Origin of the sequence: Spirosoma sp. SC4-14, from assembly GCF_037201965.1 — a bacterium.
GTDB lineage: Bacteria > Bacteroidota > Bacteroidia > Cytophagales > Spirosomataceae > Spirosoma.
The window spans coordinates 646,374-761,716 of the sequence record NZ_CP147518.1 but is presented as its reverse complement, the minus strand read 5'-3'; the positions used below and the strand labels follow the sequence as shown (position 1 = coordinate 761,716).

Genomic DNA, 115,343 nt, shown 5'->3' with positions numbered 1-115,343 from the left:
CGCCATCCGTTTCGGGGCTAAACATGATCGTAAACTGGTCGGCAACCGGATTGTGGGGCTGTGCAGGAACAGGCACTCGCAACACATCCTCAGCGGGGTTATAATCTGTTCCCCACTGACCCGTTTCGCGGTTGAAAATAATTGTCCAGTTCTCCCTGGTCGGAATTGTCCAGAGCGAATAGGTTCCGGCACTCAATGCTTTTCCGGCAATATCGACATTCTGACCAAGTTCAATTACTGTAGCTTCGTTGGCTCCCGTACGCCACACATTTCCATAGGGAACCAATCCGCCAAAAATAGTACGACCTTTCTTATACGGTCGGCAGTAATCAACTTTTATACTAAATCCATCCTGGCTATATAACGCCATCGACTCCGGACTGCTGGACTTGGTCCATATACGGAGAGCAAAAAAACCGGCCAGTAATATAACAGCAATAATACCGAGTAGAAGAAGGACACGACGCATGGCAGGGAGTGGAAAGGGATTTTTCTATCTGATAAACTGCAAGATAGCGTTTTTTTGTAACCAAAGGCAGTCTATCTACAACCGGGCAATTTTAGGAGTCTGGTCTGAACGAAAGCTATTGGCTTGATTCAGACCAGACACTTAAAATTACTAAGCCATTGCCTGCTTTAGTTTATCGCGCAGTTGAAATAACTCATCCCGTAGCCGGGCAGCCTCCAGGAAATCGAGGTCTTTAGCAGCTCGTTCCATTTTAGCCTGCGTTTCATTAATAATCTTTTCCAGATCGTTTTTGCCCATATACTGCACCACCGGATCGGCTGCAATCCGAATTTCTTCGGGCTCAACATAAAAATGTTTGGCTTTGGAATCGGCCACTTTGGTTTGTCCCATGATGGCCTCGCGGGATTTCAGTACGGTTGTTGGCACAATACCATTATCAGCGTTGTATTCCATCTGAATCGACCGACGGCGATTGGTTTCTTCAATTGCTTTCTGCATCGATCCCGTAATCGTGTCGGCATACATAATTACTTTACCATTGGCATTCCGGGCCGCCCGGCCAATAGTCTGGATCAACGATCGAATGTCGCGCAGAAAACCTTCTTTATCGGCATCCATAATGGCTACCAGCGATACTTCGGGCAGGTCGAGCCCTTCGCGTAGTAGATTTACCCCCACCAGCACATCGAAATTACCCAGTCGCAGATCGCGAAGAATTTCGACCCGGTCGAGCGTTTTCACTTCAGAGTGAATATATCGCGTTTTAATACCAACCCGATCGAGGTATTTTGTGAGTTCTTCGGCCATGCGTTTGGTAAGCGTTGTGACCAATACGCGTTCATTATTTTTTACACGGCCATCGATCGATTCGAGCAGGTCATCAATCTGGTTCAGGCTCGGCCGTACTTCAATTTCAGGATCGAGCAGGCCCGTTGGGCGAATCAATTGTTCGACAACAACACCTTCGCTCCGGCGTAGTTCATAGTCGGCAGGAGTAGCCGACACATAAATGGTTTGCCCCGACAAATCTTCAAATTCCTGAAAGGTAAGCGGGCGGTTATCCATCGCCGACGGCAACCGAAACCCATAATCGACCAGGGCGGTTTTGCGGGAGCGATCGCCCCCCCACATAGCCCGTATCTGCGGAATCGTGACGTGACTTTCGTCGATCACCAGCAGATAATCGTCGGGGAAATAATCGAGCAGGCAGAACGGTCGCTGGCCCGGTTGCCGCCGATCAAAATAGCGGGAATAGTTTTCGATACCGGAACAGTAGCCCAGCTCGCGCATCATTTCCAGATCGAACTCGGTGCGTTCTTTAATCCGTGTGGCCTCCTGCTCCCGAAAATCAGATTCGAAGTAGCGAATCTGCGCAACCAGATCGTCCTGAATCTCATGAATTGCACTATTGAGCGTATCCCGCCCCGTTACGAACAGGTTGGCCGGGAAAATCGTCACGATCTGTTCTTCCGAAATTTTTCGGCCCGTCGATGGGTCGATTTGCTGAATGGTCTCGATTTCATCGCCAAAAAAGATGACCCGATACGCAAAATCGGCATAAGCCACGTACAGATCGACGGTATCGCCCTTGACTCTGAAATTACCCCGCTGAAAATCGCCTTCCGTACGGCTATACAAAATCTCGACCAGTTGATGCAGAAACTGATTTCGGCTCATGCGTTCGCCCACACCAATCCGCACCACATTTCGTTTAAATTCTTCGGGATTACCCATGCCATAGATGCACGACACCGAAGCGACCACAATCACATCCCGCCGACCACTCATCAGTGCCGACGTAGCAGCCAGCCGTAGTTTGTCGATTTCTTCGTTGATGGCCAGATCTTTTTCGATGTAGGTATTGGTGGTAGCAATGTATGCTTCGGGCTGGTAGTAGTCGTAATAGCTGATGAAGTATTCGACCGCATTTTCAGGAAAAAACTGCTTGAATTCGCCGTAAAGCTGTGCTGCCAGGGTCTTGTTATGACTCAGTACCAGCGTAGGTCGATTGGTTTGCGCAATAACATTGGCTACAGAAAATGTCTTGCCTGATCCCGTGACCCCGAGCAATACCTGAGCCGGTTCGCCCTCTTTTATACCCTTAACCAGTTGTTCAATGGCCTTTGGCTGATCGCCGGTAGGCTGAAATTCTGACGTTAATTTGAAGTTCATTAGTCGAGCTGTGTAATCTGGCTAAGATACAAAAAAAACCGCGCAGCGACAAGTATGTTCTGAAAATGCCCATAACTTAAAAACAGCCTCTGCCCAGGAGTTATTTTCCTATCAATGCCCCCCCATTGCGGCCTTATCCAGTACCACTTTATCCGAAATACCGGCCTTCGCCTGCATCCGTCGGAATATGGTCAGTAAAACAACCAACAGTCCAATTGGCACCAGCGAGAAATAGAAAGCCGTTTGCCCACCGTAGGCTTCGAAAACGTGGCCCGTAATGATGGAGCCCGTAGTGCCGCCAAGCGCCGAGAAGATAACGATCAACCCGGCCATTGGTCCGTGCTTCCGTAGCGGCAAACTACTCAGGATAGCGGAGTTAATGGCTGGATAAATGGGGGCAATCAGGAGGCCAATCATTGGAAAAATGAACGCAGCAATTGGTGCATCGGCCCAGCCCGTTACTTTTTTCTCGCCCACCGACGCGGCTAGCGGTAAGGCCAGCAACACCAGCCCTGCAGCCACAATCAGGCAGATGATCAGCAGCCAATACCACGACAGCCGACGCAGCAGCAAGCCCGCCATAAATCGGCCAATCGCCGTTGAAGCGGCCAGAATACTGGCCATCTGAATGCTGAGCGAAATCGGCAATTTCAGGATCTGGCTGTTAAACGTAGGCAACCAGCTCATGATGCCCTGCTCCATCAGCACATAAATGAAGGCCGTTACAATAAACACCAGCACAACCGGCGTAATGGCCAGTTTAACCATATCGCCCAGATCGGCCACCAGTGCTTTGGCCAGTGGTGCATTAATTGTTTCGCGCTGAATACTCGACTCATCGATGGGTGTGCTGAGCAGAAGCAGAAACGCAACCAGTGCAATGCCAGCCAGCACATAATAGACCATCAGCCACGAAGTCGATCTGGGATTCGTATCATCGACGAAGGCGCTAAACAGAAAATAGCCAGATAGCACCCCAATCATAAAAAACGACTCCAGAAAGTTCATAAAACTGGCGTGCCCATTCGAATCGTCAGTAACCAGGCCAATGGTAGCGAAAATGGAGACTTTAATCAACGCAAAACTGGCTCCAGTAGCCGCAAAGAGCAATTTCGTTGTCCAGAAGCCAGGTAGTTGTGGCATAAGCAGACAGGACACCGTTACGATGCCGAGAGCAATGAGCATGGCTCGCTTATAACCAATACGGGTGATGTAAGAAGCAACAATGAACGAGACAAATGCGATCGAAAGATCTTTGAAGGCTTCCAGAACGCTGGCTGATGAGGCCGATACGCTATAGTTATTCTGTACCTGAAGAATAACTGTTCCAACGCTGTTTAGCAGAATGGCAAAGACAAAATAGTTTAGTAAAAGCGATAATTTAACACGCCAAAAATTCATAAAAGTACGGTGGTTACAAGTTCAGTGGGGATAAACATACGGAAATTCTTTTCTTGTCAGAATTATACTATTTCTTTTGTTGTAGCAAAAACCACCGTTACTCTTACTTTCATAGAAAATCGTGTCTCCAACACTGCCTGCGCACCTGCATTTTTTATCGCCCGACCAGCTTTTTGGGCCCTTATTCCGCGATGTTCAGTTAAGTTATGTTTTCAGTGACTCCAAAACATTTGTCGACTGTATACCCAGACTTCCGGCAAACGAGCTTAGGGCACGCTACGATGTCGAAAAAATAAAGCCCGGTTTTGACCTGGATTCTTTCATCCGCGACCATTTTGTTGTCCCTGAGCAAGCTGCTGGTAACTACGTCAGCGATACAACCCTCGCCACCGCCGACCACATCGACCGCTTGTGGGATCGGCTGACCCGCCCTGCCGATATGCCCGTTGCGGGGAGTTCACGCGTGGCCCTTCCGCACCCATATGTTGTGCCGGGTGGCCGCTTTCGGGAGATTTTTTACTGGGACAGCTACTTTACCATACTGGGCCTTCAGGTATCGGGTCGGACTGAGCTGATTCGGGGAATGGTCGATAATTTTGCCTACCTCATCGATACATTTGGTTTTATCCCCAACGGCAATCGAACCTATTTTCTGAGTCGGTCACAACCGCCTTTTTTCGCCCTTATGGTTGGCTTGCTGGCTGATATTGACGGGAAAGCCGTACTTGCCCGCTACCAGCCGCAACTCCAGCGCGAATACGATTTCTGGATGGCCGGGCTGCCAAACGTGTATCAAGGCCAATCGGCCAGTCAGCGCGTTGTACGAATCGACGACAGTACTTTTCTGAACCGCTACTGGGACGACACACCTACTCCTCGACCGGAATCCTATCGGCAGGAAATTGAACTGCTCGAAAAAGCAGAACCATTGGGCATCGCTCCCGAAGAACTTTATAATCATATTCGGGCCGCCTGCGAATCGGGCTGGGATTTCAGCAGTCGTTGGTTTCGCGATGAGCATACGCTGGCGCATATTCATACTGCCGATATTGCGCCGGTTGATCTAAATTGCCTGCTATACTGGCTCGAAGTAACTCTCCACAATATAGCCATCCAGACCGGTGCCTGGAAAACAGCCTACGACGATTTTGATCCGTTGATTAATGATCGCCAGAAAGCAATTCAGCGCGTGTTCTGGAACGAAGAAACCGGCTTTTTTCATGACTATGATGCCGTTTCCCAAAAACAGATACCCTCGCTCACGCTGGCCGGAGTTTTTCCGCTTTTCTTCCGGCTGGCCACGCCCCAACAGGCCGAACGCGTTCATGAACGCCTGAAATCGGATTTCTTACAGGCGGGCGGCTGGGTTACAACCCTCCAGCAAAGTGGTCAGCAATGGGACTGGCCCAATGGCTGGGCACCTTTGCAGTGGATTGTTTACCGAGGTCTTTTAAACTATGGTTTCGCCGAAACAGCCAACGAAGGGCGCGACCGCTGGCTTAGCCTCAACGACAAGGTCTTTAAAGCTACGGGCAAAATGATGGAGAAATATAATGTGGTAGACGCATCACTGACTACGGGCGGAGGTGAATACCCGAACCAGGATGGTTTTGGCTGGACCAACGGCGTGTATCTGAGACTTTTAAAGGATAAGCAGGGAAAATAATTTCTTTAATAAGAGTCAGAAGCGTAATCGTGGCACCGAATTTGTTTGTATAAGCCTACAGAAAGCCTATACCAAACTCATTTATAGCCCGTTACGCCATGAAGAAGCTTTATTTAACCGTGTTGGCGGCCGGTATGACCACCGTTTCGTTTTGTCAGAAGACATTTATTTTATCGCATCAGGATAAAAAAGGATTCTTTGCCGTGTCGGCAGGAGCCAGTTTACCGGTTGGTCACTTTGGTAGCTGCTCCCCCATCGACAATCAGGCTAGCATGGCCGGACGTGGTCTATCGATAAACGTAGCAGCGGGCTATCGCATTATTGGGCGCGTGGGTTTGATGATAAAAGGAGAACAACACCGCAATGCGCTACAAACCGACGCCTTGCTAACAACTGTTTACCGCAATGAAAACGATGTATGGACTGTCAAAGCGGATAACTGGTCAGTAACAACCATTATGGGTGGGCCTTACGTTAGTATTCCACTTGGTCGGTTTGCTATCGATGCCCGGCTCCTGGCAGGCCGAGCCCAGGCCGTTTTACCCAATACAGCCATTGCCGGAAATATTGGACCCGTTGATATGTCGGTGCAAACAACCGGATCGACCAGTACGGCAACGGCATTGGGTGGCGGAATAAGCGTTCGCTATCGACTGGGCCGGAGCTTTTCATTGAACCTCAATGGCGATTACACCCAGGCCCTTTGCCAATTTAATAACCTGACATCGAAAGCGAAAACTACCAACGGGCAGTCGGAAAGTTCGTATTACAGCAGCGACCGCCCCATCAGCATTGTTAGTGCATCGGCTGGCATTTCAGTACTCTTCGGCAATCACCATCGTCCGTTCTAGCGACCGTTGGTGAAGACCCGCAACGGTTTATCCGTATCTGCTTGCACCCCGATAGCAAGAGCGGTAGTTTAGCGTACTCAAATTGATAAAGCTATGACACCGCTTCGCAAACATGCCGTTCTTCGGCGCGTAAAAGATATTACCTTAAGTACTACGCTTAGTCTGGCTTTGCTTAATGGCTCTGTCCTCTTGCAAAGTTGTGGCAATAATCAATCCGACGATTACGAAACCGAAACCCGTTTCGGCAAAGGTGTTCGTACCTACATCACCGAAACGGCTCCGGGTAATTTTAAAATTACGGACGAGGTGCAGGCCGACCCCACTCAGGCGGGCGCTATTGTAAGCTATTACGATGGCCACCGCGATACGCTTAGTGTTGAAGCCGCCAAACGACTAGTTGAAAGTGATGAATCAACTCATACCTATCTGCACAATCCGGGTGCCTACCGAACTCATCATCACAATGGTCTGGCCAATGCGCTGCTTTGGGGAAGTCTGGGCTATATGTTAGGCCGTTCTACGGCTCCTCAGTACCGCGACGACGAGCGCCGATACGGTTCGCGTTTTTATACTAACCCCAGCGTATACGAACGTTCGCACCAGATTCGCGAGAATGTCCGCACGTCGCGCGTTGTGCGGACAAGTCGTCCTTCGCGTGGGCGAAGTGGTTTTTTTGGCGGGCGCAGCCGGGGATTTTCCTCCTGATGAGTTGTGCCTGAGTGGGCCGGTTGCTCAGTTCCGGACCAATTGAAAGCGTTTCTTGTTACCGAAACTAACGTAGCAAGGATACTTTTTACGTACTTTTACGGCTGAACCGAATTAGTGACTATGTCGGCTAAAAACCCATCCGCCGTCTATTTTTCCGGCTTTAACGGAGTACGTTTTCTTGCAGCATCCTCGGTGGTCTTTCACCATATTGAGCAGTTTAAGACCATTTATGGTTATACGGACACCTTCGACAAAACCAACGAACACCCGGTTGTTTATCAGGCCGGACGCTTAGGCGTTGCACTGTTTTTTGTCTTAAGTGGCTTTCTGATCACGTATCTGTTACTGGCCGAAAAGCAGTATGCCGGTCGCATTCATATCGGCAATTTCTACGTAAGACGCATTTTGCGCATCTGGCCGCTCTATTTCTGGATCATTGGATTAAGTTTTTTCGTATTTCCGCACATCCCGGCGCTTTATATTCCTGGTGTTTCCGAACATGCCTATGACCATTTCTGGCAAAAGCTGGCATTTTTTGGAATCGTTATGCCCAATATAGCGCTCACGCTCTACCACGAAATGCCGCTGTGTTCGCACACATGGTCGATTGGCGTCGAAGAGCAGTTCTACCTGATCTGGCCCTGGCTGGTAGGAAGCCTTCGACCTCGCCGGACAATACTCACGCTGGCCAGTATTGCGCTTTTGTTGGCAGCAGGTTTTTTCTGGCTGCGCTATGGCCCCGGTTCAACTGCTCCCGAAGCCGGAACAACGATGCTACTGGTATCGGATTTTCTGGCTCATTTTCGCATCGGCACAATGGCCATCGGCGGCATCGGTGCTTATTTGGTCTTTAAAAAACACCCCATCCTGACTGTATTGTATCTGAAATCCGTACAGTGGGTCGTGTATGCTGTATTAGGAACAATGCTCGCACTGGGTATTCGAATTCCGGGGCTGAACTACGAAGGCTACGCGCTATTTTTTGTTTTTCTGCTAATGAATCTGGCGGCCAATCCCAACTCGGTCATCAATCTCGAAAACAGGCTTTGCAACTTTATGGGCAAGATTTCGTACGGGCTCTATATGTATCATCCGGTTGTGATCGTATCGTGCCTGTACGTTATCCGTCAGTTTATGCCCTATAGCCTGGGGTTTTCGGTGCTGTTGTATATAACAAGCTACGCCATGACTACGCTCGTAGCCTGGCTCTCCTACGAATATTTTGAAAAACAGTTCCTGAAACTAAAAGATCGGTTTTCGCCGGGAGCCAAAGCCGTGGCAAAGCCCCAAACTGCCCGCGCATAGCCAGAACCATCTCTGATACCAACAGATCAATAACTAGTTGGGCGTTTATTGAACCACGGGCGGGCCTTCTCCAGTTGACCAGCCAATCGGAACAACGTGGCCTCATCGCCCAGTTTGGCGGCAAACATAGTCCCAATCGGCAAACCATCGGGCGACCAATGAAGCGGAACCGACATGGAGGGCTGACCAGTCATGTTCGTAATGACGGTGAATGAAATGTAACCCAGCGAACGTTCGGCCAGCTCATCGACAATTTTGCTCCCATTCAGGTATTTCAATCCACCAAGCGAGTCAACCAGTTTGAGCAATCGTTGCTCCGATGCTTTATTCTGAAAGGTACCGATAGCAATGGGTGGGCGTGGCAGCGTAGGGGTTAAGAACACATCATATTTTTCGTGCAACTGCCCCATACTGCGGTTGAGCGAATTCCAGCGACGTTTCTGATAGGCTACATCCGTTGCTGAGAAACCTTCGGCCAATCGAGCCTGCGCCCACGTATTCAGTTCTACATCGCTTCGCTGGGTTGGCCGGCCAAGGTATTCACCTAGTTCACGCAGTGTAGCGGCTGTTTCGCTAAGCACATTTACGAAAAAAGCCTCCGTAACAATCGATTTTTCGTACGGCAATGCAATTTCCTCTACCGTGTGGCCCAGGCTTTCCAGCAGTTGAGCAGCATCCCGAACGGCGTTAACGCATTCTGGATCGACGGACTGTGCCGGAATCAGCGTCTGCGTCGAAAAAGCGATTCGGAGCCTGCCAGGCTCTCGGCTTACTTCTTCAACAAACGGCCGTTCGGGTGGCGTAATACCATATGGGTCGCCCGCTAATGGTCCGGCAATGGCATCCAGCAGTCCGGCACTATCGCGAACACTGCGCGTCACCGAATGACCAATGACAGCACCATTCCACAACTCGCCAAAACGCGGGCCAAGCGTAACCCGTCCCCGCGAAGGTTTTAGCCCAAACAGCCCGCAGCAGGCTGCCGGAATCCGAATAGAACCGCCCCCATCCGACGCACTGGCCGCTGGCACGATTCCGGCAGCTACCGCTACTGCCGATCCACCACTCGACCCACCCGGCGAATGAGTTGGCTTCCAGGGATTTCGGGCAGGGCCGTATAGTTGCGGCTCCGTATAGGGTGTCAGGCCAAATTCGGGCGTATTGGTTTTTCCGAAAAAGACCAGCCCTGCTGCTTTTAGTCGCCTTACTACTTCGCTATCGGTTGTAGACACATAGTTCTGATAACCCCGACAACCCGATTTCATGGGTGTTCCAGCCCATTCGAACTCCAGGTCTTTCAATAAAAACGGAACTCCCCGAAACGGCCCATCGCCAGGCAAATGTGTAGCCATTTCACGGCCTTTATCGTACAAGGGCGTTACAATAGCATTGAGTTCAGGATTAACGGCTTCGGCACGAGCAATGGCTGTTTCGAGCAATTCAGGAGCCGTAACTTCGCCCGATCGAACAAGTTGAGCCAGACCAGTAGCGTCGTGCTGAACGTATTCGTCAAACGATAGAGTTGTAGTACGGGACGTTTGCATAGGATTGGCAGGGTTTACGGCGGAAGGTACTAAAAATATCAGTGTCTGATAACCAGGCTCATTTGGCTACAACATCCTTGCTTAACTTTTCTTTCGGCACCAGACCTTCATGAATCGATTCAGTTAATGTTCCACCGAACCAACGGGCTCGCTGCAAACTCCCCGCCACATCGTCCAGTTCGCGTAGCCGAATGCCACCAACCGAGTCGGGGGTTGGTTCTTCATACACGACCGCCAGGCCAACCCATTCCAGGTATCGATTGAGCGTTGATTCGAGCGGTTGGTTGCCAAAAATGCAGAGATCGTAGTACCAATCCAGTGGCTCACCCGCCACGGTTTCGGTGACAGCCCGATAATCGTCTAGTGTATATCCTACAAACGATTTGCCGAATCGCTCCCACATCGTCCGCATCACATTGTCCAGCGAACGGGCATGATCCGTAAGCTGCCGAATGTGCAGGTCCAGAATCAGAGCCGCTATTGCTCCTTTGTGATAAACCGACACCTTACGGTCGGGTACACCTTTTTCGTAGCCATCGAGCCATAAATCCCACGACGACTCGACCAGCGACTGAAACGCCCGTCCATTGTTTTCGAAATGCCGCTTGAACAGCACCTGAAGCTCTTTCAGATAGGCTTCATCGTCGAAAACGTTTGATTGACGCAGCATCAAATCGCCATAATAGGTTGTAACGCCTTCGGCGACAAAACAGGTTGGAAAGTAGTTTTCTTTCGTAAAATCATACGGCAGCAATTCAATGGGCCGAATACGAATGATATTCCAGGCATGGAACAACTCGTGCGAGGCCACGCCGAGCAAATCCAGATATAACCCTTCCCCTTCGTCGGTAGGGCCAAGCACCAGCATGGTCGAATTTCGGTGCTCAACGCCATGATAATAAGGTGTGGGCAACACCAGTGTTAGAAAATGATAATCGCGCTCAGGGAATTCGCCGTAGAGTCGGATCTGCGTTTCCGAAAATCGGCTAAAATCGCGAACGATTCGCTCGGCATCGAATGTTGGAGCGCCATCTGTTCGCCAGCCGCCCTGAATCCAGACATGAAATGAAACCTCGTTTACGCTGTATTGAATATGCTGAATAGAGGGGGCTGCCATGAGCGGACAATCGGCTAATTCGTAGAAATCGGCCGCCCGAAGCATTTTTGCGTCAATCTGTTCTAAACCACAGGCCACCATCCAGCCATCAGGAATAGCCAGTTCGAGCGTACAGGGTTCATCGATACGCCCTTCGGCATACAGACAAAGATTAACGGGATTGACATACAGCAATACATCGCTGATAAAACTGCTACCCGCGTTGAGCAAATTGGGCGTGGGCACTATCGAATAATAGTTATACCGGGCTATAAGGCTACTGGCGCCATTGGTCTGCACCCGCCACCGATCTTTTGTAATTTTGCGAAACGGCAGGACCCTTCCTTGCTCATCGACAACCTCGAACCGCTGAATATTTTTGGCAAACTGCTGCAACTCGTACCGACCGGGTCGCCAGGCAGGTAATTGAAGCTCAACCTCGGCCAGATTCTGAATGGTGGTTAACCGGGCTTCAACGGCAATATAATGTGGCAAAAGAGGATCGGCAGCTAGTCGGTAATGCATCAGCAAGTGGGTCAATACGTGAAGAGGTACTAGAACGCTGAGGAAGCGGTCAACTCGCTTTCCTATCGACCAAATTACCGGAATTCCTCAACAACTGGGTACCAGTTAGCTAACTCCTTTTAAAGATAAAACGTTTTTCAAATTCTGGCTTGATAAACTGACATGATTCTCCTATCTTTGCGGACTCATTTGGAAATAAGGCTTTTTAGGAACATATATCATGAAAAGAACGTACCAACCATCGAACCGGAAGCGGAAAAACAAGCACGGCTTCCGCGAGCGGATGTCAACCGCCAATGGCCGCAAAGTGCTGGCTGCCCGCCGTGCGAAAGGTCGTCACAAACTGACCGTTTCGGACGAGAAAAAAGGCGATCGCTTTAAAATTTAATAGTATACCGTTTTCAGTCTATAGTTTCCAGTTAGCGCTGAACAGAATAACTGAAAACTGTATACTAGAAAACTGTACACTGAATTATGCGGCAAACCTTCACGAAATCGGAGCGGCTTTGCAGCAAAAAAATTCTGGGCGAGTTATTTAAGAAAGGTAGTACGGCCGGGTCGGAGCAGACCACGCGGACGTTCTACCTTTTTCCGTTTCGGGTATTGTATCTGGCCCATCCCGAACCCGTCGGCGAGCCACCATTACCCGCCATTGTGATCTCGGTCTCCAAACGGAACTTCAAACGCGCCGTCGACCGTAACCTCATCCGTCGGCGCATTCGGGAAGCCTACCGCCTTAATAAGCATAGACTTAGTTCCCAACCATCTTCGCCAGCCTACATTGCTTTTTTATATACCGCTAAGCAAATTATTTCGTTTGAAGAAATAGAAAAAGGTATGAAATTGGCTTTAAAAAAAATGTAGCCTAACTAACCATGTTCGGACAAGTTTCTCTACCTGACCGGAAATGGCCTCCCACACACCCGATTTATGCAGGCACGCGTTCTTTTCCTACGTCCATTTTTGCTATTTGCCGGACTGGCTCTTGCCGTAGTTTGCCTTGAAATTGCCGTTGTTCGGTCTGCTGCCTTTCAACAAAAACCCGACTGGGTAGCCTTGGGCCTAACGTTCGACATGCTGATTGGGTTACCTCTTCTTTATTATTTTCTGCTTGTTCGCCGGTTGAAGGTTCCGCTCCGTAGCCTATTCGGCATTTTCGGGCTGGCACTGAGCCTAACGGCCCTCATTCTCCCCACTAATTATCAGCAGTTTGTTGGTTTACTACGCCGGTCGCTGTTGCTGGTTGAACTAGGCATAGTAGGCTATGCGCTCCTACGGATCAATCAAATTCGTAGATACTACCGACAATTCAGTGCCGTAAGTGCCGATTTTATGACCAACCTGCTTCAAAGTCTGGATGCGGTGCTGGGGCATTCCCGATTTAATCGTATTTTAGTCAGCGAACTGTCGATTCTGCGCTATAGCCTGCTGGGCTGGTGGCTGCCGGTCGAAAAAAAAGCAACGGATATAGTTTTTACATCCCACCGCGAATCGGGTCAGACGGCTTTAACCATGGGGCTTCTGCTGATCGGTATCATTGAAACGACCGTGGTTCATTTGCTAATCGACCGATGGGATTCGACAAGTGCGTGGCTTGCAACGGCAGCCAGTTTTTATAGTCTTTTATTTATCGTTGCCGATCTGGTGGCTACTGGTAAACGACCCGTGCTGGTTCGGAGCAATGACCTGGTTTTGCGTTTTGGTTTGCGTGGCTATGGAACAATACAACGTAAACAGATTGGTCAGATTGTTCCCATAACTAATAAGCCCGAACACCATGCCAATACCATGATGGGCACATTTCTGACAGTCCCGAATATATTCATTGAACTGACCGAACCCGTAACCATGACTGGTCTATTGGGCAGCCAGCGAACCGTAAGACGCATTGCCTTATTTATCGACGACAAACAAAAATTTATTAATGAACTGACGGCCTAAACCGCCTATGTACTACTAAAAGGTTATGAAAAAACACTGGAAGTCCCTTGCCGTTGCTGGCGTGCTGGCCGGAAGTTTGTCGCTGGTGGCGATGAAAACCGACGATCGTTTCTTCGAAATTGCCCGTAACCTCGACATATATGCCTCGCTATTCAAAGAGCTGAATATGTATTACGTTGATGAGATCAATCCGAACCGGATGGTCAAAACCAGTATCGACGGTATGCTGAAGGCGCTTGATCCGTACACTAACTTCTTTGCCGAAGACGAGATTGAAGACTATATGACCATGACTACTGGCCGCTACAACGGCATTGGTGCGCTCATTGGTCAGCGGCAGTCTAAGAACATCGTACTGATGGTCTATGAGGGCACACCGGCCGAAAAAGCCGGATTGCAGATCGGCGACGAAATTCTGAAAATTGACGGAGTCGATATTAAAAACCGGAAAGATGTTGATCCGGGCAAGTTGCTCAAAGGACAAAATAATACCTCCGTCAAATTAACTATTCTGCGCTATGGCGAAAAAAGTCCGCAAGACGTAAGCGTAGGCCGCGATGTAGTAAAAATGACCAATGTCCCCTATTATGGTATGGTTTCCGACGATGTTGGCTACATTGATCTGAAGGATTTTACGGCAACGGCCTCGCGGGAAGTACGGACGGCGTTTCAGGAGTTGAAAGGAAAGGGCATGAAAAAACTGATTCTCGATGTTCGCGAAAATCCGGGTGGACTGCTCAACATGGCAATTGACATCTGTAATATTTTCATTCCAAAAGATTCGGAGGTAGTAACAACGAAAGGTAAAGTGACCGAATGGAACAAAACCTACACGGCCCTGAACCCTCCAATGGATCTTGAAATGCCAATTATTGTACTGACTAACAGCCATAGTGCATCGGCTGCCGAAATTGTGTCGGGGGTGATTCAGGATTATGACCGGGGCGTATTGATTGGGCAGCGTACCTATGGCAAAGGATTGGTGCAAACCACTCGTGAACTGTCATTCAACACGAAGCTTAAAATTACAACTGCCAAATATTACATTCCGAGTGGCCGCTGCATTCAGGCTATCGACTACAGCCACCGCAATCCTGATGGTAGCGTTGGAAAAATCCCCGATTCGCTCAAAACGGCTTTTAAAACCAAAGCTGGGCGTGTGGTCTACGACGGTGGCGGTGTGCTGCCAGATGTGGTTATTGAAGCGCAAACGCCAGCTCCTATTGCCATCAGTCTGACTAATAAAGGGCTAATTTTCGATTATGCAGTCAAATACCGCCACGAGCATCCGAGCATAAAACCAGCCCGCGAATTCCACCTGACCGATGCCGAATACCAGGATTTTGCCAAATGGGCCAGCGATAAAGAATACGATTATACTACGCAGGTCGAAAAAGATCTTGGTACGCTGGAAGCATCGGCCAAAAAAGAAAAATATTTCGATAAGATTCAGGATCAGCTGAAAGCCCTGAAAACGAAAGTATCGCATAGCAAAGATACCGACATGATGACCTTCAAACCCGAAATCCAGTCATTGCTCGAACAGGAAATTGCGGGGCATTATTATTTGCAGAAAGGTCTTAAGGAGGCTTCATTTGCTACCGATCCAGAGCTAAAAGCCGCGCTCGATCTTTTCAAGGATATGAACAAATATGGGTCTATTCTGAAAGGAAGCAAGTAATAATGATGAATTAAGAATGATGAATGATGAATTAACGGCTGGTTGTTTATCATTCATCATTCATCGTTTCTATGCTCATTCTCTCCCTCGACACTTCCACGGCAGCCTGCTCGGTTGCGTTGCATCATAATAATTCGCTACTGGGCTCTTACGAGCTATTTACCGAACGTACATCAGCAGCCATGCTTACTACTTTGCTCGAACAAGTGGTGGAGCATAGTGGCTATTCGCTGAAGCAAATCGATGCGGTAGCGGTAGCCAAAGGGCCAGGGTCTTACACGGGCCTGCGCATTGGCGTTTCAACAGCAAAAGGGCTTTGCTTTGCCCTCGACAAACCGCTAGTAGCTATAAACACACTGACCGGAATGACCGAGCAAGTGCGGCCATACTATCAGCCTGGCTACACGCTTTGCCCGATGATCGACGCCCGACGCATGGAGGTTTACTGTGCGCTTTACAACATATCGGGCGAAGAAATTGAACCTACATCGGCCCGGATTATCGACGAAAATTCATTCGCCCAATGGTTGGCGCAAGGTCCGGTTGTCTTTTTTGGCGATGGAGCAGCCAAGTGCCGCACTGTACTTAGCTACTCGCCCAGTGCCGTTTTCATCGATCAGCCTGTTGTTCCGTCGGCTCGCACAATAGGTAAGCTCGCAACGGCAGCTTTTGAGAGAAGCGCATTTGAGAACATGGCAACGTTTGAGCCTCTCTATCTGAAAGATTTTATGACTACCAAGCCCAAAAAAGTAGTTTTTTGAGCCTGTAAGCCTGGCGAGTGTACTCAATAAAGCCAATGAATAAACGGTAGATTGTGGGATTCTGACCTTTTTCTCCTTATTTCGCCCCGATAACCGTCCTATTTCTCGTGCAGATTATCGTTGATATTGGCAATACCGACGCCGTTTTTGGGCTCTACAATCAAACAGACTGGCAACATATTTGGCGTACGCCCGCCCGACACGACGAATCGGCAAGGTCGTATGAAGCCCGGTTGCGGTTGTGGCTGCTGGAAGCAAATGTTTCGTTGAGCAGTATCCAGACAACCGTTCTGAGCAGCGTGGTTCCTAATCTAACACCAATCATGCGCACCATGCTAGCCGAGCTATTCGGGTTCGACCCTATTGTGGTTGGTCCTGGTGTATATCCGCTATTGCCCCTCGACATTCTGCGTCCTCACGAAATTGGAGCCGATCTGGTTGCCAATGCAATGGCTGCTTATATTCGGTATCAGCAAAATTGTGTTGTTGTCGACTTCGGTACGGCACTTACGTTCACTACCGTTTCGGGAGAAGGTAAAATTCTGGGCGTAGCTATTGCACCAGGTCTGAAAACAGCAATCCGGTCGTTATTTGCCAATACGGCTCAGCTTCCCGAAGTACCCATCGAAGTCCCTTCTTCGGCCCTCGGAATCAGCACCACTCATGCCATTCAGGCCGGTGTGGTGTTAGGCTACGAAGGCCTTGTTCGTTCGTTGCTCGACCGGATTCGTACCGAATTGAATGGCCATTGTCTGGCCGTAGCAACGGGTGGCCTATCGAATCGGATTCCATCACTGCGCAACGATTTTGTGGATATTATTCCATCTTTAACCCTCGATGGAGTTCGCCTGATTGGCGATATAGTGACCACCTCCCTAAAATAATACTGTTTTTGGTGCAGAATCCATACCCTGCTTTTGTGTAAGGGTCTCCTCAGTATAGGCGCCTGAACGGCCAGTGCCCGCTAAAAAACGATTAGTTTGTCGTGTTTGCCATGATGCTGTTTTTTCGAAATAATTTTCTAATAAACAGCTCCTTATACATACATAGTACGGTTCAGCTAAAAGATGGCAAATATTCTTCTATTTGAAATATTTAAAAAAATATTTAATAAATACCATTAGATAACTATAACTGGTAAATCACTTATCAGGCACACATTTTTCGGTGAATAAGCGATCTGGGCATCCCTGCCAGATTAGACTCAACCCCGATAAAATGAAAAAGTATATACTGCTAGCGATACTCTGCTTAGGCTTTGCAGGAGGCAACGCACAGGCCAGAAATACATGGAATCATGGCGAACTATTACTGCAAAACGGCCTTCTGCTGACCGGTGAGCTCGACTATAACTGGAAAGCCGAAATCGTTCAATATCGTGATGGAAATACGATAAAGGCGTATTCGGCCTTTCAGGTAAAGGAGTTTAAGTATTTCGATGATCGATTGAATACCCTTCGCAAATTTGTGACAATGGATTATCTGGTTAAAAAATCGGTCTATAAACCATTGTTCATGGAAGAGTTTGGAACTGGTTCGCTGATGATCTATCGTCGGCTTCGCCATGCACGCGAGCCGATTACACTAACGAATGCGCCGACGGGTGGTGTTGATGAAAAGCTCATTCGGAACCTGAACAACTTCAATTATTATATACAGGAAGGTAAAACCATAACTAAACTCGACGATTTCTTTCGGGAATCGTGGCCAACAATTGAGCAGGAGTTTGCGGAAGAAATACACCGGTACCATACATCGCTGGTTGCTGGTTTCACGGGAAATACGCTTACGAAGCTACTTCTGATCAGTCATTACAACCAGCTGAAAGCACAGGCTAATTGGGCCAGACAATCAAAAGTTGCTGTTCAGGCCGATGCAGAGTAGCGAACATGCTGCTTAACCTGGCCTTTCCCTCTTCTGTTTTTTTCATAAAAGCCAAAATTAGCTTTCCCCGAAGGGTATATTCACAATATATTTTTCTGAATATAATACAAAAAAGCGCTTAAGTACTTAAGCGCTTTTTTGTATTATATCAAGTTATCAAAAAAAACCTAAAATAATCCAAGGCCACATAATAAATGTTTATACACGAATAATTTTATGCATCATCATAAAAAATACTATCCTGATAGGTTAATCTTCAGTCGGTTCTATTCTGTCTCCAGATAATTAAACTTTCTAAATTGGACGATTTTTCTAGCTGATAACAAGGCATTTAGCGCTTTGTTAATTTGGTATCTGAGCCGCAGCACGTCACGAACAAAAACAGGCTCATTCACATGCTTATCAAACTAATCAGCAATGAAGATGGCCAAATTATATATAGTCGCTACAATAGGATTATTTGTACTTTTCCTATCATCAACGTTTACTTTTGCACACCCAGATCCAATTTGGCATAGTGGTCAGCTAACCTTCTGGAACAAGACTACACTACAAGGCGATCTTTCCTATAACTGGTCGGCAGAGATGATTTTATTGCGCCAGACCGACGGACGAGTTCGCACATTTTCGGCCAATCAGATTAACCGTTTTGGCTGGTTCGATTATGCTTTACATAAACAACGGGTTTTCATTTCCGTATCCGATGCCGGCGACAAAAACAAAGATCGTCAGGCTTTTTTCGAACTTTGTATGGATGGTCCACTGGCCGTTGTGCGTCGTTTACGGCGTCCGCATGGTTTATTCAGGCGAACTTTCAGCAACCCGGCCTACTATGCCGATCAGCCCGAACTGGCAAAAAGCCACGAGCATTTCGATTATTTCGTCTATGATGCCGGTCGACTACGGGCTTTCGACCACTACTACCTGGACATCTACGATCCGCTGATGATGTCGTATGACCGTGAACTTAAGCAATATGTCATGACACACAACATCAACGACCGTACGATACTGGGACGGCTGGTTATCATTGACCATTTCAATCATCTGGTACAGCAGGATCCAAAAACGGCATCAGCTAAAAGCATGAGTAACGTACAGGAATAACGAGCTACTCATCAGTCGCCGATTCGTCCGGATCGTTACTGGCGTTGCTTTTAGGTCGTTTCCTTCGCTTTCGAAGTGCATCATTGAGCAGGTATTCGATCTGGCCGTTTACACTTCGAAACTCTTCCTGCGCCCATTGTTCCAGCTCTTTCAGGGTTTCGGGCTGAATGCGCAATACGAATGCTTTCTTTTCTACAGCCATAGGTATAGGGCATAGGGCTAGGGGCACGGGACGTAGGGCAAGGAGTTCTGTAACCCTATGCCCCATGCCCCCACGCTTACTGATAAAGGGTTCCGGTATTTATAACTGGGCTTACTGATTTTTCGCCACAAAGCACAACAAGCAGGTTACTCACCATAGCCGCTTTACGTTCTTCGTCCAGTTCCACAACATCTTTTTCGGCCAGTCGGATCAGCGCCATTTCAACCATACCAACGGCACCTTCAACAATCTGTTTCCGAGCCGACACAACGGCCGTTGCCTGCTGGCGCTGCAACATGGCCCCGGCAATTTCGGGCGCATATGCCAGGTGGCTGATCCGGGCTTCCATTACCCGCACTCCTGCCTGACCAAGTCGCTCGTCCAGTTCCTGCTCCAGAAATTTGTTGATCTGCCCCGTATTATCGCGGAGAGTCAGGGTTTCATGTTCATCCTCCATATTATCGTAGGAGTGTGAGCTGGCCAGAAACCGAACGGCGGCCTCAGACTGAATCTGAACGAAGTTTACGTAATTATCTACGTCGAACAAGGCTCTGGCCGTATCAGAAACCTGCCACACAACCACAGCCGCAATTTCAATAGGATTACCCATTTTGTCGTTTACCTTCAGGGTCTGCCCATTCAGGTTACGCGCCCGCAGGCTGATCTTTTGCTTACGGTATAAAGGATTTACCCACCGAAGACCGGTTTCTTTTGTCGTTCCTACATAATCGCCGAAAAACGTAGCCGCAATTCCTTCATTAGGATAAATGATCATTATCCCCAACAGAACAAAGAATCCGGCAAACATCAGCACAACGCCAAGCAACGGAACCCTCAGATAAAATGTATAGGCAGCCAGTGCAATACACAGCAGGCCAATCACCAGGAACACATATCCCGATGTGGATGTAAGTTTTTTCTCTTGCATAGTTGTAAAATTTAAGGCCAGGAAATGATATCAAATTGATAGCACAATAATAGCCTAAAGCCTACCAATTTCCATACAACTTCGGATGAACGGTTGCCGGAAATGGAGAAGATCTATTTTTTCAGGATGAAGAACCGCCAGTGCTGAGGGTTATCAAAAATGGCTATCGACCGCCAACGTAATCGGCATAAGTTGCACACTCACGCAGCATCTCGTGCTGAAATCTGGTTTGCCGGTATGTACTAGCTAATTGAGCCAAAAAGTGACCATACTGCTCACGGCGAAGCTTTCGGGTCATAGTTTCCCACTTCTTCTCATCATAGTCGGCATAGCCGCGTTTGACTTCCTCAACTGCCAGCCGAATGGTCAGTTCATTCTGCTCACAACGAGCCGCCATAAAACAGGCTCTGGCAGCCAGCTCGGGCTTTTTAGTGGCCTTCATTGCCTGCTCAAAAAAGGCTTTGGCAGGCGCGGTCGAATAATACGGGTCATGCATCAGTTGCCGTCCGGCCCGATCCAGTTCGCCGGGCTTCGTTGTGCCATATAATGACCCAACCAACTCTGCCGAACTCCACGAACGCTTTACGAGTAACCAGGCATTGCCAAACCAACTTATGTTGTAAGCCCCACACCCCAACTCATAATAGAGTTTAGCCGCATCTTCACCTTTCGCGTCTTGCAGCTGCTTCTGAAGTTGCGCCATACGCTGAGCAAACTGAACGGGGGTATAGGGATTTGCGCTGGCAGTAGCCTCGCCAATAGGTGGTAAACGAAATGGGTTTTGCGTAAAATAGGTCGTAAACGGTTCATTATGCCATACCGTATCGGGCACTTTTGCAAACGCTTCGGCAGCCTCCTGGTAGCGTTGTTCGGCCAGCCACCGACGCCCTAGCAAGGTGTGCAGATAACTGAGGTCGAAGCCCGTTAATTTCAGCAACCGTTTGTCGAAATCGGTCGGATTGGTCTGCTGCGCAAAAGCCACAACCTGTTTCACCGTCGACGCCGATGTGGAATCTTCGATCGCCAGTTGATCAGTATTGATATTGACATAGGCGCCACTTCTGTTCAGTTGCGACGAGGTCAGCATTGTCAGCAGGAATGATTTGGCCATTGATGCTTCTTTTCCCACATCTGTTTTTGGTCGGCTACAGCTCGAAAACCAACCTTCCGATTTAGCATCATTCGCTTCTTTCCGATACAGATCGGCAAATTGCCCACATACCGTAACAAAAGCATTGTTGAACCGAAAATTCTCGGTGTTGCCAAACTCCTCCAGATAGCCAATCAATTGCGATTCGGTTTTTGCCGTAATGGTTTCGGTCTGGGCTGCCAGCAGCAGCATCCGTTGCAGTGCAATCTGTTTTTTCAGATCGACATTGGAGGTTGTCGCCATCGCAGCTTTGTCGAGGGTAGCCTGCGCATCGGCATAATCTTTACTCAGATAGGCCAGGTAAGCAGCCGCCGTATACCAGAATGCCGGATCGTTTAGTTTTTCGTTGGTAGCCGCCCCCAGGGCAAAATCGCGTAATTGATCGGCATAAGATGCCGATGTTTTTCGGCGGGTTTCAAACGCTACCGAATCGTGTCGGCTAGCTTCATCGTAGCCGTAGATCGGATTTTGATCTGACAGAAAGTAGTATTCATTCCGATTGATTTCGCGCGCCATGGTCAGTTCGACTAATGGGTTCTGGGGAGCCAGCGCAACCAGCGACTCCAGTAGAGGCAAAGCATCCTGTTTCGGCTGAATGGCACACAGGGCATATACAGCCGCTTTTTCCTGATCGGTATGGGCAAACGTCAGCGCGCTGTCCCGAAACCGAAGACCATAAATTCGCAGGCTGGCTTCGGCCTGCTCCCGGCGAGATGGGCACCGATCAAATACCTGAGCAAATTCATAAATGGCCCGCGCCGTATCACCTTCCGACAAAGCCGCTCCGGCATGGCGGCATAAGGCCCAGTCGCTGATGTATGTTTTCGTCGCGAGGGGAACAACTAGCTTATCGTACAGCGAAAGCGCGTTGGCATAATCGCCCGTCTGGTCGGCCAGTTTCACAGCCTGATACGCATAACGCTCTTTCAAAAAGGCGTCAGGGGCAGCCGCATAACCCGTTTGTGCTTCAACAAGTAACTTTTTCAGGGCCGCCGTATCGGCCGGAACGGGGCTCCAGATATCTCCTCCCCCACTGGCCCGTTCGACCTTGCGCGCTAATTGTATATAAGCCAGGGCAGGTTCGTGCATCCGCGACAATTGCGCAATAAATGCATTTTCCGCACTTTTATCACCTTCATAAATCACCTTTGCCGCAACTTCTGTCGATACGCCACCACCCGCGTAGGCCACCCAGGCTTTCAGATTGACATCGGCGCTGAGCGAATCGGGCGATTCCTGACCATTCCCCTCGCTGCTATAGAGCAGGGGTGAAAAAATATACCGCTTATCTTCGGCTCGAATGCGGGCACTTTCGGGCAAAAAAAAGCTCAGAAATTCGTTTTCATCGAACAAGCCAGGTCCACAGGCAAAGGCCAGCAGAATTCCAACGGACAAACTAAAACGGCGAAATTGGTGCGAAAAGGGTTTGGAGGTAATCATGATTGTAAGGGGCCAGAACCGTACTATCGAGGTGGTATAAAGCAAATGTAAGGGATTGATTAGGGATCTGTTTCAACAGTTGGCTTTTGGCCCGCGTGAGTACCTGACTCCCACAGGCTTCAGCCCTGAACAGGTCACCTTTCCGTACCGACAGTCCAAATGCGATTGTATCCCGAACCGAAACAAATCGGCTACTATCGGTCTGCCGACTCAAAAAAGGCAGACGCATTAGCTGACTTTGGTCTATATTATTCAGAATGGTCAGAAACCGATCATTTCGGTACACAAGCGTCCATCTAAACAACGGCAAAACAACATCCAGCGGTAATGGGTATTTTTCAACAAAACCAATGTACCGGTCAGAAACATCCAGATCGAGGATCGAATTTCGGGTATTGGGCTCTTTCCAGTCGGCCATGTTATAGAACATCAACATCCCCCGGTCGACGGGAGGAATACCCGTTCGGTCGGCATATTTTATCTGGTGCAACCGAATTGTTGCCGACACAGGTTTCTTCATCTGCACCTTTACCATCGACAGCAGCGTAAAATAGCGGCTACGGCTCGAAGGCGACCAATCGCAGTCGAGCTGAACTTCCGGAAAAACCAGGTTTTGGTCGCTGGCTATCTGCTGAATCTTCTGAGCAACGTTTCGGGCCAGTGTTGCCACCTCGGTTTCGGGCAAAGCCAGCAATGTGCGGTTAGTAATAAAGACGACCGGAATAACTGAAACGCCAGCGGGTCGTTCGGCAAATCGTACAATTGCCTTTGGAACAGGCCGACGGCGCTGCGCATCCCAGTCTACATCAAATAATCGAACATAAAGCCGCCGAACCTTGAGCTGCTGCAACAATTTTAGTTCGGCAGGGCCAGGGTCATAAACAGCTTTCCAGTGATAAAAAGCGGGTGTAAGCTGTTTAGGAGCCTGCGATTTCTGGCACCCTGCCAGGCTAATCAGGAAGCAGCCAACAAAGAAAATTAATCGGAACATAAACAAGTCGCCAAAATACAACGCAGTCGCTAACCATTTTATAAGTTCTGATCTTACGGGAAATAGGCTAGTTTTACCATTTCGTACCACGACGACAGCCCTGCGTGAAATTCGACACTTGGATTATATGTTACGGTCTGCCGTTTCGGCTGAAACAAGGCTTTAGCTAAGTATATTACTGATTATACAAGCGACCAACCCGCTCCGAAAACCGCACCAACTACAGCCCGTTAGCGGAGTTTTGACAGGTCTAACTGGCAGATTTTATCCGAGGCCACCGGTTAATTGGCTTTTGCCCGATCAAAAAACTGCCGCATAAAAAGCGTCTGATAGAGAATGGCGTTGTTCCAGTAATTCCAGTTATGCCCGCCGGGGCGGGTAATGTAATCATGCGCAATGTTGCGCTCCAGCATTTTCTCATGCAGGTTGTTATTGACCCGGAAGAAAAAATCTTCCGTACCACAATCGACCAGAATGGCCAACGATCCGGGCGTGAGCAGATGGAGCAAATTGATTACCGTGTTTTGTTCCCAGCGTTCCGGAAACTGCGCGTAGGTTCCCAGCCGCTTAGCCATATCCCAGTTGTTCGGAAACGGCCGAATATCGACACCCCCACTCATGCTACCGGCTGCCCCAAAAACATCCTGATGCCGAAACGCCAGATACAGCGCACCATGCCCCCCCATACTCAAGCCCGTAATGCCGCGGCCCGATCGGTCTTTTATGGTTTTGTAGTGACTGTCGATCCAGTTTACGAGTTCGGTAGCTACATAGGTTTCGTAACGGAACGCCGGGTCGACAGGGCTATCAAAATACCAGCTCCCGAAGTTCCCGTCGGGGCACACGATAATCATCTGGTGCAGATCAGCAGCATTGTGGATATTCGGTGATTTTTTCACCCAGTCGCTATAGTTACCGCTGTAGCCATGAAGAACATATAAGACCGGAAGTTCTTTATCATTTGCATAGGTTTCTGGTGTCATCACCACCGCCTTAATGGTCTTTTTCATCGACGGACTATAGGTTTCGACCGTGTCGATTTTAGCCGCCCAGACTGATTGCTTCACAAAAAACAGCCCTACCAGAGTAAGTAAAATACGCAGATGATGCATTGTATAGAGATTTACGAAATGAACTGCTAAATTAATGTTGGCAGTGCAATAGCCATTACCTAATTTTCTTCTTCCTCATAAACAACTACGCTAATTTTTCAGAACATTATCCTTTAATGAAGCCTGATGCCGAAACTTGAAAATCGGCATTTAGCGCTTTATTTTAGCCATATGAACTCTTTTTGCACAATGATTACTTCACTTCGTCGACTACTTACATTCTGTCTCAGCTTATTAGCTATCTTACCAACTGCTTACGGCTGGAATAAAGCCACGCACATGGCTATTGGTGCCATGGCTTATCATAATTTACAGACAACTTCGCCACAAACGCTGACGAAAGTGGTCTCGTTGCTGAAACAACATCCCTATTACCAGAGCCGGTGGGTTGCTCAACTGGCCGAACTAAAACTTAATGTACAGGAGCAGGACGAATACCTGTTTATGCTGGCTGCCCGCTGGCCCGACGACGTAAAAGGTACAGACCCCTATCACGATCATTTTAGCTGGCACTTTATCAACTATGTCTATGCTCCCCAACTTGGCATTGCCCGTAGCGACACCACACTCCCTACTGGCGAAACGATTCTAGAAGCTTATGACCTCAATCGACAGCTTCTAAAAAGCGATGCCCCCGATAGTTCCAAAGCAATAGCTCTTTGCTGGCTTTTTCATCTTGCGGGCGACGTACATATGCCTCTTCATACGTCTGCGCTGGTCGACAATCAGTTTCCAGAAGGCGATAAAGGTGGTAACTTATTCAAGATTAAAGTCATGTTGAGTAGCCGTACAACCAATTTGCATTCTTTTTGGGATGGAATGCTGCTTAATTCCGACGCGTATCATTCGGTCGATAGTCTGGCCACCCGGCTACAATCCGAATTTGATCGAACCCGGCTAACCCAACTGGGGAGTCCGGATATCGTGGTATGGTCGCGTGAGAGTTTTCAGTTAGCGCAGGATAATGCGTATCGAAGCAATACACTACAGGCAGGTAGCGATCAGGACGGAGCCGTTTTACCCCCCGATTACGTAGCCACTGTTCAGCCCATTGCCCGGCGGCAGATTAGTTTGTCGGGCTACCGGTTAACCGACGAACTGATTGCCGATTTAGCCAATTAATCGGCTCTATTGCACAATTCCAGCCTACCCTGTCTATTTACCCCTACCTGGATTGCAAGTGACGATGCTGGCATCTACAGCATTCCAGTCAGGGGAAAACCTCCGTTTCGCATCAAAAAAAGAGGCATCAGGCGCTCGAAAACGAGCGTAGGTAGTGTGATACAGTAACTTTCCGGTTACTAAACCACACCTTTTATCCTAATAATCAATCCATTTATCCTATTGCTCTGCCTTTTAATTAATATTCTCCGATTAATTAATCAGTTCATGAAACCATATTTACACCACTACCGTATTGTCTCTATCTAACAGGCCCTGTTGCAAAACAGGTTTGTTTAGGTGTGGATAGTATCGGAAAGCCCGGCTCATATTGAAGTTGGGCTTTTTTACTGTAAAACCAGAAACTACCATTCTCAGGCTCCCAAACCTCCAGACAGACTGGCTTCTCTACAGCTCTATTTATCCTTATTCCTGTAAACGCCAATCCTTTTCACTATTTTTGCGCCCTATTTCTTAATAGATCAATCCCGACAATCATACAAATCCGATAAATCCGGCTCCGTTGCCGGCCGTATTCTGATATGCTGAGCGAACAAGAGATAAATCGCCGACAAAAACGCGAAGAACTTATGCGGATGGGCATCGACCCCTATCCTGCCCAACTCTTCGATGTAACAACCACCGTTGCCGATATACGGGCAGCCTTTCAGCCCAATGGTCCTGGTACTGATATAACTCCCGAAATGGACCTCTCCGGCGACGAACGTTGGGGCAATGTTCAACTGGCCGGTCGGCTTATGATTGTCCGCGTTAGTGGCAGTGCGTCATTTGCCGAATTACAGGACTCAACGGGCCGCATTCAACTCTATTTCCGACGGGACGACATCTGCCCCGGCGACGATAAGACGATGTATAATGTGGTTTTCAAAAAACTACTGGACATTGGCGACATCATTGGCATTAGCGGGCACATCTTCTCCACCAAAACGGGCGAACTATCGATTTATGTCCGGGAATTCAAGATCCTTAACAAATCGCTGCGCCCACTGCCGGTTGTGAAAGAAGTAATCAACGAAAAAGGTGAGAAAGAAACCTACGATGCTTTTACTGATCCCGAACAACGGTACCGTCAGCGCTACGTCGACCTGATCGTAAACCCGCAGGTGCGCGAAGTATTCGTTAAACGGACCCGGCTCGTAAACTCGATTCGGCAGTTTCTGAGCCAGCGTGGCTATCTGGAAGTCGAAACGCCTATCTTACAGCCCATTCACGGGGGGGCGTCGGCACGTCCGTTTCGAACCCACCACAATACGCTCGACATGACGCTGTATATGCGCATTGCGAACGAATTGTATCTGAAACGGCTTATCGTTGGTGGCTACGACGGCGTGTTTGAGTTCGCCAAAGACTTCCGAAACGAAGGTATGGACCGGACCCACAATCCAGAATTTACGCAGGTAGAGTTCTACGTTGCTTACAAAGACTACCTCTGGATGATGGATACCATCGAAGAAATGGTCGAAAAAGTAGCCATCGACGTAGCCGGAACTACCAAAGTGACCGTTGGTGAAAACGTTATCGACTTCAAACGTCCCTGGAAACGACTGACGATGTTCGAAGCGATTCAGGAATATACCGGCGTCGACGTATCAGCAATGGAAGAAGCGGAACTTCGGCAGGTTGCCGAAAGTCGGGGAATTAAAGTCGACAGTACGATGGGCAAATCGAAGCTCATTGACGAAATTTTTGGCGATGCCTGCGAGCCAAATCTGATTCAGCCCACATTTATCACCGATTATCCGGTTGAGATGTCGCCCCTGACCAAAAAACACCGGAGCAAAGCGGGGCTTGTTGAACGCTTTGAAGCCATCTGTAACGGTAAGGAAATCGCCAATGCTTACTCGGAGCTAAACGACCCACTCGATCAGCGCGAACGTTTTGAGGAACAACTACGGTTGGCCGAACGTGGCGACGAAGAAGCGATGGCACTTGATGAAGACTTCCTGCGGGCGCTCGAATATGGAATGCCGCCAACGGCAGGCGTAGGATTGGGTATCGATCGGCTAACGATGATTATGACTAACCAGCCTTCTATTCAGGATGTACTATTCTTTCCGCAGATGCGTCCAGAGAAAAAACTCGAACAGTCGGCCGAAAGCGATTTTGTAGAAGCGGGTATCCCAGCCGAATGGGTCCCGGCCGTGCAGAAGCTCGGCTTTCTGACGGTAGAGCTGCTTCGTACGGCAAATCCGAACAAACTTTTCAATGATCTGGGTGGAGTTCGCAAGAAACTGAAAATGGAGATTCCCATGCCAACCCTTGCCGACGTGCGCAGCTGGACAGGCCAATAAAATTGGTCTTGTTAACCAATAGTTATACTACAGAAAAACCCCGCTCTATGCCTGAGCGGGGTTTATTATTTCGTGGTCAGAGGTAGAGGCTTAATAATCTGACTCAATTTTTCTTACTTTTACGGCGTTGAGGCCTTTTTTGCCATCAACTACTTCAAATTGTACCCGATCCTTTTCGCGGATGGTGATACCGTTGAGACCTGTGATGTGGACGAAAATATCCCGATTCGTGTCATCTTCAACGATAAATCCGTAGCCCTTGCTTTCGTTAAAAAACTTTACTACACCTGTTTGCATAAAACTAAAAAAATTAAACTAATTAAACATACAAAGGGACAGAGAGTAACAAAGGACGCGAAACAGGTACCAAAGCATACATCAGGCGGAATACTTGGCTGAAACTCAACGGACTTTGTTGACAACTTTGTGCAGCCAGCCTCATATGATGGCCGACCTCGCTACAACACAAAGTAAATAAATTTGTTCCAAATACAATGCAAATACCCCTCTTTTTTAGGTAGTTTTACTAAAAATGTTGCGATTTTCTGTGTAAACGGCAAACATTCTATTGATTGTGTATGTTAATTTTGTTGATGTAGTTGGAGTGTATAACCCTTTTATAGCCATACGAACCTTAACTGGGAATGGATAAACTCAGGTATTTTGTCGAAAAGCAGGCATTTGGCGTCTGTACTCTACTGGGCGAGAAAATGAACATCTCAGCCAGCAGCATCCGGCTGTACTTTATCTACACCTCATTTCTAACATTAGGCTCACCAGTGGTGCTTTATTTGATTATGGCGTTCTGGATGGAAATGAATAAGCATCTTCGTCGGCACGCGCATCCAACCATTTGGGAACTATAAAAACGAGTGAAAAGTGAAGAATAAACTAGAAGCGTCAGCCCTATTCTTCACTTTTCACTCGTTTCTACAATCGCTTCAAACGTCTTCTTGCCTTTTATAAAATAATCCCATACAATGCTGTGTGGATAAAGAGGAACCTCCGCTTTTTGTTGCTTTAGCAAGGCTTTTCGCTGACGATGCAGGTGCGGCAAACGGCCATAAAACGAAAAATGCGCCCGGATAATCGCCAGCACATCCCGCCATTGACCAACCTTCAGAAACAACAGCGACGATACACCGTCCAGAATTAGTCGTAACAAAAATTTCCCCCATAGCCACCCATCGGCAGGCCAGTTCTTGTAGAGCATGAACAAACTGTTGCGGTAGTTCAGGTATGTTTTGTGGGGATTGGATTTGTGAAGAGTGCCCCCGCCAACGTGGTAAACCGTCGACTGCCCACATGCCCAGATTTCGTAGCCAAGTCGTTTTAACCGCCAGCAAAGGTCAATTTCTTCCATGTGGGCAAAAAAAGACGCATCGAATCCACCCACCCGATGAAACAGTTCGGCACGGATAAACAGACAGGCGCCTGTTGCCCAGAAAATCTCCTGATTATCATTATACTGCCCCTGATCCGATTCGAAGGTAGCAAACACGCGTCCCCGGCAAAACACGTAGCCAAGCCAGTCGACATACCCGCCCGCAGCCCCTGCATGTTCGAATAGCTCCCGTTCGGCATAGGATAAAATCTTAGGCTGGCAGGCTGCAATTTGTGGATTCGCATCCAGCAGTTTCATAACAGGGTCGAGCCAGCCGGGCGTTACTTCAATGTCGGAGTTGGGAAGAACATAATAGGTTGCTCCGCCATAATGCGTCTGAATATGCTCCAGTGCCATGTTATAGCCACCAGCATAGCCTTCGTTGCGCGGAAGCTCGATAAGCCGAACGGCTGAAAAATGAGTGCGAACAAAAGCAACAGAGCCATCGGTTGAGGCACTGTCGGCTACATAAACCGGATACCCTTCAGCATTGGCAAGAACGGTTGGCAGAAATTTGGCTAAAAACGATTGACCGTTATAGTTAAGAATGACAATTGCGAGGGTATCCACAAAATACGTTTACAGTTTTGAGCACTAACCAGGCAACCCGAGCAGGGGCTGGCTCACTCCCAATAGACGGATGGTTACGACTAATAAACTGCAAACTTAAGCACTTTTATCCCATTAGCCCATCCAGATTTAGGCCCGGAATGTTGGGCAACAGCCCTTCGGTAGCCTGGCGAAGATGCTCACGGGCTTTGGTTTCGACGTTAGCCATTGCTTTATTGGTGGCCGCAACGATCAAATCCTGCAACATTTCCTTATCGTCGGGCTTAATGAGGTCGGCGTCAATCTCAATTGAAAGCACGTTTTTCAACCCATTAACGGTCACTTTCACCAACCCAGCTCCCGATTCGCCGGTTTCGGTAACGGCCGTAAGGCTTTCCTGGGCTTCTTTCATTCGAGACTGAACTTCCTTCATTTTCCCGAACATATCCATCATATTGAAATTCATCGTGTCGTATTATTTGGGGTCATTAGATGCTCTGGTTAATTAGTCAATGATCATTGATGTTTCTAGCCAATTCCGATCATCCAATGACTAATGGCCAATCTCTAATGACCTATGATTAGCATCTACCGAAGTAGTAACACAGCTCCGGTTCGAACAGTTTTCTGATTGGTAAGATCTACGACCTCAATCTGGTAAATATACTGCCCTTTATTGGCAGGTTGGCCGTTTACGTTCCCATCCCACCCCTGAGTTCGGTCGGTGGTGCTATAAACCACCCCTCCCCATCGGTCATAAATAATCATCCTGAACTGATCGACGTAAATACCTTTTACCACAAAGGTATCGTTCATACCGTCGCCATTGGGCGTAAAGGCGTCAGGAACAAAAATTTTAGGTTCGCGCCGAAACGTAAAAAAGTTAGAATAGCTCACGACACCCGTACTCGACACGGCAATGACGCGATATCGCTGCGATTGCAGGTTTGGATCGTTCGGGTCGGGTTCGTAATGAGTATTGCCACCCATTGAAATCTCTTTCTTCGTATTATTGGTCGAATCGACAATTTCGAGCGAATAGCTGGCCACGTCATCCGGGGTGAAGGGCGAACCAACCGTCCAGTCGATACCCGACGATGACTGTGCCGACAAAAATACGGTGCAGACCGGTTGAGAGGGTGGCGACGAGTGACCGCAGTTGCTCTGATACGCCAATTGGTAGCAATAAACTCCGCTATTGACGTCGGCGCTTTCGTCTACAAACGTATTCTTATTAGTGGTGCCAATAACCTCAAACGTCCCTGTTGGACTGGTAGCCCGACTGATCACAATGGTATAGCTAGACGAGGTGCCCGTATTGGGCAAGGTAGCAACAATACGCGGATGATTATCCTCTACAGAAACGACAATATCTTTTATTTCGCCCGGCGTTTCATCATTAATACCCGTTACGCACACCTGTGATGAGGTAACGATTGTTTGCCCAATCGTCGCTTCCAGTTTATAGCAATACTGAACTCCGCATTCAATAGTATTATTGTCTACATAGGTCGTTGTATTCCGATTGGCCACCGACCCAACAGGCGAGCTTCCCCGATAAATACGATAGGTTCTGAACGAACTGGTTGCCGATGTGCTGCCGGCATAAGGTTGCCAGCTCAAATCATTCTCCTTGTTGGCCGCTTTAACATCGAGCACCAGACTACACACCTGTTCGGATTGGTTTATCGATGTGGCTCCACAAGCATCCTGATAAGCTAATTGAAAACACTGCACCTGCTTGCTATCCGTTTGTACGGTAAATGTACCAGAACCCGTGCCTACCTGTCCGGTATTGGCATAAATTCCCGAAGCATCTTTCTGCAATAGCTGCACGTTTGTGCCTGTGCTCGACTGGTATTGAATTGAAATTGAATTATCGCTAACCGTAGTCAGTTTTGTAATAACTGGTGTAATGGTAGCCGAAAATGAAACTGTTTGCCTTGTAGAATTTACGGCTGCTGCAGGGGTGCTGCACCCGGCAGCGCCATAGGTACCAGTAATCGTAATGGTATAAGTAGCATTATTGGCGTAGGTATGGGTTTGTGGATTAACAACATCCGCGCGGCTAATTGGGTTGCTATTCTGCCCATCACCCCAGTTGATGATAAAATAATCGTACTGGCCAGTATTCGCATCCAGCGTCACGTTAACAATAGCCTGACGGCCTGAGCAACCTTTCGCTGTAAATTTGACCGGATCGACGGGTAACACGGTTACGACTTTGCAGGCAATGGTACCGGTAGCCTGTCCGCCACCGCTTCCTACCTGGATGATGGTATACGAACCCGGAGTGGTATAAACATGATTTTGAACATTTGTAATAGCCGTTGGCAGGCCATTACCGTTGTAATCGTAATTATAACCTACATTTGAGACATTTGAAGAAGCACTGGTAATTGTTACAACATCGTTCACACAGACTTTATCTTTTGCCAGTGTAAACCCTCCCGCAGCCGCTCCACCCGGAGTTATACAGTAATTTTGTGCCTGAGCAAACAAACTTGCAATTAAAAATAAGCCGGTCCAGAAAGCGGTTATCCATCTGGTTTTCACCCCAATTCCAAGCGGCCGCATTCGTAAAATTCGCACGAGGGTAAAGGTTTTTATCAAGTAAATTCTCTAAGACGGTTACTACTGCTAGTAACGTCTTAACCGACATTTTCGCGTCTGGCGAAACGTATCTTTCTAAAAAACAGTTTTCAGGCTGTAAGCTTATCGTTTTCTATCTTTAGTAAGCCTAAAGTTCAAAACCATAAACTTGTTACAGAAAACTTAAAGATACTTTGCTTACGCGCATCGCACAAACCAATGAGCAATAATAATACCAACATTACCGGAACCGAAACGACGGACCGGACCGGACCGGCTCCTATCCGATTGGATCGTATTGAAGATGCCATTGCTGACATAAAAGCAGGGAAAATTGTTCTGGTAGTGGATGACGAAGATCGCGAGAATGAAGGCGATATGATTTGCGCGGCCGAAATGATTACGCCCGAAATGGTCAATTTCATGATCCGCGAAGGGCGTGGCCTTATGTGCGCCCCGCTTACGCAGGAGCGTTGCGACGAGCTGGGGCTGGAAATGATGGTTACCAGCAATACGTCTGTCCATACAACCCCATTTACAGTTTCGGTCGATTTGTTAGGCCACGGCTGCACTACGGGTATTTCGGCTTCCGACCGCTCCAATACCATTCGGGCCCTGGTCGATCCGGCCACCAAACCCGAAGATTTGGGCCGCCCTGGGCATATTTTCCCGCTGCGGGCTGCCGAAGGTGGCGTTATTCGCCGGGCAGGCCATACCGAAGCAGCCATTGATCTGGCCCGTATGGCTGGTCTCTCGCCAGCCGGGGTGCTGATTGAGGTATTGAACGAAGATGGCACAATGGCCCGGTTGCCACAACTGCGGATAATGGCCGACCGGTTTGGTATGAAACTGGTTAGCATTCAGGATTTGATTGAGTATCGGTTACGGACCGAAAGCCTGATCCGGCGCGAAATTGGTGTCGATATGCCAACCGAATGGGGTCATTTCGACCTCATTGCCTATAAACAAAGCAACACAGGCGATACGCATCTGGCTTTGGTAAAAGGAACCTGGGAACCCAACGAGCCGATTCTGGTTCGCGTCCATTCTTCCTGTGTTACGGGCGACATTTTCGGGTCGTGCCGCTGCGATTGTGGTGGCCAGCTCCATGCCGCTATGGAGATGGTAGAAGCTGAAGGAAAAGGTGTTGTGGTGTATATGTTCCAGGAAGGACGCGGTATTGGCCTTCTCAACAAGCTCAAGGCTTATAAACTACAGGAAATGGGCCGCGATACGGTTGAGGCTAATATTGAATTGGGCCTTCCAATGGATGCCCGCGATTATGGAATCGGTGCACAGATTCTGCGCGACCTGGGCGTCCGGAAGCTCCGGCTCCTGTCGAACAATCCGAAAAAACGCGCGGGCCTGATGGGTTACGGACTCGAAATTGTTGAAACCCTTCCTATCGAAATGCCCTCTAACCCCCACAACGTACGTTACCTCCGCACCAAACGCGATAAAATGGGCCATACCATCATGAACGAGCCCGTAAACGAGGAGCAATAAACTAGTTTTCAGTTTATAGTTTTCAGTGGCTTCGCCTGTTAGTATACAACCTACTAAGGCAGCGCACTGAAAACTATAAACTGTTTCTACCTCCCGTAGAATCCACCGTTGTCGTAGAAGCTCCGACGACGACTAAGTTTAAGTTCCTGCAAAATAGCCGATCGAACGCGCAGGTCGAACGAGTAGTTTCCAGAACGGATATTGCTCCCCGAATAGGGCGTCCAGTTAAACGCCATCTCCCAGCAATGCAAATCCCGATTAATGCCGATAGTAGTCAGCGTGGGGCTATGGTACTGGAAATCATACCCCGTATTGAACGTAATCTTCCATTTCGGCGTCAGGCTCAGATCGCCCGTCAGGGTTAGCGCCTGAACCACCTGCGAGAGTTCTGGCGTTAGCTTGGTCAGGCCAAATGTGTAGCTAACATTAATTGACCAGGGTATGTTGAAATCGACGTAAAGCTCCGGATTATTGTTAATGGCTTTCATCGTTGCATCGGTCGCATTCGAGCTGGCTTTCTTCTTGTTAGCCTGCTTAGGCGCAAACCGGGTGCTCAGGTAAGCCTGTAAATTTGTTAATCGGGCAAGCCCCTGCCCAGCCTGGAGCGCATATAAATTGGGGACTCGGGCATACTGTTGATCCGAATAGCCAAGCGCCCGCAGCAGCAACTGCGAATAGGTATTATAAGCACTGGCCGCTGCACCTGATGCAGCATTCGCCAGCGCATAGTAGGCGGTGCCACCATAAGGCCGCGATGCATACGGGTCGAATGTCGACGAAATATTGAAGCTTACATTCTTGAAAATCTGCGTATTGGCACTAACGGCAATCGGCGACAGCTTATAATCCTGCGCCAGCAGGTTATAACTTCCGGTAATGCTGATATTATCGAAAATCGGAATTTTCTTAAAATCCTGCCCTGCCGAATCGCCCCGCGTGCGAACCTTCATTTCGAGTTGGTTTACAATCCCAAACGAGATAAATGCCGACTCCGTACTGGCACTACTACCACTACCACCCAACCCTCTGAATACCGATAGTGTGCGACGGTATTCCTGCAGATTAGCTAAGCTCCCAATGGCGGGCAATACCTGAAATTGCCCAAAAGATGGGTTCGTGAAATCAGGAATGTAGCTAAACGAAATCGTTGGCGCAATGGTATGTCGAATGGCTTCAATGCGTTTGCCCCGAATGAAATACGTACCATAAAGGCGCGTGTTCATACTTAGGTTTGCCGAGAAATTATAGGACGGGAAAAAGCCCCTTGCCGTATCGATCCGAACTTTATTTCGATCCGTAAGATACAACCCCGTAGCCGGGTCAATCGCCGTCGTATTATCGTAACCCAAATAGCGATAGCTTAGCTTCTTCGTATAGATACTCCCCTGAAGTGAGAAACCGGGGGTCAGGTTAATGTATCGGAGCAGTTTGAAGTTAGGCAATGAAATAGGAATACTATATTGAGCCTGAATGGCACGGTTCTGCCAGATTCGGTCCAGATTGGCAAAACTAAAGGCAATCAGATTCGGATCGGTAACAACCTGACCATTCCGAATAGCCGTTGCCCGTGCAATACTATCCAGCGCCCGCTGAACCGTATTGACCACTTTCAGGTCGGTAATTACCGGAAAGCCAAGCCCAGTGGTATCGACCTGAGTCGTAATCGTATTGCTGATACCAATCGAACCACTTACATCCAGACCAACCCGAAAACTTTCGTACCACCGACCCGTTCCGCCCTTTAGCGCAAAGGGCGCAATCTGGTTAATGCCGAAGTTAAACGACGACGACACATCGGTTTTACCGTTTTCTTTAATACCCGTTACCTGATTCAGTTGTCCAAACTGCTGGTTAACCCGCAGGTTCATACCCGCCCTGGCATACTGACCAAATTGGCGGCTGTACTGCACCGACGAAGCCGCGGTGTTTGATATATAAGCATTAGTACCCGTGTAGGAGTTAAACTGGTTATAACTGTTACTGCTCGCATTAACGTTAGCCGAAAAACTCCCCCGTCCGTGCGGAACAGGTGTATGCGACCACGAAATCGAGAAATCGCTTCGAGGCTTCTGCGATGTATCGACCCGGTCGCCTGAGCGGTTGCGGTTAAATTGCAGATTAATACCTCCGCTATAGCGATACCGTTTGTTATAGGCCGATGATACGCCCAGCCCCCAGCTACCCCGCGAATAGATTTGCCCTTTAAACTGCAGACCCAGATTTTCGTTTACGGCCCAGTAATAACCCCCATCGCGCAAATAAAACCCCCGGCCATTTGGTTCTTCGCCATAAGTCGGCACAATAATTCCCGACACGCCAATATCTTTTTTCTTCGGAAAAGGGAAAAAACCAAACGGCAGCCCAATTGGCAACGGAACCTGATTAATGACCAGATTAAACGGTCCGGCCACTACCTGTTTATTATGGATTACTTTCAGTTTACTGGCATTAATATGGAAGTGCGGAGTAGCCAGATTACAGGTTGTATAGATAGCCTTGCCAATATAGAGGTTATCTTCAGCATCTTTCTTAACATTTTGCCCCCGAATATTCCCTTCGCCCTGCTGCGTAATAACTCCCTGAATTTTTCCTTTTTTCGATTTGAAATTATACCGAATTTCTTTGGTATCATATTTGCCTTCACCATCCTGAAAGATGGGTCTTCCAATCCATTTTTTTGAAGTTGAGTCATAACGACCTTTAGCGTAAACCTCGTTGGTGAGGTAGTTTAACCGAATGTAGTCGGCTTTTAGCGAAATGTCGCCATAAATAACACTAGCATCGCCAAATAGCTCAACGGTTTGCCCGTCGGCCGCATAGATGGTAGAATCTTTTGCCTGATATTTCACCGTAGTGGCAAAGGCATCATCGCTCTTTGTTGTATCTGCTTTGGCGGTATCAGCCGCAGCAATTCGCAAGGAGTCGCCCCCAATTACGGTTTGGCTTTGGGGCAAAACAAGATTGGGCGATACGATACCGGGTCGTAACTGCGTTTTCCCTTTAGGCAACGTCTGCGAGCTGGGTGCAGTGGTGACAGGAGCAGGAGTTGCAGCGGCCGGATTGTTGGCGGCAGCCCTGGATGCGGGTGTGGGTTCGTTAGGTATCCGTTGTGCTGGCACAGAAGCGGGCGGAAGCCCTCCCTTGCCAGGCAGTTGCGGCAATGGCTGAGCCTGTGCAGGCTGGGTAGTTCCTGATCGGGCTCCCGAAGTATTTTTAACCGCATCGGGTTGAATCGTATCTTTTTTAACGGTTTCCAGATCCGACTTAACAACCGTTGTTCGGCCCGGCCGCTTCGTAGTTTTTGACGAAGTAGTGGCAGAAGCCGGTTTTGCGACTTTCGAAACCGCTTGGGTGGAGGTAGTTTTAGGCTGCGATTTAGTTGTAGTCAGCGTGCTGGTGGATGGCTTCGATAATCCGGTCAACGACGAAATAGTTGTCCGTTTAGTCGAAATACGTCTGGGCGATATAGTATCTTTAACCGATTGCTTACGCGTCGGTAGGTTCTGCCCCAATGCATTAAGTGTCCATACAGACCAAATGAGGCATATAATAACTCGTATGAGCGGGGACCGTAAAATAAAGTGTCCGTTTTTGAGTTTTATCAAAAAAATTATATTTGCCAAAGCGGTACTAAACCAGTGGCTTACAAAGGTATTCACGAACAGTTATCCCGCTATTGCCTTGAAACGATTTCAGCTGTTAAAATTTATTAAATCAACCCGCACCGTTTTTACGGTTCCGGCTCCCGGAATAGTAACAACCGTGGTCCTGATTTCATTGCCCTTACTGGCCCTTACTGTACTCCCGGCTCCGACCTCTGTTATACAGGATTTGACCCAGGATACCGTTCGTCGTGCCAGCCAGCAGGAGCCCGAATCGGCCTCCGCGCCCGAAAACGCCCCTAACCAGCTTCGTACGGTTGTACTCGATGCCGGACATGGCGGTAAAGATCCAGGCTGCATTGGCCGCAAAACGCGAGAATCGCGGGTGGTGCTTAAGCTTGTGCTCGAACTGGGTCGTAAAATTAAGCAACATATGCCGAAGATGCGGGTCATTTATACACGTTCGTCGGACCACTTCGTCGATTTATACGAACGCGGAGCCATTGCCAACCGAAATCGGGCCGATCTGTTCATCTCCATTCACTGCAACGCCAGCCCATCGTCGAGCCGTGTTTATGGCACAGAAACCTACACCATGGGGCTTCATAAGACGCAGGGTAACCTCGAAGTAGCCCGGCGCGAAAATGCGGCTATTCTACAGGAGCGGGATTACCAGACAACCTACAAAGGGTTCAATCCAAACTCTCCGCTGGCCACGATCATGCTGGCTAACTATCAACATGCGTTTATGGCAAGTAGTATTAATTTCGCCGAAAAAATCGAACGCAGTTTTCGGCACAATGCCAATCGCAAAAGCAATGGCGTTAAGCAGGCCGGTTTTATTGTGCTCTGGAAAACAGCAATGCCCAGTGTATTGATCGAAACGGGCTACCTCACAAACCCAACCGAAGAAAACTATCTGATGTCGGAAGAAGGACAGGAAGAAATTGCCGACGCCATTTATAAAGCCTTTTCCCAATATAAACAGGAGATCGAAGCTGGCGACTAATTGTTAGTAATCATTGGCAGTATCGTTCGAACAGGGTTTATAGCTAAACAAAGGCGTATAAACCGCTGGCTAATTACCGTTTATCGAAAATCCCATCTTTGCGGGACAAACAGCCACTAAACTTGGTTATACTCTTAATCAAACGGGTAGCGTAGCTCCCTGGCTGTTCTCCTTCATACACGCATGAAAATTTCGCAGGAAGTAAAAGTTGGCTTATTCGCTGTCATCGTACTGGTGATGTTTTATTTCGGATTTGAGTTTTTAAAAGGTTCTGACTTCTTTTCCTCTACACGTAAATACCAGGTTACCTACGATAATATTGATGGTCTTACGCCATCGAACCCCGTCCGAATCAATGGGTTATCGGTTGGCCGGGTCAAAAGCATCGAGATCTTACAGGATCAGGGTAATAAATTGCTGGTTACGCTTGAATTACGGAAAGAGATTCGGGTCACTCAGGGATCAAAGGCTATTTTGGCTGACGATGGCCTGCTTGGCGGTAAAATCGTTCAACTCGACATAAACCCGGGCGCTACCGTTCTGGACGATGGCGGAACACTGGTAGCCGCTAAAGAATCGGGATTATCGGCCCTGATCCGGGAAAAAACCCTGCCTGTACTTAATAATGTCGACTCGCTGACCTATCAGCTAAACCGCGTAGTAGCTCAGTTCGACCAAACCGGTGTTATTCTTAATCAGACTCTTAAAAGTGCTAATGCGACCGTTGGAACTCTCGGCTTAACGGTTTCGGAAAACCGGGCCACCATTCAGGCCGCTCTCGGCAATGTAAACCGTCTGGCAGCTTCGCTGGTTGAAACCGAAAAACAGTTAAAACCGATTCTGGCAAAAGCCGATTCATTTGCCGATTCCTTACAAAGTCTGCAACTTAAGCAAACCCTGACTACTGTAAACAAAACGGTCGGTAACCTGCAATCGATTCTGAGTGGAATTAGCAAAGGACAAGGCTCGCTGGGCAAGCTAACCTCCGATGAAGCCCTTTACCGTAATATCAATAATACGACAACCAGCCTCGAACAACTACTAACCGATCTGCGCCAACATCCGAAACGTTACGTGCATTTTTCAATTTTTGGTCGTAAAGACAGGCCTGTTCCAGAACCAACCGAGACCGTCACAAACACATCGGCTGTTAGCCCAAGTGATTCAACTAAATAGATTGCATTGCCGGAGTTATTTCAGAATGGCAGATTGGCTCTTTGCTTTTTGGCCTGTTGGGTTCTTATTGTTTCGATCCAAAGTGTAAGCAGGATGCCAATAGTATAGGCAAGCATATCAATCCATTCGAAGTATGTTCCGATTAGCGTTCTTGCTAGTTTCGAGTCTTCAAGACCAAGCCAGCGAATCACTTGAAAATACTGTAGGCATTCTATGGCGTAGGCGAATAACAGAGCAGCTAAAGCCGCTTTTCGCACGGGTATCGGTATAAATGACTTTATAAAGCAATAGACCAGAATAACCACTAAAAGATCGCCAACGTAAGGCCGGATGATTGGATCGTGGGCAAATTGGGCAATCAGAATTTCGACCGCAAGTAGCAGAATAACCCAAAAGAAATAATACCGGTTAAATTGCATTAGGTTGTTCATGGTTGGTTTTGGCTTATGGACATCCATAGCCTGTTGCGTTATAAGATGGTTGTCTTTCCTCTACTTCCATCAGCAGTTTTAATAACAAAACTACAGTAGAAGAACGCTATTTCTATGCAGTCCTTTATTGACGAGCTAGCCCAGCGCACCGAACAAACCCAGCTTGGTGGCGGGCAGAAAAAAATTGATGATCAGCACCGTAAGGGCAAACTAACCGCCCGCGAACGTATTGCTTACCTCACCGATTCCGGACAACCGTTCACCGAAATTGGCTTGTTTGCAGGTCAGGACATGTATGCCGAACACGGTGGCTGTCCGTCGGGGGGCGTTGTGGTGGGAATTGGTTATGTATCGGGTCGGCAATGCGTAATTGTCGCCAACGATGCTACCGTAAAAGCCGGAGCCTGGTTTCCAATAACTGCCAAAAAGAACCTTCGGGCGCAGGAAATTGCGATGGAAAACCGCCTGCCTATTATTTATCTGGTCGACAGTGCAGGCGTTTATCTTCCGCTACAGGACGAAGTTTTTGCCGATAAAGACCACTTTGGCCGCACGTTTCGGAACAATGCGCAGCTTTCGGCTATGGGCATTCTGCAGGTAGCCGCCATTATGGGAAGTTGTGTAGCCGGTGGCGCTTATCTGCCCATCATGTCCGACGAAGCTCTCATTGTTGAAGGTACCGGTTCCATTTTTCTGGCTGGTCCGTATCTGGTCAAAGCCTCGATTGGCGAAGAGGTGGATGCCGAAACGCTCGGTGGCGCCAGCACACATACCGAAATATCGGGCGTGGTCGATAATAAATACCCCGACGACAAAAGCTGCCTGGATGCAATCAAACGCATTTTCGACAAAATCGGTCATGCCGAAACAGCCGGCTTCGACCGTATTGAACCAGCATTACCAGCTAAGAGTCCCGAAGAAATCTATCAGCTTCTACCTACAGATCGGGTAAAACCCTACGATATGCAGGAGATTGTGGATAGACTTGTGGATAACTCTGCTTTCGATGCGTATAAACCCGATTATGGGCAGTCGCTGCTTTGCGGGTATGCCCGAATCGACGGTTGGGCCGTTGGCATTGTTGCCAATCAGCGAAAGGTTGTAAAAGCGAAAGGCCGTACTGGCCAGGCCAGCGAAATGCAGATGGGCGGTGTAATTTATGGCGATGCGGCCGACAAAGCGGCCCGATTCATTATGAACTGCAATCAGAAGCGTATTCCACTGGTATTTTTGCAGGATGTTTCGGGTTTCATGGTCGGAAGCCGGGCCGAACAGGGCGGCATCATTAAAGATGGAGCTAAAATGGTCAGCGCTATGGCCAATTCGGTAGTTCCGAAGTTTACGGTTGTGGTTGGTAATTCATACGGTGCCGGAAATTATGCCATGTGCGGCAAAGCCTACGACCCCCGGCTGATGCTGGCCTGGCCAACGGCGCAAATGGCGGTGATGAGTGGCGCTTCGGCCGCCAAAACGCTGCTTCAAATTCAGGTAGCTTCTCAAAAAGCAAAAGGCCAGCCGCTCACTCCCGAAGAAGAACAGGCACAACTCACAAAAATCACGCAACAATATAACGCCCAATTGTCGCCCTACTACGCAGCGGCCCGGCTTTGGGTCGATGCGGTTATCGATCCGCTCCAGACCCGGCAAATTCTTTCTGAAGGCATTGCTGCCGCCAACCACGCGCCGATTACTAAACCGTTTTCGGTGGGTGTGATTCAGACGTAAACCGAAATCCTATTTCCGCACGGCTTTCACTTCATCAGCCGTAATCCCGGATGCTTTGTTGCCAAAACTGCTGCGGATGTAGGTAAGTACGTCGGCGATCTGCGTATCGGTCAGGAAATCGTGAGCAGGCATGGCGTTGTCGTACACATCGCCTTCTATCTCCTGCCCCTGTAATCCTTTCAGCACCACATTGATGAGCCGGGTTTTATCGCCCAGCACCCAGTCTGTTTTCCGAAGGGGTGGATTCAGATTCGGCACACCCGAGCCATTGACCTGATGGCAGGTCAGGCAGTTTTGTTCATAAACAAGCTGGCCGGGCGATTTTGTAGCCGCAGTGGCTGGTTTAGCGGCTGGCTTTTGAGTCTGAGCTATCGAAACAGATGTCGATAGACAAATGAAGAAAAGTAGTAGTTTCATAGAGTTGGGGATTCGGTTTTTGGTTTACAGTTTACGATTGCTTCGCCTATCAGCATACACCCTGCCTGGGCAACGCAACCGTAAACCACAAACACTAACGCCATTTGAGCGTATTGAGCAAATGCATAATGTCCTTGCGAATGTACTGAATAACCGGCTGAAGCGAATCGTTTTGCGTAGCTGTATTGAAGTAGAGCGCACCGCGCAGGAAATGAGTTGTTGAATCGGTTGTGATAAACTGCACCTGGCTGGGAACTTCTCCTTCCAGATCGATCACACTCGCTTCCAGACCCGATTTCAGCCGTATTTTTTTCTCGTCAATGGCGTAGGCTTTTATGTTATGCCGAGCCGCCAGTTTATACGAATCTTCCAGCATAGCCCGCAACCGATTGATATTATGCTGAACAGGCTTGTAGGTTAACTGCACGCTGGCATGAAAAGCCGGATAGTTGATAAAGATCCAATGCGGCTCCGAACGGGCAAATGTATCGGGCAGAATCCGGGCAATTTTGTTGTATTCAAACTGATACGGATGCGTCGGTTCAAGAAGCGTATAGCTCGGCGCAGGTAAATCGATCCGTGGATAGCCCTTTGGTTTGGGTGTATAGTTCTCAGATGAGCTGTTGCCGCAGGCAGCCAGCAGCAAACCCGTCAGCAGAACAAGAAGGTATTTAATCACAGCTAGACTTTTGTTAGCCTGGATGGCCACGTCCAGGCAGAGACTCGTTTCCCAGACGTGGCCATCCAGGCTACGCAAACAACGAAAAAGCCCGGCCTTTTGGTGCGGGCTTTTCGGTTATGTTGGCCAGCATCTTACGATACCGTTACGTCTTCCAGTTCTTCTTTCCGAACGGGTTGGCCCAGAAGAGTAGCAAATCGGTTAATGTTGAACGTTGGCTCAAACCAGACTTCGCCCATTACCGGATGCCTGACCGGCACATCGGGGTTCTGAATTTCATTCAGCAACACACCTGTTTCGCCGGTTGTATGCCGTTTTACCTGCCGAATTGTATAGAGCTGATCCCGCTTTGGTGTTTGAACGCCAAACTCGGCATAGAAAGCCAGTACGGGTGCCGGAAAATTATCGTTTGTGCAAATGACTTCCATAAATCGAAACCTTGATTTTCAGGATTTTAAAGATAACACGAATCAGTAGCAAAAAGTCACCAGACGAATCGGTTTCTTCGGCAAAAATACAGCTACTTTACGGATTCTTCTTAAGAAGCCAGAACGTTTCGCTTATTGGGGTGCCCTAATCTTCGAACAGATTCCCCAGGTGGCCTAACACAGAGCCGCCTTCTTTATGAGCCTGTCCTCCATTGGGAGCCAGCCGCTGAACCAGTTTAGAGATCGGCATCGACTGAATCCAGACTTTACCGGTTCCGCGCAATGTTGCCAGAAATATACCTTCTCCCCCAAAAATCATGCTTTTCAGGCCACCAGAGCGCTGAATATCGAAACTGATGCTGGGTTCAAAACCAACCACGCAGCCCGTATCGACGCGCAGGGTTTCGTTGTTCAGCGTCCGCTCAACAACCACTCCCCCCGCATGAATGAAGGCCATGCCATCGCCCTGAATTTTCTCCAGAATAAAGCCTTCGCCACCAAAAAATCCCGAGCCCAGCCGCTGGTTAAACTGAATGCTAAGTTTTGTACCGAGTGCGGCACATAAAAAAGCATCTTTCTGAACAATGAGCGTGTTGCCATACACATTGGCCAGATTAACGGGCATAACTGTTCCTGGATAGGGTGCCGCAAATGCAACCTTACGCTTGCCAACACCCCGGTTGGTGAAGTGGGTCATAAAGAGCGATTCGCCCGTGATAACGCGCGTACCGGCCTGTAGCAATTTCCCCAGAAATCCCTGATCGGGCTGGGAGCCATCGCCCATTTTGGTTTCAAACACAATGCCATCTTCCATAAACAGCATCGAACCGGCTTCTGCAATAACTGTTTCGTTAGGGTCTAGCTCAATCTCAACAATCTGGATGTCTTCGCCAATGATTTTGTAATCGATCTCGTGAGAATACATACTGAGAGTGGTTAGTGGTCAGTAATTCATGTTTAATGGGCGAAAACTACAGAAACATGGGCATTCGTCGACTCTTTATTCGTACAAACGGCCCAAAAAAAGCCCGACCGGGCGTTTTTGCGGGTCGGGCTGTTAGCGTTGATTAATGTCGTCGGGCAAATCGTTATCCGTATCGTCAAACAGGTGTTCATCGTCCGAATCCTCCTCTTTTTCATCAGGTTCGGGGTCACCTTTCAGATTCAGATCTGTCCGGTGGCGCAGTTTTTTGTCATCGACCGTCTTATTCAAAAACTGATTGATCCGGTCTATATCAAAACTCGTAGTGATCTCGCCAAACGAGTTGATCTTGATATCGAAGCCTTCAAGTTCTTTATGAACGCGAGGTTTATCGTTTTCGTCGGGGTTTTTCTTTTTTGCCATGCTCCAGTAGTATGATGTATGTACTTAAGAACGATTCTTCTTTTTTATCAGAATTGTAGTGCAAATAATTAGTTACTAATGAGCCGCTTGAGCTTTCTGAAATAAACATCCAATCCGTTCTTTTTTACCGCAGAGCGCACAAAGGTTATTCGCAAAGGTCACAGAGAAACGCTACTGTATGATCTGTGGGCACTCTGTGGTAAAGCCTCTGCGTCACCGTATATCGACCAACAGGGCTTTTTCATAAAACAGTATTTCTCCCGGTTATGAACAAAAGTAGAACACGGATGACACCGATTGAACGGATTTTCCCAGATAAAATGGCCAATTAATCGGTATCATCCATGTTCTGCTTCTTTCTATAAAAAAGCCTTGTTTCATTCAGATAGTCTGTTGCAGTTAACAACGCTAACCAGCAACATGTTTGATGCAGGAGTAGCTGGCCCGATGTTTACAAGTCACTACTCCAAACATATATCATCCAGTTATTCTCAACGTTTCCAATGCCTTTTCAAGCCGCTGAATTGTTTCGTCTTTACCGATGATTTCCATCGTTAGCATCAGGTCAGGACCCGCGCCCAGCCCCGTCAGTGCCAGCCGCATGGCCTGCATAATTTTCCCCTGTTTGATACCCGCCTGCTGCATGGTATCGGCCAGCGTATGCTTGATATTTTCGGCCAGAAACTCGTCTTCAAATGACGTTAGCGCATCGCGGAAGGCCGTTACGGCTTTCACCGCATCGTTGTTCCACTTGGCCGTGGCAATGGCTTCGTCGTAGGTTGTTGGCGCGTTGAAGATGGTGCCCGCTTCGGTGAAAATCTCGTGGGCAAAATTCACCCGACCTTTCAGCAAAGCGGCAATTTTTTCGGCTTTCTCCAGCGAACAACTAAATCCAGCGGCTTCGGCCTGCTGCCGAACCGTTGGCGCCAGTGCTGAATCGGGCTGCTGCCGAACATACTGATGATTGAACCACTGTGCTTTCTGAATATCGAACCGGGCACCAGCCTTGTGTACCTGTGCAATATCGAAGCTGGCAATCAGCTCGTCCATCGTGAACAACTCCTGCTCGGTGCCCGGATTCCAGCCCAGCAACGCCAGGAAGTTAATGGTAGCTTCGGGCAGGTAACCGTCTTCACGGAAACCACGGGCAACCTGTCCGGTAAACGGATCGGTCCATTGCAACGGAAAAATCGGGAAACCACCCAGGTCGGCATCACGCTTACTGAGTTTTCCATTCCCTTCAGGTTTCAGCAACAGCGGCAGGTGCGCAAACTGAGGCATGGTATCTTCCCAGCCCAGATAACGGTATAGCAACACATGCAATGGAGCCGACGGCAGCCACTCTTCGCCCCGAATTACGTGTGTGATCCCCATCAGGTGATCGTCTACAATATTGGCCAGGTGATAGGTTGGCAACCCGTCGGATTTCAGTAGTACTTTATCGTCGATGGCCGACGAATGTACGTTTACCCAACCCCGAATCAGATCGTTGAGCCGAACCTCTTCTTTGCGGGGTGTTTTCAGCCGCACCACATATGGATCACCTGCGTCGATGCGCGCCCGAACCTCTTCAGGTTTCATGGTCAGCGAATTGTGCATCTGCATCCGGGTAATGGCATTGTATTGAGCCGCTGGTGCATTGGCTGCTTCGAGCCTCCGACGCATGGCGTCTAGTTCTTCGGCCGTGTCGAACGCATAATAAGCTTTGCCTTCATCGATCAGGCGCTGAGCTTCTTTCTGGTAAATTTCCTTACGTTCCGATTGCCGGTATGGACCATGCGGCCCACCAACGCCCTGGCCTTCGTCTATTTCGATACCGACCCAGCGCAGCGATTCCAGAATATACTCTTCGGCTCCCGGCACAAACCGATTCTGGTCGGTATCTTCAATACGCAGGAGCATTTTTCCGCCCATTTTTCGGGCAAACAGGTAATTATAAAGCGCTGTACGCACCCCGCCAATATGTAGCGGCCCGGTAGGGCTGGGCGCGAAACGAACGCGTATGTCTGAACCAGGATTCACAGGATTCAAATGATTTACAGGATTTTTTAGTATCTGGACTGCCGATTGACTTTAACATTTAGTCAAATCAGATTTATCAGGTTAATCAACTAAATCCCGGTTCAGATAACCGCTATCACCGAAATTTCGACGTTTACATCTTTAGGCAGACGCGCCACTTCTACGGTTTCGCGGGCTGGCGGATCGCTGGTAAAAAATTGCCCATACACTTCATTGATAGCGGCAAAGTTGTTCATGTCTTTCACAAAAATGCTCGACTTCACAATATTGCTATAATCCATACCGGCGGCTGTCAGAATAGCGCCGATGTTTTCCATTACTTTCTGGGTTTCGGCCCGAATATCGCCCTGAGGAGCCAGCTCAATGGCAACCTGCCCCGAAACGAACAACATGCCTGCGCCTGCTGGAACACTCACGGCCTGGCTATATGGACCGATAGGGGCGGGAGCCTGATCGGTATAAACAATTTGTTTGCTCATGGTTTTTAGTACTAATTCGCCTGCAAGTTACCACCAAACCCTCTTATGGCCGAAAATCATCTCATTATCTTCGTTAAAAACCCCATAGCTGGTCAGGTTAAAACCCGTATTGCCCGCACCGTAGGCAACGAACGGGCTGTTGAAGTCTATCAGCACTTACTACAACACACTCAGCAGATTACGCAATCGATACCGTGCCACAAAGTGGTGTATTACGGCGATTTCATCAACACCAACGATGGCTGGAACGGCTACGAGAAACAAATCCAAACGGGCAACGATTTGGGCCAGCGGATGCTCAACGCCTTCAGAGAACAGTTTGCGGCTGCTTCGGCCGACGATCACGTTGTCATTATTGGAAGCGATTGTCTGGCCATTACTCCAGCGCATATTCAACAGGCTTTTGATGTGCTGAAAACCGCCGATGTTGTAATTGGTCCGGCTACCGATGGTGGCTATTATTTGTTAGGCACCAATCGGTTTTATCCGTTTTTGTTCGAAAATATGCCCTGGAGTCAGCCGGAACTTTTTGAGTTGACCGAACTGGCCATTTTGCAACATAGTCTGACGTTCGAATGTCTGGAACAATTAACCGACATTGATGAGTGGGACGATTATCAACGAGCAATCCAATGACTAGCTGGAAAGATTTTTTGATTAGTGCTTCAGCCGATGCCGAAGCGCAGTTCGACAAACTTAAGAATCGTCTCTTTAACCGTCTCGACGTCGAAAAACCTTATAAGATCATTTATTACCGGGGTTTTGGCAGCCCAACAGCGGTGTGGCTGAAAGGGCGGGTTTTGCGCCAGCGGGATCTGAGTACGCCCAGCGACAACGATACGTTCTGGCAAAACCTGCTGGCTACCTATCAGCGATTCGAAAGTGACGAAGTACCGGGCGCGACCGTACGCGTGGAAGCCTTCGGGAAGACTTACATTACCCAAACCGACGCTGATGGTTATTTCGACATAACGATTACTCCGCCAAACGATCTACCACCGGGCAGGGCCTGGTTCCCGGTTCGTTATGCGCTCGACAACGTTGTTCAGCCCACGGGCGAAGCAGTTGCTAAAGATGGTTATCTGATGATTTCGCCCCACTATAGCCAGTTTGGGGTTATTTCCGACATCGACGACACCGTGCTGGTAACGGGGGCAACCAGCCTTTTACAAACCGCACGGCTTACATTTCTGGGCAATGCTTATACCCGCCTGCCGTTTGCCGGTGTCGCGGCTTTTTATCGGGCATTGCAAAGCGGCCCTGTTACAACCTTGTTTAATCCAATCTATTTTGTGTCGAGCAGCCCCTGGAATCTATACGATTTGCTGGTTGATTTTTTCCGGATTCAGGGCATTCCGAAAGGGCCAATTCTGCTTCGCGATTTCAGTTTTAACCCCGAATTACTTTCAGATCAATCGCATCACACGCACAAGCTTGCCATGATTCGGAAAGTACTGGACGTAAACCCAGCGCTGCCATTTGTGCTGATTGGCGACAGCGGCCAGCAGGACCCTGAAATCTATACACAGGTTGTTCGCGATAATCCCGGCCGAATTCGGGCCATCTACATCCGTGATGTCTCCGAAGATCGGCGCGACGCAGCCGTTCGCGAACTCATCCGAACCACAGAAGCCTATAACGTTCCGATGTTGCTGGTTCCTGATACGGTTGAAGCGGCTGAACATGCCGCTTCGCTTAGCCTAATCGACCCCGATACCATTCCCGAAATCCGCGCCGACCGCCGGGCGGACAAGGAATAAGTAGCGAAAAAAATAGTGTAGAGTGAAAAATAGGGCTGACGCTTCTAGTTTATTCTTCATTTTTCACTCTACACTCTTCACTATTTTTTGCACTACTTATACGCCTGCTACCATTTTTTTCATTTTGTCCATGGAGGTTTTGGCGACCGTCATGGCGTCCTGAGCGTAGTAGTTTTTGTTGAATACTTCCAGCGACACAATAATAGATTTGTTGGGATCTTTAATGCGTTTCAGAGTTTCTTTGATAGGTGCTACCCCATCGCCCGGATAAACTCGATCGGCATCGGTGATAACCTCACGAGTCATGTTGGCGGGGTAATCGTTAACGTGAAATACTTCAATAGCCGGTTTGCCTACCAATGGCAGGCTATCGATACTGGTACCTCCTTTAAAAATATGGTAAATATCGAGTAGTAGTCGTGCCGATGGGTGACCGGTTTCGATTGCTACATACATGACCTCGCTCAACCGACTCAGGTTTTTTGAGAAGCCCCACATTTCCAGTTGGGGAACTACACCCGTCTGATCGCCTAATTCCAGAATAGCCCGGTAGCGTTCGGCGGCTTTTTTCAAATCGATACTGGGCGAATCGGGCGTTTGTGCGCCTATCGACGGCGTTGCTACCCGTTTGCACCCAATTTGGGCCAGCAATTCCATCTCGCGTTTCATCTGATCGAGCCCCTGAGCACGTTTGGCATCATCGTCGATAATCCAGGGAGCAAAACCAATAGCATTTTCCACCCGAATTCCCTGGTCGGATAGCACTTTACGGGCATCGGCAACCGTACCACCCGATTTTATGTACTGTTGCAACGTCTCAATCCAGATTTCGACGTGCTGAAAGCCAGCTTTCGAAGCGGTTTCCAGCTCTTTGACAAAACCGAGTTTGTGCCCCCGAAGAGTGCTCATGTTCAGGCAAAGTGCGAAGGGTGCAGGAGCCATAGGAGCGGGCGGTGGAATTGCAGCCGACGACGCTACGGCTGGCGAAAGCGAAGTGCCCAAAGCGGCAGTGATCGTTGCCAGAGTCTGGCGACGGGTTACGGATTGCGACATAAGGTTCGATGTAACGCGGACTGAGGTCCGTTTTTAGACAGGAACGGGTCAAAGCCCGTGTTACCTCTAAAACCAAAATTTGCCCGGAACTACTGATGATTGGTCATTCGTCATTGGCAAATCAATAATCTAATGACCAATGACGAATTAACCAATGACCTGCTCTTTAAAACAGCGGTTCGTTTACCTGCGTATCGAACACGCCGGTGAGCACACGTCCACTGCGTTTCACCTGAATCCAGATTCGATAGTGGCCAGGGCGCGGAAATGCGTATGGGAATTCAACCATATTTTTGGTTTTCATCTCATGATTCATGGCGGGCATACCGGCCATCAGCAATTTATTCTTTTCGTCTTCGGGTAGTGTTTTGAGGGTAGCAACGTAGGTATCGATACTATCCCGAAATCGGGCGGCATTCGGATAATGAAACGTTCGGGTCGTGTCGGCGATACGGTTTACCATCGACTCTTCGGCCGCCATCGAGTAGGTACCAACCGGATGCAGGTGGATGTAAACAGTGCCATCGGAACGTAAAATAGCTGCGTGACCACTCATGCCCAAATACGGCTCCAGTGTAACGGCTTTCCCATCAGCATCGGCTACGGCAAATTTCAGATTGTATAGCTTCCCAACTTCCAGTGCGCCTACTGGTTTGTCCATCCAGATCATGTTTGTGCCATCTTCCAGCTTTGTTGTGGCACCGGGCTTGCCGCATACCACCATATCGTTGTCCAGATGCGGCACATTAGCGGCATTGGTTTTTATGCCCATCGGCTCCGTTACGAGCCAGGTATCGTCGGGGTCCGATGGTTTGGCCTGGGCAGCCGCTTCGGCGCTTATTTTCACGAAAGGCACCTCAACCGTATCGGTTAGCGTTTCGGTAAAACCACTTCGGTAAACCACATCGGCATATAGCAGGTATTTCCCTCCCGGCAACCCCACAGGCAACGACGTTTCATAGTTAAGCGTGTCGCGCCGGTTCGGGTGTAAATGGGCAAAGGCATCCAGCCCTGGTGTTCTGACCAGAAAAGCGTGCATCAATTTTCCGTGGTCGGGCAGCATATAGCTAAACATCCGGCGCAACTGCCGTTTTTTACCAAAACCAGTCGTATCGAACCGGATCGTAAGTTGCCGCTGCGCGTTCGCAATTTGCACCGACGTTTGAATGGGCATTGGCCGGTAAAGCTGTACAGTACGATATTCTTCCTCCGTACTGGTCCACCACGAACGCCAGCCCGCCAGAATCAACGTAACCACAACCAAACCGACGCCCATACCTATCAACCGACGGCGGCCCAGTGCGTTGGGCGTTGGTTGATGGGGGTCGGCAATACCATCGGCATTACTGGCACCAATAATGGTAATCAGCATCACAACCAGTAGCAAGCCCATGGCGGCCAATGCCCAGCCTGTTCCGGCAGGCATATCGCGCATGGCAGTAGCCACGGCAACAATTGGCACCACCACCTGCTCTCTGCCATCGGGCCCTTCAATGCTTAGTTCGACACTCGATGAACCCGAGTCCATGAGCCAGAGATCGCCTTCGTACCGATTTTGCCCAATGCGTTGCAGTACATCATGCGTGGGTGCTCCTTTGTCGCCCGATCGAAAATAAATGGGCCGAGCCCCAACGCTGCTAACGCGCCCCCGTTCGACAAATACGGTTACTTTAGCCGTGCCGGGCACAACATCGGGAGGGCTAACACTAACCAGCAGCGTATACTTACCTGCCTGTTTCTGAACAATAACGCCCGAACTTCCTACATGAGCGGTTGCCGTAAGCGAAAACGCCAGCCAGAACATGAACAGGCTATAAAAAGTCAGTTGCTTCAACCGCGCTAAATCTCGAAATACAGAAAAAATCATAATGCTATGTACCTTGTTCACTACTACCGTACCACCCGTTTCATCCAATTGCCCCATAGTAGGCCAACGCGTGCCGACAGCGTTGCATAAAGCAATGCACGCCCAAAACCCAGCAGAAAATCAGCAGTAGATTGTTTGAGCCAGGCCGGGTAGGCATATCGAAACTCCCAATCCGGCGGGCCGTCATAAGAAAGTGAATAGCTTAGGAAAAATCCATTGCGGGCATAAGGCGAGGTAAGCAGAAATTCGCCAAACGGCCACTGAACAAGCAGCAACACCAGCATGAAGGCTACGCCATACAAAGCAGCTAGCACCCAGTCGTTTAATTTACGTTTACTGACATTTGGTATTTCGAACCGATGCATCAGCCAGTCGATGGCAAAGCCCGGAATCACCAACAGTAGTGGAAACATAAACGGCTGATAATGCGTGACGGGATTCAGCACCGGTCCAAGGCGGGGTGTAGCCGGAAAAAACTGAAGAACCCAACAGGGTAAGGCCATTCCCAGCATGTATATGGCCGTAGCGGTTGTGATAGGCCAGCGCAGCAGTGAAGCCCGACCAACGGCCAGCAAATAAAACGGGAAAATAATAGCTGCGGTGGCATAATAACTCGAATGGTGCGATTCGTGTTTGCCTATCGATTCGGCCAGCATTGTTTGAAGCATCATCAGTAGCAAACCTGCCGAAATAGCGAATAGATACTTTAGACGGGTTGCCTGCCGACTGGCATTGATATCCAGTTGTATTGTTTGATTTCGAAAACGATTCTGTAAAGCCAGCACACCAACCATAGCCCCAAACTGTACGGTCATGATGCCAATGGCCAGAATAGTATGGGGCGGAGTCAGAATCTGGACATCGAGGCCGTAGGTGTTATGCCACCAATCATCAAATGGAGCCGATGTCAGCATGGCCAATGCGCCCCAAACGCTGAACATTGCGCCCAGTGGGCCATAAAATACACCCCAGAATGGCACAGCAGCCGAACGGCCAGGATGGTTTTTGCGGAGGGTAAGCGTTAGAATTTGATAGGCCGAAAACAATCCGGAGACAATCGCTCCGACATAAATAACCAGATGTGGTGGTGCAAACAGCCCATCGCGCCCAATAGTCAGATGCCACATAATGTCCCAGAGCAGCCCCATGACGACACAGAACGACGAGAATACGACAGCGTAAATGTAGACCGGAATACCCAGCCGCCAGTCCGTTGAGCGACCTAAGGCAGGCTGATGAGCCGATTGCAGGGAAGAGGGAACGACAGATTCCATAATCAAATAGAAAATACGTTTGTTGGCCAGGATAAAGATCCGAAAGTTACGTAATAGTTGCTTATTCTACCCAAAAACAGGCTCATGATACTATTGATCAGTATACACTAGCAATAGGTATTTTGCAAAAACGTCTCAATACCTATCCTTAAAAAGCCGTTATCGATAAGCGCTACTGAGCCAACGGGATACAGATCCGTTCATTTATCGCGTTATTTGCATACATAACGCATCCCAGTCTCCGTATTATGCTCCGTTTTGATTCATCGGCACGATTTTCCGTAAAGTTGCTCATTGTCGGCTTATGCCTGTTTATGAGCGCCTGTGTGCCCGACTTTCTATCAAGTTCGGATTGGGTGGTTATTGAAGCTGGCGAACACGAACCCATGCCCAAACGCAAGGTGGGACTACTGATCAGTCCGGCTCAGATAACCGCCGAGGTTACGTTCGACAGTAGCTGCATTTATGACATTGGCGCTGTTGATGCCGACGACTGGAATAAGGTAATTGGCCTCGGTTTTGTAGGCTCTAAAGACCAGCCGCTCGATGGCGTTCCACCGCATCAGGTCGACGGTGCACGGGTTGGCTGGCGCTGGAATCCTAAAACCGGCCGGATCGATCTGGGTGCCTACGCCTATGTAGAAGGACAACGCATCGACTTTAAAGTTGCCGAAACAGCCATCAATCAGCCCACACGACTGACTATCAAAATCGACTACGACCGTAAGGTTTATCAGGTACTCGGCGGTACGCCAATCCCATTCACCCACAACAAGTCGTTTGCCTACAGTACTGGGCTTTATTTTGGTGGTAATCAGCCAGCACCGCACCGTATTCGGGTAAAAATTGTCGATTAGCCAGCAATGACAATCGCTCCTCTCGACCTCATTTTGCTACTCGGTAGCGTTCAGGGGAGTATTCTGGCTGTATTGTTATGGGTTAATCCGAAAGGCAATCGATTATCAAACCGATTGTTAGCAACGCTGATTGGTTCGCTGGCGCTGATGAGCTTTGCGGTGGGTGTTCCAATTACCAGTCAGTGGATCAGCTTAGCAACTGAGCTGTTACCTTTTTTTCTGGCCATGTCCATTGGCCCGCTCATCTACTTCTATACTCAATCGGTGTTGAATCCTGCCTTCCGGCTCGGCCAGGCCGAAAAACGTCATTTTTATACGACGATTCTGGATATTGGCGCGCCACTTATTGGATGGACGTTTGTGATTGGGGCTCTGCTCGGCTTCATCCCAAGAAACGAAGGGCCGCACTGGGGCTATATTATGGACGAATACAATACCTATGTTGATATTCCACGCTGGCTCTCCGCTACGGTTTATCTGGCATTAACCAAACGGTTTTTGAATCAGCATCAGGCTTCCATTGAGGGCCAGCAGGGGCCACAGCTACGCTGGCTTCGGCAATTTATCAATGCCTTTCTGATCTTTCAGGTGATTTGGTTCATCCATCTGGTGCCTTATATTATTCCTTCGTTACGTGGCCCATTACTTGATCGGTTCGGCTGGTACCCAATTTACATTCCCATTGCTATCCTGATTTACTGGCTGGGTTTTAAGGGATACCTATACACACGTTCAGAAGCCGTTAATCCAGCTAATTCCCCCTCCAAAGCAGCCGGTTCTGATTTATCGCCCGAAATCATTGAGCAGGTTGTGACGGCATTGATCAAAGCGATGGAGCAGGAAAAACTATATCTGGACCCCGACTTAAGCGTCGATAAATTAGGCAAGCATCTGCAATTCCCGTCTAAACTGATTTCGGCCGTTCTGAATCAGCACATTCATAAAAACTTCAATGGATTCATCAATGAATACCGTGTGGAAGAAGTAAAACGGCGGGTTCTCGACCCTGCCAATGAGCACCTGACCTTAACCGGCGTCGCCTTCGAATCGGGATTCAACTCACAGGCTACTTTTCAGCGGATCTTCAAGCAACTGACGGGCGCGTCGCCGAGCGAGTATATGGCCCAACAAAAGAAAAAGTCTTCTCAAATCGGGATTTGAGAAGACCGGGCACTGTTTTTCATGCTGTTTTGGCCGAAAAACAACATTGCCATGCAACTATTCTTACGAATCGTTTCAATCGTAATTTTCTATTGCTTTACCCTTCCGGCCAATGCTCAGTCGGGCAGGACGATGGCTGAAAAAGTGGATGAATACTTCACCGTAGCGGCTCGTCATCATCGGTTCAATGGTACGGTGCTTGTTGCCAGACAGGGGCATATTTTTCTTCAGAAAGGCTATGGCTGGCGCAATGAAGCCGCGCAAACCCTCAACGATTCCAATAGCATTTACCAACTTGGCTCGATTACCAAAACCTTCACAGCCCAAGCCATTCTGCAATTACAGGACGAGAAAAAACTCTCGGTGAAGGATAACGTGAGCCAGTACTTACCCGATTATCCCAAAGGTGACCAGATCACAATTGAACAGCTTTTTGCCCATACATCCGGCATCTATGATTACAAAGGTGTTCTTTATTCGAAAGATAGCCTGGAATTTACCCGACCCGTCACAAAAGATCGCGTGCTGGCTACATTTAAAGACAAACCGTTGCAAAACAAACCGGGCGAACAGGTTAATTATACAAATTCCGGGTATTTTCTGCTGGGACTAATTATCGAGAAAGTAACCCGACAGCCATTTGAAACGGTTATCCGCAAACGCTTTATAGAGCCGCTCCACCTCACCCAAACGGGCTTCGATTTCATCAACCTAAAACGCCCTGAAAAAACAACCGGTTATACCTACTGGAAAGACTCGGTTCTGGTTGCCGTTCGTCCACTGGATTCAACGGCCGCCTATTCGGCTGGCGGTATGTATAGCTCGGTGGGAGACTTATACCGGTGGGCACAGGCTATCTTCACCAGTCAACTGCTGAAACCAGCTTCCCAGAAGCTTGCGTTCACAGCCATTAAACCGGGTAACTGGACGTATGGCTGGGGTGTAAATGAGTTTCAAAAAGGGAGAAAGCTGGTTTTCCAGAACGGAAACCTCCCCGGCTTTGCTACCTTTTTTGTCCTTATCCCGGAAGATAATACAGTCCTGATTATGCTTGCCAATGTCGATGACACCTCCGACGCTACCACGCTGGAGCCGATGCTGAAAGACCTGCTTTTTATCACGTACGGAATGCCTTATCAGCTACCATCTAGTTTTAAAACCGTTCCGGTTCGCGAGGCTGTGTTGAAAGATTATGTTGGTAAGTATCGGTTATCGCCCGACCGTATTCTGTCCATCACGCTCGAAGGTCGAAACCTGTTTCTACAGGTAACTGGCCAGCAACGATTCGAGATTTTCCCCTCCAGCGAAACCGATTTTTTTCTGAAAGCGGTAAACGCCCAGTTAACCTTCCAGAAAGATGCCAGCGGACGTATCACCCAGGTAATTGTTCATCAAAACGGCGATGTCGTCGCAAAGCGTTTATAAACACCCCCTTCTAATGAACTGAACTCGTGCGACTTACCCATATTTTTCTCTTTACGCTGTTCGCCTGCTCGCTTGCGGCCCAGCCCGTAACGGATACCCTCCAGACCAATGTTCTGCAACCCGCCGATATGCAGGCCGACTTTCGCTATTTCCGCCGTTTGCTCGAAGAAACGCATCCAGGCCTGTATCGTTATACACCCAAACCGGTTATGCAGGCTAAACTCGACAGTCTGGCCGGAACGCTAACCAAGCCGATGCCTTTCTATGATTTTTTTCGAACAATTGAGTCCCTCGTTGCCGACATTCGATGCGCACACACCCACGCGCTTCCGGCAAAAAACTGGGAAAGTCTGTTCAATAGCCATTGGAAAACCTTCCCTTTGTTTATGTTTCCCATCCAGAATCATTCCTATATTCTGTTCAACGGAACCGCCAATGAAACCATAAAACCCGGCTTTGAATTATTGCGTATCAATGGACATTCGATGGAGGCTATTCGGCAACGGTTGTTTCGCTATCATTGGGACGACGGCTATATCCAAACCTCAAAACAGGCTGTCATGCAAGGGCAGCTTTTCGCTCTGTTTTATTACTGGTTTATGGAGCAGCCCGATGTTTTTCATCTGACGCTTCGGAAACTAACGGGCGATACCATTCAGGTTGACGTACCGGCCCAGCCATTTACAACCTCCCTGCGCTTCTACAAAAAGAATCCGGTCAACAAACAGATGATTGGCTGGTATGGCAAAAACGCAAAACATCCGTGGCGGTTATCATTTCCTAACGATATGCCGCGAACAGCCTTGTTACGCCTGGACAGCTTTGGGGGCGAAGGGGCCAAAAACAGCGACGAAGCCGTAGTACTATTCCGGGCGTTCATGGATAAGGCCATGCGTCAGCTTGCGAAAAAAGGAATCCGCAACCTAATCGTTGACCTGAACAACAATCCGGGCGGTTGGGATAGTCAGGGAATCGAACTGTTTTCCTATCTGATGAAATCAGATTCGGCCGCTGCCTATTATGAGCGACAATATAGCGTGACCGACAGTTCGGAATTCATCCAGTTTTCGGATTTATCGGAACAAGATCGGAAAAACGTTAAAAACGAACTTATTCCTGAATCGGACGGCACATTCACGCTGAAACAGGGTGATGTGGGCCGTGGTCCCAGACGGTATTTACCCAAGCCCAATCGATTTCGGGGTCAGGTTTATATTTTTATGAATGGCCGGAGCGCGTCCACGGCATCGGAGTTTCTGGCCGTTGCCCATGCCAATCGGGTAGGTGTGTTTCTGGGCGAAGAGTCGGGGGGCGCTTATGAAGGCGGCAATGGTGGTAGTTTTATTCATCTCGAACTCCCACACTCAAAAATCTACGTCGGCAGCCCATTGCTGTATTACCACAATGCCGTTGGTGAAGTTACGAAAAAAGGGCGGGGTACTATGCCCGACTATGCCCTGGACATTACGATCGACGATGTATTAAACCACACCAATAGTCGACTGGATTTTGTAAAGAAATTGATTCTGGAAAACTAGGTTTCTGACAGGATTAACAGGATCAACTAGGTTTACAATCAGCAATACCCAGAGAATCTTGTCAATCCTGTAAATCCTGTCAGAAAAAACCGTTTGGCGCTTGCGGATGTTATGGTCGAACAATCATTTTCCTGCCTATGGCCGCCTATCAACCTCTGCACGACTGGAACGTTTCGCCCGCCGAAGCCGTCGCTCTACAGCAGCAATTGCGCTCGCAGATACGAATCGAACCACTACAAAAAACACCCAGAACGATTGCAGGCTGCGATATTTCGTTCAATAAGTTTGAAGAGACGGTCTACGCTGGCATTGTAGTGCTGAATCTGGAAACGCTCGAAACCATTGACGAAACGGGCGTAATCAGTACGGCGCCCTTTCCGTATATCCCTGGTCTGCTGTCGTTTCGCGAAATTCCGTCGTTGCTGCAAGCCTGGGCAAAGCTCAAAACGGAACCCGATGTTGTGATGTTCGATGGACATGGTACGGCCCACCCGCGCCGAATTGGCATTGCGTCGCACGCGGGGCTTTTTCTGAATCGGCCAACGTTCGGTTGTGGCAAATCGGTACTGGTCGGCAAATACGACGAGCCAGCGCCCGAACGGGGTTCATGGTCCCCCATGCGACACTACGGCGAGGTAATTGGTGCTGCCCTGCGAACGAAAAACAAAGTGAATCCGGTCTATGTATCGCCCGGTCATCTGATCGATCTGGAAACGGCTATGGCACTTACCCTTCAGTGCGACGGTGGCTACCGCATTCCCGAACCGACACGGCGCGCCCACAATCTGGTAAATGCTCTGCGCCGGGGAGAACGGGTTGACCTTTCAAACTAATGTACTTTTCTCCTTGCCCCTTGTTAAAGCACTTTTTTCATCATGACATCGGTTTGTTCATCTTCGCCTAATTTGAAAACATGTTTGTCGAAGGCAACAAATCCATTCTTTTCATAAAACCGTATCGCTTTGGGATTCTCTTCCCATACACCCAGCCAGATATAGGTCTTTTTTTGACGTTGAGCAATTTCCAGTGCTTTCTCATAGAGAAGCTGTCCTACTTTTTTGCCATGATAGCTACTCTTTACATAAATACGTTCAATTTCGAGAGAGGCTTCGTCCTGTAGTTCTGTTTGGCCTTTACCAACATTTACTTTCAAATAACCAATAGAGCTTTCACCGTTTAAGGCAATATAAAATAGCGAATCTGGGCTGCTTAGTTCAGACTTTACTTTTTCGTCACTAAAGTTTATCTCCAGATAGGTCTTCATATCCGCTTCTGTATTGCTTTGAGCAAACGTTTCGAAAAAGGTTTCTTTGCCAATAAGCTGTATGGTTTCGAAATCGCCGATAGAGGCTTTTCTTACTATTATCTGTTCCATTTCAACGTAGTAAAACGGCGCAAACTTATCCACAAACCAGACCATTGGCGTAGTCCAGTTTCTCTAAAATGGATAGTCCAATCGGGAAGCGTATTGCCACAATAAAACCCCTACCGATTCGCTGTTGTACACGGCATATGAACGTCAGTAACTATTTTCCTCCAGTTTCACCTTTCCCCGGAATGTCCAGAAAACAAAAACCGTATAGGTTGCTACCAGCGGCATTCCGATAAACGCAAACAGTAACATAGTCCGTAACGAAGCATCCGACGAAGCGGCTTCATAGATGCTGATGTGGCCCTTTGGATCAACGTTCGATAGCACCAGATTTGGGTACAGACCCATTGCAAACAGAATTAGTAACAAAGCCGTCGTAATCGACGACGACACAAAGCCGCGCCGGTACTGCCGTTTCTCGATACTCCGGCGAATGTTCAGCACAATCAGTACGGCTGCAATCGGCAACACAAATAGCTCCGGGTAATTCTTAAAAATAGCGATCATGTGCGGTATATAAATCAATGTTGCCATCGACGTCGCCATAAAGCAAAGAATAAAAAACTTGCTGCTGTTGTTGGCAATAATGGTCAGGCGGGCAAAAATGCGGTCTTCGGTTTTCATGATCAGATACATGGCACCATGCATCATAAACAGCGATAGTACCGTAACCGATACCAGCAGAGCATACGGATTGAAAAAATCGCGCAACCGACCGACAAACCGATGGTTGGCATCCAGCGGAATTCCCTGAATCAGATTACCCAGAATAAGCCCTAACAGGAGCGAAATCAGGATGCTCGACACACAAAAGCTAACATCCCACAACTGCCGCCACCATTTCATGGTCTCTTTACTCCGAAATTCAATCGAAATAGCCCGCAGGATGATAGCTACCAGAAACAACATAAACGGCAGATAAAACACGGATAGCAGCGTGCCATATACGAGCGGAAAAGCTGCAAACAACGACCCAGCCCCAATAACCAGCCAAACCTCATTGCCATCCCAAACCGGCCCGATGGCGTTGAGTGCAATCCGGCGGCTTTCTTCTTTGCGAAAAAATAAATGCAGCGCACCAGCTCCCAAATCGAATCCATCCAGAATGCCGTATCCGCTAATTAGCGCACCAATCAACAAAAACCACCACGTAGGCAGGTCAATTCCAAGAACTGTATCCATAAGTATTAAGTGATTGAGCGAATGAGTGATTGAGTGAATATTGTCGTCAGTTATTCACTCAATCGCTCATTCGCTCAATCTCTAATTAAAGGAGAAAATGACGGGTTCATGCGTGACGATGGCTCTTCCTGATCGGAGTCGATCACGTCGGGACCATGTTGAATTTTCTTGTTCAGCAAGTACAAAAACAGGCCAAAAAGCATCACATAGATGAATGTAAACAAGAGCAATGAGGCCAGCACATGCTCGGCTTTTACGGCTTCCGACAAAGCCGTCGACGTACGGAGCAAGCCATATACAACCCAGGGCTGTCGGCCTACCTCAGCCGTATACCACCCCACCTGATTGGCAATCTGCGGCAGCAGTACCGAGAAAACGAAAACTATCATTAGCCAGCGTGTTTCAAAGAGTTTTTTCCGATACAGCATAAACAAACCGAACAGTGAAAGCGCAATCAACATCATTCCAATAGTCACCATCAGGTGGTATGACTGAAACACAAAATTGACGGCTGTAGGTCGATCTTCGGGTTTAATACTGTTGAGGCCGGGAATGGGGGCCTTGAAATCCTGATGAACCAGAAACGACAAGCCACCCGGAATTTTCAGCCCTGTGGTTTTCTGCTGCTTCGCATCCACCCAACCCATGATGTACATATCGGCGGGCGATAGCTTATCAAAATGGCCTTCCATCGCTGCCAGCTTAGCCGGTTGATATTTTGTGACGACTTCGGCCGATTGATGCCCCGTAAACAACTGCGCCAGCGACGACACAGCCGCTACCCAAAGTGCGATTCGAAAAGCCGCCTGTGCATGAGCCAGATATTGTTTTTTGAGAATATACCAGGCACTAACACTTAAGACCAGAAAGGAACCGGCCAGCAAAGCACCGATCAGCACATGCGAATACCGCTCAATCGACGACGGATTGAAAACCATATCCCAAAAGTTGGTCACAATGGCACGAGCTTTCATCCCTTTGCCCTCGATGCGATAGCCCGAAGGCGTTTGCTGCCACGAGTTAGCTACCACAATCCAGAGCGCCGAAAAAATAGACCCAAGCGCAACCAGAATCGTTGCCGTGAAGTGTACGCGCGGACTAACCTTGTTCCAGCCAAAGAGCAGAATACCCAGAAAAGCGGATTCGAGCGCAAAGGCAAAGATACCCTCGGCCGCCAGCGCCGATCCGAAAATATCGCCAACATAGCGCGAATAAACAGCCCAGTTCGTGCCAAACTCAAACTCCATAACGATGCCCGTAGCAACGCCAATTCCGAAAATAAGCGCAAAAATCCTGACCCAGAATCGGGTCAGTTCTTCATAGACTTTATTGCTGGTTTTCAGATACAGCCCTTCCATCGCTACCAGACACACACCCAGGCCGATGCTCAGGGGTGGATAGATGTAATGAAACGCAATGGTGAACGCAAACTGGATGCGGGAGAGTAATTCGACATTGTCCATAACTGTAACGATAGCGGGGACAGATCGCCGTGGTCGCAGACAGGCAGTGCGATAGGGGGCGAACAAGGCGAGAAAACTATCGCCCGAAAGGTACAACCAGAAGCCGGTTCAGCCGCACTTCCACGAGTATTTTTCCTGACTAATTATACCATGATTTATTCTCTGGTAAGCAACAAACCATTACATTCAATAAAGTAATGACTTAATCCAACTCCCTGTGCAACCACGCCACCATCACTCGCTTTCCCATCAGCTCCGAAACTATGGCATCGCGTTCTATCAGACCCAGCGAAATGCGTTTGTGGTGATCGTAACGCTGCTTGTTGCCTTCTATGTACTGAACGTCCCCGACCAGGCTGCCGACATGATCAATGCCGTTATCGACGGGGGCATTTTTAGCCGACTCTTTCAATATATTTTGCTCAGTACGCTCGTCTGGAGCTGGGTCGTATATGGCAGCACCCGCATGATTCTGCATATTTCGCCGGTTGGTTTACGGATGAACCGGGAATGCGATCTGCTGCTTCGGTGGTTACCTAAACTTGGCGGCATTATTCCTCCCCTCATTCTGGCTTATGCCTTCTGGGAACCCACTCGCTGGCACCCCTATCTGCTCCTGATCGAAAGTGGCCTTATGCTGGTGCAGTTTCTGTTCGTCGAGAAAAACGTTCCGGTATTTGCCCTACCTGACAAATGGCGGTTTTCGGATCGATATACGAGTTTGCGGCAGGATATTCGTGCTCTCTGGCGAAATCCACTGGGAGGTTTGGTCGTATCATCGGGTTTGCTGATGACCATTCTGCTGATTGCGCTGTTTAGCCTTCCAATCAACTGGGGAATTGCCAGTTGGCTGCGCCCCACGGCGGTTATTATTTTCGGCATAGCCTTGTATACCTTCTGGGGAAGTCTGGTCGTGTATTTCAACGATTACCGATACCGCCCGCTTGTAGGCATGTTTTTTATCTACCTGATTGTTATCAGTGCGTTTAACGATAATACGGCTGTTCGGCAAGCCGACGGCCCATCCATACCAGCCCTTTCGAAGCGGCCAACCGTTGACGCGCATTTTGCACAATGGGTAGCCACACGGCGTCAGGAATCGGGCGATACCATTCCACTGGTGCTGGTTGCGGCCGAAGGCGGTGGCATTCGGGCGCTGAACTGGACCGCCGAAACGCTTATCCGGCTCGACTCCATTATTCCCGGCTTTAGTCGCCATGTGTATGCGCTCAGTGGCGTATCAGGCGGTGGCGTTGGAACCGTGTTTTATACAGCTTTTCTGCGCGATGTAGCCGAACTGGACCGAACAAAGCGATTCGAGCAATTTCGCAAGGTCATCCGCGACGATTATCTGTCGGCCGTATCGTCGGCACTACTGTTTCCCGAAGCTGTTCAGCGGCTTATTCCGGCCCCCATACCCGCGCTCGAACGCGCCAAATGGCTCGAAGATGCCTGGGCTGTCTCTTATCGAAACAACCTGGGTTTAAAGACGCTTGACTCTTCACTTACTCAATTGTATCAAACGCCTAACGGCTATAACTACAACTTACCATCGCTGTTGCTAAATGGAACGCTGGCCGAATCGGGACAAAAAATCATTACATCGAACCTGCAACTCGATACCCACTATTTTAAGAATGTGCTATCGACACTCGACATTGTCGGAACCGATGTTCCGCTCAAAACGGCTGCGTCGCTATGCAGCCGCTTTCCGGTTGTTACCAATGGAGGTTTAATTGAAAAAGATACCGTTCTCGGCAATGGCACTAAAGCTACATTCAGCGGGCACGTGGTCGATGGAGGCTATTTCGACAATTCGGGCGTTGAAACCTGCATTCAGTTACTGAACAATCTGGTTCCTTCGATCCGGCGGCTGGACACTGCTGAGCACGTTACCGTTCTACCCTATATTCTGTTCGTACAGAATAGCAACACCATTGGCAGTATCCCTCAAAAGCGGTCTACGCTACAGGAAATTCAGATACCGCTGCTTGCCTTTTTCAATGCCTGGGACAACGGGTCCGTAACGCGCGACAACATGTTCAACTCGTTTATGGATCGATTTGCCAATCCCAAAACCAATTATATTACGCTTCGGCTGGCCTACAACGACAAATACCCGCTCGGCTGGTTCATGTCCGACAGCGTAGCCCGAAGCATCAGCCGGCAAGCCAAAGATTCGATTAGCCTGAAAAACCAGCAACTCATCACGCTAAAAAGTGCCTTTGGCCGACTAGGTGTGAAACGAATGGCGAAATAAATGATGTAGGCTCCGGGAGAAATTCCCAATTTGTACCTTAGCGACCTAACCAAGTAAATAAGCGAATAACCCATTCAGGCTCACCAAATGAACAGTTCATTAATTCGCTCATTCACTAATTTATAAAGTTTTGTATGAACCTCCGCATCAATGGCCGCATCTGGCTCGAAACGGTTTCGGCCGAAGGCCCCGAACGGTTTATGGGTATCGGCCGACTCGAATTGCTTGGCCATATTAAGGAGACTGGCTCCATCAACCAGGCGGCCAAAGCTATGAATATGTCCTACAAACGCGCCTGGGAACTGGTTCACTCCATGAATACGCAAGCCGAAACACCGCTCGTAACGACCCAGACCGGTGGTGAAAAAGGTGGTGGTACGATTGTTACACCCGAAGGCGAAAAATACCTCAATCACTATCGGGGTTTACAGGAACGCTTTCAGGCGTTTATGGCCGCTGAATTGAGCAGGTTACCGGTGTAGTTCATCTCTTATTGACAACCATTACGGTTTCCCAGTCAGTTGACTAAGAACCGTTTGAATCCGTCGATCGTAGTCTTCAATCTGCTTATCATAGATGTGCGTTGTATCGGTAAGTGAACGTTCTAACAGCTTAAAGCTATTGATTCGCAGTGTACTATATTGGCGCAGCAACTTGTTCCGCCGACGATAGTCATCGGGCAGTTCGAGTTTATCGGCTTCATCGAGTACATCGATAGCCTGTTTCCAGGCAACGACTCCCCGCTCATCTATGGCTTTGGCGACTCCTGCGGCCGATGTATTACGCGGTAACTGAAAAACCGACATGGCCTGTTTTTCCAGATTCCCAAATCGCTCCATAAGCCGGTCATAATCGCCAAGTGGATTTGGTGTGGTTGTATACAGAGCCACCGCCAGCCCAATAACGATTAGTGGCGGAATAAACATAGGCCATAGAGTTCGGCCAGTGGTTCGGCTCGGGTGCAGAGTAGCGTAGTAGTAGGCATAGCCCAATAACACCCCCGCCAGTAAACCGCCAATATGGGCGGCATTATCGATTCCAGCCTGCAAGCCAATCATCAGGTTATAACCCATAAAAACCAGCACACTTCTCAGTAGCGAACGTCGTGTTTCGGCATCAAGCCAATTGGTTGTCAACAAAGCAAAGAATACGCCATATAACCCAAATATAGCACCCGAAGCACCCGCCCCCAGCACAACATCGTGCCACCACAGACTCGCCACGCTTCCCAGCAATCCGGCCGTCAGATACACAACCGTAAACTGTCGACTCCCCAACACGGATTCAATCACTATTCCAATCTGCATCAACGCATACATGTTGAACAGCAAGTGAATAATGCCAATATGCAGAAAACAATTGGTCAGCAATCGCCAGGGCTGACCGCCCAGCGTCAATGGTGTATAATTGGCTCCCCAGCGAATAAGCGCATCACCGGCAGGCTGTAAAATATTAACACCCGTTAAAGCCATCAATATAAAAACACCTACGTTTAGCCAGATCAGTACGGGTGTGACTATATACCCCGGCGCGGGTTTAAGCAAATCGAGTGGGTTAGACTTCTCGGAGGTTGGCGTTTCGGATGTATATTCGCTTTGCTCACCTTGCACCCGAAAATCAGTATGATCAGTTTGCGAAGCTCCGTTTTGTTGTTGTGGTTCCTCCGATTTAGGCGATTCAGGCAATTCGTTATTCATGCGCGTTGGCGGGATTGGCAAGAAGCAATTAGGCTGGCAATATACTAATGCAAACGACCTGATTAATGAGCAATTCAGATTAATTGCTCACTAATCAGGTCGTTTCTGAGTATGCTGTTTTTATTTCTTAGCCGTATACATCACCCGCCAGACTTTACCTTTAACGGAGTCCGTAATATATAACGATCCATCGGGGCCTTCGGCCAGGCCCATTGGCCGGGCTTTCGCATCGCCGGGACTAGCCAGGTCAAGTTTCCCGGCATTAACGTCGGTACCGGGCTTACCCTGCTCAGCAACGCCGGCAAAGTTTTCCGCAAATACTTCGTATTTACCCGACGGACGACCATCTTTCCCAAATGGGATAAAAGCGACAAAATAACCACCCTGATTCAGCGGAGCCCGGTTCCATGACCCGTGGAAGCAGACGAAGGCCCCATTTTTGTAGCGAGCCGGAAAGGCGTTTGCGCCCGTACCCGTGTAGAACAGCAGATCGTTGGGTGCCCAGTGGCCCGGAAACGCCATAATGGGTTTGTCTTTACCCGCACAACGGTCTATTTTGGTACCGTCGCCACCGTATTCAGGTGCCAGAAATTTCTTGTTCTTGTAGTGATCATTATAGCAATAAGGCCAGCCAAAGTCGGACCCTTCTTTCACCATCAGAAACTCTTCGGAGGGTAGCTCAGCGCTTACTTCATCGGTAAACACGCCCCCCCAGTTGTTGAGGTTGTCGCGACCATGCTGCAACGCATAGAGTGTATTGGTCGATTTGTTCCAGTCGAGAGCCACCGCATTGCGGATACCCGTTGCATAGCGCTTTCCATCCGATTGCTTCTGGTTCAGCTTGTTGGCATCGAAGACCCAGATACCAGCATAATTTTCCAGCAGCGGGCAGGGGTCCATCCCTTTCGAGCCTTTCTGCCGGTCTTTCTCCTGGCAGGCATTTGAGGGAGCACCAAAGTTTACGTACAACTTACCACCAGGAGAAAGAGCGAATGATTTACCAGCATGTTGCCGCTGAAGCGTCAGATTTACAACAATGGGTTCGGCAGGGGTCGTGTCCAGCACTTTACCGTTGGTTAACTTATAGCGGTACACCGACGTATCGGACGACGCATATACATAACCGTTGTAAATACCCATGCCGGTTCCGGGGTAGTTACCAAACATAACTGTCTGATCGGCCCGGCCGTCGCCATCGCTATCAATCAATTCGACATTGCCTTTGCCATCTTTCAGCCGTTCCAGCTTCACAAAAACTACCCCTTCTTTGTCGACTGCAATATGACGGGCCTTACCCAGATTATCGGCAAAAACCAGTGCGCCAAAACCATTGGCCAGTTTGATACCTCCATTGTCGGGATCGGGGGCTGGCAGCGCCTTTTTACTGACCGATACGTTTGCCTTCGTTGATTTTACGGGCGGAACCGAATTCCACCCGGCCAGCGCAACCGTAGCGGTCAGGGCCAGTAAGAGAAACGTTGATTTCATAATAGAAATAGGATTGAAGGAAGTGTTACCATTCGTGTTAACGACACGTTGTTTACAAAAGTTTTTGGCTTCGGTTAGCATTGGATTACTAATTTGCATCATGAGCAATGAACCATTGAGCTGGGCCGATTTCGAAAAAGTTGAAATTCGCACCGGCACCATTTTGTCGGCAGAACCATTTCCGCAGGCCCGTAAACCAGCCTACAAACTGATCATCGATTTTGGTAATTTCGGTACTCGGCGAACATCGGCCCAAATCACAAAGCTCTACCGACCCGACGAGTTAGTTGGCAAACAGGTAGTAGCCGTCGTGAACTTTCCTCCGAAACAAATTGCAACATTCATCAGCGAATGTCTGGTGTTGGGAGCGGTTGCTGCCGATGGCACTGTCACCCTGCTCCAGCCCGAACGCTCAACAGAAAACGGCCTTCGAATCGGTTGAGTTCTCACCATTGCACTTAGAAATTTGTTAGTATCGCATTCATTCTATACTACTCATCCGAATAAACAGGCGGTAGTTCTTACTAAAGCCTCAGAGAGTCAGAAGCTACCGATTCAAGATGTTTGTGCTGATCGATGAAAATCCCGAATGAGCAGAACCGTAAAAAAGATCCTTTTCATTCGAATGCTTTATTTTCGTTCTACCCATATGAAAATCCCATTCCTGACGTTCCTTTTCGCTTTTTCGATACTTATACCAGCTCTGGCCCAGCGAACCGACGAAACCGGACACTATCGCACCGTTCCTATCCCGGCTCATTTGCTACCCATCGAACGCACGGCAGGCTCGTCGTTGGGGACGGTCTATTTCTATGGTGGCAAAAAACTATCATCGCCTTTTGCCCTCGAAGTACCTTTCTACGAACTCAACGATCCCACGGTCAATCACCATTTCAAAACATTCCGTACCCTAACAACATTGAGTCGACTGACTTCGCTGGCCACACTGGCCTATGTTCTATTTAGCAAAAACGGCTCAAATAGTACATATTGGATCGTTTATGGTTCTTCGATTGGAGCATCGTTAACCTTTCTGGCTATTGGAAGTGGGCATGTAAATAAGGCCGTTACCCGCTATAACGAAATGCTCCGGCAACCACGTGTTGGTATGTCGGTGGCGCCCATCCCTTTAACCGGCAGTCAGGCCATTGGCGTTGGGGTAGCCTACAGGTTCTGAAAGATTAAAATAAGATGAATCAATCGGCCGGAGCAGGTGTTAAGATTAACAAACCATCCTGTTTAGTATGAAATGACATTTCCGTTCCGGGCAATGCAGAAACCGCCGATCGAGTCTTATTTTCAGGAGCACTTTTCGGCCGAAAGTTTAAAGCGTGAAGTTCAGCGGGCCAGTGTTCTGTCGGCGCTTTTTCTGTTTGCCACTATTGTTCTGGCACTGATACAGCCTTTTTTACAGACCGAAGATCTCAAGTACTTGCCCCAGCCTGTATTACTCACCATTACGCCCTATTTTGTGGGAATGAGTGTTTATGAGGTAGGTATCCGACGGCTCCTGAAACAACAACTGGAACGCCATCAGGATTTGCCTACCCTGTTCAAGTTTGGGAATGCCACCTTCGAAATTACGTCCATTTCGTTCATTTTGCTGATCGTGTCGCGGCATATGTACGATTCGTTGCTGGTTCTCAACAGTCCACTGGCTTACATCTATCTGTTTTTCATTATTCTCTCGACACTCCGACTGAATTTCTGGCTATCGGCCTACACCGGGTTTATTGCCGGTCTCGAATATATTATCCTCTATTTTCTGATTTCGAAACCCGAACTCCAGAAGCCTTATCTGGAAGTCGATCTGTTTATCCACCTGCCCACCATGTTTTTTGCCAAAGGAGCTATGCTCATGCTGGCAGGGGTGGCAGCCGGTTACGTTTCGCGTCAGATTCAGCTAAGCATCACCGATACCATACGGGCTACCGAAACCGAACAACAGGCCGTTACCCTGTTTGGCCAGCAGGTATCGCCCGAAATTGCCCGTGCTGTGCTGGCTCAGAAGGGTAATTACAAAAGCCATCATATGCGCGTGGCGGTAATGTTTCTGGATATTCGCGATTTTACCAACTATGCCAGCCACCACACCGCCGAAGAAGTGATGGACTATCAGAACACCTTCTTCGGCATCATTATCCGAATCGTTGAACAATACCGTGGTGTTGTTAATCAGTTTCTGGGCGATGGCTGTATGATTACCTTCGGTGCTCCGGTCGAAGTAGAAAACCCGGCCGAGGTTGCCGTGGAAGCTGGTTTTATGATTCTTACAGCCCTACAGGAAGCCGTAGGGCAGGATATGATGATTCCGACAACCATTGGAATCGGTATTCATATTGGCGATGCCGTTGTGGGCAATATTGGCACCGAAACGCGTCAGCAGTATTCGGTCACGGGCAATGTGGTTATTCTGGCCGCCCGTATCGAACAACTCAATAAACCCTTCCAGACCCAGTTTCTGGTATCAAAAGAAGTATTTGATGCACTAACAACTCCGCCCGAAACCGCCCGTGCGCTCGGTCCAACGGTTGTGAAAGGCGTCGATGAACAAATTGAGCTGTATCAGTTGGTGTAGTCATTTTCCTGTTGGTGATGAGCTAATGCCTAGCCTGGTCTGACCAGGCCGAGGATTAATGACCAATTAACCAATATCTAACGCCCAACCGCTAAAAAAAGAAGCCGACCCGCAGCATCGGGATGCCATTTTCGCGGGATTTGGCATAGAGCAGCGAAATAACGGCTGTGTTGTAGGGCGATAGCCAGATACCTCCACCATAGCCATGATGCCACACATTGGATTTTTCGCCATCGACCCATACCCGACCAATGTCGTTGAAGGCCAATATACCCGCATAGGCCGGAAACAGATAGGTTTTTATCGTAAACAGGCGCATTCGTAAGTCAAGATTATGATAGAAAGCGCTCTCACCCGCAAACCGTGTCCGCCGAAAACCTCGCAGATTGGTCAGTCCACCGAGTGTGCTGGCCTGAAAAAACTCGAAATTATCGCTCAGGTTAAGGCTCGTGCCCACTCGGGTGGCAATGGTCAGAATAGCCGGTAGCCGAATGCTGGCATAAAACGACAGATCGGACTGCAACTGTGTAAACGACTTCGACTGATCGTTCAGACCACGATAGGCCGTTAGCGAGGTATGCCAGCGCAACCCACGGGTAGTTAGCAACGGATTGTTGCGCGTATCGACGGTAAAACCGGCTTTCAGTCCACCATAGAGGAACGAATCGAACAGATGTTTTCCGTCGGGAATGCTTTGCGCATATTCCTGAATAAATTTTCGCTGCCCTTCTTCCACCTCAATACGCTCTATAGATGGGCCGTAATAAAACGTCGCCTTACCCAGTTTGTGCTGCAATAGCGTATTCAAGTTCCAGTTTTCGAACCGAACCCGATAGTAGTTAACGCCCTTTTCTTTGTTAAATACCGTTTCGTTACCAATCCCAAAAAAGTTCTGTACAAAGTTGGGTGCCTTGATGTCGGCATTGATCAGCAAATCGGCTTTGCCAAGTAAGTCGGTAAATGTGCCGTCGTAATGAAAACTGTAGGCTTCGGTAGCAAAGGCATGATTGGCCGTAATCCGATGCTGCTGCGCAAATGGTGTTTTACGAAATCCCTGCGTTCGGCGCAAAATACCACCACCAATAAACAACCCGTCGTCGGGGTTAGCCTGTACCGTAACCAGCGGCATGGTCAGGTTGTAGCGAAAAGCGGTTCGGTCATACTTATTTACGGCTTTGTTGTCCGACAACCGGCTTCGCGTTTCGGAGCCGCCCAAAATGGTTGTATTTTTCCGCAGATCATACACCCATGTTTTTCGCGAACAACCGCGCACCGACGAGCTATCGGTGATGAGATCGTCGCCTTTACCGCCAATTATCCGCACCAGACTACCCTTAGGCGCTGTTCCATGCACCACAAACTGATCGTCGCCACCAAGTCCATATAGCCGGATTTCCTTCGTTTCGGCCGGATCGAAAGTACGTTTGTAAAGCTGCAGCGTCGGCTCATTTTTTTTGTTGAGCTTAAAAACAACCACCTCTGTTTTTCCATCTGGTTGTCGGGTCAGTTCGAAACGTTCTTCCTTATCGCTGCCAACTACATCGACGTCCTTCGCCAGAAACTGGTACTGCTCGTCGGCATAGCGGACTAAGTCGGCCCGCCGTTGCTTCAGTTTGGCAGCAATGGTTTCGGCCGTTAGTGTCCGCGATGGTTCGGGCAGATGATTCAGCGATTCTTTTATCACCTCGTCGGTCATCAGCCGTTGCAGCGTATCGGCCATTGCCAGCCAATCGGTCCGATCGGGTTCGTTCAGGAACGAACGGTCGAAAAACCGGGCGTTGTTGTTGAAACCCGGCACGTAGCGGATTTTGTAATCGAATCCCTGAATTTTCGGCATCAGCCAGCGACGGCTTACGATTTTGGGCAAAATGCCTTCGTTAACGAAAAAAGCCTGATCGCGGTCGCGCGGAACGGGCTCAAACCGTAGTCCTTTATCGGTTTTGAAACTAGCCCACCGCCATTGGTCGTCGTGCCGGTCCCAGTCGCCAATCCACATATCGAACAGCCGCGCCCGCAGCACCGCCATCTGGTCGACCCGGTTGTCGTTATCATCCTTCAGTTTATCGAGCAGCTTCGGTGTGCTATACAGTTTTGTTGTGTTACCAAACAGACCGGTCCCTTTGTAGTTACCATCGGCCCGTTCTTCCATAAGCATCAGCGTATTGGCAAACATATGCTGATAATCGCCAAGTGAGGTATCATTAGGCGTTGCGACCAGTCGCGGATTGGCATGGTACACGCCAGCCGCTTCGGCCAAAGGAGCCACGGCCAATGCCCCAAATGGGTGCGAGGCCGAAATCTGATCCTGCACCAGATCGTTGGCCAGACCACTTCGGAGCGATGCTGGAATGGCTTTCTCAGGGTATTTTTCGACGGAACGAATTGCAAATTCGTTCTTTTCGGGATCAACCAGCCGCAGCGATAGTGTTTGCATCCCCCCCCCGCGTTCGGTTGGAACCAGCCCTTCTCTTTTCAGATTCAGAACCGGTACCGTAACCGGACTCGTCCAAACGTCGCGGTAGTTGGCTCCGAGCCAGAATCGCTTTCCACGTCCGGCAGCATAACCCGCACCGGGCGTAATGCGTAAGCTGTCGGGCTGTTTCTGTACACTACCCGTCTGGCGATTAGTGGGCTCGGGCCGAAGCTGCGTCGTTGTCTGGTAAAGCAGTTCGCCCGTTGGGTTCTGTTCATTGGGCGTAAAGAATGAAATCGTGAGTTGATTACCGGGCCCAAAATCCAGCCGCGTAAAGCCTCTTTTTTCGGCAGCGAACAGCGATTCACGGGCTTTTTTTACGGGTGTATGTTTTGATCCGCTACCGCTCGTCAGGTAAAGCAGACTATCGCGCTGAATCAGTTGCATATTATGGTCGTGCCCGTTGGTATAAATCAGGTTCCGGTATTTTTTCAACACATCGACCATACCATTACGCAATTCGCGATAGACCGGATTAGGCAAATCCTGCAAACTACCGAAAACCGACCGATAGATGGGGTAAATTGACCCAATAACCGGCAACGGAATATAGAGCCCTTCCCGAATAGCCGTCAGCGGAAACAAGTGATCCTTAAACGTATAGTAACCGCCATGTTCGCCGTGGCTATACATCGGATGGTGCCCGGCCACCACCACGCGCCGATGCCGGTTCCGGTACAGAATGTCGTCGAGTTGCGTCAGAAAATCGGGGAGTGTTTTAGCACTACAGTCCGAATCTTCGCCGGGCTTATCCCACGGATGAAGCCAATACTGTGTATCCATCAACACAAGCGTAAGCGAATCCGACAAGGGCAATTCTACTGGCCCCGGACACCCATCGTTCGGGAAAAACACATCATCGCGGCCCATATATTGCCGCACAAATTCCTGCTGGTTTTTAATTCGTTGCCAGCCCTCCCGATGGCTTTTATCCCAGTCGTGATTGCCGGGAATGGCAAAAATTCGCCCACCAAATGCAGTTCGCAGGTCGAGTTGTTCACGCATTCGCCGTTCAGCATCGGCCCGGCCAGGATCGGCCCGGCCAGGATGGTCGGCGTCGGGCATACCAAACTGGTAGATATTATCGCCAAGCAGAATCAGCGAACTGTTGGGGCCAGCCATTTGTAGCTGAGCGCGAAGCGTATTCAGAATAGGATCACGCCCGTCGGGCAGGGGTGCTCCGGCATCGCCCAGCAGGAAGATACTGTACGATTTCTGAGCTGATACGGGTTCTGCCCCAATCAGTAAACCAATGATTATCAATACAGGAATGAACAGGTAACGAAGACGCATAGAAAGAGGGAATTTACCAGACAGCCATCTGGTATACTCGAACAGCTATTAGCAGATTGAGGTTCAGGAGCATAAGCAACGAACAAAATTAACCAGCCTACGCAACGGATTCCATTTTTTATTCGTTACCTTGTAGCTTACCGGCAAGTATAGCAAAACAAACTGTATGATTGCTCAGGAAACCACGCTGCTTCATCAAACCCGCGTTTACGCCGAAACGTTGCTTAAGCAGCTTCCATTAGATTATACGTATCATAACCTGAGCCATACGCAGGCTGTGGTAAACTTTGCCAATGAGATTGCAGATCACGAAAGATTGTCTGATACCGACCGGGAAACGGTATTGATTGCTGCCTGGCTACACGACATTGGCTATATTGAAGGCTGCACCGAACATGAACATAGTGGAATCGACCATGCCCGCCCTTTTCTGAACGAGCATGGTATGTCGGCCAAACGCATTGATGAGGTTGTAGCCTGTATCGAAGCCACTAAAATGCCGCAGTCGCCCAATGGCAATCATCTGGCCGAAATTCTTTGCGATTCCGATCTGGGGCACCTCGCCACCAGCGATTTTGTGGATCGTAGTGAAGAATTACGGCAGGAATTGAAACGCACTGGCAACAAGATCAGCAAGAAGAAATGGCGTAAGAAAACAGCCGGTTTTCTGGAAAGCCACCACTACTTTACCGAATACGGGCAAACCATTCTGGCACCGCGCAAAGCCGCCAACCTCGACATTCTGCGTCGGCAAATTGAGGAAGATGGCGAAGATGAAGAAGATGCCAAACCCCATAAGCAGGAGAAACCCAAACCCGAAAAACAGGCTAAACACCTCGATCCGGTGAGTCAGGTATTCGACATGCCCACGGCCAATCCGAAACCCCGAAAACCCGAACGGGGCGTAGAAACCATGTTCCGACTAACGTCGCAGAACCACTTTCAGTTGAGTTCAATGGCCGATACTAAGGCTAACATCATGATTTCGATCAACACGATCGTTATCTCACTGGTGGTAAGTATCCTGATTCGAAAGCTGGAAGAATGGCCGCTGCTTACCGTTCCAACGGTCATTTTCACAATAACCAGTGTTGTGGCAACGGTGCTGGCCGTTCTGGCAACCCGCCCGAACGTAACGAGCGGCTTGTTCAGCCGCGAAGACATCGAAAACAAAAGTGCCAATCTGCTCTTCTTCGGCAACTTCTACCGCATGGAATTATCGGATTATGAGTGGGGAATGCGCCGGATGATGGACGATGCCGATTTCCTGTATTCGAGCATGATCCGCGACATTTATTTCCTGGGCAAAGTGCTCGGCCGCAAATACAAACTTCTGCGCTGGTCGTATTCGGTGTTTATGTTCGGGCTGATCGTATCGGTCATTGCCTTTGGCCTGGCTGCTTATATGAGCCGGTAAATCAGGCGTTTGGCATAAACGCCCATTCCTGAAATAATCGTTGGCAAACAGTGCTATTAGAAGCGCAAACTAGGCTGGTTTGCGCTTTTTTGTTAGCTTCGCTATCTCAATCATCAAACTCATGCAAACCAAATCGTTACTTCCTTTCTTTGTTGCCTCTTTTCTTGCTTCTCCCTTCTTAAACGCCCAAACCATCATTAACCGCGACCCGCAGATTGCCGATCTGGTTAGCCAGATCTCGGCCGATAGTTTGCAGGCACATATCAACGGACTGGTTAGCTTCGGCACACGCCACACGCTCAGCGTTCCGATGAATGCAGCTGACCAGCCCGGCAAAAAAGGACTTGGCGCGGCCCGTCAATGGATTCTGGGCAAATTCAATCAGTATGCAAAACAATCGGGCGGCCGAATGACGGCTACGCTCGATACATGGACACTCCAGCCCGACGGTCGGCGGGTCGATAAACCGGCCAATATGGGTAACGTAATGGCTACGCTGAAAGGTACCGATCCCAACGATGACCGCATTTTTATCGTGCAGGGCCACATGGACAGCCGCGTTTCCAATGTGATGAACCGCGAATCGGACGCACCGGGCGCTAACGACGACGGCTCAGGAACTGCTGCCGTTATTGAACTATGCCGGGTGATGAGCAAATCGTCGTTTCCGGCAACCATCATTTTCGTTACGCTGACGGGTGAAGAGCAGGGGCTGCTGGGCGCTGAGCATCTTTCGGAACGGGCCGTCAAGGAGAAATGGAACGTAGAGGCCGTTCTGAACAACGACATTATGGGTAGCAACAACAGCAGCGATACCCGCATCATCGACAACACGCGCCTTCGGGTTTTCAGCGAAGGATTGCCCTCCAGCCTGCTGAAAGACACCACCGGACGAATTGGTCAGATTCAGCGGTTTGGGAACGAAAACGACGGCAAGGCCCGCACGCTGGCCCGCTATCTGAAAGAAATCGGCGAACGGTATGTCGAAAACCTGGAAGTGGTGATGGTTTACCGCAACGACCGCTACCTGCGTGGTGGCGACCATACGCCCTATGTGCAACGTGGCTTTGCGGCCGTGCGCCTAACCGAAATGAACGAAAACTACGAGCACCAACACCAGGATTTGCGCACCCAGAATGGTATCGAATATGGCGACTATCCGAAGTTTATGGATTTCGACTATCTGCGTAAAAACACGGCCGTTAATCTGGCTACCCTGGCTAATCTGGCTAAATCGCCAACGGTACCGCAGAATGTGACCGTCGATGTTCGGAACCTGACCAACTCAACGGCGCTCTACTGGCAGGCCCCTAAAGCGGGCAAAGTGAAAGGGTACTATGTATTGATGCGCGAAACCTACTGGCCTTTCTGGCAGAAGAAGTTCTTCACCACCAAACTCGGTATGACGCTTCCGTTCTCGAAGGACAATTATTATTTTGCTGTTCAGTCCGTTAGCGAAGATGGCAACGAAAGTTTGCCGGTGCTGCCTGTTCCGAATTTGCGGTAAATGCTTTTTGACCTTTGAGAAATCGGTCTTTTCGTTATTTTTCTTGCCAGAAACCCATTTCGGCTAGCTTGTCTCATGGCCGCTAATTGGTTAGCTTTGGAAAATAAGCAGTGAACGACAAAATGGAAACACTCACAATTGAAATCAAATCGGCTAAAGCCAGAAAACTCATCGACGATCTAATTGATCTGGGTATTATTTCGCTGAAACCCGATCAGCCATCCTGGATCAATCTATGGAATAAACTGGATCGTCAGCTTCCGCAAACCGAGCCAGCTATTACTGAGGACGAGATTTTGAATGAGATTAAGGCTTATCGACTCGAAAAGCAAACGAACTCGCCTGCATGAAAATCGTTGTGGATACAAATGATTTCATCAGCGCACTAATCGGGAAAAAGCATCGTGAAAAATTAACGCTGATTTTAGAACGACCTGATATCGAAATTTTCGCCGATAACAATCTGTTGACCGAAATTACCGAAGTAGCCCATCGGGAAAAATTCCAGAAATATGTCACACCTAATGACATTGCCCTGTTTCTGGAAATCGTTAAACTTCGACTGACGCTAATTACACCAACCACTATCGTGACAGACAGTCCTGACCCTGACGATAATTATCTACTATCATTAGCGCTAGATGCTCAGGCCGAATACTTAATTACGGGCAATAAAAACGACTTACTTGCCCTTAGCCCTTATCGTGGCATTAAGATTATACGCTTACAACCGTTTTTGGACAATATACAATCTACGGAATAACCTTTACCAGGGCCGCCAATGCGGTTTTAAACGTTGTCAAAAGTCTTTTTCTAACCCCAATCAGCCATGTCTCACCTCTCCAAACGGCAATTTTTGAAACGTATGGTCGGCGCTGCGGCCTTACCTAGTCTGCAATGGTCCGATTTTGATCAGATGCTGAGTCAGGTAGCCCACACACCTGCCACTGTACTGGCGCAGGAAGAAGCATTCTGGGTTCGGATTCGGGAGCTTTATCCGGTAACGAAGGAGTTTATTCAGCTTGAAAACGGTTACTACTCGCTGGCAGCTCAGCCCGTTATGGACCGTTATCTGCAACATATTCAGCAGATCAACACCGTTTCGTCTTATTACATGCGTACCCGTCAGTTCGACGATAAACGGGTGTCGCAGGAGCAGTTAGCCAAATTGCTGGGCTGCTCTCCCGACGAGTTGATCATTACCCGCAACACCACCGAATCGCTCGACACGGTAATTGGTGGTTTTCCGTGGAAAGCAGGCGACGAAGCCATAATGGCCGAACAGGACTACGGTGCCATGCTCGATATGTTCCGGCTTCAGGCAAAACGGCACGGCATTGTCAACCGTATGGTTTCGCTGCCCAATCATCCGCAATCCGACGCCGAAATTGTTAGCCTGTATGAGAAAGCCATTACACCCAAAACCCGGATGCTGATGGTTTGCCATCTGGTCAATATTACGGGCCAGATTCTGCCCATCCGTCAGCTTGTGGAGATGGCACACAAACACAATGTCGAAGTGATGGTCGATGGCGCGCATGCGTTTGGGCATCTCGACTTTACGCTGGCCGATCTGGGCGACTGCGATTACTATGCCAGCAGTTTGCACAAATGGCTTGGCGCACCGCTGGGCGCGGGTCTGCTGTATGTGCGCAAAGAAAAAATTCCGGCCATCTGGCCTATGTTCGCTGATAGCAGCGTTGCCAACGACGATATTCGGAAACTGAACCACACCGGCACGCACCCGGTAGCCACCGATCTGGCCATTCAGGATGCTATTCGTTTTCACGAAAGTATCGGTTCCGACCGTAAACAGGCCCGGCTCCGCTACCTGCAACGCTACTGGACCGATCAGGTACGGCATCATCCGAACATTGTTCTGAATACACCCGAAGACCCCAACCGCTCCTGCGCTATTGCCAACGTAGGCATCACTGGAATAAAACCCGCCGAACTGGCTAAAACCCTACTCGACAAGTACAAGATTTTTACGGTTGCCATCGATGGCGCCAACGTCCACGGCGTGCGCGTTACCCCGCATCTCTACACAACCACCGCTGAGCTGGACACGTTTGTGCGGGCGCTGAAGGAGTTGGCAGGATAGTGTTATTGCGAGCAGGTGTAGGTAAAGTCTGTGACTTTAATTGGCGACCCTCCGCCATACAGATACGCTTTTTCTCCGTTCTTACCCTGAAAAATCTGACGCTTCACTAACCCAAGTTCATTGAACGTATAGGTATAACTTACCTGATACACATTGGGATATACACCGAATGGTCCATTTTGCTGAATCGTGTACCCAGCGGGTAAATGACGCGAAGGCTTCCCATAAAAAGTTGGTATGGCAGGCAAACCCGGTTTATCTAAATCATAGGTATACCGAAATGTATGACTGGGTGTAGCATCATAGCCGGGCATTGTCTGTTCAATAATATTACCCTTATCAATCGTCGCAGCCAATTTATAATCGTCATTTACCAGGCTCAGCAAATAACCACTATTATCATAAGTAGCCTTGAAATCAAGTGGTAGCTTCTCGGCCAGTCCCTGTTTATTCAACGCTACGGTATAGCTTCTTTCATTTTTCGTATTATCAGAAAAGGAAACTGTCCGTATAAGCACTTCTGATGCACTATACTGGTAGAAAACAGAATTAGCATTGGCCCGAACATAGTTAGCCTCACTGCCCGCATACTGATTGTACTCAGTTAGTATACGTCCCTGCTCATCGTAGGTATAGGCGCTCTTTTTGGTAGTACTAACCCGAAACGATTTTCCATCGACAATCACAGTTTCCAGATCAAGCTGAGAGGGCTGCCGTTCGCTCACCAATTGCTTCGTTGTCTGGGTTGCCATCAGGCAACCGTTTTGCTGGGCTGAACTGAGTTGTGTTGGCTCTTTTTGGCAACCCGTGCAGGAGGCTAACAGGCCGATGAGCAGAAAACAATAGGTTGATGCGTAATTCATGATTGTGTGCATGTTTGGCTTACTTACATTCGTATTGATAGTCGGTCACGCCCAAACCATAGGTGTCATCTTCAATCAGCCAATCGGCACGCAGCGCCTTGCCATGACTAATCCGACGGGCAACCCGCCCTTGCTGATCATACTGGTAGAGAAACACTTTCCGATAAACCGGCCCGTTGGGAAACTCAGCCGACTGCTGCATCTGCCAAAGCTCTTCCACGGGCAGATTACGGCTCAGTTTGCCCTCAAACTGATAGATCAAAGGCAAATTTGGCTTACCTAGCTCATACTGATATTGCTTGAGTAGATAATCGGTGGGCACCCACTGCCCATTACGCTGTACATAATAGGCGTTCTCGTAGCGTTGAATCAGGTTACCATTGGTATACTCATAGGTCTGCACAGGGATATCCCCCACATCGCAAATCACCTGATCATTGGCGTTATACGATAAGACCAGAGGGCCATGTAGAGGGCCTATACTTCGGGTAATCAGCCCTCGTTCATTAAGGGGTAAAGTATCATAGGTAACGCTAACCTGATTAGAAACCAGATTAGCTAAAGACTCACGGACAATATATAAGGCAGTAGAGGTATATGAATAACTAATAATGCGGTAGTCTCCTCCTAATAAATCCTCTCTTACTTTACTAATCCGTCCCTGTTGATCGTATGTGTAGGTAGTCGTTGTAATTTTACTAACTTGTTGTTTAGTACCATCTTCCAGTGTCACAAGCTCCGGGTCGACTATATCTTCGGCTTTCATGCCAAGCGTCGAACTCTTATAAATGGTTTTAACAATACGACAGGAAGCCAGATCGATGGCTGGTTGCTTTTCGCTGCTACAGCCAATCAACAGGCCTACTAATAAGGGCAGCAAACGATATTTCGAAGTCTTATGCACGGATGGTCTATGTGTGGTTGTGGTGAGTAACTGTCGATACCTATTACGCCAATAAGGAAGCCAGATGGGCTACTTGTTGAACAGAAAGAATAGTTGGTGAGCAAGTGCTCGCAGGAAGAGAAAGGAAGCAATCAATCGCAAAAGTATTACCCTAACACCAAAAAGAAACCAAAATGAATACAATTTACACTTATATAGCAGTTTAAAATACACTATGAAAGCGTAGGGCTGCTTTTCACCGCCAGCACCCACAGAATAACTCAAAACAACAATTGCCCAACAACTAATTTTATTTGTCTCAAAGCATCAATAAGTCCGTTTTCAGCGTATTGCAGGTATTACACTATCCGTTTTTTTTGTAGCTTACGCCACTTGTCCGGTTTAAAGCTCAGATTCCAAAAATCTAATTCTTATGAAACGTTACGTTTATGTACTCTGCCTGGCCCTTCTTTCTGCTGCGGGGCTAAGTTCTTGTAGCAAAAGCAGTGACCCAGCTCCCGTATCGCCAGTAATAGGACGTTGGCAGTTGAATAAGGCACTTTTAAGTGGATTTACAGCTCCCAATACAAACCTAAACGGCCTTGGACTTGATTTATACAATAACGGGATCTTTCAGCCTTATAACTCCCAAATCGATATAAGAGCTGATAAATCATTCTTAGATAACTATAAATCAGGCGGATTAGTAGACGACGTAAGTGGCACCTGGGATTTTTCTAATAACTTACTTACGCTTAAATATGATGATGGCACTACAGAATCGTTAAATTATCAGCAGACAGGTAGCCTCGAAGAGCTTATATCAACCAAAATATATGACATTACTCTACCTGGCGATAGTACCTCTACCGTAAGTGGTAAGTTCCAATATGTTTATCGAAAGTAAAATCAATAAGAACTCATACTCTAAGCATGATTCTTAATCACTAAGCCAGTGGATTTCCACTGGCTTTTTTTGTGTAACTTGTAGGCTTCCTTTAGCTGTTAATTCATACTCCATCATGACAAACCGTTTGCTGTTGATCTGCCTGCTTGCTCTTTTGGGCGCGGGCAGTATGGCACAGTCTGTAACCAAAAAACGCCCGATCAATCCGAAAGACATTTACCGGCTCCACGCCATCAGCGATCCGCAACTTTCGCCCGATGGCAAATGGATCACCTATAATGTATCAACCGTCGATACCACCAAAGACAAACGCAATACTGATCTCTGGATGGTAAGCTGGGACGGCAACGAATCGGTCCAGCTCACCAACGGGCCCGATAGCGAGTCGAAAGCCCGGTTTAGCCCGGATGGTAAATACATTTCGTTTGTATCGTCGCGGCAAGGTGCTACCAAAGGACAGATCTGGCTTATGGACCGTCGGGGTGGTGAAGCGAAAAAACTTACCGACCTGAAAACCGATCTGGACGATTACGTATGGTCGCCGGACAGCAAAAAAATTGCGCTCGTTCTGCGCGACCCCGACTATGCCGATTCAGCAAAAACCAAAGTTCGTAAGCCCTACGTGCTCGACCGCTACCATTTCAAGGCCGACATGCGGGGGTACCTGGAAAAAGGAGCAACGCACCTCTACCTCTACGACATCGCTACGAAGAAAATCGACACGCTAACTACCGGCATTCATGACGAAACTTCGCCCGTTTGGTCGCCCGACGGTTCACAACTCGCCTTTGTGAGCAACCGCACCGACGACCCCGACCGGAACCAGAACACCGACATCTACGTCATGGACGCCCGCAAAGGCGCTACCATGAAGCAGATAACGACCTGGCCCGGCTCCGACAATAATCCGGTATGGAGTCCTGACGGCAAGCGAATTGCTTACCTGCGCTCGACCGGCTCGGCCAATTTTCTGATGTACGATCAGCCTATACTGGCCGTAATTGGTCGCGATGGTGGCGAACCGACCTTGCTGTCAAAATCATTGGATCGGCCCGTTCGGAATCCCAAATGGGCGAAAGACAGTCAGGCCATCGGGGTGCTGGTTCAGGACGATCGTCAGACCTACGTAGGGCAGCATACGCTCGACGGTAAATTCACAAAGCTGGCTGGTGGCAATCGTGCCTTTAGCGATCTGGAAGCCGTATCGGCTGGAAACTGGCTGACCCAAATGAGCGACCCGCAAACTCCGGCCGAACTCTATGCGGTTGAGAATGGCACAACCCGTCGCCTGACGCACGTACACGATGACTTTCTGGCTCCGCTCGAACTGGCAACGGTTGAAGGTTTTACCTCGAAAAGCAAAGACGGGGCACAGGTATCGAGCATTTTGTACCGACCAGCCGGAACGCTAGCGGGTAAGAAACTACCGACTATTTTCTACATACACGGTGGCCCTGTTTCGCAGGACGAATTCTCGTTCGATCTGACCCGGCAGCTACTGGCAGCCGGTGGCTATGCCGTTGTAGCCGTCAACTACCGGGGCAGCAACGGTCGCGGCCTCGACTATACGAAAGCGATTTATGCCGACTGGGGCAACAAAGAAGTACTGGATATTCTGGGAGCCGCCGATTATGTAGTCGAAAAAGGCATTGCCGACCCCGAACGGATGGGCATTGGTGGCTGGAGCTACGGCGGCATTCTGACCAACTACACCATTGCTACCGATACACGTTTCAAGGCAGCGGCCAGCGGTGCCGGTAGTTCCTTGCAACTGAGTATGTACGGCAGTGATCAGTACACGAACCAGTACGAAACGGAGTTGGGAGCGCCCTGGAAAAACACCGATAAATGGCTAAAACTCTCCTACCCGTTCCTGAAAGCCGACCGCATCAAAACGCCAACGCTGTTTATGGCCAGCGAGAAAGACTTCAACGTGCCGGTGGCCGGTAGCGAGCAGATGTTTCAGGCGCTACGGTCGCTGGGCATTCCGACGCAACTGGTTATTTATCCCGGCCAGTTCCATGGCATCACGGTACCGAGCTATCAGAAAGACCGCGTTGACCGCTATCTGCAATGGTTCGATAAATATTTGAAAGGCAAAACGCTCTAAGGCATTTAGTCATTGGTTGATTGGTTGTTCGAGATAAACAGACCTAAAAGGTTTTGAAAACCTTTTAGGTCTCGTACATGCTTATCCGCGATTGTATCGCAGACGAGCATGTTTCACTGCTCAGTTGTCATTAGTTCATGAGTGTTTTCTGCTCGTTTTACAACTGACCGATGGTAAATTAACCAATGACAACTGACCGATGACTAAATAATCAATCAACATTCTTTTCTTTGGCATAAGCAAAATCACCTAAGTAAAAATTTTGCCAAATAGTGGATTCTTGAAATAAAATTCAGGGCATTTTCCATTCGAAAGCTCTTTTTTTTATCATTAATTCGTACTTTCACAACACGCTATATATTAAGGGTTTAGATTTTGCTTTACTTTTATTTTATCGTAGATAAATACAAAAAAGCTCACAGTCATGTCTTCACAACTTACTCGCCGGGACTGGCTTCGCGCCAGCGGTTTATTAACAGCCGGACTTAGCTTAAGCCGGTTTGCTCCCGCTGAAGCAGCTTCATCAACCGAACTGACTCAGACAACCTTTACGAACGAATTTGCCTTTGCGGCTCCTCCCGATACAATGCCCAAACTGCGGGCGCGGTTGTTTGCCAACGAAAACCCCCTCGGTATTTCGGCTAGCGCCAAAGAAGCCCTCGTGAAAGCTGCTGATGTTGGCAATCGCTATGCCTGGATGGAGTTTGGTCAGTTGAAGCAACTCATTGCTACCGACGAAGGCGTAAAACCAACCAACATCATGATGTCGCCCGGTTCGTCGGATATTCTGATGGCGGCTGCCGACCATTTCGCTAAAAATGGTGGTACCATTCTGACCAGCGCCCTGACCTATGACGACCTGCTCCAGCGTGCCGAAAAATTCGGTGCCAAAATCAAGGCGTTGCCGATGACCAAGGATTATACATACGATCTGGCAGCGATCAAGGCAAGTATTACGCCCGATGTTAAGATGGTTTACATCGTGAATCCGAACAACCCAACCGGAACCATTTTGCCAACCGCCGAACTGGAAGCATTTTGCCGCGAGGTTGCGCCTAAAGTACCGGTCTTCATCGACGAAGCCTACATTGATTTTTATGAACCCGCCGACCGGCCTAAGCTGGGTAAAGTTGTAACCGACGGTCTTAACGTCATTCTGGCACGTACGTTCTCCAAAATCCACGGCTTTGCCGGACTACGTTTAGGTTATGCCATTGCCCAGCCCGAAATGCTCAAAACGCTGCACGCGTACACCAATGGCGATTTTGCAGTTAGCATTACAACCCTTATGGCCGGTATTGCCAGCTATCAGGACAAAGACTGGCAGAACCATTGCCGGGCCGAAAACGCTAAAGCCAGAACCTATACGACTAAAGCCCTGACCGATCTGGGTTATGAAGTGATTCCATCGTCGACAAACTTCATTCTCTTCCCGATCCGCATGAAAACCAAATCGTTCGAAAACCAGATGTACTCACAAGGCATCGGCATCCAGACCCGCGAATTCAACGGGCAGCCGTTTTGCCGGGTTAGCGTGGGCACAATGGACGAAATGGCCATTTTCATTGACGGATTTAAAAAGGTAGTGGGGTAAACGAAAGTCGTTAGTCATCGGTCATTTAGTCATTGGTCAATAGATTAATGACCAATGTCCAATGACTACTGACGATTGACTTTTCTATGACGCGAAGAGACTTCATCAATTCAACAAGTGCCAGCTATGTCAGCCTGATGGCCTGGGGCATGTTGCCTGCGGCTCCAGCCTCGGCAATCGACCTTCCGGCCAATGGCACAGGCACCGATGGTAAAGCACGAAAAGTTATCATTTTAGGAGCCGGGTTAGCGGGCCTGACCACGGCTTATGAACTTGGCAAGTTAGGCTACGACTGCACCGTGCTCGAAGCCCGGTCGCGGTCGGGCGGCCGTGTCTGGACTATTCGCGGTGGAACTACAGAAACCGAACTCGGTGGCGGAACTCCGCAATCCTGCTCATTTGGCGAGGGGCTGTATTTTAACGGTGGCGCAGCCCGCATTCCGCATCATCATCAGATTACACTTCACTACTGCCGCGAGCTGGGCGTACCGCTGGAAATTTTTAACGGTGCTAACGAATCGGCTTACCTCTACAACGAGGGAGGAACCGGCGATCTGGCCAACCGACGGATGCGTATCAGCGACTATCATAACGATATGCGTGGCTACACATCCGAACTGCTGGCCAAAGCCCTCGACCAGTCGAGCCTCGATCAGCAACTCACCAAAGAAGATGTTGAAAAACTGATCGACTTCCTGAAAAATGAAGGCGATCTGAATACGGCACACTTGTATAAAGGCACTAATCGACGTGGTTATAAGGAAAAGAACGATCCGGGTGCCGGTAACGCTCCCGGCGCGCTCACCGACCCATACGGTCTTGCCGATTTGCTACGTTCGGGCTTTATGCAGCCGGTTTTCTACAATGTTGGCGATTATGCCTATGAACAACAGGCAACACTGCTTCAGCCCGTTGGCGGTATGGATGCCATTCCAAGAGCACTTGAGAAGAAGCTGGCGGGTAAGATCATTTTCAATGCTCCCATAACGGAGCTTCGCAAAACCGAAAACGGCGTTCGGGTTGTCTATCAAAAAGAGGGCAAACCAGCCGAAATCAAAGGCGAATTCTGCGTCTGCACACTGCCATTACCGATCCTGAAATCGCTCGAATCAGATCTGTCCGGAACCGTAAAACGGGCGGCCGATTTTATTCCATATATGAAAACCGGGAAAATTGGTCTTCAATTCAAACGTCGGTTTTGGGAAGAAGACGATGGTATTTACGGCGGCATTTCGCGAACCAATATGGACATTAACCAGATATGGTACCCATCGTTTGGGCTACAGGGCAGGAAAGGTGTTCTGATCGGTTACTATAACTTCTATAGCCGGGCCGAAAGCGTGGGAGCCTTGCCGGTTGCCGAACGCCAGAAACTGGCGCTTGCGCAGGGCGGCAAAATCCATCCGCAATACCCTACAGAGTTCGAAAATTCGTTTTCACTGGCCTGGCATCGCATTCCTTACAATGCTGGTGGCTGGGCCGTTTACGACGATGCAACCCGAAAAAAATATTACCCGGCGCTGCTCGAACCCGACGATGCCATTTATTTTGCTGGTGAACACACAACCTACCTCACCGCCTGGATGGCCGGCGCCTTTACGTCGGCCCGCCGAGCTGTCGAAGCCATTCATGCCCGCGTAGGTCAATACACAAAAAAATAAAAAGCTCCCATCCCCAATGGGGCATTTATTCCATAGACTCCCCCTTTGGGGGTGGGGGGCTATAAAGATCATGAAACACAACCTGCTCTCTCTACTGATTTTTTTCTGTTGTGCCATTACAACACAGTTGCTCAGTCAGCGCGTCTGGGCACAAACGGCTTCGGCCAGCATGACGCTCGATCAATTGAAGGCGATTAAAGCCATCAAAATTGCCAATCTCGACAAAGACACCTACTTCAAATCGGGTGGTTTTATTCTGGATCGCTACGAAGAACGGCCTGCCTATGTTTTTACTTACAGCGATGGAATCACCCGAAAAATTTATCTCTACAAAGTCTTTACGGCCGAAGATACCAAAGACCTTGGCCTACTGGCTATCTACAAAAACGAAAAATCGGGAGAGGTAAAACCCTTCGTTATTCCGGGGGCTTCAGCCGACCGCAAAGCCTGGGATGCCTACATCGACGATCTTAAATACGTGGGCGAAAAAGAACCGGGTCTTATGTCAACCCTTTCATTTGTGCTCTCGCGCGAAATGGCCAACCTGCTGGCAGGTGGTGCGGGAAAAGCCGACGAAGGTGGCGATAAAAAGAAAGAAGAATATAACTTTTGCTTTGCCGCTGATGCGTCCGTTACGCTGGCCGATGGCTCAACCAAAGCCATTAGCAACATACAAACAGGCGATGTTGTGCTAGGCTACAATGCCCAAAGCAAAGCGCTGGTTCCTACGCAGGTTACGGGTGTCGATACCCATACGGGCACATTCGAGCTAGCAGGTGTTTGGCTCGCACCGGTTAATGAACTCACTGCCGACAATCGGAATGCTCTTTCAGCCCCAACACGAATCGAAGCTACTGCTAATCATCCGGTTATGACCGCAACCGGTCGCAAAGCACTGGGCGACGTGCAGGCAGGCGATGTTCTGTACCGTTACGATGCTGCCAGTCAAGGTGTTTCGGCTTACAAGGTTGTTCGTACCGAAAAAGCCATTCGATCAGTAAAAGCCGTTTATAATCTGGTAACCGAATCTGGCGCGTATCTGGTTGACGAAACGGTTGTGCTGGACAAGTAATTTTTTATAAAAGTATCTCCGGGAACGCGGAGTAACCCCACAGGTTGCTCCGCGTTCTTGTTTTTACCAAACCGCATATCAAATTTTCCCTATTTCGTTGTCCTATTCTGCATTTGCGCTTACTTTTGTCAGACACAACAGTATGCAAGCATACTAATTTTCCAAAATTATGGCAGAGGCTTTCATTTATGATGCCGTTCGGACGCCACGCGGACGGGGCAAAAGCGACGGTGCATTGCACGACGTACAACCCATTCAGCTCCTGACGAGCGTTTTACGCGAACTCCGCGACCGTAATCCGTTCGACACTTCGCTGATCGACGACGTAATTATGGGTTGCGTAACGCCCATTGGCGAACAAGGTGCCGATATTGCCCGCACGGCCGCTCTGGAAGCTGGCTATGCCGAATCGGTAGCGGGCGTTCAGCTCAACCGGTTTTGCTCGTCGGGTCTGGAAGCGATTAACATGGCCAGCGCTTACGTAATGTCGGGCCAGGTCGATGCCATTGTTGCCGGAGGAGTCGAGTCGATGTCGCGGGTACCGATGGGTTCCGACGGTGGCGCATTATTTATGAACCCGCAGATTGTAGCCCGCCATAACATTGTTCCGCAGGGTATTTCGGCCGATCTGATTGCTACTAAATACGGCTACTCACGACACGATGTCGACAGTTTTGCGGCCGAATCATATCGTCGGGCGGTCGACGCACAAGCCGATCATCGGTTTCAGAAAACCCTGGTTCCAATCAAAGATGAAATAGGCGTAACCCTTCTCGATCGCGACGAAGGTGTACGGCCCGGCACTACAGTCGAAAGCCTGAGTAAGCTAAAACCTTCATTCGAAACGATGGGGCAAATGGGACTGGATGCGCTGGCGCTGCTTAAATATGCTCAGTTCGATAAAATCAATCACGTTCATCACGCGGGGAATTCGTCGCAGATCGTCGATGGTGCGGCCGGTGTGTTGATTGGCAGTAAAGAATTTGGCGAGAAAGCAGGATTGAAACCCCGCGCCCGTATCAAGGCTTTTGCCATAGTCGGTTCGGAACCGACTATTATGCTTACTGGACCAGTCCCGGCAACCCGAAAAGTACTCAAACGGGCAGGCATGAGCATCAGCGATATTGATCTGTTCGAAGTAAACGAAGCCTTTGCCGCCGTTCCACTGCTATTTATGGACGAACTGGGCGTTGATCATAGCCAACTCAATGTCAACGGCGGAGCCATTGCCCTGGGCCATCCGCTGGGCGCTACGGGAGCCATCATTTCGGCTACCCTTCTCGACGAGCTCGAACGTTCGGGTAAGCAGGTCGGTCTGGCTTCCCTTTGTATTGGTGGCGGTATGGGCATCGCTACTATTTTCGAACGCGTTAATTAGCCAGATCCCTACTGGAACGGATTAACCGAATGCCTTCAGGATGGCAGGCTGTAGCGAAATCCCTATCATGACTGGCGATGAAGGTACCATCATTCAGTTTGCATGTGGCCAGTATCAATGCATCGTTAGGCAAAAGATTGTATTGCTCCATATAATGAAGATACAGCGGGACAACTGCCTGCCCAGGCTGCAGAAACACAAATTTTGCTAAAAGATCACCTGGACTATGTTTCGCTATTAAATCGGGGATAACGGCATCCCGTTTTAAGGTTACCGGAGCTTTTTACCTTCTATAGCCAGCCAGTAGTACGTAAATTCGCTCAATACAATCTGATTGATACAAAGATTGTATTGAGTAGCAGTTGTTAAATAATTAAACAGTTCTACTTCTGTCTGCTTAGCCCATTCAACCAAAACAGAGCTATCGATGAAGATATTACTGCTTATAAACATTTAATTCATCCCAATTAAGATTGGGGTCGGGTGCAGGTAGTTTTTCAAAAAAAGCCCGCGAAATCTCAGCAAGCGTTTTTTCCTGTGATTGCTCCTCCCAAATTGGATGAAATTCAACAACCAGCGTCTGGTCACGCATCTCATCAGGAACGTTGATAATGAGCTGACCATTCTCAGGCTTTTGTATAAGGCGAACTGCTCCCATAATACAGCACAATTTGTTAAGTAAAGTTACAAAAGAACTTTCGTATGATTAACTATAGTATCGATAACAACGTGGCCATCATTTCGTGGGAAATGACGTCGGCCCCGATGAACGTTCTCAACGACGAATCGATCCCGCAGTTTGAAGCGGCTCTACAGAAAGCATTCGCCGATGATTCCGTGCAAGGTATCATTATCACATCAGCTAAACCCGAATTTGTGGCGGGTGCCGATCTGAAAATGATTTTGCGCAACAACGATAAAGATCCGGCCGAAATGCTAAAGGTTTCGGCCGAACTGAACCGCATTTTTCGGCGCATCGAAACATCGGGAAAACCAACCGTTGCGGCCATCAACGGTACGGCTCTTGGTGGAGGCTACGAAATTTGTCTGGCCTGTCATCATCGAGTCGCTCTCAACAATCCTAAAACGTTAATCGGGCTGGTTGAAGTAACCATCGGTCTGTTGCCCGGTGCTGGTGGTACACAACGCTTACCACGCATGATTGGTATTCAGGCAGCTTTGTCGCTCATTCTGGAAGGGAAAAAAGTGGGTGTTCAGGAAGCCAAAACCCTGGGTATGATCGACGAGATTGCCGATACGCCCGCCGATCTGCTGACAAAAGCCAAAAACTGGATTGCCGCTAACCCCAAACCACTGAAACCCTGGGACGAAATTGACCGTAAGACTGGCAAAATTGTTGGGAAAGATAATTTCAAGGTGCCGGGCGGTAACGTGCAGAGTGTTACGGGTGCCCAGGCGTTCAGTGTCGGTACGGCCATGATGATGGATAAGACGAAAGGCAATTATCCGGCCCCACTCGAAATTATGGCCTGTGTATATGAAGGGTTGCAGGTCAATATTGACCGGGCGCTGACTATCGAAGCGCGCCATTTTGTGAACGTCGCAACGTCGAAAGTGGCCAAAAATCTGATCCAGACTATGTTTCTGGGCCTGAACGAAGCCAACAAAGGCGCCAGTCGGCCAAAAGATGTTCCGAAGACCGATGTCAAAAAACTAGGCATATTGGGTGCGGGTATGATGGGCGCGGGTATTGCCTATGTGTCGGCGCAGGCCGGCATTGAGGTCGTTCTGAAAGATGTGTCGATCGAAGCAGCCGAAAAAGGTAAGGATTACTCGCGCAGTTTGCTAAAAAAAGGTGTCGAACGCGGTAAAGTAGACCCACTCAAGGTCGACGGCATTCTCAACCTCATTAAACCGACCGCCGATGCCCAGGACCTACAGGGCTGCGACCTAATAATTGAAGCGGTTTTCGAAAAACGGGAACTCAAAGCACAGGTCACAACAGAAGCCGAGCCGATGTTAGCGCCAGATACAGGTGTTTTTGGTTCTAATACCTCAACGCTTCCAATCAGCGGCCTCGCCCAGGCAGCCGCTAAACCCGAAAACTTTATCGGTATTCACTTCTTCTCGCCCGTCGACAAGATGATGCTTGTGGAAATCATCATGGGCAAACAAACCTCCAACTACGCCCTGGCAGTGGCTATCGACTATACACGCAAGATTCGGAAAACGCCGATTGTGGTGAACGATTCCCGTGGGTTCTATACATCACGTTGCTTCGGCACCTATTCGTCGGAAGGTATGGAGTTGCTGAAAGACGGCGTTAGCCCAATTCTGATCGAAAATGCGGGAAAAGATGCTGGTATGCCCGTTGGCCCTCTGGCCGTAACTGACGAAGTAGCTCTTGATCTGGTCTATAAAATTGCGGCCCAGGGCGTCAGTGATGGGGCTATCGGCGAAGCGGATACCAGCTATCAGGTTTCCCGGCAGTTTGTTGAACTGGGTCGGTTAGGCAAAAAAGCGAAAGCAGGTTTTTATGATTATCCAGAGGGCCAGCCGAAAAGCCTGTGGGCTGGTTTAGCCGATTTGTATCCCCAAACAGATAATCAACCAACACTCGATGAAGTGAAAACACGGCTGCTGTATCGGCAGGCCATTGAAGCGGTTCGTTGTTTTGAAGAAAAGGTCGTCCGCACAAAGCTGGATGCCGACCTGGGCTCGATTCTGGGCTGGGGTTTTCCGGCTTATACCGGAGGAGCCTTGTCGTTTGCCGACTTCGTAGGCGTCGACACCTTCGTTCAAACGCTCGACCGATTAGCCGATCAGTACGGCGAACGCTTCCGCCCAACCGAACTGCTACGGGAGCGAGCCAATATGCAAATGAGTATGGGCCGCGTCATAGACGCGAGGGTATAAATAGTTTTGAGCGTCGCAGACGCTAACCTCGCGCATCCGCGGTACAATCGCAGACGAGCCCAGAAGTGAATTAGTGCCCCAACAGGCATGGAAAGAGTTGAATAGTTCTGGAGATTGCGTGAACGGCTATTATGCTATTACGCAATCTCTAACTATACTTTTTCTGATAACTAGCCGGAGTAGTGCCGGTCCAGCGTCGAAATGCCCGATTAAAGGCACTCAGTTCGTTGTATCCCAGAATATACGATACTTCTTTTACCGGATAATTTCCCGACTTCAGGTAGTGCAAAGCCAGTGATTTCCGCATCGAGTCGGTCAGTTGCTGGTAGGTTACGCCTTCTTCCTGCAATTTACGCTGCAAACTACGACTACTAACGTTCAGATTAGCGGCAATGGCATCGAGCGTCGGAACGCCCATATAAGCATTAGCAAGCAGGTATCTGTTGATGCGTTCGCTGAGTACCTGCGTGTTGGCAAAGGCATCGTTCAGGGTACTCACTTTTCGGAGTAGAACACGCTGTAATTCATAATCGGCCGTTAAAATAGGCTCGTCCCAGTAGTCACTGGCAAACTCCATACTATATGTATCGCTACGCTGAATAATCGGGCACCGCAGCACGCGCTGGTATTCGTATAGCTTCGTTTGCCCGTGTGCCATTTTCACTACCGATGGGTTCATTTTCCGCAAAATCAGGCCATCGACCTCATGTAGGGCAAAAGCCATAAAAAAGTCCATAACCTGTCGAAATAGCTCTGGATAGGCGATTTGGCGATCATGATCGGGTATGAACCGAAGTGTAAATGACTGCTCAGCACGTTCCATTTCCATTGTCATCATATCGGTAACCAAGTGCCCAAAACCAGCCGCATGCGTTAGTGCTTCACCGATGGTGCGACTGTGCCGAAGTAATTCACCAACCACGCCCAACGCCGTCAGTTGCAGCGATTCGCCAAAATGCAACCCAAAGAACGGATCACGGCTTAACTCTGTTGCCACCAGCCAAAGTGCACTAAACTGCTGGGTCGAGAAATCGGTACTTGTTTCCGAGCGCAATGTCTTGATATCTACTCCCGATCGTTCACAAAGTTGTTCGACATTAATGTTTTTCTGAACGGCATAAGCCAGCAAACTAAGTGCTAAACGTTTCTGATAGTCTTGCATGACGTAAAGATACGGCAACGTTCCGCTACGCTTTTATGGCTGGCGCGAAATGGTAATGGGTTGGCGCATACGGGTAAAATGTGCCAGCAATTAGCCCGGTACATTTGTCAAAAAAAACGCCATGAAAACAATCATAATCGGTCTTCTCTTCATCGTAGGCCATTTGGCAACTCCTCAATCATTCAATCAACCTATCAATAAACCCGGTCGTTCGACCACAAACCAGCCAAACACAATGGAAACACAGGCAATGCAGGTAGTTAGAGAGTTTTTAACCGCTGTTCAACAAGGAAATCAGGTCAAACTGGCAGCAGCCATCCATCCTACTATTGAATGGAATCAACCAGGAAACAACCGTTTTTCGGGGATAAAAAAATCAAGCACAGAAGTGTTTAAGATGGTCGGCGGCATGTTTGAAGCAACCTCGAACACGCTGGCACTGACCGATATCAAAGTCTTAACAGCCAATGGCAACAGCGTAGCCTGTCTGGTTCACTGGAAAGCGGCTCAACCAAACGGCGGCATTCTCGACGTCGACAACATTGATGTATATACCGTTGAAAATGGTCAGATCGTAAAAGCCAGGGTATACTCGGCCGACATTGCGCAGGAAGACGAGTTCTGGATGAACTAGCCGATAAGTCGGCCTGCCTGGGTAACAACTACCTGGTTCAATTGGCTTACCTTTTGTATGCCTTTACCCCATGAAACGTGACGATACTCTCTGGAAAGCAATTCTCGAAGATGTCTTCGATGACTTTCTGCGGTTCTTCGTCCCGCAGGCCGATTCTCTTTTTGTCTTTAATCGTCCATTCAGTTTCCCATGCTCTCATGCTCGTCCGCGATTGCAATTGCGGACGAGCTGGTTCTCACTGATGGAAACCGACGATTTCATCCTACCCATTATAGGCAGCTTAGTACTACGCTTACTTATGCATTCAACACCTACAAAGTACTGGACAAGCCTGACATCTCCTTTTATCTCATTCCAAAAACTGCTCAGGCTGACCCGTTAATGGCAATTCTGTTCTGTTTCAGATTAGTCGAAAGCTCATCCGATGATATTTCGTCGGGCCATATTTTCGAATGGCTTCCCGATGGATGGGTGTAGGATAGCCCACATTCTGCGCCCAGCCGTAGGCCGGAAACTCCAGCCCCAACTGCTCCATAAGCTCATCACGGTAGGTTTTAGCTAGCACCGAGGCTGCTGCAATCGACAAATAATGCGCATCTCCTTTGATGATACACGTGTGCGGAATCATCGGGTAGGGTACAAACCGATTTCCATCAACCAGCAAATGTTCGGGCCTGACCGTAAGTGCATCGACCGCCCGATGCATGGCCAGAAAGCTGGCTTTCAGAATATTGATCCGATCAATATCTTCGTGCGACACCTCAGCTACCGCCCACGCCAGCGCATCGCGCTGAATGGCTTCCCGAAGGCTTTCGCGCTGCCCACGCGTTAACTGTTTGGAGTCGTTCAAAATTGGGTGCTCATAATTTTTGGGCAAAATTACCGCTGCCGCTACCACAGGCCCCGCCAGGCAACCCCGCCCAACTTCATCTAAACCGGCTTCAACAGCATCGGCATTGTAAAAAGATTTAAGCATAGGGCAGGCTCATTTTAATCTTCCAGCACATTTCCAACAATCGTATTTTTCAACAGGAGGGCCAACAACAAAAAAGCGATTCCCCAATAGATATAAATTCGGTAAAAATCCTGCACATCTTCATACACTACCACCCGAACGGGAGCTTTCTCCAGCCGATCGATCTGCGCAAATACATCCCGTAGCCGTCCGGCATCGATAGCCCGAAAAAAGCTACCATTACCAATACCGGCAATTGTTTTCAGGATACCTTCATCGACCGTAGCCGCGTCGGCATTCGACTCCGTGACCCGGCCAACCGCAATTGTATAGAGCCGAATTCCAAAGGCTTTAGCCAGGCGAGCTGCCGTAACGGGATCGAGATTACCCGCCGTATTATCGCCATCGCTAAGCAGAATAACGATCTTAGTGCGTTTTTTTGCGGTCTGCATCGAATCGGTTGGCACAGTTGTCGGATCACGCATTCGGTTGATGCACCGGGCCAGCGCATCGCCAATAGCCGTACCCGACGTATTGATCATTTGATCGTTCAGCTCGCTCAGATATTGTTTCAACAAGTCATAATCGGTTGTGAGAGGGCAAAGGGAGAAAGCCTCACCGGCAAAAATAACCAACCCAATCCGATCGTTTTTTCGTCCATTAACAAACGTCTGGGCCACTCGTCGGGCAGTTGCCAATCGTGTGGGTGGCATGTCGGCTTCAGACATCGACGACGACACATCTATAGCCAGCATAATATCAATTCCTTCTGATTGCTCCTGGCGATGAGTTTCCACAAGCTGGGGTCTGGCTAATGCTACCAGTAGAAAACTCATACCAACGAAAACACTGGCAGGCAGCAAAAAACGCAGCCAGCTCATCAGTGTCTGATTGGTTCGTACAATGCCTCCCATAAAGCCTTCGCTCCGGGAACGACTCCCCGACGTATCGAGCGACATATTTAATCGTTGCTGGGCTGTCCGATGCAGATAATATCGCAACGCAAATAGCACGCCTATAGCCGGAATTAAGTATAAAGCCAACGGGTTCGTGAACCGAAACTGCTCCCAAAGCTGTAGACTGAACCAGGATGGCGAATACCAATGCTTCATATTACGAGCGAGTTGACGGTATGGTTTCTTCGGAAAAATGTAGTGGCTGGGTAGCTTCCTGAATCGAACTTCGCCGTCGTCGATAGGCCTGCACCGCCACTGTACGGAGCACCCGAAGTGCATCGAATGCCTGCCCGGAAAATTCGCCCCCATAAATCATCCGGTCGGCCTCCCGAAGCGCATCGGCCACCCGTTCGTCGCCCGTGCGTTCGGCTATTTCGGGGGTTGTCAACGACGCATAGGGCTGACGTTCCAGCTCTTCCAGATACGTTTTCCAGATAATAACAGCCTGATTGGCAACTTCTGATGCGTTTTCGGCACTTAACTGCTGGCTCAATTTGGTATAATCGCGCAGGAAACGCTTCTGATGCAGGTATAACTGATATAAATGCCATTTTCGGCGCATTTGTCGACCAAAAAGCAGATAGATCAATGTGAGCAACGCCCACGCAGCCAGCAGCACTTCGCCCAGAACCGGGTAATTAAATTGCTGTTGCAGCTTAGCCAGTTCGGTTTCAGATGCCAGCGACAGGTTTTTTGGAAATTTCGATTTAGAGCCAGGGCTTTTGAGATGCGTACGTAAAAACACCGTATCGATCTGCGACATAATAACTGTGCAGTCGTTGGCATTGACCAATCGGATTGGCACCTGTAGGAGTTGAACTGAATCGGTTTCGAACGAAATAAGGGTATAAACGGCGCTGTCGCGGCTAACAGCTATTTTTCCCTCGCCCGTTGTCAGGGTAGGCGATACCGTAACTTCTTTTACCCGGAAAGGCAAAAAATGATAAGCCGTATCGGGAAACAACACTTCGGCAGTGGGCGGATGTCGGTACGTTAACGCATAGCGAAATGGCCGTCCGATTTCAATGCTATCGGTCAGAAATTGGCCCTTTAATGAAGGCTGTTGCACAGGTGGCTGCGCCCTAAGCAACGGCATCAATTGTGGTATACCCAGCAAGCAAAAACTAATCAGCCATTGAATTCTACAAGCCACTGCTCTTTTCAGAATTACTGCTTTTTTCTGACCCTAAACAATTCTACAAGTTTGGGAATAAAATCTTCCTGCGAGTCGAGTGCCAGATAATTGGCATTAAACTGCTTGCAAAGTCGTTCCAGTCGGGTCTGATTCTGTAAAAACGTTTCGCGCAAACGATTTCGGAACGACACCGACGAGGTATTCAGCCAGACCGTATGACCGCTTTCGGTGTCATGAACCGGAATAATCCCCAAGCGGGGTAGGCTCACCTCGCGCTGATCGTAAAAATGAATAACGACCAAATCGTGTTTTCGTGCCAATGCTTTTAAATTGTGTTCGTAGCCCTGATCGATAAAATCGGAGAGCAGAATTACAACACTCCGCCGTTTGAGGCAGTTCAGTGTAAACAGAAGCGCATCGGCCAAATTAGTCCGACTCGACTCGGGTTGTAGTTTAAACAGACTCATAATTAACTGATAGCCTGTCTTTAAACCGTTTGAGGGTTTAATATAACGCTCTTTCTGATCCGAAAAGCAATACATTCCTACATGGCTGGCCTCACGAATGGCCGACATTGCCAGCACTCCGCATACCTCTTTGGTAGCATCAAGTTTGGCCCGATGCTGAGGGCCAACCTGCTGCGATGCGCTGACATCGACCACAAAAAAAACCGTTTGATCTTTCTCTTCCCGAAAGACTTTCACAAACGTACCATGCCCCTTCGACGAAACGTTCCAGTCGATTGCCCGCACATCGTCGCCATATTGATAAATACGCAGGTCACTAAACTCCAGGCCAGATCCTTTAAAAACCGACCGGAAACTCCCCCGCATTTGCGAGTTCACCGCCTTGCGAATCTGAATATCGAAATTACGGAGCCGGGCCAAGAACTCGTCCATACGCAGTCCGTGTTATAGTATTTTAACGATCAATCCCGAACTTTGCTCAACGGGATTAGCTTAGTTCACCAGAACTTTCGCTTGAAGCCGCACCATGGCTCATTACGTGTAAATAAACCACGGTGCGTCGTAGGCTGGCACGGCTTCAAACGAAAGTCCTATTCACAAAAGTAACGCTTAAACAGTATGCGTTGGCATCTAATAAAACAAACCATCTGGATGGGGCTGGCAATGCTGGGGCTGGGAATGCTGCCAGGTTGCCAGGCCCAGCAGGACGAACGTCCCGACAATCTGATTCCGGAAGATCGTATGGCCGATATTCTGACTGAAGTGCATAAGGCCGAAACAAAAGTCAGCCGTCTGGGACTGCGCTCGCTCGATTCGTCCAACATTGCTTATAAACATCTGGAACGACAGATTTTCGTAAAGTTTAAGGTCGATACAGCTGCCTATACAAAGAGTTACGTTTATTACTCGTCTCATCCGCGTGAAATGGAATCTATTTACAAACAGGTTGTTGAAAAACTAAAAAAAGAAACGGAGCCTAAAAAACCAGCGCATTCATGAGTATTGGCATTATCGGGGCGGGCATATCGGGGCTAACACTAGCCTACGAACTGGAACGCAACGGCATTGACTATCATATCTGGGAAGCTGCCGACCAGCCAGGAGGCTACATACAATCGCGCTGGAAAACGGGACCGTATGGGCAACAGTACCTCTGTGAGCTGGGTCCTAATTCGCTCCTGGGCGACGCCAGTCTGCTGCAATGGCTCGATGAATTGGGGCTCACACCCGAGCTGGTTTTTAGTCGGCCCGTTAGTAAAGCACGATATGTTTTCCGCAAAGGTCAGTATCGGCAGTTGCCTGCCGGACCGGCGTCGCTACTGTTTGGCAGTTTTTTTAGCTGGAAAACAAAGCTGGCTATTTTTCGGGAACGAAATAACACCACTCTGTCGCCCGATGGCGAAACGCTGGACGCCTTTTTTCGACGCCGATTCAACAACGAACTTGTCGATTATGCTCTGACTCCTTTTGTAGCTGGTGTTTATGCTGGCGAACCCAGTCAGCTACTCGTATCTGAAACAGTTCCTGTGCTGCTTCAATTCGAGAAGAACTATGGTTCTGTCCTGCGTGGACTCATTAAAAATCAGTCGGCGAGCGGTCGTCGGCAATCGTTCAGTTTTCGAAACGGTATGCAAACGCTCCCTAATACGTTGGCGGCAAACGTGACGAATCTGTCGCTCAACACCCCGGTCGAACGCATTGATCGAACTGGCGATGGCTGGCTGGTAGAAACCGCCAGCGGCAACCAGACCGTCGATGAGCTGGTGCTGGCCGTAGGCACCGATGCCGCAGCTCGACTGCTTGCTTCGCACTATGCCGACTTTGCCAATGCATTGCGCCAGGTTGTGTATCCGCCCATGACGGTTATTCACTCGACCTACAAACGTGCCGATGTGAAACACCCACTAAATGGTTTTGGCGGGTTAAACCCAAGTATAGAAGGTTGTTTTGCTACCGGACACATCTGGAGTAGTTCTGTTTTCGATGGCCGCTGCCCACACAACGAAGTACTGATTACGACTATGGTGGGTGGGCAGACCAATGAACGCAACGCTTATCTTGCCGACGACGTACTGGCAGAAAACGTTCATACAGAGCTGGCATCCAGTTTTGGCATACGTGCCGATAAACCTCTTTTTCGGGCAATCACTCGCTGGCCCCGAGCAATTCCACAGTATAATGCTCAGATCATCGATGTGCGAAGAAGAGCCAAAGCACTTGAAAATGAAGGCTTACGAATGTGCGCAAACTGGCTCCAGGGCGTGTCAGTTTCTGACTGTATTGGCAAGGCCCGCCAAGTAGCCAATCAATTGAGCCACAATTCACTGATTAACAAATTTTAATACTTCATTTGTACAAAAATCGCTATTATCACTGTTGTATAACTAACGCTGATAGCATTTCATTAACCCACTCAAGAAGTCGTGAAAGAACGTCTGGTAGTAATTCCCACTTATAATGAAATTGAGAATATTGAGGCTATTATTCGTAAAGTATTCTCACTGCCAGAGCCGTTCGACGTGCTGATCGTTGACGATGGCTCGCCCGATGGCACGGCTCAGCGAGTCCGTGATTTGCAGGAAGAATTTTCAGGAGCGGGTGCTCTCTCGCGGCTACATCTGCTCGAACGACGCGGCAAACTAGGATTAGGCACAGCTTATATCGACGGTTTCAAATGGGCTTTGTCGCGTGGCTATCAGTATCTTTTCGAGATGGATGCCGACTTTTCCCATAACCCCGACGATCTTATCCGGCTTTACCATGCCTGCGCCGACGAAGGCCCCAACCGTGCCGATGTAGCTATTGGCTCGCGTTATATTCGGGGTGTTAATGTTGTGAACTGGCCTATGGGGCGGGTGCTGATGTCGTATTTTGCCGGTGTTTATGTTCGGTTCATTACGGGCATGTCGATCATGGATCCAACGGCGGGTTTTATATGCTATCGGCACAATGTGCTGGAAGTAATTCTGCACAATCCGATCAAATTTGTGGGTTATGCTTTCCAGATTGAAATGAAATTCACTTGCTGGAAATATGGATTCCACCTTGTTGAGGTACCTATTATTTTCACTGACCGAACAAAGGGCGTTTCCAAAATGTCGACCAAAATCTTTAAAGAAGCGGTCTTTGGCGTACTTCAGATGAAAATCAGCAGTTTTTTCCGTCATTATATTCCCCGCAAACAAGCCGCCGAAACAATGGCCGAGCCAGTCGATGCGGTATAGAGTTTATAGTTTACGGTTGTTCTGCCTGTTTAGACCCTAATTGAGCAGAGCAACCACAAACGATAAACCGACTCCTTTCATGAACAAAATTACTGTCTTCTGTGCCTCAAGTCCGGGGTACGATTCTATTTTTATACAAATGGCCTATCAACTGGGGCAACAGTTAGCCGGAGCGGGTATTGGCGTTGTATATGGCGGAGCTAAAGTTGGGTTGATGGGTGCCGTAGCCGATGGTGCCCTATCGCAGCAAGGCGAAGTAATTGGTGTACTACCTGCCTTTCTGCAAACAAAAGAAATTGCCCATGAGGGCCTGACTCAATTGATCCGGGTTGAATCGATGCATGAACGTAAAATGACCATGCACGAGCTATCCGACGGCGTTATTGCGCTGCCGGGTGGCTTTGGAACACTGGAAGAATACTTCGAAATGCTAACATGGGCACAGCTCGGCCTCCACAAAAAGCCCATTGGCTTACTCAATGTCAATGGTTTTTATGATGGGTTGCTAACGCTGGCCGACACAATGGTGGCGACTGGTTTGCTCAAACCCGTAAACCGGGCAATGATGCTGGTGAGTACAACACCTAACGATCTACTGGAGCAGATGCGCGCCTATAACCCGCCAACAGTAGGCAAATGGCTCACGTCGGAGAAAGCGGCCTAATCCAGCCCTTGCCACAGTTGCTACACCAATCCGTTCTTCAGGGCATATTTAATGATGCCAATGGAGTTTTTGACGCCCAGCTTTCGCAAAATGTTATGCCGGTGCGTTTCAACCGTGCCGGGGCTGATAAATAGTTTATCAGCAATGATGTTGGTCGATAGTTCCTGCGCAATTAAGCGGATAATCTCGATTTCCCGATCCGTTAACGGAGCCAGTGGAGCAGGGGCTTCATCGTTTGCCCGAACAGTCGATACCGGCAATGCCACCAGTTGACTCATTACCGATTCAGAAAAATATTTTTCACCTCTGGCAACGGTTTTCAGAGCGCGTTCCAACTCCAATTTGCCCGCTTTTTTCATCACATAGCCTGCAATCCCCGCCCGAAACGCTTCACGAATGCTGTCGGCATCTTCAGAAACGGTAAGCATCAGCACTTTTATGTGCGGAAACCGCTGTCGAACGCGTAGTGTTAGTTGAATACCATCGAGAGCAGGCATATCCATATCCGTCAGCAATACATCGACATCGTTTACCTCCAGAAAATTGACAACATCCCGGCTGTCGTTCAGCGTACCAACCACGCAGACACCATCAATTCGACTCAGCAGGAGCGATAGACTATCCAGAATAATTTCGTGGTCATCGGTGAGTAATACACGTATGGTCGAGGGCATAATCTGTAGAGAAAGGTGGGAATACCTATTTCAAAGGTACTGATTATACGACAATTAGGCAACGTACTTCCGCTGCCCCTTACTAAGGTCGATTGCCAAAACCCGGCGATTGCCATGTACGAAGAACTCCGTGTTTATTTTCCAGAATCAGCACTTCAGCGCCAGGAAAACGATTTACTAACCGACGGCTTTTTCGGATACCGGCCACACTAAAAACTTTGGTGAGCGCATCTGCATGGTAGCCATCAGGCGCTAGTACGGTTGTTCGTACAAACCGGTTGAGGCCCAATCCAGAACGCGGATTCATGATATGTGAATAACGCCGACCATTGTGTTCCAGAAACCGATACGTATCGCCCGAGGTTGTAATGGCGGAATGAGTTAGCACAACTGTAGCCGTATCGATATCTCCTACCCTACCAGATCCTATATCGATGCGCCATCCAGCCACTGTCGAGCGAGTCTGGTTATGCTGCGACTCTGCTGGTGGAGCATCGCCAACAAGTATATCACCGCCGATGTCGATCAACGCCGACCGAATGCCAAACCGGTGCAGTACCGTAAGCGCTTCATCAATTGCAAAACCCTGACCAATGCCGCCTACATCTAACCGCATATTGGCTTTTTTCAGACGACACGCCCGGCGACTGCTATCCAGCTTCATCAACCGATAGCCAACCACTCGCCGGGCCTGGCGCAGTTGTTTACGAGTCGGGAACTCCTTCCGCCGAACTGCCCGACGCCATAACAACGACAGCGGCCCTACAGTTGGATCGAAACGTCCATGCGAAAGCCGGGCAATGGTTTGTGCTTTCTGCAATACATCGAACAACTCAGCCGACACCGGAACCCATTGGCCTGAGCCGCTAGTTGCTGATAGCTGGTTTATTTCCGAGCCGTCCAGGTAATCGCTCATAATTTGATTCAGCGAATCCATTCGGGCCGACACAGCGGCATTGGCCTGAATAGCTGTTGCACTATCGGAGGCATAAAAAATGACATTGAACTGTGTGCCCATCAGGCCACGATGAAACGCAAACCGAATTGGCGGAGACGACTGAGCTGCAACAAAAAGTGGCAGCCCTACCAGCGCTGCCACTTTCCAGAGACCAAAACACCAAAGCAACTCTATCCGAAAACGGATTTTCGATGGTATCTTTAGCAAATTAGTTTCTGATATGGTTACCATTAAAAACAAATATGTGCTGCTGGCAGCTGGTTGCTGGCTAGTAGGTATTGTTCTACTACTCATTGGGGCCTGGGCTCGCAACAATCAACTACCTTCTGCCGGGCTATTATTGACAACAGGCATACTAGGACAGGCCGCAGGCTTTGGCTTTCTGGGCTTTGCCATCATGCAGGCTGTTTTCAGAAAAAAATAGCCTGCATAGTTTATAACAGAGCCGAAGAATAGCATTGCCTACAGACTACCCAATACAGCCTGCTCATATTCAACTATTTGGCATCTATTTACCGCTATAGACAATCAAATTTACCCACTTATACCTGAGCTACCTTGTTTCGCAGAAACATATCGGCCAGCACTAACGCTGCCATTGCCTCTACAATCGGTACGGCACGGGGCACTACACACGGGTCGTGTCGCCCTTTTCCGGAAACAGTGGCCGGTTGCCCATGTACATCAACACTATTCTGATCCTGCATGATGGTAGCAACAGGCTTAAACGCTGTTCGGAAATAAATAGCCTCGCCATTGCTGATACCACCCTGAATACCGCCCGAATGATTGGTTTTGGTACGAACGCGCCCCTGTTCATCGGTATAAAATTCATCGTTATGCTCCGATCCGTATAGCTCTGCCCCGGCAAATCCACTACCGTATTCAAAGCCTTTTACGGCATTGATGCTCAGCATAGCTTTGCCTAGTTCGGCATGAAGCTTATCGAACACCGGTTCGCCCCAACCCGCCGGAACGCCCGTAACCACGCAATCGACAACACCGCCAATCGAATCGCCCCGCTTGCGGGTTTCGTCGATGTACTGAAACATCTGTTCAGCCATTTCGGGGTCAGGGCAGCGTACGGGATTTTCTTCGGCCAGCGCCAGGTTTAATTCTGAATACGGCTTTTCCAGTTTTAACTTGCCCACCTGCGACACATAGGCCTGAATTTGCACCCCCTGCTGCGCCAGCAATAACTTTGCTACCGCCCCGGCAGCTACGCGAGCTGCTGTTTCGCGTGCCGACGACCGGCCACCTCCCCGATAATCGCGGGAGCCGTATTTGGCATGATAGGTATAATCGGCATGAGACGGCCGAAACTGCTCGGCAATGTGCCCATAGTCTTTGCTGCGCTGATCGGTATTTCGAATGACGAGTGCGATAGGTGTTCCCTGCGTTGTGCCGTCGAAAACCCCCGAAAGTACCTCAAACTCATCGGCTTCGCGCCGTTGGGTTGTAATGCGCGACTGGCCCGGCTTGCGCCGGTCGAGTTCATGCTGAATAAAATCGGGATCGAACGTTAGACCTGCCGGACAGCCGTCGATAACAACACCAATTGCTGGTCCGTGCGATTCGCCGAATGTAGAAATTTTGAATATGGTTCCGTATGTACTACCCATTCTTACCTATAAACATCAGACAATCAACCCCGTAACTATCCATCAACAAAATAAATAGCTGACAGAGGCTGGCTATCTTACTTTTTTAAAAACACAAAGATCATTCCTAATAGCATCATTACAATCAAAACATTGGCAATAGCCCGAATTAAAGCGGGTATGCTAATAGGCTGATAGGTGCTATCCATTGCTTCTATGCCAGCATATAGCGAATCGCCCGATGATCTGGCTGAACTGGTTTCGCCGTTTACAACAGAGCCGTCCAAAGACGATGAACTGAGGGCCTCATCCAGCTCTTTACCGCCAACCCGTAATGCCAACCGAGGGCGTAAGGTATCGTATCGGGCGGTTTGCGGGTCGAAATAAATCCATTGAAACCGATTTGCCAACGAAATATTTCCATTCTGATGGGGAACAACAAAATAGGTAAACGTTTTCCTGCCAGTTATCGAACTACCACTGTTTGTAACAGTATGCCGCTCCTGAGGAGGAAACACATCGACGTTTGTGGTGTCGCTCAGAATGGCCGGAGCCGGAAGCGTAGCAATATTACCTTCGCCGGTGATGGTAAAGCTATACCGAACACTCTGGCCAACCTTCACCTGGCGTCGTTCAAGCCCTTCTTCGAGATGGAATGCTCCTACCGGCACACGCCCCCGTAGTGGATGAACTGGTAGCGGCCGAACCAGTACGGTTATGGGTTTACTTGTCAGTACGAGTGTTTCGGGCTTGGCTGTCGGTGGCCCAATAACGGGTTGACGGCCTAGCCAGATTGATACGGCAGGGAGTTTTAGCGTCTGTTTCGACAAGGGAAAAAATACCGATTGATACAGCCGATACTCTCTGAATTTTTTTCCCCCCACCAAAACAGGTACGGGTTCCAGTTCACTAATATTCAGGTTTTCTTCCCAGGCATTAGCCGGGTGAATTTTTTTTACGATTTCCTGCAATTGTTTGTCCAGTGATGTAAACTGAAGCTGGTAGGGATAATTATCGGCCACAAAAAAAGACAAGGTCAGGGCAACGCTCTCTCCCTCATAGATTGAGGATCTCGATGCACGGAGCGACAGGAACGCAGCCCCACTGGGCGGAGGTGTAATAGCGGTCAGGGTTTCGGGGCCGGTTGCTGTAGCCGATGGCCGAACTACCAGAATAGTCCCTTCCGATTGTATGGTTTCGTCGTTAACTTCTATACTAAACGGAGGAACGCGAAAACGACCAGGTGCCCGCGCCTGATAATTTTGCGTAATCACTTGATTTGTAATTGTTTTTCCGCCAACTTCACCAGGTGTTACGCTGGCAGATAAGCCTTTTTTGGTAAACCCGGCAATGTCGGGAAAATCGATAACAGGCCGCGTTTCACTATTCGGAATGATAACCGAAATGGTGAAGGGCCGTTCAATCGAAAAATTTGTAGCACCTAATTCAATAGTTATTTCATTCTCAGCAGATTGTCCGTAAGCAATTAGCGAGAAACAAAAAAATAATACAAGAAATTTTGGGAATATTGCAAATAGCATTGTTATTTTGGGGCAACAAAACACAAAGTAAGGCGTTACGACAATAGGTGCCCCTTTTATTAACGAACCTGTTAACCTCTTTCGATATCAATAAGCTTCTTTAACCAAAAAAATGACGTACCATGCTTTCTATGCTTGAGTATATCAAAACAATCCTTCAGAAGGTAAGTTTTGACAGAGCCTTGTTTGAAAAAGAGTTGGTTAAAGCTATTAAAATGCTTATCCCCAAAGAAGTAAAACAACTCAGACGATGGTGTTATGCCCAATTTGGCAAAGTCTATCGTGTTGTATTGAACCGATGTTTCACCCGTGTGCCACGCGTTCGCTTCACCTGACAAGCCAACCACTCCAATTTCTTTCCTGAACATTACTAACCCCGGTTGAAAAGCCGGGGTATTTTTTTGGTTTACGGTTGCGCTGCATGCGAAGGAAGTGTGCTAATGGGCAGCGCAACCATAAACTATAAACTCACTTTCTCCTTCATGTCTGGAATTTCGACGTGTTTAAAGCCAGCAGCCTGTAGTTTTTCTTTCCAGATAACCTGCTTGTCGTATTCGCCATGTACCAGAAAAACCGTTTTAACTTTAGCCGGGTCCTGGCAGCTCAAAAATTCGAGCATCTCGTAGTAGTCGCCATGAGCCGAAAAAGAATCCATGATTTCAATGCGCGCACGCACCTGATACCGATCGCCAAAAATAGTCACTTCCTTATCGCCCCGCTTCAAGGCTCCACCTAAGCTGCTGGGCGATGCATACCCAACCATCAAAATCGTTGTAGTTGGCTTTTCAATATTGTTTTTGATGTGGTGCTTGATCCGCCCTGCTTCGGCCATGCCCGATGGCGCAATAATAATGCAGGGCTCCCGGCTATCGTTGATGGCTTTTGATTCCATGACATCGGAAATGTAGTGCAGGTTCGGAAAATTGAAGGCATCACCATCTTTATTGATATAAGCCAGTATTTCCGGATTAAAATCTTCCTCGTGACTTTGCATCACCCGCGTTGCACTAACTGCCATGGGGCTGTCGATATAAACCGGGAGTCGGGGCAAACGCCCTTCGCTGGAGAGTTGGTCCAGCGCATAAATCAGTTCCTGCGTGCGGTCGACAGCAAAGGCCGGAATAATTAGTTTGCCATGATTTTCGACGCACGTTTGCTGAACAATCCGAAGCAAATGCGCTTTCATATCTGGCTCAGCCTCATGCCGACGGTCGCCGTAGGTCGATTCGCAGATGATGTAGTCGGCCTGAGGAAACGGCTCCGGCGACCGCAGAATCTTATCGTCGGGTCGGCCAATATCACCACTGAAGAAGAGGTGTTTTTCTTCAACACCGCCGTTTCGATTCTTTTCGCGGATGGTTAAACTAACGGATGCACTTCCCAGCAAATGCCCAGCATCGGTCAACAGACCCATAGCTTCTTCGCAGATCACGAACGGATGATGGTACTCAACGGGTCGCATCAGATCAAGCGCTTTCTGCACGTCGTCTACGTCGTATAGTGCTTCGAGTTCAGCCTGTCCACGGCGTTTTCGCCGTTCGTTTACCCGCTCAAGATCGCGTTCCTGAATGCGGGCACTATCCATGAGCATAATTTCACAGAGATCAATGGTAGACGAGGTGGTATAGATTGGCCCACTAAATCCTTGTCGCACCAGCCTCGGAATCAGACCTGTGTGGTCGATATGGGCGTGCGAAAGCACCATATAGTCGACCTGGGAAGGATCGAACCCAAACTGCTGATTTAGCTCGTCGGTATTGATTCCCTGAAAAAGTCCACAATCGAGCAGAATTTGTTTACCGCCGTTTGTAGTGATCAAGTGCTTACTGCCGGTTACGGTGCGTGCCGCGCCAAAAAACTGAATAGTCATTGTCTAAAACTGGATTTCTCAGATTAAGGGATTTCACTGATTTTTGTTATTCTTTTCTGGACATAAATAGCCCAGAGAAGTCACGACGAATATGGCAATGGTTAGGTCAATATTGGAAAAGGTTCTCGTCATCACCAAACAAATTTGGAAACGGCGGGCCGTAAAAGCCCTCCTGCTTACCTTGGTGCTGTTTTTGGCGGTTGACTTTTTCTTTCCAATCAAGACCTCGGTGCCCTACTCCACGTTAGTCACTGCCCGAAACGGCACTATTCTGCACGCCTTTCTTAGTCGCGACGACAAGTGGCGCATGTATACCGAACTCTCTGAAATTACTCCTACTCTTCGGGAAGCTATTTTGTTTAAAGAAGACAAATACTTCCGGTACCATTTCGGTTTTAATCCGATTGCTATACTACGGGCGGCTGGCCGCAATTTGCTATCGGGCAAACGTACGTCGGGCGCATCGACCATCACCATGCAAACGGTACGGCTGCTCGAACCGAGAGAACGAACATATGGCAGTAAACTTATCGAACTGTTTCGGGCCGTTCAGCTTGAAGTACATTATTCAAAAGACGAAATTCTGCAACTATACCTCAATTTGATTCCTTATGGTGGCAACATCGAAGGTTTAAAATCGGCGTCGTTACTTTATTTCGGGAAACCGCCTAAACTACTCAGCCTGGCCGAACTGACAACGCTGACCATTATTCCTAATCGGCCATCGAGCCTGCGCCCTGGCAGCAACAATGCACATATTGTTGAGGAACGGAACGTGTGGTTAAAGCGCTTTCGCACCCAACATCTTTTCGATGATGGTGCTATCGACGACGCGCTCAACGAGCCACTCGCAGCCTACCGGCGAGCCGCCCCTCAACTTACACCACATCTTGCCCGTCGGTTACGTACCGAATACGTCGATATGCCCATTATCCAGTCAACTATATCACTGGCCACGCAGGCTACCGCCGAACGACTGGTTCAAAATTACGCGAATCGTGTTCGGGCATTGAATATCCACAATTCGGCCGTATTGATTGTGGATAATCGTACCCACGAAGTTATTGCCTATGTTGGCTCAGCAAATTTCGACAATACGTTCGATGGGGGTCAGGTCGATGGCGTGCGGGCAGTTCGGTCGCCGGGGAGCGCGTTGAAACCGCTGCTCTACGGACTGGCGTTCGATGAAGGACTCATTACACCCAAAACCAGGCTCAACGATGTGCCGACTAATTTCGGCGGTTATGAACCTGATAATTACGATCGCCGGTTCAATGGTCCGGTTACGGCTGAGTTTGCGCTGGCCAATTCGCTGAATATTCCGGCGGTTGCTCTACTGAAAGAAATAGGAACACCCAGCCTGATTGCCGCTTTGCAGAAATCAGGGTTCATAACTATTAAGAAACAAGCCAAAGAGCTGGGGCTTTCGATGATTTTGGGTGGTTGTGGGGTAACACTGGAAGAAATGACCCGGCTTTACACCGGATTTGCGCATGGCGGTGAGATAAAAAATTTACTATTCACCCAATCGGGCACTCATCCAACGGCATCCCGAGTTCGTTCAGGAGGTATTCTCTCGCAGGAAGCTACTTATCTGGTGACGAATACGCTTACGCAAATAACCCGTCCCGATCTGCCTAATAACTTCGACAATAGCTATCACTTACCGCGAATTGCCTGGAAAACCGGCACATCGTATGGCCGACGCGATGCCTGGAGCATTGGCTACAATCAGCGTTATACAATTGGGGTTTGGGTAGGCAATTTTTCGGGTGTTGGTGTAGCCGAGCTTAGCGGAGCCAATACAGCCACGCCTTTACTCTTTCAGCTTTTCAACGCACTGGACTATAATTCGCCCACCGGATGGTTTCGTCGGCCGGGCAATAACCTGTCAACGCGCCTGATATGCCCCGAAACGGGCGATGTTCCGGGTGAGTTCTGCACCAATACTGTAACCGACTATTACATTATGGGCGTATCGCGTTATAGGCGTTGTCAGCACCGGAAAGCAGTATTTACCAATGCTGCCGGAACCCTCTCCTACTGCGCTCACTGCAAGCCCGACAGTGGATATGTCCGTCGTAGTTACCCTAATCTGGCACCAGAGGTTGTAACTTTTTATCAAAACCGGCACATACCCTTTGAGACAATTCCTCCACACAATCCGGCTTGTGAGCGTGTATTTGGCACATCGGGAACGAAACCGCTAATTACCAGCCTGAACGATGGCAGCGAGTACTACATCAATCCAAAACAACCCGCCGAACTGGAATTAAGCTGTCAGGCAGCCAACGATGTGCAAACGGTATTCTGGTATCTAAATAATAAGCTATACCGCAAAGCCAGCCCTGGCGAAGCTGTTTTTTTCAAACCCCAGCCGGGCGCTTTAAAAATTTCCTGCGCCGACGACCGTGGCCGATATAGTGACCTGCACGTACTGATAAAAAGAGAATGAGGTAGGCCAATTGTCATTAGTTATCCGTTTTATTCTAATGCCTATTGGCCAGTAGCACCAAGTAACAGTTTGTTGATTTTGTCTTTCTCCAATTTATCAGGACCTTACGACTCGAAAGCCAATCTTATGCTAATGAAAACAATACTTACCTTAGTTTCAGCCCTGCTATTCACAGTAACTGCATTTGCCCAGCAAACTACCGATCCAGGCCAGGACCCGACCGCACTCGGCAACGCATTCTTCAAAGCCCTTCTCGATGAAGATGGGGGCAGCATTAGCAAACTAATTACCCCTGACTTTAGCCTTACCAGCTTCGATGGCAACACGGTAGATGGCGATATGCTGGCTCAGGGAATTAGTGGCGGCTATGTAGTTGTTGATGCAGGCACTGTTTCAGATGCCCGCACACGTCAATACAACAATAATTCGGCCGTCATGACAGGCATCTGGAAAGCGAAAGGCAACGTTCAGGGACAAGGTTTCGACAACACGGTTGCCTTTTCGGTTGTATCGGCAAAGCAGGGGGATGTATGGAAAATCGTGAACATTCAGTTTACGCCCATCCATTAACAACCGCTCAATAAGTCATTATCCAAAATACAAACCCACTCAGCAATTTTGAGTGGGTTTTTTCGTCTACATTCGACCTCTCACCGCTACACCTACCATTATGCGTCCCCGATTCCTATACCCTGGCTATCTGATTTCTGGTTTATGCATTTCGTTTTGTTTACTTCAGAATTGTTCCCGTCTCCCTTTCAATGAAGTAGCTATAGTGGGCCGTAATTTCGATGATGAAATTCAGCAGACGCAGAATTTAACCTTTTCGTTCAATAAAAATATTGGTCCCCCCGGCCAGCTCAACGAGTGGGATTCTACGCAGTATGTACGATTTATTCCGGCCGTACGGGGCAAATTCAAATGGACAGCTCCCAACGAACTGGTCTTTTCACCAGCCACCTCGTTCGGTCCGGCAACCGACTACCGGGCCGAACTGACAGATAACCTGTTGAAACGTTCGGAACAGAAAGACCTGAAGGTATCGGGCGATGAGATTGCGTTCCATACGCCTTATCTGCAAATTACAAGTATTGAAAGCTGGTGGGCAAAATCGCGGGAAACGGGGCAACCCATAGCCCGATTACGGCTTAATTTCAACTACCCGCTCAACACCGCCGACGTGTCAGATAAAGTAGCCGTTCTGGCCGACGACAAAACTCTCGGCACGCAGGTTACCCAAACCGAACCGCAAACCAATGTAGCACTGACTCTGAGCAATGCGCCTGCTCTGAAAAATGAACAACCCCTTACGGTCCAACTCGCCAAAGGTGTCAAGGTTCCTAAAACAGCCTATGTCAGCAAAGAAACGATTGAAGAAACCGGAACCCTCCCATCGCGCTATAAACTGGAAATTGCCGACGTCCAGACATCGTTTGAAAACACAGGAACGGGCGGACCACAGGGAATTGTTCGAGTCATTACCACGCAGGAATTGCAACCGGGCGAACTGAGCCGCTATTATTCCATTCAACCGAATGTTGAGACTACGGCCGAACTCACCGAAAATGGCTTTATGATCCGGGGAAACTTCAGTGAGACCGACACTTACGTACTGACGCTCACCGACCAGATTCGGGGAACGCTCGGCACCAAACTCGAAGAGCCCGTCACACGCGATTTGTTTTTCGGAAAAATGCCCGCCAGCATTCAGTTTGCCAATCGAAAGGCGCTTTACCTGTCGTCGAAAGGTGCCCGAAATGTTGGGCTGACGATTGTTAATGTACCAAAGGTACAGGTCAAAATAGCGAAGGTTTATGAAAACAACATCCTGAACTATCTGCGCACAGACCGCTACGAAGAATACACAGAAAAAGGCAACGGCGAATGGGGACCTTCGGGAGCGTTCAATTATGGCGACGATGAATCAGGTGATCTCAGCGATGTTCTGGTCGACAAAACAGTTGAAACAACGAATCTGCCAAAGGTTGGTGGCGTATCGGCACTCAATCTATCTCTGCCCGAGTCACCGCAGAACGGAAAATATCAGGGCGTTTATCTGGTAACTGTTAGCTCGAAAGATGAAGCCTATTTACAGACCAGCCAGCTCGTATCGGTATCAGATATTGGCCTGATTGCCCACCAGACGGCCGAAGAAGTTCAAATTTGGGCTAATTCGATCCGAACGGCGGAACCATTGCAGGGCGTTGAGCTTACACTCGTCAGCAGCAATAATCAGTCGGTATATACGCTCAAAACGGATGGTAGTGGCTTTGCCCGATTTGAGAAAGTGAACGAGAAAGCTCCCGGTTTCAAAATTGCGCTCATAACGGCCCGCATCGAAAGTCCAACTGCCAATGATTTTAATTTTCTGTTTCTGCCCGATACGCAGGTAGAAACCTCACGTTTTGAGGTTGACGGCAAACGCGATAATGAATCAGGCTTCGATGCCTTTGTCTATGGCGACCGCGACATTTATCGACCCGGAGAAACCATTCATTTCAACACCCTGATCCGGTCGCAAACGTGGAAAAGTGTAGGCGAAATTCCGGTTATCATCCGACTCCTGATGCCGAACGGCCGTGAACTACGTGCTTTCCGCAAAACTACGAATGCGCAGGGAGCCGTCACAACAGATATTCCCCTCGATCCGGCCGCCGTAACCGGAACCTACACCATCGAAGTTTCGAACGCCAATAATGTATTGTTAACGTCTCAATCAGTCAGTGTCGAAGAATTCATTCCAGACCGGATTAAAGTGGATGTTCTTACCGATCGAACCAGCTATAAATCGGGTCAAACGATCACGCTTTCGGCTACAGCTCAGAACCTCTTTGGCCCGCCCGCATCCGACCGAGCTTATGAAATGGAGCTTCAGCTCAAACGCAGAGTATTCGCGCCAAAAGGATTTGAAGAATATTCGTTCGACATTCCCAACGAAACCACCTTTCCCAAAGAACTACGGCAGGGACGCACAAACGCCAATGGACAGGCAACCGAACGATTTGCCATACCAGCCTTATATCAGGACATTGGCCTGCTGGAAGGTAAACTATTTGTAACGGTATTTGACGAAAACGGCCGTCCCGTCAATCGGCTCCGGCGCTTCGATGTGCTAACTCAGGATACGTTCTTTGGCGTTCGGCTTCCCGACCGTTATGTAACTACCAATGCTCCCATTACGGCCGAACTTGTTGCGCTCGATGCCAGCGGAGCCATACGTCCTTCGGCCTCGGCTTATGTAGAAGTAGTTCGCTACGAATATCAGACCGTGATCGAAAAGAAAAACGATCAGGTTAAGTATAATACAAAGCGCCGGGAAAAATCGGTGTACAGCAATACATTGCTGTTCAAAGCCGGAAAAGCCAGTTTCCGGTATGTACCAACCGTTTCGGGCCAGTATGAGATTCGGATTCGGCGGGCTGCACAGTCCAATGAATTAGCTGTTAATTATGCCGCAACAGGTTTTTATGCCTACGGATACGGTAGCACGTCGGCCTCTTCGTTTGAGGTAAGTCAGGAAGGGCAAGTGCTGATGACACTCGACAAATCAGTTTATCAAACCGGCGATAAGGCAAACGTATTATTCAAAGCCCCTTTCGATGGCAAACTGCTGGTGACGGTTGAGCGAAATCACATACTGGAATCGCACTGGCTAACCACCAGCAACAAATCGGTTGAGTGGAGCTTTTCGGTTGGGAACGACCATCTGCCAAACGTATATGTAACAGCCACGCTGATTCGAGCAATGGACGATACGAATCTGCCGCTTACGGTGGCGCATGGATTTGTGCCCGTATTGGTTCAGGACGACAACACCAAACTACCGGTAGTCATTACGGCAGCTCCACAATCGCGTTCGAAAACCCGGCAGACGGTAAAAGTTAAAACGACCAGTAATGCGCAAGTGACCATAGCTGTAGTGGACGAAGGTATTTTACAGCTCAAAAACTTCAAAACACCCGATCCGCACGGTTTTTATTATCAGAAGCGAGCGCTCGAAGTCAGCAGCCACGATCTATATGCATTGCTCTACCCCGAGCTTTCGCTACGGTCGTCGTCGAGTGTGGGGGGCGATGGCTACGATCTCGAACGGCGCGTTAATCCGCTAAGTAATGGCCGCGTAAAACTGGTTGCGCTCTGGAGTGGTATTCTGGAAACAGGCTCCGATGGTGAAGCTACGTT

The 115,343-nt window shown here is 48.9% G+C and carries 100 protein-coding genes (2 of these 100 cut by a window edge); 54 read left to right on the top strand and 46 right to left on the bottom strand.

All coding sequences use genetic code 11. The features are described from left to right. The 3 genes from WBJ53_RS03230 to WBJ53_RS03220 form a co-directional block, all read right to left on the bottom strand. On the bottom strand, positions 1-469 hold the 5' portion of the coding sequence (locus tag WBJ53_RS03230) for a DUF2911 domain-containing protein (RefSeq protein WP_338874610.1). Its footprint begins 59 nt before the window's first position; the window shows 469 of its 528 coding nt (coding positions 1-469); it begins with the start codon at positions 467-469; its stop codon lies off the left edge, out of view. Positions 470-619: 150 nt separating this feature from the next. Then, positions 620-2,641, bottom strand: a complete 2,022-nt coding sequence (uvrB, locus tag WBJ53_RS03225; protein ID WP_338874608.1) for an excinuclease ABC subunit UvrB — start codon at positions 2,639-2,641, stop codon at positions 620-622. Positions 2,642-2,752: 111 nt separating this feature from the next. Then, positions 2,753-4,042 (bottom strand): MFS transporter, encoded by a 1,290-nt coding sequence (locus WBJ53_RS03220; protein ID WP_338874607.1) that lies wholly within the window; start codon positions 4,040-4,042, stop codon positions 2,753-2,755. 121 nt (positions 4,043-4,163) lie between these two features. Here WBJ53_RS03220 and treF point away from each other — a divergent pair, with 121 nt between their 5' ends. The 4 genes from treF to WBJ53_RS03200 all read left to right on the top strand — a co-directional run bounded on the left by treF (position 4,164) and on the right by WBJ53_RS03200 (position 8,572). Further along, entirely contained in the window at positions 4,164-5,708 is a 1,545-nt protein-coding gene (treF, locus tag WBJ53_RS03215) for an alpha,alpha-trehalase TreF (RefSeq protein ID WP_338874606.1), read from the top strand. A gap of 98 nt (positions 5,709-5,806) precedes the next feature. Further along, positions 5,807-6,559, top strand: a complete 753-nt coding sequence (locus WBJ53_RS03210; RefSeq protein ID WP_338874605.1) for a hypothetical protein — start codon at positions 5,807-5,809, stop codon at positions 6,557-6,559. A 93-nt stretch (positions 6,560-6,652) separates the two neighbouring features. After that, a complete protein-coding gene (locus tag WBJ53_RS03205; RefSeq protein ID WP_338874604.1) occupies positions 6,653-7,264 on the top strand; it encodes a hypothetical protein in 612 nt (203 codons plus the stop codon). Positions 7,265-7,387: 123 nt separating this feature from the next. Next, positions 7,388-8,572, top strand: coding sequence for an acyltransferase (locus WBJ53_RS03200; RefSeq protein ID WP_338874603.1), 1,185 nt, complete (start codon positions 7,388-7,390; stop codon positions 8,570-8,572). A gap of 26 nt (positions 8,573-8,598) precedes the next feature. Here WBJ53_RS03200 and WBJ53_RS03195 read toward each other — a convergent pair whose 3' ends face one another. Next, a complete protein-coding gene (locus tag WBJ53_RS03195; protein WP_338874602.1) occupies positions 8,599-10,116 on the bottom strand; it encodes an amidase in 1,518 nt (505 codons plus the stop codon). A gap of 58 nt (positions 10,117-10,174) precedes the next feature. Next, entirely contained in the window at positions 10,175-11,737 is a 1,563-nt protein-coding gene (locus WBJ53_RS03190; protein WP_338874601.1) for a M61 family peptidase, read from the bottom strand. A gap of 220 nt (positions 11,738-11,957) precedes the next feature. Here WBJ53_RS03190 and rpmH point away from each other — a divergent pair, with 220 nt between their 5' ends. The 8 genes from rpmH (at position 11,958) to WBJ53_RS03150 (ending at position 19,111) form a co-directional block, all read left to right on the top strand. Next, positions 11,958-12,125 carry a 50S ribosomal protein L34 gene (gene rpmH / locus WBJ53_RS03185; protein ID WP_163943087.1) on the top strand — a complete coding sequence of 56 codons (168 nt, stop codon included), beginning with the start codon at positions 11,958-11,960 and terminating at the stop codon, positions 12,123-12,125. Between the two features lie 86 nt (positions 12,126-12,211). Continuing rightward, positions 12,212-12,601 carry a ribonuclease P protein component gene (gene rnpA, locus WBJ53_RS03180; protein ID WP_338874600.1) on the top strand — a complete coding sequence of 130 codons (390 nt, stop codon included), beginning with the start codon at positions 12,212-12,214 and terminating at the stop codon, positions 12,599-12,601. Positions 12,602-12,667: 66 nt separating this feature from the next. Further along, positions 12,668-13,678, top strand: coding sequence for a hypothetical protein (locus tag WBJ53_RS03175; protein ID WP_338874599.1), 1,011 nt, complete (start codon positions 12,668-12,670; stop codon positions 13,676-13,678). Positions 13,679-13,703: 25 nt separating this feature from the next. After that, on the top strand, positions 13,704-15,359 hold the full coding sequence (locus WBJ53_RS03170) for a S41 family peptidase (RefSeq protein WP_338874598.1): 1,656 nt from the start codon (positions 13,704-13,706) through the stop codon (positions 15,357-15,359). 71 nt (positions 15,360-15,430) lie between these two features. Next, positions 15,431-16,120: a tRNA (adenosine(37)-N6)-threonylcarbamoyltransferase complex dimerization subunit type 1 TsaB gene (tsaB, locus tag WBJ53_RS03165; RefSeq protein ID WP_338874597.1), complete on the top strand. Its 690-nt coding sequence runs from the start codon at positions 15,431-15,433 to the stop codon at positions 16,118-16,120. A gap of 107 nt (positions 16,121-16,227) precedes the next feature. Continuing rightward, positions 16,228-17,004 carry a type III pantothenate kinase gene (locus WBJ53_RS03160; protein WP_338874596.1) on the top strand — a complete coding sequence of 259 codons (777 nt, stop codon included), beginning with the start codon at positions 16,228-16,230 and terminating at the stop codon, positions 17,002-17,004. Between the two features lie 334 nt (positions 17,005-17,338). Beyond that, complete coding sequence (locus WBJ53_RS03155) at positions 17,339-18,004, top strand: hypothetical protein (RefSeq protein ID WP_338874595.1); 666 nt, start codon at positions 17,339-17,341, stop codon at positions 18,002-18,004. 423 nt (positions 18,005-18,427) lie between these two features. Further along, positions 18,428-19,111, top strand: coding sequence for a hypothetical protein (locus WBJ53_RS03150; protein ID WP_338874594.1), 684 nt, complete (start codon positions 18,428-18,430; stop codon positions 19,109-19,111). Between the two features lie 4 nt (positions 19,112-19,115). On the opposite strand, the gene WBJ53_RS03145 is transcribed toward WBJ53_RS03150, so the two are convergent. From WBJ53_RS03145 to WBJ53_RS03125, 5 genes are all read right to left on the bottom strand, one after another. Continuing rightward, a complete protein-coding gene (locus WBJ53_RS03145) occupies positions 19,116-19,313 on the bottom strand; it encodes an Arc family DNA-binding protein (RefSeq protein ID WP_338874593.1) in 198 nt (65 codons plus the stop codon). 76 nt (positions 19,314-19,389) lie between these two features. Continuing rightward, complete coding sequence (locus WBJ53_RS03140) at positions 19,390-20,241, bottom strand: SPFH domain-containing protein (protein WP_338874592.1); 852 nt, start codon at positions 20,239-20,241, stop codon at positions 19,390-19,392. Positions 20,242-20,404: 163 nt separating this feature from the next. Then, a complete protein-coding gene (locus WBJ53_RS03135) occupies positions 20,405-22,831 on the bottom strand; it encodes a hypothetical protein (RefSeq protein WP_338874591.1) in 2,427 nt (808 codons plus the stop codon). Beyond that, a complete protein-coding gene (locus tag WBJ53_RS03130) occupies positions 22,788-23,822 on the bottom strand; it encodes a hypothetical protein (RefSeq protein ID WP_338874589.1) in 1,035 nt (344 codons plus the stop codon). The genes WBJ53_RS03135 and WBJ53_RS03130 overlap by 44 nt, the downstream gene beginning before the upstream one ends. Positions 23,823-24,103: 281 nt before the next feature. Beyond that, complete coding sequence (locus WBJ53_RS03125) at positions 24,104-24,934, bottom strand: alpha/beta hydrolase family protein (protein WP_338874588.1); 831 nt, start codon at positions 24,932-24,934, stop codon at positions 24,104-24,106. Positions 24,935-25,123: 189 nt separating this feature from the next. Here WBJ53_RS03125 and WBJ53_RS03120 point away from each other — a divergent pair, with 189 nt between their 5' ends. Both WBJ53_RS03120 and lysS read left to right on the top strand, forming a co-directional pair. Then, a complete protein-coding gene (locus tag WBJ53_RS03120) occupies positions 25,124-26,056 on the top strand; it encodes a S1/P1 nuclease (protein WP_338874587.1) in 933 nt (310 codons plus the stop codon). A gap of 581 nt (positions 26,057-26,637) precedes the next feature. Further along, positions 26,638-28,407, top strand: coding sequence for a lysine--tRNA ligase (lysS, locus tag WBJ53_RS03115; protein WP_338874586.1), 1,770 nt, complete (start codon positions 26,638-26,640; stop codon positions 28,405-28,407). A 90-nt stretch (positions 28,408-28,497) separates the two neighbouring features. Here the strand turns inward: lysS and WBJ53_RS03110 are convergent, their stop codons facing one another. Continuing rightward, positions 28,498-28,704: a cold shock domain-containing protein gene (locus WBJ53_RS03110; protein WP_338874585.1), complete on the bottom strand. Its 207-nt coding sequence runs from the start codon at positions 28,702-28,704 to the stop codon at positions 28,498-28,500. A 347-nt stretch (positions 28,705-29,051) separates the two neighbouring features. Between WBJ53_RS03110 and WBJ53_RS03105 the strand changes: the two genes are divergently transcribed. Next, the gene (locus WBJ53_RS03105; RefSeq protein ID WP_338874584.1) at positions 29,052-29,273 is read left to right on the top strand and encodes a PspC family transcriptional regulator; all 222 of its coding nucleotides are present in this window, start codon (positions 29,052-29,054) and stop codon (positions 29,271-29,273) included. Positions 29,274-29,320: 47 nt separating this feature from the next. On the opposite strand, the gene WBJ53_RS03100 is transcribed toward WBJ53_RS03105, so the two are convergent. From WBJ53_RS03100 to WBJ53_RS03090, 3 genes are all read right to left on the bottom strand, one after another. After that, positions 29,321-30,361, bottom strand: coding sequence for a glycosyltransferase family 2 protein (locus tag WBJ53_RS03100; protein WP_338874583.1), 1,041 nt, complete (start codon positions 30,359-30,361; stop codon positions 29,321-29,323). A 106-nt stretch (positions 30,362-30,467) separates the two neighbouring features. Then, entirely contained in the window at positions 30,468-30,806 is a 339-nt protein-coding gene (locus WBJ53_RS03095) for a YbaB/EbfC family nucleoid-associated protein (protein ID WP_338874582.1), read from the bottom strand. 122 nt (positions 30,807-30,928) lie between these two features. Further along, the gene (locus tag WBJ53_RS03090; RefSeq protein ID WP_338874581.1) at positions 30,929-32,932 is read right to left on the bottom strand and encodes a gliding motility-associated C-terminal domain-containing protein; all 2,004 of its coding nucleotides are present in this window, start codon (positions 32,930-32,932) and stop codon (positions 30,929-30,931) included. A gap of 219 nt (positions 32,933-33,151) precedes the next feature. Here WBJ53_RS03090 and WBJ53_RS03085 point away from each other — a divergent pair, with 219 nt between their 5' ends. Then, on the top strand, positions 33,152-34,438 hold the full coding sequence (locus WBJ53_RS03085; protein ID WP_338874580.1) for a bifunctional 3,4-dihydroxy-2-butanone-4-phosphate synthase/GTP cyclohydrolase II: 1,287 nt from the start codon (positions 33,152-33,154) through the stop codon (positions 34,436-34,438). A gap of 86 nt (positions 34,439-34,524) precedes the next feature. On the opposite strand, the gene WBJ53_RS03080 is transcribed toward WBJ53_RS03085, so the two are convergent. Beyond that, entirely contained in the window at positions 34,525-37,950 is a 3,426-nt protein-coding gene (locus WBJ53_RS03080) for a putative LPS assembly protein LptD (protein WP_338874579.1), read from the bottom strand. Positions 37,951-38,146: 196 nt separating this feature from the next. Between WBJ53_RS03080 and WBJ53_RS03075 the strand changes: the two genes are divergently transcribed. Further along, positions 38,147-39,049 carry an N-acetylmuramoyl-L-alanine amidase gene (locus tag WBJ53_RS03075; RefSeq protein ID WP_338877146.1) on the top strand — a complete coding sequence of 301 codons (903 nt, stop codon included), beginning with the start codon at positions 38,147-38,149 and terminating at the stop codon, positions 39,047-39,049. A 183-nt stretch (positions 39,050-39,232) separates the two neighbouring features. Continuing rightward, positions 39,233-40,225 (top strand): MlaD family protein, encoded by a 993-nt coding sequence (locus WBJ53_RS03070; protein WP_338874578.1) that lies wholly within the window; start codon positions 39,233-39,235, stop codon positions 40,223-40,225. Positions 40,226-40,245: 20 nt separating this feature from the next. On the opposite strand, the gene WBJ53_RS03065 is transcribed toward WBJ53_RS03070, so the two are convergent. After that, positions 40,246-40,656: a DUF2809 domain-containing protein gene (locus tag WBJ53_RS03065; protein ID WP_338874577.1), complete on the bottom strand. Its 411-nt coding sequence runs from the start codon at positions 40,654-40,656 to the stop codon at positions 40,246-40,248. A gap of 114 nt (positions 40,657-40,770) precedes the next feature. Between WBJ53_RS03065 and WBJ53_RS03060 the strand changes: the two genes are divergently transcribed. Further along, the gene (locus tag WBJ53_RS03060; protein ID WP_338874576.1) at positions 40,771-42,381 is read left to right on the top strand and encodes an acyl-CoA carboxylase subunit beta; all 1,611 of its coding nucleotides are present in this window, start codon (positions 40,771-40,773) and stop codon (positions 42,379-42,381) included. Between the two features lie 9 nt (positions 42,382-42,390). Here WBJ53_RS03060 and WBJ53_RS03055 read toward each other — a convergent pair whose 3' ends face one another. The 7 genes from WBJ53_RS03055 to WBJ53_RS03025 all read right to left on the bottom strand — a co-directional run bounded on the left by WBJ53_RS03055 (position 42,391) and on the right by WBJ53_RS03025 (position 47,751). Continuing rightward, positions 42,391-42,798, bottom strand: a complete 408-nt coding sequence (locus tag WBJ53_RS03055; RefSeq protein ID WP_338874575.1) for a cytochrome c — start codon at positions 42,796-42,798, stop codon at positions 42,391-42,393. A 94-nt stretch (positions 42,799-42,892) separates the two neighbouring features. Continuing rightward, on the bottom strand, positions 42,893-43,477 hold the full coding sequence (gene gldD / locus WBJ53_RS03050; protein WP_338874574.1) for a gliding motility lipoprotein GldD: 585 nt from the start codon (positions 43,475-43,477) through the stop codon (positions 42,893-42,895). 134 nt (positions 43,478-43,611) lie between these two features. Next, a complete protein-coding gene (locus tag WBJ53_RS03045) occupies positions 43,612-43,905 on the bottom strand; it encodes a hypothetical protein (RefSeq protein ID WP_338874573.1) in 294 nt (97 codons plus the stop codon). Between the two features lie 145 nt (positions 43,906-44,050). After that, complete coding sequence (locus WBJ53_RS03040; protein ID WP_338874572.1) at positions 44,051-44,830, bottom strand: TIGR00266 family protein; 780 nt, start codon at positions 44,828-44,830, stop codon at positions 44,051-44,053. 132 nt (positions 44,831-44,962) lie between these two features. After that, the gene (locus WBJ53_RS03035; protein WP_338874571.1) at positions 44,963-45,250 is read right to left on the bottom strand and encodes a hypothetical protein; all 288 of its coding nucleotides are present in this window, start codon (positions 45,248-45,250) and stop codon (positions 44,963-44,965) included. A 477-nt stretch (positions 45,251-45,727) separates the two neighbouring features. After that, positions 45,728-47,272 carry a glutamate--tRNA ligase gene (gene gltX, locus WBJ53_RS03030; RefSeq protein WP_338874570.1) on the bottom strand — a complete coding sequence of 515 codons (1,545 nt, stop codon included), beginning with the start codon at positions 47,270-47,272 and terminating at the stop codon, positions 45,728-45,730. Positions 47,273-47,373: 101 nt separating this feature from the next. Further along, on the bottom strand, positions 47,374-47,751 hold the full coding sequence (locus WBJ53_RS03025) for a Rid family detoxifying hydrolase (RefSeq protein WP_338874569.1): 378 nt from the start codon (positions 47,749-47,751) through the stop codon (positions 47,374-47,376). Between the two features lie 45 nt (positions 47,752-47,796). Here WBJ53_RS03025 and WBJ53_RS03020 point away from each other — a divergent pair, with 45 nt between their 5' ends. Together WBJ53_RS03020 and WBJ53_RS03015 are read left to right on the top strand one after the other, a co-directional pair. Then, positions 47,797-48,387: a TIGR04282 family arsenosugar biosynthesis glycosyltransferase gene (locus WBJ53_RS03020; RefSeq protein ID WP_338874568.1), complete on the top strand. Its 591-nt coding sequence runs from the start codon at positions 47,797-47,799 to the stop codon at positions 48,385-48,387. Beyond that, positions 48,384-49,511, top strand: coding sequence for a phosphatase domain-containing protein (locus tag WBJ53_RS03015; protein WP_338874567.1), 1,128 nt, complete (start codon positions 48,384-48,386; stop codon positions 49,509-49,511). The genes WBJ53_RS03020 and WBJ53_RS03015 overlap by 4 nt, the downstream gene beginning before the upstream one ends. Before the next feature lie 96 nt (positions 49,512-49,607). Here WBJ53_RS03015 and WBJ53_RS03010 read toward each other — a convergent pair whose 3' ends face one another. The 3 genes from WBJ53_RS03010 to WBJ53_RS03000 form a co-directional block, all read right to left on the bottom strand. Continuing rightward, positions 49,608-50,564: a sugar phosphate isomerase/epimerase family protein gene (locus WBJ53_RS03010; protein ID WP_338874566.1), complete on the bottom strand. Its 957-nt coding sequence runs from the start codon at positions 50,562-50,564 to the stop codon at positions 49,608-49,610. Positions 50,565-50,730: 166 nt separating this feature from the next. Beyond that, positions 50,731-52,368 carry a hypothetical protein gene (locus WBJ53_RS03005; protein WP_338877145.1) on the bottom strand — a complete coding sequence of 546 codons (1,638 nt, stop codon included), beginning with the start codon at positions 52,366-52,368 and terminating at the stop codon, positions 50,731-50,733. 86 nt (positions 52,369-52,454) lie between these two features. Beyond that, positions 52,455-53,705 (bottom strand): hypothetical protein, encoded by a 1,251-nt coding sequence (locus tag WBJ53_RS03000; protein ID WP_338874565.1) that lies wholly within the window; start codon positions 53,703-53,705, stop codon positions 52,455-52,457. Positions 53,706-53,953: 248 nt separating this feature from the next. Between WBJ53_RS03000 and WBJ53_RS02995 the strand changes: the two genes are divergently transcribed. From WBJ53_RS02995 to nfi, 5 genes are all read left to right on the top strand, one after another. Continuing rightward, on the top strand, positions 53,954-54,562 hold the full coding sequence (locus tag WBJ53_RS02995; protein ID WP_338874564.1) for a hypothetical protein: 609 nt from the start codon (positions 53,954-53,956) through the stop codon (positions 54,560-54,562). A gap of 6 nt (positions 54,563-54,568) precedes the next feature. Then, positions 54,569-55,723, top strand: a complete 1,155-nt coding sequence (locus WBJ53_RS02990; RefSeq protein WP_338874563.1) for a helix-turn-helix domain-containing protein — start codon at positions 54,569-54,571, stop codon at positions 55,721-55,723. A 51-nt stretch (positions 55,724-55,774) separates the two neighbouring features. Beyond that, positions 55,775-57,148 carry a serine hydrolase gene (locus WBJ53_RS02985; RefSeq protein WP_338874562.1) on the top strand — a complete coding sequence of 458 codons (1,374 nt, stop codon included), beginning with the start codon at positions 55,775-55,777 and terminating at the stop codon, positions 57,146-57,148. Positions 57,149-57,174: 26 nt separating this feature from the next. Then, a complete protein-coding gene (locus WBJ53_RS02980) occupies positions 57,175-58,686 on the top strand; it encodes a S41 family peptidase (protein ID WP_338874561.1) in 1,512 nt (503 codons plus the stop codon). A gap of 137 nt (positions 58,687-58,823) precedes the next feature. Next, entirely contained in the window at positions 58,824-59,519 is a 696-nt protein-coding gene (gene nfi / locus WBJ53_RS02975) for a deoxyribonuclease V (protein ID WP_338874560.1), read from the top strand. A gap of 23 nt (positions 59,520-59,542) precedes the next feature. Here the strand turns inward: nfi and WBJ53_RS02970 are convergent, their stop codons facing one another. From WBJ53_RS02970 to WBJ53_RS02960, 3 genes are all read right to left on the bottom strand, one after another. Next, a complete protein-coding gene (locus tag WBJ53_RS02970) occupies positions 59,543-60,061 on the bottom strand; it encodes a GNAT family N-acetyltransferase (RefSeq protein WP_338874559.1) in 519 nt (172 codons plus the stop codon). Between the two features lie 144 nt (positions 60,062-60,205). Further along, positions 60,206-61,240: a cytochrome d ubiquinol oxidase subunit II gene (gene cydB, locus WBJ53_RS02965; protein WP_338874558.1), complete on the bottom strand. Its 1,035-nt coding sequence runs from the start codon at positions 61,238-61,240 to the stop codon at positions 60,206-60,208. Between the two features lie 74 nt (positions 61,241-61,314). Continuing rightward, positions 61,315-62,703 (bottom strand): cytochrome ubiquinol oxidase subunit I, encoded by a 1,389-nt coding sequence (locus WBJ53_RS02960; RefSeq protein WP_338874557.1) that lies wholly within the window; start codon positions 62,701-62,703, stop codon positions 61,315-61,317. A 217-nt stretch (positions 62,704-62,920) separates the two neighbouring features. Here WBJ53_RS02960 and WBJ53_RS02955 point away from each other — a divergent pair, with 217 nt between their 5' ends. Beyond that, positions 62,921-64,963 carry a hypothetical protein gene (locus WBJ53_RS02955; RefSeq protein ID WP_338874556.1) on the top strand — a complete coding sequence of 681 codons (2,043 nt, stop codon included), beginning with the start codon at positions 62,921-62,923 and terminating at the stop codon, positions 64,961-64,963. A 134-nt stretch (positions 64,964-65,097) separates the two neighbouring features. Next, positions 65,098-65,445 carry a LysR family transcriptional regulator gene (locus WBJ53_RS02950; protein WP_338874555.1) on the top strand — a complete coding sequence of 116 codons (348 nt, stop codon included), beginning with the start codon at positions 65,098-65,100 and terminating at the stop codon, positions 65,443-65,445. A 21-nt stretch (positions 65,446-65,466) separates the two neighbouring features. Here the strand turns inward: WBJ53_RS02950 and WBJ53_RS02945 are convergent, their stop codons facing one another. Both WBJ53_RS02945 and WBJ53_RS02940 read right to left on the bottom strand, forming a co-directional pair. After that, positions 65,467-66,660 (bottom strand): rhomboid family intramembrane serine protease, encoded by a 1,194-nt coding sequence (locus tag WBJ53_RS02945; protein ID WP_338874554.1) that lies wholly within the window; start codon positions 66,658-66,660, stop codon positions 65,467-65,469. 120 nt (positions 66,661-66,780) lie between these two features. Further along, complete coding sequence (locus WBJ53_RS02940) at positions 66,781-68,148, bottom strand: PQQ-dependent sugar dehydrogenase (RefSeq protein WP_338874553.1); 1,368 nt, start codon at positions 68,146-68,148, stop codon at positions 66,781-66,783. Between the two features lie 100 nt (positions 68,149-68,248). On the opposite strand from WBJ53_RS02940, the gene WBJ53_RS02935 reads away from it, so the two are divergent. The 3 genes from WBJ53_RS02935 to WBJ53_RS02925 all read left to right on the top strand — a co-directional run bounded on the left by WBJ53_RS02935 (position 68,249) and on the right by WBJ53_RS02925 (position 70,726). Next, positions 68,249-68,590, top strand: coding sequence for a tRNA-binding protein (locus tag WBJ53_RS02935; protein WP_338874552.1), 342 nt, complete (start codon positions 68,249-68,251; stop codon positions 68,588-68,590). Between the two features lie 207 nt (positions 68,591-68,797). Then, the gene (locus WBJ53_RS02930) at positions 68,798-69,325 is read left to right on the top strand and encodes a hypothetical protein (RefSeq protein WP_338874551.1); all 528 of its coding nucleotides are present in this window, start codon (positions 68,798-68,800) and stop codon (positions 69,323-69,325) included. Positions 69,326-69,397: 72 nt separating this feature from the next. After that, positions 69,398-70,726 (top strand): adenylate/guanylate cyclase domain-containing protein, encoded by a 1,329-nt coding sequence (locus WBJ53_RS02925; protein ID WP_338874550.1) that lies wholly within the window; start codon positions 69,398-69,400, stop codon positions 70,724-70,726. 91 nt (positions 70,727-70,817) lie between these two features. Here the strand turns inward: WBJ53_RS02925 and WBJ53_RS02920 are convergent, their stop codons facing one another. Continuing rightward, complete coding sequence (locus WBJ53_RS02920; RefSeq protein ID WP_338874549.1) at positions 70,818-74,492, bottom strand: BamA/TamA family outer membrane protein; 3,675 nt, start codon at positions 74,490-74,492, stop codon at positions 70,818-70,820. Positions 74,493-74,658: 166 nt separating this feature from the next. Between WBJ53_RS02920 and WBJ53_RS02915 the strand changes: the two genes are divergently transcribed. The 5 genes from WBJ53_RS02915 (at position 74,659) to WBJ53_RS02895 (ending at position 79,520) form a co-directional block, all read left to right on the top strand. Beyond that, a complete protein-coding gene (locus WBJ53_RS02915; RefSeq protein WP_338874548.1) occupies positions 74,659-75,909 on the top strand; it encodes a Pycsar system effector family protein in 1,251 nt (416 codons plus the stop codon). A gap of 121 nt (positions 75,910-76,030) precedes the next feature. Further along, the gene (locus WBJ53_RS02910; RefSeq protein ID WP_338874547.1) at positions 76,031-77,416 is read left to right on the top strand and encodes a M28 family metallopeptidase; all 1,386 of its coding nucleotides are present in this window, start codon (positions 76,031-76,033) and stop codon (positions 77,414-77,416) included. 122 nt (positions 77,417-77,538) lie between these two features. Beyond that, a complete protein-coding gene (locus WBJ53_RS02905; RefSeq protein ID WP_338874546.1) occupies positions 77,539-77,766 on the top strand; it encodes a hypothetical protein in 228 nt (75 codons plus the stop codon). Further along, positions 77,763-78,179: a putative toxin-antitoxin system toxin component, PIN family gene (locus WBJ53_RS02900; protein ID WP_338874545.1), complete on the top strand. Its 417-nt coding sequence runs from the start codon at positions 77,763-77,765 to the stop codon at positions 78,177-78,179. Before WBJ53_RS02905 ends, WBJ53_RS02900 begins: the two co-directional genes overlap by 4 nt. A gap of 66 nt (positions 78,180-78,245) precedes the next feature. Further along, entirely contained in the window at positions 78,246-79,520 is a 1,275-nt protein-coding gene (locus WBJ53_RS02895) for an aminotransferase class V-fold PLP-dependent enzyme (protein ID WP_338874544.1), read from the top strand. Between the two features lie 2 nt (positions 79,521-79,522). Here WBJ53_RS02895 and WBJ53_RS02890 read toward each other — a convergent pair whose 3' ends face one another. Both WBJ53_RS02890 and WBJ53_RS02885 read right to left on the bottom strand, forming a co-directional pair. Beyond that, positions 79,523-80,383: a hypothetical protein gene (locus WBJ53_RS02890; protein WP_338874543.1), complete on the bottom strand. Its 861-nt coding sequence runs from the start codon at positions 80,381-80,383 to the stop codon at positions 79,523-79,525. 19 nt (positions 80,384-80,402) lie between these two features. Next, positions 80,403-81,287, bottom strand: a complete 885-nt coding sequence (locus tag WBJ53_RS02885; RefSeq protein WP_338874542.1) for a hypothetical protein — start codon at positions 81,285-81,287, stop codon at positions 80,403-80,405. A gap of 412 nt (positions 81,288-81,699) precedes the next feature. On the opposite strand from WBJ53_RS02885, the gene WBJ53_RS02880 reads away from it, so the two are divergent. The 6 genes from WBJ53_RS02880 to WBJ53_RS02855 all read left to right on the top strand — a co-directional run bounded on the left by WBJ53_RS02880 (position 81,700) and on the right by WBJ53_RS02855 (position 89,988). Further along, entirely contained in the window at positions 81,700-82,173 is a 474-nt protein-coding gene (locus WBJ53_RS02880; RefSeq protein WP_338874541.1) for a lipocalin family protein, read from the top strand. 115 nt (positions 82,174-82,288) lie between these two features. Further along, positions 82,289-84,283 carry a S9 family peptidase gene (locus tag WBJ53_RS02875; protein WP_338874540.1) on the top strand — a complete coding sequence of 665 codons (1,995 nt, stop codon included), beginning with the start codon at positions 82,289-82,291 and terminating at the stop codon, positions 84,281-84,283. 424 nt (positions 84,284-84,707) lie between these two features. After that, complete coding sequence (locus WBJ53_RS02870; RefSeq protein WP_338874539.1) at positions 84,708-85,877, top strand: histidinol-phosphate transaminase; 1,170 nt, start codon at positions 84,708-84,710, stop codon at positions 85,875-85,877. Positions 85,878-85,963: 86 nt separating this feature from the next. Beyond that, positions 85,964-87,538 carry a flavin monoamine oxidase family protein gene (locus WBJ53_RS02865; RefSeq protein WP_338874538.1) on the top strand — a complete coding sequence of 525 codons (1,575 nt, stop codon included), beginning with the start codon at positions 85,964-85,966 and terminating at the stop codon, positions 87,536-87,538. Positions 87,539-87,608: 70 nt separating this feature from the next. Next, on the top strand, positions 87,609-88,610 hold the full coding sequence (locus tag WBJ53_RS02860) for a hypothetical protein (protein WP_338874537.1): 1,002 nt from the start codon (positions 87,609-87,611) through the stop codon (positions 88,608-88,610). A gap of 169 nt (positions 88,611-88,779) precedes the next feature. Continuing rightward, positions 88,780-89,988, top strand: coding sequence for an acetyl-CoA C-acetyltransferase (locus WBJ53_RS02855; RefSeq protein ID WP_338874536.1), 1,209 nt, complete (start codon positions 88,780-88,782; stop codon positions 89,986-89,988). Here WBJ53_RS02855 and WBJ53_RS02850 read toward each other — a convergent pair. Together WBJ53_RS02850 and WBJ53_RS02845 are read right to left on the bottom strand one after the other, a co-directional pair. Continuing rightward, a complete protein-coding gene (locus WBJ53_RS02850) occupies positions 89,981-90,187 on the bottom strand; it encodes a PIN domain-containing protein (RefSeq protein ID WP_338874535.1) in 207 nt (68 codons plus the stop codon). The two genes, WBJ53_RS02855 and WBJ53_RS02850, sit on opposite strands and share 8 nt — an antisense overlap. Positions 90,188-90,424: 237 nt before the next feature. Next, complete coding sequence (locus WBJ53_RS02845; protein ID WP_338874534.1) at positions 90,425-90,646, bottom strand: hypothetical protein; 222 nt, start codon at positions 90,644-90,646, stop codon at positions 90,425-90,427. 44 nt (positions 90,647-90,690) lie between these two features. Here WBJ53_RS02845 and WBJ53_RS02840 point away from each other — a divergent pair, with 44 nt between their 5' ends. Further along, positions 90,691-92,865: a 3-hydroxyacyl-CoA dehydrogenase NAD-binding domain-containing protein gene (locus WBJ53_RS02840; RefSeq protein ID WP_338874533.1), complete on the top strand. Its 2,175-nt coding sequence runs from the start codon at positions 90,691-90,693 to the stop codon at positions 92,863-92,865. A 148-nt stretch (positions 92,866-93,013) separates the two neighbouring features. On the opposite strand, the gene WBJ53_RS02835 is transcribed toward WBJ53_RS02840, so the two are convergent. Continuing rightward, the gene (locus WBJ53_RS02835) at positions 93,014-94,027 is read right to left on the bottom strand and encodes an AraC family transcriptional regulator ligand-binding domain-containing protein (protein WP_338874532.1); all 1,014 of its coding nucleotides are present in this window, start codon (positions 94,025-94,027) and stop codon (positions 93,014-93,016) included. A gap of 121 nt (positions 94,028-94,148) precedes the next feature. Between WBJ53_RS02835 and WBJ53_RS02830 the strand changes: the two genes are divergently transcribed. Beyond that, the gene (locus WBJ53_RS02830) at positions 94,149-94,661 is read left to right on the top strand and encodes a nuclear transport factor 2 family protein (protein WP_338874531.1); all 513 of its coding nucleotides are present in this window, start codon (positions 94,149-94,151) and stop codon (positions 94,659-94,661) included. 70 nt (positions 94,662-94,731) lie between these two features. Next, the gene (locus WBJ53_RS02825) at positions 94,732-95,043 is read left to right on the top strand and encodes a hypothetical protein (protein ID WP_338874530.1); all 312 of its coding nucleotides are present in this window, start codon (positions 94,732-94,734) and stop codon (positions 95,041-95,043) included. An 18-nt stretch (positions 95,044-95,061) separates the two neighbouring features. On the opposite strand, the gene WBJ53_RS02820 is transcribed toward WBJ53_RS02825, so the two are convergent. The 4 genes from WBJ53_RS02820 to WBJ53_RS02805 all read right to left on the bottom strand — a co-directional run bounded on the left by WBJ53_RS02820 (position 95,062) and on the right by WBJ53_RS02805 (position 98,606). Further along, complete coding sequence (locus tag WBJ53_RS02820) at positions 95,062-95,637, bottom strand: ribonuclease HII (protein WP_338874529.1); 576 nt, start codon at positions 95,635-95,637, stop codon at positions 95,062-95,064. A gap of 14 nt (positions 95,638-95,651) precedes the next feature. After that, positions 95,652-96,728: a VWA domain-containing protein gene (locus WBJ53_RS02815; protein WP_338874528.1), complete on the bottom strand. Its 1,077-nt coding sequence runs from the start codon at positions 96,726-96,728 to the stop codon at positions 95,652-95,654. A 1-nt stretch (position 96,729) separates the two neighbouring features. After that, positions 96,730-97,641: a hypothetical protein gene (locus WBJ53_RS02810; protein ID WP_338874527.1), complete on the bottom strand. Its 912-nt coding sequence runs from the start codon at positions 97,639-97,641 to the stop codon at positions 96,730-96,732. Positions 97,642-97,739: 98 nt separating this feature from the next. After that, positions 97,740-98,606: a DUF58 domain-containing protein gene (locus WBJ53_RS02805; RefSeq protein ID WP_338874526.1), complete on the bottom strand. Its 867-nt coding sequence runs from the start codon at positions 98,604-98,606 to the stop codon at positions 97,740-97,742. 186 nt (positions 98,607-98,792) lie between these two features. Here WBJ53_RS02805 and WBJ53_RS02800 point away from each other — a divergent pair, with 186 nt between their 5' ends. The 4 genes from WBJ53_RS02800 to WBJ53_RS02785 all read left to right on the top strand — a co-directional run bounded on the left by WBJ53_RS02800 (position 98,793) and on the right by WBJ53_RS02785 (position 102,062). Further along, entirely contained in the window at positions 98,793-99,173 is a 381-nt protein-coding gene (locus tag WBJ53_RS02800) for a DUF4296 domain-containing protein (protein ID WP_338874525.1), read from the top strand. Next, on the top strand, positions 99,170-100,516 hold the full coding sequence (gene hemG / locus WBJ53_RS02795; protein ID WP_338874524.1) for a protoporphyrinogen oxidase: 1,347 nt from the start codon (positions 99,170-99,172) through the stop codon (positions 100,514-100,516). The genes WBJ53_RS02800 and hemG overlap by 4 nt, the downstream gene beginning before the upstream one ends. An 81-nt stretch (positions 100,517-100,597) precedes the next feature. Then, positions 100,598-101,398, top strand: a complete 801-nt coding sequence (locus WBJ53_RS02790) for a polyprenol monophosphomannose synthase (protein WP_338874523.1) — start codon at positions 100,598-100,600, stop codon at positions 101,396-101,398. A gap of 79 nt (positions 101,399-101,477) precedes the next feature. Further along, entirely contained in the window at positions 101,478-102,062 is a 585-nt protein-coding gene (locus WBJ53_RS02785) for a TIGR00730 family Rossman fold protein (protein ID WP_338874522.1), read from the top strand. A 20-nt stretch (positions 102,063-102,082) separates the two neighbouring features. On the opposite strand, the gene WBJ53_RS02780 is transcribed toward WBJ53_RS02785, so the two are convergent. Together WBJ53_RS02780 and WBJ53_RS02775 are read right to left on the bottom strand one after the other, a co-directional pair. After that, positions 102,083-102,736, bottom strand: a complete 654-nt coding sequence (locus WBJ53_RS02780; RefSeq protein ID WP_338874521.1) for a response regulator transcription factor — start codon at positions 102,734-102,736, stop codon at positions 102,083-102,085. A gap of 82 nt (positions 102,737-102,818) precedes the next feature. Beyond that, a complete protein-coding gene (locus tag WBJ53_RS02775; protein ID WP_338874520.1) occupies positions 102,819-103,901 on the bottom strand; it encodes an FAD:protein FMN transferase in 1,083 nt (360 codons plus the stop codon). A 13-nt stretch (positions 103,902-103,914) separates the two neighbouring features. On the opposite strand from WBJ53_RS02775, the gene WBJ53_RS02770 reads away from it, so the two are divergent. Then, positions 103,915-104,118, top strand: a complete 204-nt coding sequence (locus WBJ53_RS02770; protein WP_338874519.1) for a hypothetical protein — start codon at positions 103,915-103,917, stop codon at positions 104,116-104,118. A gap of 118 nt (positions 104,119-104,236) precedes the next feature. On the opposite strand, the gene aroC is transcribed toward WBJ53_RS02770, so the two are convergent. Together aroC and WBJ53_RS02760 are read right to left on the bottom strand one after the other, a co-directional pair. Then, positions 104,237-105,316: a chorismate synthase gene (gene aroC / locus WBJ53_RS02765; protein WP_338874518.1), complete on the bottom strand. Its 1,080-nt coding sequence runs from the start codon at positions 105,314-105,316 to the stop codon at positions 104,237-104,239. 77 nt (positions 105,317-105,393) lie between these two features. Then, on the bottom strand, positions 105,394-106,836 hold the full coding sequence (locus tag WBJ53_RS02760) for a BatD family protein (RefSeq protein WP_338874517.1): 1,443 nt from the start codon (positions 106,834-106,836) through the stop codon (positions 105,394-105,396). A 122-nt stretch (positions 106,837-106,958) separates the two neighbouring features. Here WBJ53_RS02760 and WBJ53_RS02755 point away from each other — a divergent pair, with 122 nt between their 5' ends. Next, a complete protein-coding gene (locus WBJ53_RS02755; RefSeq protein WP_338874516.1) occupies positions 106,959-107,171 on the top strand; it encodes a hypothetical protein in 213 nt (70 codons plus the stop codon). 125 nt (positions 107,172-107,296) lie between these two features. Here the strand turns inward: WBJ53_RS02755 and WBJ53_RS02750 are convergent, their stop codons facing one another. After that, the gene (locus WBJ53_RS02750) at positions 107,297-108,706 is read right to left on the bottom strand and encodes an MBL fold metallo-hydrolase (protein WP_338874515.1); all 1,410 of its coding nucleotides are present in this window, start codon (positions 108,704-108,706) and stop codon (positions 107,297-107,299) included. A gap of 97 nt (positions 108,707-108,803) precedes the next feature. On the opposite strand from WBJ53_RS02750, the gene pbpC reads away from it, so the two are divergent. From pbpC to WBJ53_RS02735, 3 genes are all read left to right on the top strand, one after another. Next, on the top strand, positions 108,804-111,161 hold the full coding sequence (gene pbpC, locus WBJ53_RS02745; protein ID WP_338874514.1) for a penicillin-binding protein 1C: 2,358 nt from the start codon (positions 108,804-108,806) through the stop codon (positions 111,159-111,161). Positions 111,162-111,293: 132 nt separating this feature from the next. Continuing rightward, a complete protein-coding gene (locus tag WBJ53_RS02740; RefSeq protein WP_338874513.1) occupies positions 111,294-111,731 on the top strand; it encodes a nuclear transport factor 2 family protein in 438 nt (145 codons plus the stop codon). 100 nt (positions 111,732-111,831) lie between these two features. Next, on the top strand, positions 111,832-115,343 hold the 5' portion of the coding sequence (locus WBJ53_RS02735; RefSeq protein WP_338874512.1) for an alpha-2-macroglobulin. Its footprint extends 1,978 nt past the window's final position; 3,512 of the gene's 5,490 nt are visible here — the first part of the coding sequence; the start codon lies at positions 111,832-111,834; the stop codon falls past the right edge of the window.

What these genes read in the sequence shown, in the direction of transcription:
- uvrB (WP_338874608.1), bottom strand. Translation starts at nt 2,641, where the DNA reads ATGAACTTCAAATTAACGTCAGAATTTCAGCCTACCGGCGATCAGCCA.
- WBJ53_RS03220 (WP_338874607.1), bottom strand. Translation starts at nt 4,042, where the DNA reads ATGAATTTTTGGCGTGTTAAATTATCGCTTTTACTAAACTATTTTGTC.
- WBJ53_RS03210 (WP_338874605.1), top strand. Translation starts at nt 5,807, where the DNA reads ATGAAGAAGCTTTATTTAACCGTGTTGGCGGCCGGTATGACCACCGTT.
- WBJ53_RS03205 (WP_338874604.1), top strand. Translation starts at nt 6,653, where the DNA reads ATGACACCGCTTCGCAAACATGCCGTTCTTCGGCGCGTAAAAGATATT.
- WBJ53_RS03200 (WP_338874603.1), top strand. Translation starts at nt 7,388, where the DNA reads ATGTCGGCTAAAAACCCATCCGCCGTCTATTTTTCCGGCTTTAACGGA.
- WBJ53_RS03195 (WP_338874602.1), bottom strand. Translation starts at nt 10,116, where the DNA reads ATGCAAACGTCCCGTACTACAACTCTATCGTTTGACGAATACGTTCAG.
- WBJ53_RS03190 (WP_338874601.1), bottom strand. Translation starts at nt 11,737, where the DNA reads ATGCATTACCGACTAGCTGCCGATCCTCTTTTGCCACATTATATTGCC.
- rpmH (WP_163943087.1), top strand. Translation starts at nt 11,958, where the DNA reads ATGAAAAGAACGTACCAACCATCGAACCGGAAGCGGAAAAACAAGCAC.
- rnpA (WP_338874600.1), top strand. Translation starts at nt 12,212, where the DNA reads ATGCGGCAAACCTTCACGAAATCGGAGCGGCTTTGCAGCAAAAAAATT.
- WBJ53_RS03175 (WP_338874599.1), top strand. Translation starts at nt 12,668, where the DNA reads ATGCAGGCACGCGTTCTTTTCCTACGTCCATTTTTGCTATTTGCCGGA.
- WBJ53_RS03170 (WP_338874598.1), top strand. Translation starts at nt 13,704, where the DNA reads ATGAAAAAACACTGGAAGTCCCTTGCCGTTGCTGGCGTGCTGGCCGGA.
- tsaB (WP_338874597.1), top strand. Translation starts at nt 15,431, where the DNA reads ATGCTCATTCTCTCCCTCGACACTTCCACGGCAGCCTGCTCGGTTGCG.
- WBJ53_RS03155 (WP_338874595.1), top strand. Translation starts at nt 17,339, where the DNA reads ATGAAAAAGTATATACTGCTAGCGATACTCTGCTTAGGCTTTGCAGGA.
- WBJ53_RS03150 (WP_338874594.1), top strand. Translation starts at nt 18,428, where the DNA reads ATGGCCAAATTATATATAGTCGCTACAATAGGATTATTTGTACTTTTC.
- WBJ53_RS03145 (WP_338874593.1), bottom strand. Translation starts at nt 19,313, where the DNA reads ATGGCTGTAGAAAAGAAAGCATTCGTATTGCGCATTCAGCCCGAAACC.
- WBJ53_RS03140 (WP_338874592.1), bottom strand. Translation starts at nt 20,241, where the DNA reads ATGCAAGAGAAAAAACTTACATCCACATCGGGATATGTGTTCCTGGTG.
- WBJ53_RS03135 (WP_338874591.1), bottom strand. Translation starts at nt 22,831, where the DNA reads ATGATTACCTCCAAACCCTTTTCGCACCAATTTCGCCGTTTTAGTTTG.
- WBJ53_RS03130 (WP_338874589.1), bottom strand. Translation starts at nt 23,822, where the DNA reads ATGTTCCGATTAATTTTCTTTGTTGGCTGCTTCCTGATTAGCCTGGCA.
- WBJ53_RS03125 (WP_338874588.1), bottom strand. Translation starts at nt 24,934, where the DNA reads ATGCATCATCTGCGTATTTTACTTACTCTGGTAGGGCTGTTTTTTGTG.
- WBJ53_RS03120 (WP_338874587.1), top strand. Translation starts at nt 25,124, where the DNA reads ATGATTACTTCACTTCGTCGACTACTTACATTCTGTCTCAGCTTATTA.
- lysS (WP_338874586.1), top strand. Translation starts at nt 26,638, where the DNA reads ATGCTGAGCGAACAAGAGATAAATCGCCGACAAAAACGCGAAGAACTT.
- WBJ53_RS03110 (WP_338874585.1), bottom strand. Translation starts at nt 28,704, where the DNA reads ATGCAAACAGGTGTAGTAAAGTTTTTTAACGAAAGCAAGGGCTACGGA.
- WBJ53_RS03105 (WP_338874584.1), top strand. Translation starts at nt 29,052, where the DNA reads ATGGATAAACTCAGGTATTTTGTCGAAAAGCAGGCATTTGGCGTCTGT.
- WBJ53_RS03095 (WP_338874582.1), bottom strand. Translation starts at nt 30,806, where the DNA reads ATGAATTTCAATATGATGGATATGTTCGGGAAAATGAAGGAAGTTCAG.
- WBJ53_RS03085 (WP_338874580.1), top strand. Translation starts at nt 33,152, where the DNA reads ATGAGCAATAATAATACCAACATTACCGGAACCGAAACGACGGACCGG.
- WBJ53_RS03070 (WP_338874578.1), top strand. Translation starts at nt 39,233, where the DNA reads ATGAAAATTTCGCAGGAAGTAAAAGTTGGCTTATTCGCTGTCATCGTA.
- WBJ53_RS03065 (WP_338874577.1), bottom strand. Translation starts at nt 40,656, where the DNA reads ATGAACAACCTAATGCAATTTAACCGGTATTATTTCTTTTGGGTTATT.
- WBJ53_RS03060 (WP_338874576.1), top strand. Translation starts at nt 40,771, where the DNA reads ATGCAGTCCTTTATTGACGAGCTAGCCCAGCGCACCGAACAAACCCAG.
- WBJ53_RS03055 (WP_338874575.1), bottom strand. Translation starts at nt 42,798, where the DNA reads ATGAAACTACTACTTTTCTTCATTTGTCTATCGACATCTGTTTCGATA.
- WBJ53_RS03045 (WP_338874573.1), bottom strand. Translation starts at nt 43,905, where the DNA reads ATGGAAGTCATTTGCACAAACGATAATTTTCCGGCACCCGTACTGGCT.
- WBJ53_RS03040 (WP_338874572.1), bottom strand. Translation starts at nt 44,830, where the DNA reads ATGTATTCTCACGAGATCGATTACAAAATCATTGGCGAAGACATCCAG.
- WBJ53_RS03035 (WP_338874571.1), bottom strand. Translation starts at nt 45,250, where the DNA reads ATGGCAAAAAAGAAAAACCCCGACGAAAACGATAAACCTCGCGTTCAT.
- WBJ53_RS03025 (WP_338874569.1), bottom strand. Translation starts at nt 47,751, where the DNA reads ATGAGCAAACAAATTGTTTATACCGATCAGGCTCCCGCCCCTATCGGT.
- WBJ53_RS03020 (WP_338874568.1), top strand. Translation starts at nt 47,797, where the DNA reads ATGGCCGAAAATCATCTCATTATCTTCGTTAAAAACCCCATAGCTGGT.
- WBJ53_RS03015 (WP_338874567.1), top strand. Translation starts at nt 48,384, where the DNA reads ATGACTAGCTGGAAAGATTTTTTGATTAGTGCTTCAGCCGATGCCGAA.
- WBJ53_RS03010 (WP_338874566.1), bottom strand. Translation starts at nt 50,564, where the DNA reads ATGTCGCAATCCGTAACCCGTCGCCAGACTCTGGCAACGATCACTGCC.
- WBJ53_RS03005 (WP_338877145.1), bottom strand. Translation starts at nt 52,368, where the DNA reads ATGTTCTGGCTGGCGTTTTCGCTTACGGCAACCGCTCATGTAGGAAGT.
- WBJ53_RS03000 (WP_338874565.1), bottom strand. Translation starts at nt 53,705, where the DNA reads ATGGAATCTGTCGTTCCCTCTTCCCTGCAATCGGCTCATCAGCCTGCC.
- WBJ53_RS02995 (WP_338874564.1), top strand. Translation starts at nt 53,954, where the DNA reads ATGCTCCGTTTTGATTCATCGGCACGATTTTCCGTAAAGTTGCTCATT.
- WBJ53_RS02990 (WP_338874563.1), top strand. Translation starts at nt 54,569, where the DNA reads ATGACAATCGCTCCTCTCGACCTCATTTTGCTACTCGGTAGCGTTCAG.
- WBJ53_RS02985 (WP_338874562.1), top strand. Translation starts at nt 55,775, where the DNA reads ATGCAACTATTCTTACGAATCGTTTCAATCGTAATTTTCTATTGCTTT.
- nfi (WP_338874560.1), top strand. Translation starts at nt 58,824, where the DNA reads ATGGCCGCCTATCAACCTCTGCACGACTGGAACGTTTCGCCCGCCGAA.
- WBJ53_RS02970 (WP_338874559.1), bottom strand. Translation starts at nt 60,061, where the DNA reads ATGGAACAGATAATAGTAAGAAAAGCCTCTATCGGCGATTTCGAAACC.
- cydB (WP_338874558.1), bottom strand. Translation starts at nt 61,240, where the DNA reads ATGGATACAGTTCTTGGAATTGACCTGCCTACGTGGTGGTTTTTGTTG.
- WBJ53_RS02960 (WP_338874557.1), bottom strand. Translation starts at nt 62,703, where the DNA reads ATGGACAATGTCGAATTACTCTCCCGCATCCAGTTTGCGTTCACCATT.
- WBJ53_RS02950 (WP_338874555.1), top strand. Translation starts at nt 65,098, where the DNA reads ATGAACCTCCGCATCAATGGCCGCATCTGGCTCGAAACGGTTTCGGCC.
- WBJ53_RS02945 (WP_338874554.1), bottom strand. Translation starts at nt 66,660, where the DNA reads ATGAATAACGAATTGCCTGAATCGCCTAAATCGGAGGAACCACAACAA.
- WBJ53_RS02940 (WP_338874553.1), bottom strand. Translation starts at nt 68,148, where the DNA reads ATGAAATCAACGTTTCTCTTACTGGCCCTGACCGCTACGGTTGCGCTG.
- WBJ53_RS02935 (WP_338874552.1), top strand. Translation starts at nt 68,249, where the DNA reads ATGAGCAATGAACCATTGAGCTGGGCCGATTTCGAAAAAGTTGAAATT.
- WBJ53_RS02930 (WP_338874551.1), top strand. Translation starts at nt 68,798, where the DNA reads ATGAAAATCCCATTCCTGACGTTCCTTTTCGCTTTTTCGATACTTATA.
- WBJ53_RS02925 (WP_338874550.1), top strand. Translation starts at nt 69,398, where the DNA reads ATGACATTTCCGTTCCGGGCAATGCAGAAACCGCCGATCGAGTCTTAT.
- WBJ53_RS02920 (WP_338874549.1), bottom strand. Translation starts at nt 74,492, where the DNA reads ATGCGTCTTCGTTACCTGTTCATTCCTGTATTGATAATCATTGGTTTA.
- WBJ53_RS02915 (WP_338874548.1), top strand. Translation starts at nt 74,659, where the DNA reads ATGATTGCTCAGGAAACCACGCTGCTTCATCAAACCCGCGTTTACGCC.
- WBJ53_RS02910 (WP_338874547.1), top strand. Translation starts at nt 76,031, where the DNA reads ATGCAAACCAAATCGTTACTTCCTTTCTTTGTTGCCTCTTTTCTTGCT.
- WBJ53_RS02905 (WP_338874546.1), top strand. Translation starts at nt 77,539, where the DNA reads ATGGAAACACTCACAATTGAAATCAAATCGGCTAAAGCCAGAAAACTC.
- WBJ53_RS02900 (WP_338874545.1), top strand. Translation starts at nt 77,763, where the DNA reads ATGAAAATCGTTGTGGATACAAATGATTTCATCAGCGCACTAATCGGG.
- WBJ53_RS02895 (WP_338874544.1), top strand. Translation starts at nt 78,246, where the DNA reads ATGTCTCACCTCTCCAAACGGCAATTTTTGAAACGTATGGTCGGCGCT.
- WBJ53_RS02890 (WP_338874543.1), bottom strand. Translation starts at nt 80,383, where the DNA reads ATGAATTACGCATCAACCTATTGTTTTCTGCTCATCGGCCTGTTAGCC.
- WBJ53_RS02880 (WP_338874541.1), top strand. Translation starts at nt 81,700, where the DNA reads ATGAAACGTTACGTTTATGTACTCTGCCTGGCCCTTCTTTCTGCTGCG.
- WBJ53_RS02875 (WP_338874540.1), top strand. Translation starts at nt 82,289, where the DNA reads ATGACAAACCGTTTGCTGTTGATCTGCCTGCTTGCTCTTTTGGGCGCG.
- WBJ53_RS02870 (WP_338874539.1), top strand. Translation starts at nt 84,708, where the DNA reads ATGTCTTCACAACTTACTCGCCGGGACTGGCTTCGCGCCAGCGGTTTA.
- WBJ53_RS02865 (WP_338874538.1), top strand. Translation starts at nt 85,964, where the DNA reads ATGACGCGAAGAGACTTCATCAATTCAACAAGTGCCAGCTATGTCAGC.
- WBJ53_RS02860 (WP_338874537.1), top strand. Translation starts at nt 87,609, where the DNA reads ATGAAACACAACCTGCTCTCTCTACTGATTTTTTTCTGTTGTGCCATT.
- WBJ53_RS02855 (WP_338874536.1), top strand. Translation starts at nt 88,780, where the DNA reads ATGGCAGAGGCTTTCATTTATGATGCCGTTCGGACGCCACGCGGACGG.
- WBJ53_RS02845 (WP_338874534.1), bottom strand. Translation starts at nt 90,646, where the DNA reads ATGGGAGCAGTTCGCCTTATACAAAAGCCTGAGAATGGTCAGCTCATT.
- WBJ53_RS02840 (WP_338874533.1), top strand. Translation starts at nt 90,691, where the DNA reads ATGATTAACTATAGTATCGATAACAACGTGGCCATCATTTCGTGGGAA.
- WBJ53_RS02835 (WP_338874532.1), bottom strand. Translation starts at nt 94,027, where the DNA reads ATGCAAGACTATCAGAAACGTTTAGCACTTAGTTTGCTGGCTTATGCC.
- WBJ53_RS02830 (WP_338874531.1), top strand. Translation starts at nt 94,149, where the DNA reads ATGAAAACAATCATAATCGGTCTTCTCTTCATCGTAGGCCATTTGGCA.
- WBJ53_RS02825 (WP_338874530.1), top strand. Translation starts at nt 94,732, where the DNA reads ATGAAACGTGACGATACTCTCTGGAAAGCAATTCTCGAAGATGTCTTC.
- WBJ53_RS02820 (WP_338874529.1), bottom strand. Translation starts at nt 95,637, where the DNA reads ATGCTTAAATCTTTTTACAATGCCGATGCTGTTGAAGCCGGTTTAGAT.
- WBJ53_RS02815 (WP_338874528.1), bottom strand. Translation starts at nt 96,728, where the DNA reads ATGAAGCATTGGTATTCGCCATCCTGGTTCAGTCTACAGCTTTGGGAG.
- WBJ53_RS02805 (WP_338874526.1), bottom strand. Translation starts at nt 98,606, where the DNA reads ATGGACGAGTTCTTGGCCCGGCTCCGTAATTTCGATATTCAGATTCGC.
- WBJ53_RS02800 (WP_338874525.1), top strand. Translation starts at nt 98,793, where the DNA reads ATGCGTTGGCATCTAATAAAACAAACCATCTGGATGGGGCTGGCAATG.
- hemG (WP_338874524.1), top strand. Translation starts at nt 99,170, where the DNA reads ATGAGTATTGGCATTATCGGGGCGGGCATATCGGGGCTAACACTAGCC.
- WBJ53_RS02785 (WP_338874522.1), top strand. Translation starts at nt 101,478, where the DNA reads ATGAACAAAATTACTGTCTTCTGTGCCTCAAGTCCGGGGTACGATTCT.
- WBJ53_RS02780 (WP_338874521.1), bottom strand. Translation starts at nt 102,736, where the DNA reads ATGCCCTCGACCATACGTGTATTACTCACCGATGACCACGAAATTATT.
- WBJ53_RS02770 (WP_338874519.1), top strand. Translation starts at nt 103,915, where the DNA reads ATGGTTACCATTAAAAACAAATATGTGCTGCTGGCAGCTGGTTGCTGG.
- aroC (WP_338874518.1), bottom strand. Translation starts at nt 105,316, where the DNA reads ATGGGTAGTACATACGGAACCATATTCAAAATTTCTACATTCGGCGAA.
- WBJ53_RS02760 (WP_338874517.1), bottom strand. Translation starts at nt 106,836, where the DNA reads ATGCTATTTGCAATATTCCCAAAATTTCTTGTATTATTTTTTTGTTTC.
- WBJ53_RS02755 (WP_338874516.1), top strand. Translation starts at nt 106,959, where the DNA reads ATGCTTTCTATGCTTGAGTATATCAAAACAATCCTTCAGAAGGTAAGT.
- WBJ53_RS02750 (WP_338874515.1), bottom strand. Translation starts at nt 108,706, where the DNA reads ATGACTATTCAGTTTTTTGGCGCGGCACGCACCGTAACCGGCAGTAAG.
- pbpC (WP_338874514.1), top strand. Translation starts at nt 108,804, where the DNA reads ATGGTTAGGTCAATATTGGAAAAGGTTCTCGTCATCACCAAACAAATT.
- WBJ53_RS02740 (WP_338874513.1), top strand. Translation starts at nt 111,294, where the DNA reads ATGAAAACAATACTTACCTTAGTTTCAGCCCTGCTATTCACAGTAACT.